This window comes from Streptosporangium sp. NPDC000239 (assembly GCF_040300765.1).
Taxonomy (GTDB): Bacteria; Actinomycetota; Actinomycetes; order Streptosporangiales; family Streptosporangiaceae; genus Streptosporangium.
Genome location: NZ_JBEPEI010000002.1, coordinates 564,385 through 676,700 on the forward strand (window position 1 = coordinate 564,385; position 112,316 = coordinate 676,700).

The 112,316-nt window shown below is 71.1% G+C and carries 108 protein-coding genes (2 of these 108 only partly in view); 44 read left to right on the forward strand and 64 right to left on the reverse strand.

Features of this window, described 5'->3' with window-relative positions:
- The 6 genes from ABT340_RS08050 to ABT340_RS08075 form a co-directional block, all read right to left on the reverse strand.
- Positions 1-541, reverse strand: partial view of a glycosyltransferase family 2 protein gene (locus ABT340_RS08050; RefSeq protein ID WP_352009944.1) — the 5' portion only. It extends 341 nt beyond the left edge of the window; only the first 541 of its 882 coding nucleotides appear in the window; its start codon is at positions 539-541; its stop codon lies off the left edge, out of view.
- Positions 542-737: 196 nt separating this feature from the next.
- Positions 738-1,505 carry a CDP-alcohol phosphatidyltransferase family protein gene (locus ABT340_RS08055; RefSeq protein ID WP_352009945.1) on the reverse strand — a complete coding sequence of 256 codons (768 nt, stop codon included), beginning with the start codon at positions 1,503-1,505 and terminating at the stop codon, positions 738-740.
- Complete coding sequence (locus ABT340_RS08060; protein ID WP_352010172.1) at positions 1,483-2,523, reverse strand: iron-containing alcohol dehydrogenase family protein; 1,041 nt, start codon at positions 2,521-2,523, stop codon at positions 1,483-1,485. Before ABT340_RS08060 ends, ABT340_RS08055 begins: the two co-directional genes overlap by 23 nt.
- A gap of 5 nt (positions 2,524-2,528) precedes the next feature.
- Positions 2,529-3,263 carry a phosphocholine cytidylyltransferase family protein gene (locus ABT340_RS08065; RefSeq protein ID WP_352009946.1) on the reverse strand — a complete coding sequence of 245 codons (735 nt, stop codon included), beginning with the start codon at positions 3,261-3,263 and terminating at the stop codon, positions 2,529-2,531.
- A 103-nt stretch (positions 3,264-3,366) separates the two neighbouring features.
- Positions 3,367-3,990 carry a DUF5941 domain-containing protein gene (locus tag ABT340_RS08070; protein ID WP_352009947.1) on the reverse strand — a complete coding sequence of 208 codons (624 nt, stop codon included), beginning with the start codon at positions 3,988-3,990 and terminating at the stop codon, positions 3,367-3,369.
- 10 nt (positions 3,991-4,000) lie between these two features.
- Positions 4,001-5,638, reverse strand: a complete 1,638-nt coding sequence (locus ABT340_RS08075; RefSeq protein WP_352009948.1) for a CDP-alcohol phosphatidyltransferase family protein — start codon at positions 5,636-5,638, stop codon at positions 4,001-4,003.
- 155 nt (positions 5,639-5,793) lie between these two features.
- Between ABT340_RS08075 and ABT340_RS08080 the strand changes: the two genes are divergently transcribed.
- Positions 5,794-7,158 carry an SDR family oxidoreductase gene (locus ABT340_RS08080; RefSeq protein WP_352009949.1) on the forward strand — a complete coding sequence of 455 codons (1,365 nt, stop codon included), beginning with the start codon at positions 5,794-5,796 and terminating at the stop codon, positions 7,156-7,158.
- A gap of 64 nt (positions 7,159-7,222) precedes the next feature.
- Here ABT340_RS08080 and ABT340_RS08085 read toward each other — a convergent pair whose 3' ends face one another.
- Positions 7,223-8,248 carry a glycosyltransferase family 2 protein gene (locus ABT340_RS08085; protein WP_352010173.1) on the reverse strand — a complete coding sequence of 342 codons (1,026 nt, stop codon included), beginning with the start codon at positions 8,246-8,248 and terminating at the stop codon, positions 7,223-7,225.
- A 64-nt stretch (positions 8,249-8,312) separates the two neighbouring features.
- Here ABT340_RS08085 and ABT340_RS08090 point away from each other — a divergent pair, with 64 nt between their 5' ends.
- The 6 genes from ABT340_RS08090 (at position 8,313) to ABT340_RS08115 (ending at position 14,100) form a co-directional block, all read left to right on the forward strand.
- A complete protein-coding gene (locus tag ABT340_RS08090) occupies positions 8,313-9,854 on the forward strand; it encodes an LCP family glycopolymer transferase (protein WP_352009950.1) in 1,542 nt (513 codons plus the stop codon).
- 45 nt (positions 9,855-9,899) lie between these two features.
- Positions 9,900-10,244 carry an STAS domain-containing protein gene (locus ABT340_RS08095; RefSeq protein WP_352009951.1) on the forward strand — a complete coding sequence of 115 codons (345 nt, stop codon included), beginning with the start codon at positions 9,900-9,902 and terminating at the stop codon, positions 10,242-10,244.
- A 109-nt stretch (positions 10,245-10,353) separates the two neighbouring features.
- Positions 10,354-11,499, forward strand: coding sequence for an ATP-binding protein (locus ABT340_RS08100; protein WP_352009952.1), 1,146 nt, complete (start codon positions 10,354-10,356; stop codon positions 11,497-11,499).
- On the forward strand, positions 11,496-12,329 hold the full coding sequence (locus tag ABT340_RS08105; RefSeq protein WP_352009953.1) for a response regulator: 834 nt from the start codon (positions 11,496-11,498) through the stop codon (positions 12,327-12,329). Before ABT340_RS08100 ends, ABT340_RS08105 begins: the two co-directional genes overlap by 4 nt.
- Positions 12,330-12,441: 112 nt before the next feature.
- A complete protein-coding gene (locus tag ABT340_RS08110) occupies positions 12,442-13,017 on the forward strand; it encodes a hypothetical protein (RefSeq protein ID WP_352009954.1) in 576 nt (191 codons plus the stop codon).
- A gap of 168 nt (positions 13,018-13,185) precedes the next feature.
- Positions 13,186-14,100 (forward strand): glycerophosphodiester phosphodiesterase, encoded by a 915-nt coding sequence (locus tag ABT340_RS08115; RefSeq protein ID WP_352009955.1) that lies wholly within the window; start codon positions 13,186-13,188, stop codon positions 14,098-14,100.
- Here the strand turns inward: ABT340_RS08115 and ABT340_RS08120 are convergent.
- Positions 14,045-15,256 carry a multidrug effflux MFS transporter gene (locus tag ABT340_RS08120; protein WP_352009956.1) on the reverse strand — a complete coding sequence of 404 codons (1,212 nt, stop codon included), beginning with the start codon at positions 15,254-15,256 and terminating at the stop codon, positions 14,045-14,047. The two genes, ABT340_RS08115 and ABT340_RS08120, sit on opposite strands and share 56 nt — an antisense overlap.
- A 177-nt stretch (positions 15,257-15,433) precedes the next feature.
- On the opposite strand from ABT340_RS08120, the gene ABT340_RS08125 reads away from it, so the two are divergent.
- Together ABT340_RS08125 and ABT340_RS08130 are read left to right on the forward strand one after the other, a co-directional pair.
- Complete coding sequence (locus ABT340_RS08125) at positions 15,434-15,898, forward strand: GlcG/HbpS family heme-binding protein (protein ID WP_352009957.1); 465 nt, start codon at positions 15,434-15,436, stop codon at positions 15,896-15,898.
- A 76-nt stretch (positions 15,899-15,974) separates the two neighbouring features.
- Positions 15,975-16,274: a putative quinol monooxygenase gene (locus ABT340_RS08130; RefSeq protein ID WP_352009958.1), complete on the forward strand. Its 300-nt coding sequence runs from the start codon at positions 15,975-15,977 to the stop codon at positions 16,272-16,274.
- Here the strand turns inward: ABT340_RS08130 and ABT340_RS08135 are convergent.
- A complete protein-coding gene (locus tag ABT340_RS08135; protein WP_352009959.1) occupies positions 16,260-17,087 on the reverse strand; it encodes a hypothetical protein in 828 nt (275 codons plus the stop codon). The genes ABT340_RS08130 and ABT340_RS08135 overlap by 15 nt on opposite strands.
- A gap of 438 nt (positions 17,088-17,525) precedes the next feature.
- On the opposite strand from ABT340_RS08135, the gene ABT340_RS08140 reads away from it, so the two are divergent.
- On the forward strand, positions 17,526-17,870 hold the full coding sequence (locus ABT340_RS08140; RefSeq protein ID WP_352009960.1) for a hypothetical protein: 345 nt from the start codon (positions 17,526-17,528) through the stop codon (positions 17,868-17,870).
- 140 nt (positions 17,871-18,010) lie between these two features.
- Positions 18,011-20,203, forward strand: coding sequence for a hypothetical protein (locus ABT340_RS08145; RefSeq protein ID WP_352009961.1), 2,193 nt, complete (start codon positions 18,011-18,013; stop codon positions 20,201-20,203).
- A 30-nt stretch (positions 20,204-20,233) separates the two neighbouring features.
- On the opposite strand, the gene ABT340_RS08150 is transcribed toward ABT340_RS08145, so the two are convergent.
- From ABT340_RS08150 to ABT340_RS08165, 4 genes are all read right to left on the reverse strand, one after another.
- Complete coding sequence (locus ABT340_RS08150) at positions 20,234-20,530, reverse strand: hypothetical protein (protein WP_352009962.1); 297 nt, start codon at positions 20,528-20,530, stop codon at positions 20,234-20,236.
- Entirely contained in the window at positions 20,527-21,051 is a 525-nt protein-coding gene (locus ABT340_RS08155) for a hypothetical protein (protein ID WP_352009963.1), read from the reverse strand. Before ABT340_RS08155 ends, ABT340_RS08150 begins: the two co-directional genes overlap by 4 nt.
- A 133-nt stretch (positions 21,052-21,184) precedes the next feature.
- A complete protein-coding gene (locus ABT340_RS08160) occupies positions 21,185-21,544 on the reverse strand; it encodes a 5-carboxymethyl-2-hydroxymuconate Delta-isomerase (RefSeq protein WP_352009964.1) in 360 nt (119 codons plus the stop codon).
- 309 nt (positions 21,545-21,853) lie between these two features.
- Entirely contained in the window at positions 21,854-23,017 is a 1,164-nt protein-coding gene (locus tag ABT340_RS08165; RefSeq protein ID WP_352009965.1) for an acyl-CoA dehydrogenase family protein, read from the reverse strand.
- 152 nt (positions 23,018-23,169) lie between these two features.
- Between ABT340_RS08165 and ABT340_RS08170 the strand changes: the two genes are divergently transcribed.
- The gene (locus tag ABT340_RS08170; protein WP_352009966.1) at positions 23,170-24,489 is read left to right on the forward strand and encodes a UDP-glucose dehydrogenase family protein; all 1,320 of its coding nucleotides are present in this window, start codon (positions 23,170-23,172) and stop codon (positions 24,487-24,489) included.
- 47 nt (positions 24,490-24,536) lie between these two features.
- On the opposite strand, the gene ABT340_RS08175 is transcribed toward ABT340_RS08170, so the two are convergent.
- The 4 genes from ABT340_RS08175 to ABT340_RS08190 all read right to left on the reverse strand — a co-directional run bounded on the left by ABT340_RS08175 (position 24,537) and on the right by ABT340_RS08190 (position 27,515).
- Positions 24,537-24,740, reverse strand: coding sequence for a DUF397 domain-containing protein (locus ABT340_RS08175; RefSeq protein ID WP_352009967.1), 204 nt, complete (start codon positions 24,738-24,740; stop codon positions 24,537-24,539).
- On the reverse strand, positions 24,725-25,552 hold the full coding sequence (locus tag ABT340_RS08180) for a helix-turn-helix domain-containing protein (protein WP_352009968.1): 828 nt from the start codon (positions 25,550-25,552) through the stop codon (positions 24,725-24,727). The genes ABT340_RS08175 and ABT340_RS08180 overlap by 16 nt, the downstream gene beginning before the upstream one ends.
- Before the next feature lie 167 nt (positions 25,553-25,719).
- Positions 25,720-27,216, reverse strand: coding sequence for an alpha/beta fold hydrolase (locus ABT340_RS08185; RefSeq protein WP_352009969.1), 1,497 nt, complete (start codon positions 27,214-27,216; stop codon positions 25,720-25,722).
- Between the two features lie 62 nt (positions 27,217-27,278).
- Positions 27,279-27,515 (reverse strand): DUF397 domain-containing protein, encoded by a 237-nt coding sequence (locus ABT340_RS08190; RefSeq protein WP_352009970.1) that lies wholly within the window; start codon positions 27,513-27,515, stop codon positions 27,279-27,281.
- Positions 27,516-27,748: 233 nt separating this feature from the next.
- On the opposite strand from ABT340_RS08190, the gene ABT340_RS08195 reads away from it, so the two are divergent.
- Together ABT340_RS08195 and ABT340_RS08200 are read left to right on the forward strand one after the other, a co-directional pair.
- A complete protein-coding gene (locus ABT340_RS08195; RefSeq protein ID WP_352009971.1) occupies positions 27,749-28,567 on the forward strand; it encodes an alpha/beta fold hydrolase in 819 nt (272 codons plus the stop codon).
- Positions 28,568-28,757: 190 nt separating this feature from the next.
- Positions 28,758-29,975, forward strand: coding sequence for an MFS transporter (locus ABT340_RS08200; protein WP_352009972.1), 1,218 nt, complete (start codon positions 28,758-28,760; stop codon positions 29,973-29,975).
- A gap of 61 nt (positions 29,976-30,036) precedes the next feature.
- On the opposite strand, the gene ABT340_RS08205 is transcribed toward ABT340_RS08200, so the two are convergent.
- The 3 genes from ABT340_RS08205 to ABT340_RS08215 all read right to left on the reverse strand — a co-directional run bounded on the left by ABT340_RS08205 (position 30,037) and on the right by ABT340_RS08215 (position 31,993).
- Positions 30,037-30,279, reverse strand: a complete 243-nt coding sequence (locus tag ABT340_RS08205) for a hypothetical protein (protein WP_352009973.1) — start codon at positions 30,277-30,279, stop codon at positions 30,037-30,039.
- A gap of 81 nt (positions 30,280-30,360) precedes the next feature.
- A complete protein-coding gene (purE, locus tag ABT340_RS08210) occupies positions 30,361-30,864 on the reverse strand; it encodes a 5-(carboxyamino)imidazole ribonucleotide mutase (RefSeq protein ID WP_352009974.1) in 504 nt (167 codons plus the stop codon).
- A 43-nt stretch (positions 30,865-30,907) separates the two neighbouring features.
- Positions 30,908-31,993 carry a 5-(carboxyamino)imidazole ribonucleotide synthase gene (locus ABT340_RS08215; protein WP_352010174.1) on the reverse strand — a complete coding sequence of 362 codons (1,086 nt, stop codon included), beginning with the start codon at positions 31,991-31,993 and terminating at the stop codon, positions 30,908-30,910.
- Between the two features lie 381 nt (positions 31,994-32,374).
- On the opposite strand from ABT340_RS08215, the gene ABT340_RS08220 reads away from it, so the two are divergent.
- Complete coding sequence (locus ABT340_RS08220) at positions 32,375-32,854, forward strand: GtrA family protein (RefSeq protein ID WP_352009975.1); 480 nt, start codon at positions 32,375-32,377, stop codon at positions 32,852-32,854.
- 3 nt (positions 32,855-32,857) lie between these two features.
- On the opposite strand, the gene ABT340_RS08225 is transcribed toward ABT340_RS08220, so the two are convergent.
- The 10 genes from ABT340_RS08225 to ngcE all read right to left on the reverse strand — a co-directional run bounded on the left by ABT340_RS08225 (position 32,858) and on the right by ngcE (position 41,914).
- Entirely contained in the window at positions 32,858-34,135 is a 1,278-nt protein-coding gene (locus ABT340_RS08225) for an ATP-binding protein (protein ID WP_352009976.1), read from the reverse strand.
- A 3-nt stretch (positions 34,136-34,138) separates the two neighbouring features.
- Positions 34,139-34,807 carry a response regulator transcription factor gene (locus ABT340_RS08230; protein WP_012888073.1) on the reverse strand — a complete coding sequence of 223 codons (669 nt, stop codon included), beginning with the start codon at positions 34,805-34,807 and terminating at the stop codon, positions 34,139-34,141.
- 259 nt (positions 34,808-35,066) lie between these two features.
- Positions 35,067-35,549: a bacterioferritin gene (gene bfr / locus ABT340_RS08235; protein WP_352009977.1), complete on the reverse strand. Its 483-nt coding sequence runs from the start codon at positions 35,547-35,549 to the stop codon at positions 35,067-35,069.
- A gap of 15 nt (positions 35,550-35,564) precedes the next feature.
- Positions 35,565-35,744: a (2Fe-2S)-binding protein gene (locus ABT340_RS08240; RefSeq protein ID WP_352009978.1), complete on the reverse strand. Its 180-nt coding sequence runs from the start codon at positions 35,742-35,744 to the stop codon at positions 35,565-35,567.
- A gap of 140 nt (positions 35,745-35,884) precedes the next feature.
- Entirely contained in the window at positions 35,885-36,502 is a 618-nt protein-coding gene (locus ABT340_RS08245; RefSeq protein WP_352009979.1) for an MBL fold metallo-hydrolase, read from the reverse strand.
- A complete protein-coding gene (locus ABT340_RS08250) occupies positions 36,499-37,584 on the reverse strand; it encodes an S-(hydroxymethyl)mycothiol dehydrogenase (protein ID WP_352009980.1) in 1,086 nt (361 codons plus the stop codon). Before ABT340_RS08250 ends, ABT340_RS08245 begins: the two co-directional genes overlap by 4 nt.
- Positions 37,585-37,675: 91 nt before the next feature.
- The gene (locus tag ABT340_RS08255; RefSeq protein WP_352009981.1) at positions 37,676-38,653 is read right to left on the reverse strand and encodes an adenylate/guanylate cyclase domain-containing protein; all 978 of its coding nucleotides are present in this window, start codon (positions 38,651-38,653) and stop codon (positions 37,676-37,678) included.
- A gap of 91 nt (positions 38,654-38,744) precedes the next feature.
- Positions 38,745-39,596 (reverse strand): carbohydrate ABC transporter permease, encoded by an 852-nt coding sequence (locus ABT340_RS08260; protein ID WP_352009982.1) that lies wholly within the window; start codon positions 39,594-39,596, stop codon positions 38,745-38,747.
- Positions 39,596-40,507: a carbohydrate ABC transporter permease gene (locus ABT340_RS08265; RefSeq protein WP_352009983.1), complete on the reverse strand. Its 912-nt coding sequence runs from the start codon at positions 40,505-40,507 to the stop codon at positions 39,596-39,598. Before ABT340_RS08265 ends, ABT340_RS08260 begins: the two co-directional genes overlap by 1 nt.
- Before the next feature lie 12 nt (positions 40,508-40,519).
- Positions 40,520-41,914, reverse strand: coding sequence for an N-acetylglucosamine/diacetylchitobiose ABC transporter substrate-binding protein (ngcE, locus tag ABT340_RS08270; RefSeq protein ID WP_352009984.1), 1,395 nt, complete (start codon positions 41,912-41,914; stop codon positions 40,520-40,522).
- A 65-nt stretch (positions 41,915-41,979) separates the two neighbouring features.
- On the opposite strand from ngcE, the gene ABT340_RS08275 reads away from it, so the two are divergent.
- The 6 genes from ABT340_RS08275 to ABT340_RS08300 all read left to right on the forward strand — a co-directional run bounded on the left by ABT340_RS08275 (position 41,980) and on the right by ABT340_RS08300 (position 50,583).
- Positions 41,980-43,014 carry a hypothetical protein gene (locus tag ABT340_RS08275; RefSeq protein WP_352009985.1) on the forward strand — a complete coding sequence of 345 codons (1,035 nt, stop codon included), beginning with the start codon at positions 41,980-41,982 and terminating at the stop codon, positions 43,012-43,014.
- A complete protein-coding gene (locus ABT340_RS08280) occupies positions 43,011-43,961 on the forward strand; it encodes a BadF/BadG/BcrA/BcrD ATPase family protein (RefSeq protein WP_352009986.1) in 951 nt (316 codons plus the stop codon). The genes ABT340_RS08275 and ABT340_RS08280 overlap by 4 nt, the downstream gene beginning before the upstream one ends.
- On the forward strand, positions 43,958-45,424 hold the full coding sequence (locus ABT340_RS08285; protein WP_352009987.1) for a glycoside hydrolase family 3 protein: 1,467 nt from the start codon (positions 43,958-43,960) through the stop codon (positions 45,422-45,424). The genes ABT340_RS08280 and ABT340_RS08285 overlap by 4 nt, the downstream gene beginning before the upstream one ends.
- A 6-nt stretch (positions 45,425-45,430) precedes the next feature.
- On the forward strand, positions 45,431-46,672 hold the full coding sequence (locus tag ABT340_RS08290; protein ID WP_352009988.1) for an ROK family transcriptional regulator: 1,242 nt from the start codon (positions 45,431-45,433) through the stop codon (positions 46,670-46,672).
- Between the two features lie 332 nt (positions 46,673-47,004).
- Complete coding sequence (locus ABT340_RS08295) at positions 47,005-48,669, forward strand: carboxylesterase/lipase family protein (RefSeq protein WP_352009989.1); 1,665 nt, start codon at positions 47,005-47,007, stop codon at positions 48,667-48,669.
- Between the two features lie 255 nt (positions 48,670-48,924).
- Positions 48,925-50,583 carry an outer membrane protein assembly factor BamB family protein gene (locus ABT340_RS08300; RefSeq protein ID WP_352009990.1) on the forward strand — a complete coding sequence of 553 codons (1,659 nt, stop codon included), beginning with the start codon at positions 48,925-48,927 and terminating at the stop codon, positions 50,581-50,583.
- An 81-nt stretch (positions 50,584-50,664) separates the two neighbouring features.
- Here ABT340_RS08300 and ABT340_RS08305 read toward each other — a convergent pair whose 3' ends face one another.
- The 4 genes from ABT340_RS08305 to ABT340_RS08320 all read right to left on the reverse strand — a co-directional run bounded on the left by ABT340_RS08305 (position 50,665) and on the right by ABT340_RS08320 (position 53,780).
- A complete protein-coding gene (locus tag ABT340_RS08305) occupies positions 50,665-51,300 on the reverse strand; it encodes a phosphoribosyltransferase (protein WP_352009991.1) in 636 nt (211 codons plus the stop codon).
- 100 nt (positions 51,301-51,400) lie between these two features.
- A complete protein-coding gene (locus ABT340_RS08310) occupies positions 51,401-52,321 on the reverse strand; it encodes a DNA-processing protein DprA (RefSeq protein ID WP_352009992.1) in 921 nt (306 codons plus the stop codon).
- 82 nt (positions 52,322-52,403) lie between these two features.
- Positions 52,404-52,922: a PH domain-containing protein gene (locus tag ABT340_RS08315; protein WP_352009993.1), complete on the reverse strand. Its 519-nt coding sequence runs from the start codon at positions 52,920-52,922 to the stop codon at positions 52,404-52,406.
- A 33-nt stretch (positions 52,923-52,955) separates the two neighbouring features.
- Entirely contained in the window at positions 52,956-53,780 is an 825-nt protein-coding gene (locus ABT340_RS08320) for a biotin--[acetyl-CoA-carboxylase] ligase (protein WP_352009994.1), read from the reverse strand.
- Positions 53,781-53,889: 109 nt separating this feature from the next.
- Between ABT340_RS08320 and fdhD the strand changes: the two genes are divergently transcribed.
- Positions 53,890-54,762, forward strand: coding sequence for a formate dehydrogenase accessory sulfurtransferase FdhD (gene fdhD, locus ABT340_RS08325; protein WP_352009995.1), 873 nt, complete (start codon positions 53,890-53,892; stop codon positions 54,760-54,762).
- Positions 54,763-54,786: 24 nt separating this feature from the next.
- Here the strand turns inward: fdhD and ABT340_RS08330 are convergent, their stop codons facing one another.
- From ABT340_RS08330 to ABT340_RS08340, 3 genes are all read right to left on the reverse strand, one after another.
- Positions 54,787-57,423 (reverse strand): phosphoenolpyruvate carboxylase, encoded by a 2,637-nt coding sequence (locus ABT340_RS08330; protein WP_352009996.1) that lies wholly within the window; start codon positions 57,421-57,423, stop codon positions 54,787-54,789.
- Positions 57,424-57,488: 65 nt separating this feature from the next.
- The gene (locus tag ABT340_RS08335; RefSeq protein WP_352009997.1) at positions 57,489-59,093 is read right to left on the reverse strand and encodes a hypothetical protein; all 1,605 of its coding nucleotides are present in this window, start codon (positions 59,091-59,093) and stop codon (positions 57,489-57,491) included.
- On the reverse strand, positions 59,069-59,857 hold the full coding sequence (locus ABT340_RS08340; RefSeq protein ID WP_352009998.1) for an ABC transporter ATP-binding protein: 789 nt from the start codon (positions 59,855-59,857) through the stop codon (positions 59,069-59,071). The genes ABT340_RS08335 and ABT340_RS08340 overlap by 25 nt, the downstream gene beginning before the upstream one ends.
- Before the next feature lie 209 nt (positions 59,858-60,066).
- Here ABT340_RS08340 and ABT340_RS08345 point away from each other — a divergent pair, with 209 nt between their 5' ends.
- From ABT340_RS08345 to ABT340_RS08365, 5 genes are all read left to right on the forward strand, one after another.
- Entirely contained in the window at positions 60,067-61,659 is a 1,593-nt protein-coding gene (locus ABT340_RS08345; protein WP_352009999.1) for an acyl-CoA carboxylase subunit beta, read from the forward strand.
- Positions 61,656-61,853: an acyl-CoA carboxylase epsilon subunit gene (locus ABT340_RS08350; protein WP_352010000.1), complete on the forward strand. Its 198-nt coding sequence runs from the start codon at positions 61,656-61,658 to the stop codon at positions 61,851-61,853. Before ABT340_RS08345 ends, ABT340_RS08350 begins: the two co-directional genes overlap by 4 nt.
- A gap of 102 nt (positions 61,854-61,955) precedes the next feature.
- Positions 61,956-62,897 carry an NYN domain-containing protein gene (locus ABT340_RS08355; protein ID WP_352010001.1) on the forward strand — a complete coding sequence of 314 codons (942 nt, stop codon included), beginning with the start codon at positions 61,956-61,958 and terminating at the stop codon, positions 62,895-62,897.
- A 75-nt stretch (positions 62,898-62,972) separates the two neighbouring features.
- On the forward strand, positions 62,973-64,382 hold the full coding sequence (locus ABT340_RS08360; protein WP_352010002.1) for an AlkA N-terminal domain-containing protein: 1,410 nt from the start codon (positions 62,973-62,975) through the stop codon (positions 64,380-64,382).
- On the forward strand, positions 64,379-64,885 hold the full coding sequence (locus ABT340_RS08365; protein WP_352010003.1) for a methylated-DNA--[protein]-cysteine S-methyltransferase: 507 nt from the start codon (positions 64,379-64,381) through the stop codon (positions 64,883-64,885). Before ABT340_RS08360 ends, ABT340_RS08365 begins: the two co-directional genes overlap by 4 nt.
- A 10-nt stretch (positions 64,886-64,895) precedes the next feature.
- Here the strand turns inward: ABT340_RS08365 and ABT340_RS08370 are convergent, their stop codons facing one another.
- From ABT340_RS08370 to ABT340_RS08425, 12 genes are all read right to left on the reverse strand, one after another.
- Complete coding sequence (locus ABT340_RS08370) at positions 64,896-65,852, reverse strand: hypothetical protein (protein WP_352010004.1); 957 nt, start codon at positions 65,850-65,852, stop codon at positions 64,896-64,898.
- Positions 65,849-66,529: a hypothetical protein gene (locus ABT340_RS08375; protein WP_352010005.1), complete on the reverse strand. Its 681-nt coding sequence runs from the start codon at positions 66,527-66,529 to the stop codon at positions 65,849-65,851. Before ABT340_RS08375 ends, ABT340_RS08370 begins: the two co-directional genes overlap by 4 nt.
- The gene (locus tag ABT340_RS08380; protein ID WP_352010006.1) at positions 66,499-69,315 is read right to left on the reverse strand and encodes a hypothetical protein; all 2,817 of its coding nucleotides are present in this window, start codon (positions 69,313-69,315) and stop codon (positions 66,499-66,501) included. The genes ABT340_RS08375 and ABT340_RS08380 overlap by 31 nt, the downstream gene beginning before the upstream one ends.
- A gap of 80 nt (positions 69,316-69,395) precedes the next feature.
- Entirely contained in the window at positions 69,396-69,797 is a 402-nt protein-coding gene (locus tag ABT340_RS08385) for a pilus assembly protein TadG-related protein (RefSeq protein ID WP_352010007.1), read from the reverse strand.
- 32 nt (positions 69,798-69,829) lie between these two features.
- The gene (locus ABT340_RS08390; protein WP_352010008.1) at positions 69,830-70,237 is read right to left on the reverse strand and encodes a TadE/TadG family type IV pilus assembly protein; all 408 of its coding nucleotides are present in this window, start codon (positions 70,235-70,237) and stop codon (positions 69,830-69,832) included.
- The gene (locus ABT340_RS08395) at positions 70,234-70,701 is read right to left on the reverse strand and encodes a TadE/TadG family type IV pilus assembly protein (RefSeq protein WP_502992447.1); all 468 of its coding nucleotides are present in this window, start codon (positions 70,699-70,701) and stop codon (positions 70,234-70,236) included. Before ABT340_RS08395 ends, ABT340_RS08390 begins: the two co-directional genes overlap by 4 nt.
- Positions 70,676-70,951: a hypothetical protein gene (locus ABT340_RS08400; RefSeq protein ID WP_352010010.1), complete on the reverse strand. Its 276-nt coding sequence runs from the start codon at positions 70,949-70,951 to the stop codon at positions 70,676-70,678. The genes ABT340_RS08395 and ABT340_RS08400 overlap by 26 nt, the downstream gene beginning before the upstream one ends.
- A 1-nt stretch (position 70,952) precedes the next feature.
- Positions 70,953-71,891: a type II secretion system F family protein gene (locus ABT340_RS08405; RefSeq protein ID WP_352010011.1), complete on the reverse strand. Its 939-nt coding sequence runs from the start codon at positions 71,889-71,891 to the stop codon at positions 70,953-70,955.
- On the reverse strand, positions 71,881-72,795 hold the full coding sequence (locus ABT340_RS08410) for a type II secretion system F family protein (protein WP_352010012.1): 915 nt from the start codon (positions 72,793-72,795) through the stop codon (positions 71,881-71,883). Before ABT340_RS08410 ends, ABT340_RS08405 begins: the two co-directional genes overlap by 11 nt.
- On the reverse strand, positions 72,792-74,093 hold the full coding sequence (locus tag ABT340_RS08415; protein WP_352010013.1) for a TadA family conjugal transfer-associated ATPase: 1,302 nt from the start codon (positions 74,091-74,093) through the stop codon (positions 72,792-72,794). The genes ABT340_RS08410 and ABT340_RS08415 overlap by 4 nt, the downstream gene beginning before the upstream one ends.
- Entirely contained in the window at positions 74,090-74,845 is a 756-nt protein-coding gene (locus tag ABT340_RS08420; protein ID WP_352010014.1) for a CpaE/TadZ family protein, read from the reverse strand. The genes ABT340_RS08415 and ABT340_RS08420 overlap by 4 nt, the downstream gene beginning before the upstream one ends.
- 1 nt (position 74,846) lies before the next feature.
- Complete coding sequence (locus tag ABT340_RS08425) at positions 74,847-75,545, reverse strand: hypothetical protein (protein WP_352010015.1); 699 nt, start codon at positions 75,543-75,545, stop codon at positions 74,847-74,849.
- A 723-nt stretch (positions 75,546-76,268) separates the two neighbouring features.
- On the opposite strand from ABT340_RS08425, the gene ABT340_RS08430 reads away from it, so the two are divergent.
- Positions 76,269-80,849, forward strand: coding sequence for a type VII secretion EssC family protein (locus ABT340_RS08430; RefSeq protein ID WP_352010016.1), 4,581 nt, complete (start codon positions 76,269-76,271; stop codon positions 80,847-80,849).
- Positions 80,850-80,928: 79 nt separating this feature from the next.
- Here ABT340_RS08430 and ABT340_RS08435 read toward each other — a convergent pair whose 3' ends face one another.
- Positions 80,929-81,201 (reverse strand): WXG100 family type VII secretion target, encoded by a 273-nt coding sequence (locus ABT340_RS08435; RefSeq protein ID WP_012888044.1) that lies wholly within the window; start codon positions 81,199-81,201, stop codon positions 80,929-80,931.
- Between the two features lie 369 nt (positions 81,202-81,570).
- Between ABT340_RS08435 and ABT340_RS08440 the strand changes: the two genes are divergently transcribed.
- From ABT340_RS08440 to ABT340_RS08475, 8 genes are all read left to right on the forward strand, one after another.
- Positions 81,571-83,346, forward strand: a complete 1,776-nt coding sequence (locus ABT340_RS08440; RefSeq protein ID WP_352010175.1) for an acetyl/propionyl/methylcrotonyl-CoA carboxylase subunit alpha — start codon at positions 81,571-81,573, stop codon at positions 83,344-83,346.
- 107 nt (positions 83,347-83,453) lie between these two features.
- Complete coding sequence (locus ABT340_RS08445) at positions 83,454-84,812, forward strand: hypothetical protein (protein WP_352010017.1); 1,359 nt, start codon at positions 83,454-83,456, stop codon at positions 84,810-84,812.
- A 229-nt stretch (positions 84,813-85,041) separates the two neighbouring features.
- Positions 85,042-86,073 carry a FecCD family ABC transporter permease gene (locus ABT340_RS08450; RefSeq protein ID WP_352010018.1) on the forward strand — a complete coding sequence of 344 codons (1,032 nt, stop codon included), beginning with the start codon at positions 85,042-85,044 and terminating at the stop codon, positions 86,071-86,073.
- A complete protein-coding gene (locus tag ABT340_RS08455; RefSeq protein WP_352010019.1) occupies positions 86,070-87,137 on the forward strand; it encodes a FecCD family ABC transporter permease in 1,068 nt (355 codons plus the stop codon). The genes ABT340_RS08450 and ABT340_RS08455 overlap by 4 nt, the downstream gene beginning before the upstream one ends.
- Before the next feature lie 105 nt (positions 87,138-87,242).
- Positions 87,243-88,292 (forward strand): iron-siderophore ABC transporter substrate-binding protein, encoded by a 1,050-nt coding sequence (locus ABT340_RS08460; protein WP_352010020.1) that lies wholly within the window; start codon positions 87,243-87,245, stop codon positions 88,290-88,292.
- 40 nt (positions 88,293-88,332) lie between these two features.
- Positions 88,333-90,126: an ABC transporter ATP-binding protein gene (locus ABT340_RS08465; protein WP_352010021.1), complete on the forward strand. Its 1,794-nt coding sequence runs from the start codon at positions 88,333-88,335 to the stop codon at positions 90,124-90,126.
- Between the two features lies 1 nt (position 90,127).
- Complete coding sequence (locus ABT340_RS08470) at positions 90,128-91,828, forward strand: ABC transporter ATP-binding protein (RefSeq protein ID WP_352010022.1); 1,701 nt, start codon at positions 90,128-90,130, stop codon at positions 91,826-91,828.
- 103 nt (positions 91,829-91,931) lie between these two features.
- The gene (locus tag ABT340_RS08475) at positions 91,932-93,161 is read left to right on the forward strand and encodes a pentapeptide repeat-containing protein (RefSeq protein ID WP_352010023.1); all 1,230 of its coding nucleotides are present in this window, start codon (positions 91,932-91,934) and stop codon (positions 93,159-93,161) included.
- 7 nt (positions 93,162-93,168) lie between these two features.
- On the opposite strand, the gene ABT340_RS08480 is transcribed toward ABT340_RS08475, so the two are convergent.
- Positions 93,169-93,996, reverse strand: coding sequence for an alpha/beta fold hydrolase (locus ABT340_RS08480; protein WP_352010024.1), 828 nt, complete (start codon positions 93,994-93,996; stop codon positions 93,169-93,171).
- A 23-nt stretch (positions 93,997-94,019) separates the two neighbouring features.
- Positions 94,020-95,414 carry an NAD(P)H-quinone dehydrogenase gene (locus tag ABT340_RS08485; RefSeq protein WP_352010025.1) on the reverse strand — a complete coding sequence of 465 codons (1,395 nt, stop codon included), beginning with the start codon at positions 95,412-95,414 and terminating at the stop codon, positions 94,020-94,022.
- Positions 95,415-95,595: 181 nt separating this feature from the next.
- Between ABT340_RS08485 and ABT340_RS08490 the strand changes: the two genes are divergently transcribed.
- The 4 genes from ABT340_RS08490 (at position 95,596) to ABT340_RS08505 (ending at position 99,372) form a co-directional block, all read left to right on the forward strand.
- Positions 95,596-96,048 (forward strand): gamma-glutamylcyclotransferase family protein, encoded by a 453-nt coding sequence (locus ABT340_RS08490; RefSeq protein WP_352010026.1) that lies wholly within the window; start codon positions 95,596-95,598, stop codon positions 96,046-96,048.
- A 48-nt stretch (positions 96,049-96,096) separates the two neighbouring features.
- Complete coding sequence (locus ABT340_RS08495; protein ID WP_352010027.1) at positions 96,097-96,900, forward strand: purine-nucleoside phosphorylase; 804 nt, start codon at positions 96,097-96,099, stop codon at positions 96,898-96,900.
- 12 nt (positions 96,901-96,912) lie between these two features.
- A complete protein-coding gene (locus ABT340_RS08500) occupies positions 96,913-98,550 on the forward strand; it encodes a phospho-sugar mutase (protein WP_352010028.1) in 1,638 nt (545 codons plus the stop codon).
- A gap of 225 nt (positions 98,551-98,775) precedes the next feature.
- Positions 98,776-99,372, forward strand: a complete 597-nt coding sequence (locus tag ABT340_RS08505; protein WP_352010029.1) for a ricin-type beta-trefoil lectin domain protein — start codon at positions 98,776-98,778, stop codon at positions 99,370-99,372.
- A 43-nt stretch (positions 99,373-99,415) separates the two neighbouring features.
- Here ABT340_RS08505 and ABT340_RS08510 read toward each other — a convergent pair whose 3' ends face one another.
- The gene (locus ABT340_RS08510) at positions 99,416-100,039 is read right to left on the reverse strand and encodes a hypothetical protein (protein ID WP_352010030.1); all 624 of its coding nucleotides are present in this window, start codon (positions 100,037-100,039) and stop codon (positions 99,416-99,418) included.
- 73 nt (positions 100,040-100,112) lie between these two features.
- Entirely contained in the window at positions 100,113-101,192 is a 1,080-nt protein-coding gene (locus ABT340_RS08515; protein ID WP_352010031.1) for an adenosine deaminase, read from the reverse strand.
- A 173-nt stretch (positions 101,193-101,365) separates the two neighbouring features.
- Here ABT340_RS08515 and ABT340_RS08520 point away from each other — a divergent pair, with 173 nt between their 5' ends.
- Both ABT340_RS08520 and ABT340_RS08525 read left to right on the forward strand, forming a co-directional pair.
- Positions 101,366-101,953, forward strand: a complete 588-nt coding sequence (locus ABT340_RS08520; protein ID WP_352010032.1) for a TetR/AcrR family transcriptional regulator — start codon at positions 101,366-101,368, stop codon at positions 101,951-101,953.
- A gap of 11 nt (positions 101,954-101,964) precedes the next feature.
- Positions 101,965-102,255 (forward strand): hypothetical protein, encoded by a 291-nt coding sequence (locus tag ABT340_RS08525; RefSeq protein WP_352010033.1) that lies wholly within the window; start codon positions 101,965-101,967, stop codon positions 102,253-102,255.
- A 6-nt stretch (positions 102,256-102,261) separates the two neighbouring features.
- Here the strand turns inward: ABT340_RS08525 and ABT340_RS08530 are convergent, their stop codons facing one another.
- From ABT340_RS08530 to ABT340_RS08545, 4 genes are all read right to left on the reverse strand, one after another.
- Positions 102,262-103,245, reverse strand: coding sequence for an aldo/keto reductase (locus tag ABT340_RS08530; protein ID WP_352010034.1), 984 nt, complete (start codon positions 103,243-103,245; stop codon positions 102,262-102,264).
- A 95-nt stretch (positions 103,246-103,340) separates the two neighbouring features.
- Entirely contained in the window at positions 103,341-103,694 is a 354-nt protein-coding gene (locus ABT340_RS08535) for a cupin domain-containing protein (protein WP_352010035.1), read from the reverse strand.
- A gap of 158 nt (positions 103,695-103,852) precedes the next feature.
- Positions 103,853-104,485: an AMIN-like domain-containing (lipo)protein gene (locus tag ABT340_RS08540; protein ID WP_352010036.1), complete on the reverse strand. Its 633-nt coding sequence runs from the start codon at positions 104,483-104,485 to the stop codon at positions 103,853-103,855.
- A gap of 158 nt (positions 104,486-104,643) precedes the next feature.
- The gene (locus ABT340_RS08545) at positions 104,644-106,083 is read right to left on the reverse strand and encodes an MFS transporter (protein WP_352010037.1); all 1,440 of its coding nucleotides are present in this window, start codon (positions 106,081-106,083) and stop codon (positions 104,644-104,646) included.
- A gap of 86 nt (positions 106,084-106,169) precedes the next feature.
- On the opposite strand from ABT340_RS08545, the gene ABT340_RS08550 reads away from it, so the two are divergent.
- Positions 106,170-106,562, forward strand: a complete 393-nt coding sequence (locus ABT340_RS08550) for a MarR family winged helix-turn-helix transcriptional regulator (protein ID WP_352010038.1) — start codon at positions 106,170-106,172, stop codon at positions 106,560-106,562.
- 55 nt (positions 106,563-106,617) lie between these two features.
- On the opposite strand, the gene ABT340_RS08555 is transcribed toward ABT340_RS08550, so the two are convergent.
- Positions 106,618-107,232 (reverse strand): VC0807 family protein, encoded by a 615-nt coding sequence (locus ABT340_RS08555; RefSeq protein WP_352010039.1) that lies wholly within the window; start codon positions 107,230-107,232, stop codon positions 106,618-106,620.
- Positions 107,229-108,410, reverse strand: coding sequence for an alpha/beta hydrolase family protein (locus ABT340_RS08560; RefSeq protein ID WP_352010040.1), 1,182 nt, complete (start codon positions 108,408-108,410; stop codon positions 107,229-107,231). Before ABT340_RS08560 ends, ABT340_RS08555 begins: the two co-directional genes overlap by 4 nt.
- A gap of 85 nt (positions 108,411-108,495) precedes the next feature.
- On the opposite strand from ABT340_RS08560, the gene ABT340_RS08565 reads away from it, so the two are divergent.
- On the forward strand, positions 108,496-109,050 hold the full coding sequence (locus ABT340_RS08565) for a TetR-like C-terminal domain-containing protein (protein ID WP_352010041.1): 555 nt from the start codon (positions 108,496-108,498) through the stop codon (positions 109,048-109,050).
- Between the two features lie 9 nt (positions 109,051-109,059).
- On the opposite strand, the gene ABT340_RS08570 is transcribed toward ABT340_RS08565, so the two are convergent.
- The 4 genes in view from ABT340_RS08570 to ABT340_RS08585 are tightly spaced (at most 3 nt apart) and all read right to left on the reverse strand, a layout consistent with a single transcriptional unit that may run on beyond the window.
- On the reverse strand, positions 109,060-110,334 hold the full coding sequence (locus ABT340_RS08570) for a thymidine phosphorylase (RefSeq protein WP_352010042.1): 1,275 nt from the start codon (positions 110,332-110,334) through the stop codon (positions 109,060-109,062).
- Between the two features lie 3 nt (positions 110,335-110,337).
- Positions 110,338-110,742 (reverse strand): cytidine deaminase, encoded by a 405-nt coding sequence (locus ABT340_RS08575; protein ID WP_352010043.1) that lies wholly within the window; start codon positions 110,740-110,742, stop codon positions 110,338-110,340.
- On the reverse strand, positions 110,739-112,016 hold the full coding sequence (locus tag ABT340_RS08580) for an ABC transporter permease (RefSeq protein WP_352010044.1): 1,278 nt from the start codon (positions 112,014-112,016) through the stop codon (positions 110,739-110,741). The genes ABT340_RS08575 and ABT340_RS08580 overlap by 4 nt, the downstream gene beginning before the upstream one ends.
- On the reverse strand, positions 112,013-112,316 hold the final stretch of the coding sequence (locus ABT340_RS08585) for an ABC transporter permease (protein WP_352010045.1). It continues 869 nt past the right edge of the window; 304 of the gene's 1,173 nt are visible here — the last part of the coding sequence; the start codon falls outside the window, past its right edge — the gene reads right to left on this strand; it ends in the stop codon at positions 112,013-112,015. Before ABT340_RS08585 ends, ABT340_RS08580 begins: the two co-directional genes overlap by 4 nt.

Genomic DNA, 112,316 nt, shown 5'->3' on the forward strand with positions numbered 1-112,316 from the left:
GGTCGGTCTCCTCGTGGGCGTAGAAGAAACGCTCGGGGAGGCCGCCGACCTGGAGGAAGGCCGACCGGCGGATGGCGCAGGCGCCACCGAGGAAGGTGGTGACCGGTGAGGACCGCTCGGGGTCGCCCGCGCGCAGGCGCGGGACGTGACGGCGCTGACCGACACCGCCCTCGGGATCCATCACGCGGAAGGAGACGACCGCCAGGTCGGGCTCGGTCGAGAAGCGCTCACGAAGGTGGGAGATGACGTTGCTCTCGCCGTACCAGCCGTCGTCGTCCAGGAAGAGGACGACGTCGCCGGAGCACTCCTCGACGCCGCGGTTGCGACCGGCCGGGATGCCGGTGTTGTGGCTGAGCCGGACGGTCCTGATCGAGGCCGCCGATCCCGCGGGCACGGTGACCGGCAGCTCGGGCACGTCCGCGCCGTTGCCGACGATGACGATCTCGACATCGCCGTCGACCTGGTTGACGGCCGACTCGACGGCCCGGGCCAGCTCAGGGACCCGGTTGCCCATGGTGAGGATGACGCACGAGATCTTCAACGCGTCATCGCCTTGACGCGTCGAGAGCACGTGCGGGGCATACTTTCATGATCACCGAGTCTGCTGGGTGGGGCGATTCTGGCTTCAGTACAACTTCCTGATTTACCGGGAAATAAGCGTATCGGAACCTCCGGCGAACACCCACCAAACAGTGGGACGTCCGCACCTACGACGCACCGAAACGCCATCCGGTTCCTCACGAAAGCCGCCTGGAGGCCAGAATGCTCACCAGGTGCAGAGCGGTCTGCAGCACGGCGACCACCACGCAGGCGACCATGAGCACCCGCGTCGCGGCCAGACCGCCGCTGAGGGCGTCCCACAGGGCCACGAGCACCACGATGAGGGACAGCTCGACCGCCTGGACGAGCCGGTGGAACTTCAGCGCCGCCGCGGCCCTGCGGGCCATGCCCAGGCCCCGCGAGCGGAACTGCTCCGCCGAACTCTCCGTCGCCGCGATCAGCCCGGAGCGGGCACGCGCCACGTCGACCAGGTCGGTCTCGGCCTTGATCAGGATGGCGCCGAGCGCGGCGGCGAAGCCCAGCACGGTGTACCAGTCGGGCAGGACCTCCGAGGCCCTGAAGCCAAGACCGATGAGCAGGGCGGCCTCGGCGAAGTAGTGCCCGACCCGGTCCAGGTAGACACCGGTGATCGAGGTACGGCCCGTCCACCGGGCCAGTTCCCCGTCGGAGCAGTCGAGCAGCAGGTAGAGCTGGATGAGCAGGGCCGCGCCCACCGCGGCCCAGAACCCCGGCACCGTGAGCACCACGCCCGCCAGCAGTCCGGAAAGGATCATCAGCCAGGTGGTCTGGTTGGGGGTGATCGGCGTCTTGGCGAGGAACCAGGTGACGTAGATCGACAGCTTGCGCATGTACAGCGAGCCCGCCCAGTGCTCGCCGCTGTTGCGACCCATGGTCGACTGCGGCTGGGCGACCGCGCGGAACTCAGCGACCGACGGCCCGGACATAGTCCCCCACCCGCTCGCGAATCTCCGGCTCGGACAGGCGCAGGTGCTCCAGGATCGTGTAACGTCCCGGACGCGTCGAGGGCGCCAGCATGACGGCCTCGGTGAACTGCTCCTCGGTCAGTCCGGCGTCGCCGGGGGTGACCGGAAGCTCGTGCCCGCGCAGGCACTCGACGACCTGGGTCAGTCTCCGCGAGTCCTCGCGGAGGAAGAAGCAGAAGGCGGCACCGATTCCGGCGAGTTCGCCGTGGTTCGAGGTGCCGGGGAAAAGCTGATCCACGGCATGCAGGATCTCATGGTCTCCGCCGCTCGAAGGACGGGATGACCCGGCGATGACCATCGCCATCCCCGACATGATGAGCGCCTCGGCCAGCACGGTGAGGAAGGCGTCGGACTCGATGGAGTCGTTCCTGCCGATCACTGCCTCGGCCGAGGTGCGGGCCATCGCGCAGGCCAGACCGTCGATCGGCTCGCCCCGCTCGGTGTTGCCGAGCTGCCAGTCCTCGATCGCCGACAGGTTGCTCACCACGTCGCCGACCCCGGAACGGACCAGGGAGTCGGGCGCGTCGTGCACGAAGTCGAGATCGACCACGATGGCCAGCGGCATGGGCACACCGAAGGAGCCCTTGCCGCCGTCGTGGGTCAGCGACGCGACCGGCGAGCAGATGCCGTCGTGCGACAGGTTGGTCGCCACCGCGACCATGGGGATCCCGGCGAGCGACGCGGCGTACTTGGTCGCGTCGATCGTCTTGCCTCCGCCGATGCCGACCACCGCCTCGTAGGCGCCCTTGCGCAGGTCGGCGCCGAGCGAGACCGCGGCGTCGACGGAGCCGTTCGCCACCCGGAAGACCTGGGCCTCACCGAGTGAGGGGGCGATGACCGAGGCGATCCGGTCGCCCTGCCCCACTCCGACGGCCACCGCGACCCGCCCCGAGGTCGCCACCCTGCTGTCGGCCAGCAGCGTGCCGAGCTGGGCGACCGCGCCCCGCCGTACCTCCATGGTCAGCGGGGCGGGCAGCATCCTGGCTAGTATCGGCACGCGATCTCCCGGGCCCTCGCGAGGTCGTCGTGGTTGTCCACCTCGACCCACGGGACGTCCCCGATCGGGGCTACGGCGATCTTCTCGCCGCGGGTGACCATCTCCTGATAGCCGTCCTCGTAGTACAGCTGCGGGTCGCGCTCGAAGGTGGCCCTGAGGGCGTCGGCGAGCCGCTCCGCGGCACCGGGACGGATCAGCGTCGCGCCGATGTACTCACCGGCCGCGGCGGCCGGGTCCATCAGCTTGGTGATCAGCTTGAGGTGACCGTCGTCGTCGAGGGTGACCTTCATCTCCTCGTCGGCGAGCTTCTTGACGTTGTCGACCGCGAGCAGGATGTCGCCGGTCACCGGCGCGGAAAGCAGCGTCTCCTCGACGGAGGCCGGGTGCACGGTGTCGCCGTTGACCAGGAGCACACCCTGGTCGAAGTGGTCACGGGCGCACCACAGGGAGTAGGCGTTGTTCCACTCCTCGGCCTTGTCGTTGTGCACGAGGGTGAGCTTCACGCCGTGCCGCCGCTCCAGCTCGGCCTTGCGCTCGTGTACGGCCTGCGCCTGGTATCCGACGACGACCACGACGTCACGGAGGTCGGCCGCGGCGAGGTTCCGCAGCGAGATGTCCATGATCGTGGTATCACCGTCGACCGGCACGAGCGCCTTGGGCAGCGTGTCGGTGTACGGCCGCAGGCGTCGTCCGGCCCCGGCGGCCAGCACCATTCCCAGCAACGTGCACTCCTCATCCAAGTGAGCCCCTCGACGGGCACTCCTGGTCCCAAAGGTTAGTTGCCTTCAGGCCTTGATCGTGTAATCGGAGGTTTGCCGGGTGTTCTCAGTCATGCGTCTCCAGGCCGGCCGAGCCCGCCTTCGAGCGGGGTACGGCCAGCCAGCAGGTAACGCTCTCCCACCCGAACAGACCCCACAGATACAGCGCAAGCAGGGCGAACACCAGCGTGACCTGCCCGGTCAGCCCGCCGAGCGCGACCAGCAGCATCCGGCCGTCCCAGCCGAGCCCGAAGGTCGCCAGCCACTGCGGCGGATAGACGCGTTGCCGCAGACGATAGACAAGATCATAGTGGTGGAAGGCCATCGCGCCGAGCAGGGTGAAGATCAGCCAGGGCGGCACGTCATGGGCGAACCCGACCGAGGCCACGAAGCCGTACTCGGTCAGGCGCAGGATCGGCGGCACCAGCCAGTCGAGGCGGCCGTCGTGCGGGTGTGAGCTGCCGGGGCCCGCCAGCAGCAGCGCGACGGCGGGGGCCAGGACGGCCAGCCCGTCGGTGCCCGCGACCCCGACCAGCAGCAGCACCCCGGTCACGAACGTGCCGACCAGCACGGGCGGCAGCGGCGGCAACTGCCCGACGACCAGCGCGCCCATCCCCCGCGACAGCACCCCGTCGTCGCGGTAGGCGACCACGTTGCCGCGCGGCACCGGCGTCATGTGAACGGTGACCATGGCTCCCCTCTCACCTGCTCATCGACCTGGCGACCCGGCCGGAAAGCGTGTAGAGCATGGCGACGCAGCCCCACCCCAGCAGCGCGAGGAACGTCACCCGCGCGTCGAAGAGCGCCGCGGTCACCGCGATCAACGCCATCCGCTCCCCGATCGGCAGCACGATGATCTTCTTCAGCCAGCGGGTGAGGGAGTCCTGCTCCAGACGGTGCGAGAGCCGTACGACCGCGTTGCCCCGCCGTGCGGGCGGCTCCTGAGGCACCTGAGACGCCGGGGGCGCTGGGGGCACCGGCGGCTCGGCGGGCGTCGCGACCGGTCCGTACGGATCGCGCCCCCGCCGCCGGGGCCCCTCGACGGCCACGGCCACGTCGCTCCTGGCGGCCGGCGAACCCGCGGCCCCCGCCCAGGCGTGGCCCGCCCGCTCGGCGTCCGCCCTGGCGCCCACGTAGGAGAAGTCGACCGTGTGCCGCAGCGTCTGCAGGATCAGCGCCCCCACGGTCAGCGGCCAGATGCCCTCCCCCTGGTAGCCGAGGGCGAGTCCCAGATAGACGACGTACTCCTTGACCCGGTCGAAGGTGGCGTCGAGCCAGGCGCCGAACGGGGAGAACAGCCGGGTGTAGCGGGCGAGCTGGCCGTCGACGCAGTCGAGCACGAACGACAGGTAGACCAGCACGGCCCCGGTCACCAGCGCGGGACGGGTGCCCGCGGAGAACCAGACGGCGGCCAGTACGGCCAGGCCGACCGAGACACCGGTGACCGCGTTCGGCCGCAGGCCCAGCAGCGCCGCGACCCTGACCACGTGTCCGGACCACGAGCTGACGAAGAAGGTGGCGAAGAAGCCGTCGTCGCTCTTGATCGCCGCGTCCAGCCGGGCCTCGGACTCGTCCACCTCGCTCAGCCGCCGCAGGGCCGCGTTCGCCTCCTCCTGCGTCGTCACCCGGTCGCAGCGCAGCCGTCCGAGCCCGACGGCCCGCACCGCGACACCGGAGCGCAGCAGGCCGGACAGCAGCAGCTCGCCCGCCTCCGCGCCGTCCGTCGTCCCGAGGCCACCGGCCTCGGCCAGGTCGGCCAGCGTCTCCGCGGTCGCCGCCAGGGTCCGCACGTCGTCGGCGCCCACCTGGAAGGCACCGTGGAAGGCGCCGTTCGGGCCCTCCACGTCGTGGAGGGAGGTCCCCGCCGCGGAGACCAGCCCCCTGTCGATCCTGACCGGCGGGGTTCCGTCCCCCCTGGTGACCAGGGCGCCGGTGTCGCGTCCCGGGCGTTCGAGCAGCAGCGCCAGCGCCTCGGTGTGGGCCACCAGGTTCCCGGCGAGCACCGCGACCGGTCCCGTGGCCGTACGGGCTACGCCCGCGACCCTGCGCAGGTCGTCCGCCAGGCCGCCGGACCCCTCCGAGCCGATCATGTAGGCGCCGCCGGGCGCGCGGATGACGTCACCTGAGCGGGTGACCACGTGCACGTCCCCGGTGGGCAGCCCGGAGAGCTGTGCGGTCAGCCGGTCGAGCAGAGTGCCGCCCTGCCCGCGCAGTCCCGCGGCGTCCGTCGTGGCGAGCACGACGGTGGCCGTCCGGGCGGCGGGAACAGGTGTGGAGCCGTCGGATGGAATGTCTGGGGGGAGGCCCTCCGCGGGGAGGGAGGCATCGGGATCGGGCAAGAAGAGCTCCTTCGTATCCGACGGCTTCGCCGTACGAATCGGGGAGTGCGCACTCAGGGTAGCGAGATCTTGACCGCATAGCACGGGACCGCGGGCCGGGATCGGACGGTCAACCGTTACGCTCGCCGTATCCAGACCGTTGGAGGAGTCAGACCTTGACCGTTCTTGAACCACGCCCGCACACCGTCGGGGTTCTCCTGGCCGGCGGGGTCGGCAGGCGGGTCGGGCTCGACACCCCCAAACAGCTCGTCGAGATCGCGGGCAGGTCGATCATCGAGCACACGCTGACCGTGTTCCAGGACGCCCCGGAGATCGACGAGATCCTCGTGCTGATGACGCCCGGCTTCACCGAGGACGTGGAGCGCGTCGTCGCGGCGGGGGGGTTCACGAAGGTCAGCCGGGTCCTTGAGGGCGGCGCCAGCCGTACCGAGACCACCTGGCGGGCGCTGCGGGCCCTTGAAGATCACGGAGAGCACGAAGAGCGCGAGTGCGACGTGCTGCTGCACGACGCCGTACGGCCGCTGCTCGAACCGCGCGTCATCACCGAGTGCGTCGAGGCGCTGCGGACCCACCGGGCCGTCGAGGTCGCGATCCCCACCTCCGACACGATCGTGGTCGTCGGGCGGGGACCGGACGGGGAGGTCGTCCGTGAGGTCCCGGACCGGGCGGCGCTGCGGCGCGTGCAGACCCCGCAGTGCTTCCGCCTGCCGGTGATCCGCGAGGCCTACGAGCGGGCGTTCGCCGATCCCGGCTTCGCCGACCGGCCGCCGACCGACGACTGCGGCGTCGTGCTGCGTTACCTGCCCGACGTGCCGATCCACGTCGTGCCCGGCAGTGAGCGCAACATGAAGGTCACCCACCCGGTCGACGTGTTCATCGCCGAGCGGCTGTTCCAGCTCGCCGCCGAGCGGGTGCCGGAGCAGCCACCCGCCGCGTACGGCGCGGCGCTGAACGGCGGAACCGTGGTGATCTTCGGCGAGGGCGAGAGCGAGAGCGAAGGCGAAGGGGACGGGGTGGGCGCGGCGGTGGCCGAGCTGGCCGGACGGCACGGCGCCGCGGTGTTCTCCTTCCCCTGGACGCTGGTGAGCGACCCGCGCTCCGTCGAGGAGGCCCTGGCACGCGTGGCCGAGGAGAGCGGCGGGATCGACCACGTCGTCGGCGTGGTCGAGGCGCCGGCCGCCGGTGACCTGGGCAGGACCGGCGCCGCCCAGCTCGGTCCCGTCGTCGTCGCCGACGCCGCCCTGCCCCACCTGCGTGAGCGGCGGGGTCACCTGCTGTTCCACTCCGCCGTGCCGTACCCCGGGGCGGGGCACGCCCTGCGGTCGGCCGCGCGGGCCTCGGTGGTCGCCCTGACCCGGGCGCTGGCCGGGGAGTGGGCGGCCGAGGGCGTGCGCGTCAGCTGCCTGGCCCCAGAACCGGCGGGACCCCTGACGGCACCGGCGCCCGAGCCGTCGCGTGCGGACGTCGCCCGCACGGTGGTCGACGTCCTCGTCTCCGGGGTGAGCCGTACGGCCCGCTGAGACTCCGGAGGAGCCGCACGGCCCGCTGAGACTCCGGGGTGAGCCGTACGGCCCGCCGGGAACCTCAGCCCTTGGCGGGCTTGACCAGGCTGCGCGGGCTCGTCAGGAAGCCCCACCCCCACGACATGTGCATGGTCATGTAGACCAGCGGCAGTCTGAGCAGGGCGGAGGTCGGCAGTCCGCTCCCGGTGAGCGCGGACCCGGCGAGGATCGCCGCGAGGTAACCACCGGGCAGCAGCAGGCCGGGCCAGAAGAACGGCGAGACGACCAGCCCCAGGATGATGGCCAGCACCGCGGCGGGCGGCGCCAGGTAGCGCAGGTTGATCGTGCCCTCGTGGGTGCGGGCGACCACCCTGCGCCAGCGGCCGTAGTGGAAGTACTGCTTGGCCAGCGCCTTGACGTTCGGCCTCGGCCGGTAGGACACGCGCATCCTGGGCTGGAACCACACCAGGCCGCCCGTCTCGCGGATGCGGTGGTTCATCTCCCAGTCCTGCGCCCGCTGGAAGTGCTCGTCGTAGCCGCCGACGCGTTCGAGCGCCTCCCTGCGGAACACCCCGAGATAGACCGTGTCCGCGGGCCCGGCGGTTCCGCCGGTGTGGAACCTGGCCCCGCCGACGCCGATCTTGGAGGTCATGGCGCGGGCGACCGCCTGCTCGAAGGGCGTGACGCCCTCGGCCGCCATGACACCGCCGACGTTGTCGGCCCCGGTCTCCTCAAGGGTCTCGACCGCGACCTTGAGGTAGTCCTCGGGCAGCATGGCGTGGCCGTCGACCCGGGCGACGATGGCGTTGCGCGAGGCGGCGATGGCGGCGTTGAGGGCGTTGGGCGTGCGGCCCGTCGGGTTGGGGACCACGACCACCCGGGGGTCCTCCGCGGCGATCGCGTCCGCGACCTCCTGGGTGCGGTCCTTCGAGGGCCCGATCGCGAGCACGACCTCGATCGGGCCGTCGTAACGCTGCGACAGGACCTGGCGCACCGCCTCCCGCAGATGGCGCTCCTCGTTCAGCACCGGGATGACGATGGAGATGGGCGGCCAGACACGTGTCTCGGGAGACGACGCCGGCGCGGGCGAGTCGGGGAACTGCTTCATGGCGTCGCTCACGCTACTGTACGGACGGGTACCTCATCGACCCAGCAAGCCTAGGGGGCCACGCATGCGCGAGTCGGGAGAAGAGGACTCGGGGGTGCGGGTGGGCGGCGACGCCTACGGCAAGGTCCGAGTCGCCCCCCGGCGTGAGCGCAGGCCCGCCCGGGGTGCCCGGTCACGGCGGCGCGGCCTCATCCTGGCCGGCGCGCTCTCCTGCCTGGTCCTCGGCGGTTCCGGGACGACCTGGGCGTTCACCAACTACGTGGGCAGCCAGATCAAGTCGGTCGACGCGGGGGTGCCCGGCTCGCAGGCCACCGGCGCGATGAACATCCTGGTCGTCGGCGTGGACAAGCGCGACAACCTCACCCGCAAGCAGCAGAACGAGCTCAAGCTCGGCCGGGAGAGCGGGCAGCGCACCGACACCATGATGGTCCTGCACCTGTCGGAGGACCACACCCGCGTCACCGTGGTGAGCCTGCCCCGTGACACCTGGACGACGATCCCCGGCCAGGGCATGCGCAAGATCAACGCGGCCTACCAGCTCGGCGGGCCCAAGCTGGCCGTACGGACGGTGCAGAACGTCACCGGGCTGACCATCAACCACTACGTCGAGGTCAACGTGCTGGGCTTCATCCAGGTCGTCGACTCCCTGGGCGGCGTGGACGTCTGCACCCCCGTGGCCATCGACGACCCGAAGACCGGGCTGCAGCTCCAGGCGGGCAACTACTCCCTCGACGGCGCCAAGGCCCTGTCCTACGCCCGGACCCGGGCCACCGCCCGCTCCGACCTGGACCGCATCGACCGTCAGCAGCAGGTCATCTCGGCCCTGCTACAGCGGGCGCTGAGCGGCGGCACGCTGGCCAATCCCGTCAGGCTCAGCGCGTTCGTCAACAGCACCCTCGGCACGCTCAGTGTCGACGACGCGCTCCGCAGGGACCTGCTCGGCCTGGCCGAACAGCTCAAGAACGTCTCGACCGACGACGTCTCCTTCGCGACGGTCCCGCTCGCCGACGTCGACTACAAGACGCCGACCGGTGAGTCGGCCGTGCTGTGGGACAAGGAGGCCGCGGCCGAGATGTTCCGCAGGATCGCCGCGGACGACCCGCTCACCAAGCCCGCCAAGCCCACGAACAGCCCCTCGGCGACCCCCTCCGTGAAACCTTCCGTAACCCCTTCTGTGAAGCCGTCCGCGAAGCCGTCGGCGACCCCGCTGACCGTGCCGCCGTCGCGGATCGCCGTCAAGGTGCTCAACGGAACCCTGATCAGGGGCCTGGGCGCGCGCACCAGGAACGACCTGATCAAGGCCGGGTTCCGGGTGCCGCAGCCCGCCGGGGACACCCGCGAGCGTGACCACGACAAGACCCTCATCCGGTACGGCCCCGGCCGCGAGGACTCCGCGCGCACCCTGGCCGCCGCGCTGCCGGGTGCCGAGGTGCGCGTGGTCGACGACCTCGGCGACCGGATCGAGGTGGTCGTCGGCCAGAAGTACCCGGGAGCCAGGAAGGTCACCGTCACGGCCCCCTCTGCGACCCCGGCTCCGACCCCGAGCCCCTCGGCGAGCACGCTTCCCGAGGCGAAGACCGCGACCGAGAACATCTGCAGGAAGTGAGTCCGGCTCCTCCCGGGGCAGGGACCCGGTGAGGAGGTGATGGCCATGACGGTTCTTGAGGTCCGCAGATGGCGCAGGGGTCCCTGTGTCGTGGTCCACGCCGCGGGGGAACTGGACATGTCGGTCGCGCCGCGTCTCGACACGGAGATCGGCCGTGCCCTCGGCATGGTCGAACATCCCTGCCTGGTGCTCGATCTGACCGAGATCTCGTTCTGCGACTCGGTCGGCCTCGGTGTCCTGGTCGGCGCGCTCACCCGTGCCAGGGACGCCCAGGGCCGCCTCATCCTGGTCGTACGGCCCGGCATGGTCGCCCGCCTGCTGACCATGACCAATCTCGACAGGTACATCGAGACCCGGGGCAGCCTGCGGGAGGCTCTGTCCGTCGCCTGACCCCCGCGCGCCCGCGCGGGGGTCACGTACAACAGGGCGCGCGCCCGCGCGGGGGTAACGATCAGGGCACGCGGTAACCCGGCCGAGGGCCCAGGCACGTCGCCTAGACGTGGATTTGCTACGGCACGACGTCCAGGCCGCCACCGAACGGCGCATGGCCAGGATGATCGTCTACGCCAGGGCGGGCACCACGGCGTTCCTGCTCGTCCCGCTGGTCTCGTGGGACCGGCTCGCCCTTCCCTGGGCGGCGGCCTGCGTGGCGCTCCTGGCCGCCGTCGAGGCCGTGTGGTTCACGGCCAGGGCCTGGCACGGCACCCTGCACGACCCGCCGCTCGTCTGGGCCGACGTCCTGGTGAGCCTGGTCGTGATGACGATCGGCTCACGCGCCGCTCTCCCCCACGAACGCAACGTCGTCCTGACGGCCCTGCTGCCCTTCTGCCTTGCCACCTCGGCGGTGCTGGGCTTCGGGTTCGGCTGGAGCCGCAGGGCCGTGGCGGCGGTGGCCGTACTGGCCGTGGCGTGGACCGCCTCCATCTATCCCAACCTCACCCAGAAGCTGCTGTCCGACCTGCTGGGCTTCACGCTGTGGTTCCTGATCGCGGTGCTGATCGGCAGGGAGCTGCGTGACCTGGCGGGCCAGACGGTGCTGGCGCAGCGACTGGCCGAGGAACGCCAGGAGCTCATCGCCGAGTACAAACGCCGCCAGGAGACGGCGCGCCAGCGCGAGTCGGCGCACCGGGCCATCCACGACGACCTGCTGCCGATCGTCGAACGGGTCGCGGGCAGCCCGTCCCTCGATCCGCCGACCGCCCGTGCCGCCCGCAGGGCCGCCCAGCGGGCCAGGCGGTTCATCACCGACGAGCACGCGACGGCGTTCGCCGACCTGATGGCCGAGGTGGCCGAGAGCGCCGCCGACCTGGGACTTGAGCTCACCCACGTGCTGCGCGTCCACCACGACCCTCCCCCCGAGGTCGGCGCGGCGCTCGCCTCCGCCGCCCGTGAGGCGCTGAACAACGTGGCCAGGCACGCGGGCAACCCGGACGGCGTGCACCTGTACGCCGAGGCGCACGACGACGGTGTGACCGTCGTCGTGCGCGACCGGGGCCGCGGCCTGCCCGAGAGCCCCGTACGGCGGGGCGGCGGGATGTCGCGCAGCTTCGCCGCCGTCGAACGGCACGGCGGGAGCTGGACGATCGAGTGCCCCCCTGGCGGTGGCGCCAAGGTCGTCCTGCGCTGGCCCGGGGACCGGGGGTGAGCCGGGCACGGGTCGGGATCGTCGACGACCATCCGATCGTGTCCTACCCGCTGGCCGACGCCCTGCGCCGCGCCGGGCACACGGTGCTCGAACCGGTGACCGCCGTGGAGTCCCTGCCTGAGGGCGGCCCGGGGGACGTCGCCGTCTGTGACCACTCGCTTCCCGAGGGCCGTTCGGGCGCGGAGGCGGTCGCCCACCTGACCTCAAGGGGCTGGCGGGTGCTGGCCACCTCCGGGGTCGCGGGCCGTGCCCAGGTGCTCGACGTGGTCGCCGCCGGGGCCTGGGGATACGTGGAGAAGCGCTTCACCACCCACGCGGAGTACGTCCACGCCGTCGGCCTGGTCAGCGCGGGCCGTCACCACGTCTCCCCGCTGCTGGCCGCCCTCCTGCTCGACGACGCGGCGGCCCGCCCGCTGGGCGCGGGCGACCTGTCGGCCAGGCAGCGTACGGCGTTGCGCGCGCTGGCCGAGGGCGACGGCCACGAGGAGGTCCTCGCCGCCTTGGGAAACCTCTCGGGGCCCGTCTCGGAGACCGTCTCGGGGACCGGTGAGGCAGAGCTTGAGGCCGCGCTCGCGGGGGCGTTCGCCCTGACGGCCCGCCGCCGCAGGATCAACCGCCTCTCCCCCCGTGAGCTGGACGTGGTCGCCGTCGTCGGCTGCCGGGGCCTGGGCCTGAAGGAGACCGCCAGGGAGCTGGGGATCAGGCCGGGTACCGTCGCCGACCACCTGGAGGCGGCCAAGCGGAAGTACCTGGCCTCCCACCCCGGGGAGAAGGATCTCTCCCCCCGTGCCGCGGCGCTGCGCTGGGCGATGGAACTGCGCCTGTGCTGATCCTCCCGGCTCCCCCTCCCCCGATGGCATCCCCATGTTTGGGGATGGCGGCCCAAGGAGCGGCCATCCCAAAATCCCCTTGGGGGTCCGCCCTTTCCGTCAGGAGCACACCATGCGCACACGCGTCATCACGTCCACCCTCGCCGGTGCCGCACTGATCGCCGCGACACTCCCCACGACCGCCCACGCGGGCACGGCCACCGGCCGGTCGAGCACGGCCGTCAGTTACAGCGTCGTCATCTCGGGCACCGTCAGCGGCAGGAGTTTCCGGCGTTCGGCCACGCTCGTCCTGCGCAGCACCGTCACCCGGGTCACCACGAACGGGACCAACCCGGTCGACGTCTGCCTGAAGTCGGGCTTCCCCGCCGGAGCCCCGCAGGTCGGCGCCATCTGGTACGGCAGCAACTCGGCCTGTTTCGGCGGCACCGCGGCCCTCGACATGGCCTATGTCAGGACCAGCGGGAACACCGCGACCGTCTCCCCCGACAGCCGGATCAGCGCCTCGGGCTCGAACAACTTCACCGCGACCGGCACCCTCACCAGCTGCGTCTACTTCCCGACGGAGGGCGGCGCCTCCTACACCTTCCGCAACGACGGCACCGTCTCCGGACGGATCTCGATACGTGGCTTCGGGGGCTACCCCTGTGGCTACTCCACCTACACCGCGAACCTGTCCGGCCGCCGCTGAGACCGGCGATCTTCCCCTCCCCGAGGGGAAGATCCGCCCGGGTCCGGGTAAACCGCCGTCGCGTCTGCTCACCTGCCCGGCATCGCCGGGTTACTTGTTCCTCAACTCGTTGTCACAGGCCTCAGTCAGCTTGGAATCGTAGGTCATCCCTCCGACCCGAGGAGACCCATGTTCCGACGACTCGGCCTCTTCGTCACGACCGCACTCGTGGCGGCGCTGACGGCCACCCCCGCCGCCCCCGCCGCTGCCGCCGTACGGCCGGTGAGCGTCGTCGCCCATCGCGGGGCGTCGGCGTACGCGCCGGAGAACACCGTCACGGCCTTCGAACTGGCGCGTGAGCAGCGCGCCGACCTGTTCGAGCTCGACGTCCAGGAGAGCAGGGACCACGAACTCGTCGTGGTGCACGACACCACCCTGAACCGCACCACCGACGTCGAGCGGATCTTCCCCGGCCGGTCGCCGTGGCGGGTCGGGGACTTCACGCTGGCGGAGATCCGCAGGCTGGACGCGGGCTCGTGGTTCGCCGCGAAGTACCGGGACGAGCGGGTGCCCACCCTGGGTGAGGCGCTGCGCGCGATGGACGACAGCGGCCTCGGCCTGTTGCTTGAGATCAAGGCGCCCAGCCTGTATCCGGGCGTCGAGGAGCGCGTCGCCGACGAGCTCCGCCGCCATCCGGCCTGGCTGGCCCCGGGACGGCTCGTCGTGCAGTCGTTCGACTGGGACTCGATGCGGACGTTCCACCGGATCATGCCCCAGGTCCCGATCGGCCTGCTCGGCACGCCCCCGGCCTCCCGGCTCGACGATCCGTCCAGGTTCGCCCGTCAGATCAATCCGACGTACGGCGATCTCACCCCCGGCTACGTCAGGAACGTCCACGACCACCGCATGGAGGTGTTCACCTGGACCGTCGACGACCGGGAGGCCATGCGCCGGGTGATCTCCCAGGGGGTCGACGGCGTCATCACCAACCGGCCCGACGTGCTGCGCGAGGTGGTCTCCCGCGCCCAGCGCCGGGCCGTACCCCAGCTCAGGCGGCGTGGGGCCGCGCCCGGAGCGTCGCGAACAGCACGGCCAGCGTCGTGACGGAGGTCACGCAGATCGCCAGCGTCATGGACAGCGCGCTCGCGCCCGCCAGGGAGACCAGCGGCGGCACCACGGCGCCGAGCAGGAACTGCAGCACGCCCAGCATCGCCGAGGCCGTCCCGGCCCGTTCGCCGTGCGGCGTCATGGCCAGCGCGTTGGCGTTCGGCGTGGACATGCCGACACTCGCGACCGCCAGGAACAGGCCGGGCAGCAGGCCGTAGAGGCCCCAGCCCGCCAGCACCCCGGCGAGGGCGGCCACCGCCCCGACCAGACCGACGACGAGTCCCGAGCCCAGCATCCGGCGGGCGCCGTACCGGCCGACCAGGAGACCGTTGACGTTGCCGCCGAGGACGATGCCGACGGAGTTGACCGCGAAGATCGCCGAGAAGGTCTGCGCGGTCACCCCGTAGCCCTCCTGCAGCACGAACGGGCTGAGCGTGATGTAGAGGAAGAGCGAGCAGCCCGCCAGCGCCAGCAGCATCGCGTAGCCGACGAAGACCCGGTCGCGCACGAGCACCGTGAACTGCCGTCCCGTCTCGCGCAGCCCGCCGGTGTGCCGCGCCTGCTTCTCCAGCGTCTCCGGCAGGGTGAGCCCGGCCAGGAACAGCAGCACACCGATGACGGCGAGCGCGACGAACATGCCCCGCCAGTCGGTGAAGCGGGCGAGCTGGCCACCGGCGAGCGGGGCGACCACCGGCGCCAGGCCGCCGACCAGCATGAGCAGCGAGAACACCTTCGCCGCCTCGTCGCCGTCGAACAGGTCGCGGACCATCGCCCTGGCGATGACCAGCCCGGCCGCCCCGGCCAGTCCCTGGACCAGGCGGAAGCCGATCAGCGACCAGATCCCGGGGGCGAGCGCGCACAGCACCGACGCCACCGCGTACGTCGCGACCCCCAGCAGGAGCGGGCGGCGGCGTCCGATCCGGTCGCTGATGGGACCGGCCAGGAGCTGGCCGAGCGCCAGCCCGACCATGCACATCGACATGGTCATCTGGGCCAGGGCGTCGGTGGTCCGCAGTGCCCTGCCGAGCTCGGGCAGGACCGGCAGGTAGAGGTCCATCGACAGCGGGCCGAAGGCCGAGAGGGCGCCGAGCGTGACCAGCACCCGTACCCGCCGGAGCCCGGACAGCGCGGCGGGCCGTGCGGCGACCGTCATCGCGTCCGCCCGTCCTGGTGCCGTCCGTCCTGGCCGGGGGTGCCGACGTTCATGGATCTCCTTCTCGCGGGGTTCCGGTCCGTGCGGGAGCCGGCGGGGCGCTCGGGTCAGAACCAGTATCACGACGCCGATTTCCCTGATTCCCACCGGGTCCGGTCGTATACGACTTTTGCTGTGATGTCCTACATAGTGGGACGGTACGACTCGACGCGGGAGGGACATGTCGTGGCACGGGAACTGAGACTGGACGAGGCACGCGCGATGGCCGAGGCCGCGCTGGCCCGCGCCGCCCAGGAGGACCTGCGGGTCAGCGTCGCGGTGGTCGACGCCCTCGGCCGGGACGTCCTCGTCGTCCGCGGTGACGGCGCCACCTGGTTCACCCCCGAGGCCGCCCGTTGCAAGGCCCGTACGGCCGCCGCCTTCCGCCGCGACAGCGCCGACCTGACCGGGCTCAGGGAGAACTACCCCGAGGTGTTCGACCTGGCGGGCGACCAGTTGCCCTTCCGCCCGACCACCCTGGCCGGTGGTCTCCTCCTCGAACACGACGGCGATCCCGTCGGCGCCATAGGCGTGAGCGGCGCCACCCCCGCCCAGGATGTCCTGTGCGCCGAGGCAGGCGTGATCGCCTTCCCCACCGGCTGACGCGGGAGAGACCCGTGTTCGGATCGATGGTGCGTTTCACGTGCGAGGACCAGGCGGGCGCCGACGGTTCGACCGGTTGACCGCCCGGACCGTGGCGAAGGTCCGGGAGAGCGAACCCGACACGCTGATCTACACCACGCACACGGTCGAGGGGCGGCCGCTCCGGCGGATCTTCCACGAGCCGTACCGTGACCGCGCCGCCTTCGAGGCGCACCGCGAGCTTGAGCACGTCAAGCGTTTCACGGCCCGCTGTGACGACCTGTCGGTCTCCTTCGAGGTCGACTTCCTCAACCTGCGGGAGAGCGGGACGACGGCCGAGCCGTTTCCCGGCGCCGAGGAGATCCGCCCGCACCTCCCGGGTTCACCGGTGAGGTGATGAGCCCTCCGCCGCGACCGGCAGGGGCGTGGAGTCGGCCGACGGCCGAGGGTCGGCCAGGTCATGGGCGGAACGGATCAGCCAGACCATGCCCAGTGCGTCGACGACCGTCAGGGCGTCGCGGACGGCCTCCCCTCCCACGAGCAGCCCGGCCAGCGGCCAGAGAACGGGCAGCAGCAGGGAGGCGATGCCGTACCGGACGGTGGCCGTCCGCCAGCGGCCGTCCATCCACTGCGCCCGCAGCACCAGCACCGTCCAGACCAGGGTCGCCAGGGCGCAGATCAGGTTCAGCTGACCGGGCGTGTCCCGGCCGAGGAGGGCGAGCACCTCGGAGACGGCGACGCCCCCGTACGCCAGGACGCCCACGGCCCCCGTGCGGTCGGCGCCCTTCACGCCGCGTGTCAGCACCGGCCGGAACAGCAGCACGACCACCACCATCAGCAGGGAGTCGAGCACCGTCACCCACCAGGGCCACGACGGCACGGCGAAGTAGAGCAACCAGGTCGCCGCGGACGCGTACAGCGCCGCCCTCAGCCGCCGTTCGTCCCGGTCCAGGGTGGGCGACGGCCCCGCCAGCGGCCCGCGAAGGCACTGCCACAGCGCCCAGGCCCACAGCGCTCCGGCCAGGACCAGGACGATCACGTTCGGCCACGTCACCGCCGCGCCCGCGCCCGCCTCGGTGAACACCGTCAGCCACCACAGCACACCGAGATCACCGGTGACCCACGCGGCCCCGGCGGCGACCGCCACCGCGACGAGGTAGACGCCCATGACGAGCAGGGCGGGAACACCGAAACGATGACGACGTAACATGCGGCTCTTCCCGGGGTCAAGATCGAAGGGGGTCAAGATCGAAGGCCCCACCCTAGCGAGTCGCCGCCCCGATGCCGACCACGCGTTCTCCCCGACGGCCCCGCCCGTGCCCGTCACCGTGAAAACGCCTCGGCCGATCAGCCGACCGGCGACCAGGGCCGGTATTCCACAGAACGGGAAACACCCTCCGGCCGGGTCCGCCGCCTTCTTCCACATCCCCTTTTATATGGAAATAAGCAGACAAATAAACAACGGCACAACCACCGCGCCATTCTGACCGGCCAGGACACAATTCAATGCCCACCCGATTCACAACACACACCGCCTTGACGAAGCGCGGCAAAAACATACTGTTATTACAGCCGCTCTCTTTAATTGACCACTCTCCAAATCAAGTTCGAGTGGTTCCAAAACCAGAACGGCGCTACGGGAGGCATTATGGTGAAGATCAGATGGGTCGCGGGGGCGGTGCTCACAGCCGGACTCGTGATTCCGACCGCCAACGCGGTCGCGGTCAGCTCCTACGGCGGCGGCGCCCACGCCTGGGCGCCCGCGCAGGGCAACCCGGGGAAGATCGCGGTCAAGGACAACAGCGACGACGGTGACCCGGTCAAGGCCGAGTACTACCGGCAGAGCAGCCCGGGGACCAAGCGGACCCTCTGGAACCACAGCGGCTACAGAAGAACCGTCTACTCCGGGAGCGGCTCGAAGATCATCAAGCTTCGCGCCATCGACGAGAACAACCACGCCCCCGACGACGTCGGGCCCTGGGTCTCCCCCTGACCCGAAGTCCATCACCTGGCCGGGCCGGCACCGTCGACCCGGCCTTCGTCCTGACACCCGGAACCGACGGCGGGAGGCAAGTGCGTTCCCATGGCGTACCGCGGAGCCGTACGAGCCCCGGAGACCTGGGGTCCGGTCCCGTGACGGGCCGGTGGGCGCTTCTGGCCGCCTCGTGCGTGCTGGCCGTGGTCATGTCGGCCATGGTTCTCGCGGTCGCGACGTACGAGGGGCGCGCGGCCAGGGACCGGGCGCGCGGCCCGGTCATCGCCGAGACGGCACGGGACGCCGTCGCCTGGTGGGCGTCGAGATTCGACGCGGTGGGGGGCCTGCAGCACAGCGTGGTGTTCGTCGAACCGCTGGACGCCTCGGCGCCGCCGCCTCCCGGGCTGACCCGATGGCCAGCGCCGGGAGAGGCGATGCTCTCCCCGGAGCTGCTGAGACGCGGGGCCACGGAGGAGGTCGGGACCCGCTACGGGCGCTTCGGCGGGCTCATCGGGCCGGAGGGGCTCCTGTCACCCTCGGAGCGGCTCGCCTACGTTCGCCCGCCCACTTCCCCGAACGCGGTGGAACGCGAATCATGGTTGCCGATCACCGGGTTCGGACGGCCCTTCCCGCTGGTCGAGACGCTGGACCAGCGTGACCTGTCCGAGGTGCTGCTCGCGCTCGGGACGTTCACGCTGGTGCCCGCCCTGGCGCTCATGACGGTCGCCGCCCGACGCGCCCCGCGGACCGGGAACCGTACCGGACCACGGTGGCGCCCGCGGACCGGATCGCGTCGGAGCGAGCGGACCGGACCACGGTGGCGCCGGGCGTTGACGGGGCTCGGCGAGGAGGTTCCGCCGCTCGTGATCGGCAGCGCGGCGGGAGGTCTCGTGCTCGTCCTGGCCGCGTGCGTCGACCTGCCCGTGCCGGCCACCGGCTACGTGCTGAACTCCGCCGACGTCCGCGCCGCCTGGCCTCTCGGCTGTGCGGCGATCCTCACGAGCCTCACCACCGGGTTCGTCCTCGTGGCCGCCCCGCGCCGGACGGCGAGAAAGACCCCCGAGGCGCGAACGGACGACCAGACGGCACAGAAAGGAGACCGAGAGGCGGAAAGAGGGCCCGGCGCCCCGCCGTACTCCGTTCCGAAACGGCGCCTCGTGGCGTGCGCTCTCGCGGTCGGGACCGTCGCCCTCAGCCAGTACTTCCCTCCGGCCGGGAAACTGATCGCCTTCGCCGTGGGCACGGTCGGCATGTGGGTTCTGCTGCCCTCGGCGGCCACCGCGCTCGCCGTGTCCGGGGGCCGCGAACTCGCCAGGCGCGGCGCGGACTCGGGGCGCCCCGGACTCCTCACCGGCGGTCTGCGGCTCGCGGCGCGGCCCGCCCCGTTCGTGCGCCTGTTCACGGCGTTGGTCGTCCTGTTGGGGGTCCTGACCCTCATCCAGGTCTGGGAGGGACGGATCGGAGACACGGCGAGAGCGGCCCTGACGACGGAGCGGCGCATCGGTGACACCCTCCTGGTCGTGCGTACGGCGGGGCGCCCGGACCTGGAGAGGTTCTCCCTGGCCCTTCCCCGCACGTCGGCGCTCGCGGTGCTGACGATCGGTGAGGACGGCAGGCTCGCGACGCTCGTCGGGCCGTGCCGGACGCTCCGGATGCTGAAACTGCCGTGCACCGGCGCGCTGGTCCCCGGGAACCACGAGGACGACAGGCTGAAGGAGCTCCGGAGCTGGTACGGCATCCGGACGCTGACCGGCCAGGTCGGCCGGGGCCGTACCGAACGGACCAGGAACCTGGTCGTGGTCGTCAGCGACACCAGGGGACAGTACCCGCAGGTCGCCCGAGCGGCCTACGCGACGTTGCCCGTGCTGGAGACCACCGCCCCGGGCGGCGGCTGGATCGACGGGGCGGTCCGGCGGACCGGGCTGGGGACGTGGCTGACACTGCTCGGCCTCGTGGGAGTGTTCGCGCTGCTCCAGGCCGCCTGGATCGGCTTCGCCGAAGACCGCGACGCCTCCGGGCCCGCCGCCTGGTGGCACCTGACGGTCCCCCTGCTCGCCATGACCGCCCTGGTGATCGTCATCACCGCCTGGCACGGCCTGTTCCTCATCTCCATCACGGCAGGAGGCACCCTCCCCTGGTCCGTGCTGACCACGACGGCCGCGGCCTGCGCCCTCCTCGCGATCACCCTGGGGCTCTTCCACCAGCGGACCCGGCCCTGGATTCAGATGAGGTCGTCAAAGGCCGCCCTTCATGCGGCGATGGCCGGTTCGAAAGCCGCCTGCTTCAGGAAAGCGATCAGGCACCTGCTCCGAACCGTGAAAACCCCTCGGTCACAGTCACCCGGAACATGATCGTTCGATGATTTCTCCGGAGACCGGCGGTCATTCCTTCTTGGAATCCGTGGCGGTGGAATCGCCGTAAGAAAGCCCCTCGAACAGCGGCCAAAGCGGGCTGTTCTCGTCAATCTCGACGAGCTGGTCCTTGTCGATGACCTTAGCGTTCGACGTGTCGTCCTTCCCTGCCGGTGTGACCACCGATTGTCTCGCCTTCACCGGATCGTCGCGGTCGGTCATATGGTCTCCGGTTGTGAGCAGCAATGCGGCGCCCAGAACGAACATCTGCCGGTAGCACCATGTCCGTTTCTTCTCCTCCGGCATGTCGCGGACCCGACCGGTCACAACCCGGTGTCCTCCCAGTACGGGGTGTGCGTTTCGATGTCCTCCGGCACGTGAATCCGCCCGTTCGACAGGACAAGTGGCGCGATCTCAACGCTCTCGTGGAAGCGCAGGTAACCGACGAAGAATCCGGCGCCGCCAGCATGTGCGTCAACCGAACACCGGCCAAGCCAGTCCAGCAATGTCCGGAGCCGGTAGAAGTCGTCGGGATGGAGTTCCTGGCGTACCGTCAGCGCCCAGCCGTCCGATCGCTCTCGCGCGACCAACTCGGCGACGAGCGCGCCCCCCACCCACCGGGCAGCGCCCCGCTGCGCGAACACGGGCTCCGCCTCCGCGTTCTCCCATTCGCAATCGGGGTCATCGGGATCACCGAGTGGATAGGTTTCCACGTATCTGTCGGAGCCGATCGGCAGCCGCTCAGGCCGCGGCCCCTCCCCCACATGCCACCGCAGCTCGGCGAGCTCGTCATCGGTCACGTCAGCGCGAATGTCCGCCGAAAGCACGAGTTCGTAGACGTCTCCCATCGGCACACCGTACCGTCACAACGCCCCGAAAGATCGTTCTGTGAGGAGTTCACAGCTGTGGTCACCGATCTTCAGCAGGGTTCGGAGACTTCCAAAAAAAGCCCTCCACGATATGACCGGATTCCATCAGCGGTTATCGTGTCAGGACCCGTTTGTGGTAGCTCTCAATGTCCCGGACCTCGACGGTGACCTGGGTGTTCAGTCCCGTCCCGGGCCTGAGGTGGTCGCACAGCGTCGCAAGGGTCAGATCTCCCAGACGAGCTTTGACCTCCGGATCGCGCCCGGGCAGGATCGCCAGATCTACGTGGACCATCGCCTCGGTGGCGGCGCCGCCACCGATGACCGCTTCGGCGATCGGACGAAAGCGTGTTTTGAAATCCGGCAGGGCACTGCCGATCAACTCGGCCGCGGCCGGATGAAGTACCGACGCGAATCCGCGCCGGTCGAACGCCTCAGCGAGGGATGCGGAGTACTCGACAACGATCTGTGGCATGCCACTCATTGTTGAAGCCGTCCGCACCATGACCAAGCCGGTTTCCCGGTTCGACGACCGCACGTCGAAGAATGAAGGTTCGGTACCGGCCGGACAGGGTCTCGTGCACCCACACCCCGGAACGTCTGGGGAGGCCGGATTCCTCGGAGTCCCCGGGACGACCGTTCCGGTGACCTTATCCATCGTGACGACCCCCGCTCCGTGAGACACGGGGCTCTCCCCGTTCCGCCCCCGCTCCGCGTCTCACGGAACGGGGACGGAACAGAGCCTCATGGAGGCCACGAAGACCGGCGGACGGTTCTCAGCGACCTACTTCAGCAGCTGCCTGGCCATGACCAGGCGCTGGATCTGGTTGGTGCCCTCGTAGATCTGGGTGATCTTGGCGTCGCGCATCATGCGCTCCACCGGGTAGTCGCTGGTGTAGCCGTACCCGCCGAGGAGCTGGACCGCGTCGGTGGTGATCTCCATGGCCGCGTCGGAGGCGGCGCACTTGGCGGCGCTGGAGATGAAGGTGAGGTCCTTCTGCGGCTTGCCGTGCATGGCCAGTTCGGACTTGGCGGCGGCGGCGTAGGTGAGCTGCCTGGCCGCCTCCAGCTTCATCGCCATGTCAGCGATCATGAACTGGAGTCCCTGGAAGTCGGCGACGGGCCTGCCGAACTGCTTGCGCTCCTTGACGTAGCCGATCGCGTAGTCAAGCGCCCCCTGGGCGATGCCGAGCGCCTGGGCGGCGATCGTGACGCGGGTGTGGTCCAGGGTGGCCAGCGCGGTCTTGAAGCCGGTGCCCGGGGCGCCGATCATGCGGGAGGCCGGGATGCGGACGTCCTCAAGGATGACCTGACGGGTCGGGGAGGCCCGGATGCCGAGCTTGCGCTCCTTGGCCCCGAAGCTGACGCCCTCGTCCGACTTCTCCACGACGAAGGCGGAGATGCCCTTGGCGCCCACGCCCGGCTCGGTCACGGCCATCACCGTGTAGTACTCGGAGACCCCGGCGTTGGTGATCCACATCTTCGCGCCGTTGAGCACGTAGTGGTCGCCGTCGGCCACGGCTCGGGTCTTCATCGCCGCGGCGTCGCTGCCCGCCTCCGCCTCGGACAGGGCGTAGGAGAACATCGCCTCGCCCCGCGCGACCGGCGGCAGGTAACGCTGCTTGAGTTCCTCGGAGGCCGACAGCAGCAGCGGGACGGTGCCCAGCTTGTTGACCGCGGGGATCAGCGAGGACGAGGCGCACGCCCGCGCCATCTCCTCGATGACGACGACGGCCGCGAGCGCGTCCGCCCCGGCGCCGCCGTACTCCTCCGGGACGTGTACGGCGTGCAGGTCGGCCGCGACGAGTGCCTTGTAGACGTCCCAGGGGAACTCCCCTGTCTCGTCGGCTTCGGCGGCCCGCGGAGCGATCTTCTCGTCGGCCAGGGCACGGACGGTCTCCCGGAGCATCTGGTGCTCTTCGGGCAACTCGTAGAGAGGGAAGCTCATGGAGAAATACTAGGACGTCCAACAAAATATGGACCGCTCCAGGGTGGTAGATCAGTGCAGCTAGATGTTTGTGCAGGTGGCGTGAGAGTACAGACAAGTGGATGCCGCTACTCTGACGGCACAGAATCGGGCAGAAACCGAAAGGAACACCAGTGGCCTACCGCCTGACGATGGTGGGAACCGGATACCTGGGTGCGACGACGTCGGCATGCATGGCGGAGCTGGGCTTCGAAGTCCTCGGCGTCGACGTGGATGCGGAGAAGATCGCCCGCCTGCAGGCCGGGGACCTGCCTATCTACGAACCCGGCCTTCAGGAGATCCTCCGGCGCAATCTCGCCAACGGACGGCTGCGCTTCACCACCTCCTACGAGGAGGCCGCGGCCTTCGGGGATGTGCACTTCCTGTGCCTGGGCACCCCGCAGAAGCCCGGAGAGTACGGCGCGGACGTCTCCCATCTGGACGCCGCGGTCGAGTCGCTGGCACCGTTCCTGGAACGTGAGTGCCTGGTGGTCGGCAAGTCGACGGTCCCGGTCGGCACCGCGCAACGCCTGTCAGAGAAGCTCGCACGGCTCGCCCCCATCGGCTCCGGCGCCGAGCTGGCCTGGAACCCGGAGTTCCTGCGCGAGGGCTTCGCCGTGAAGGACACGCTGTACCCCGACCGGATCGTGCTCGGCGTCGCCTCGGAGAAGGCCGAGAAGGTCATGCGCGAGGTCTACGCCGCCATGCTCGAACGCCAGACCCCCCTGGTGATCACCGACTACCCCACCGCCGAGCTGGTCAAGGTCGCCGCCAACGCCTTCCTCGCGACCAAGATCTCCTTCGTCAACGCGATGGCCGAGGTCTGCGAGGCCGCCCACGCCGACGTCAAGCAGCTGTCGCTGGCGCTGTCCTTCGACGACCGCATCGGCGGCAAGTTCCTCAACCCCGGCCTGGGCTTCGGCGGCGGCTGCCTGCCCAAGGACATCCGCGCCTTCATGGCCCGCGCCGGAGAGCTCGGCGCCGACCAGGCGCTGACCTTCCTGCGCGAGGTCGACGCGATCAACATGCGCCGCCGCGCCCGTATGGTCGACCTGGCCCGCGAGCTGACCGGCGGCTCCTTCCACGGGTGTACGGTGACCGTCCTCGGCGCCGCATTCAAGCCGAACTCCGACGACATCCGCGACTCGCCCGCCCTCGACGTCGCCGTCACGATCAGCCGGCAGGGCGGCCAGGTCACCGTCTACGACCCGGCGGCCCAGGAGAACGCCCGCCGGGCACATCCCCAGCTCGCCTACGGCGAATCCGCCCTCGACGCCGCCCGCGACGCCCATGTCGTGCTGCTGCTGACCGAGTGGCAGGAGTTCATCGACCTCGACCCCGAGGCCCTGGGCTCCGTGGTCGCCAGGCGCAAGATCGTCGACGGCCGTAACGCCCTTGACGCCGAGGTCTGGCGCGAGGCCGGCTGGCACTACCGCGCCCTGGGGCGCCCCTGACACACGCGACGGCCCCCTGCGCGTGAGAGCGTCAGGGGGCCGGTTGATCAGACGTCGAACGAACCCTGCCTGACCTCACCGAGGAACGCCCGCCACGCCGTACGGGTGAGGATCAGCTTCGGCCCGTCGGGGTCCTTGGAGTCACGTAGCGCGAACAGCGGGCCGACCGCGGCCATCTCGACGCACTCTCCGCCGTTGTCGCTGCTCAACGACGCCTTACGCCACACGGCCCCGCTCAGGTCTGCTTCCATGTCTCCATCACCTTCGTCATGAGATCGATGCTCGCCCCCGGGGACATGGCCTCGGTGCGAAGCTCCTCGTAGCGTCTGCTGACCTCCGCCACGTCACGCGGATGATCCGTTACCCGCCCTTCGATCGCGCATTCCACGTAGGCGGTGTCCGTGGTGCCCTCGATTCCGGCGATGACGAACGCCCCGCTCAGACCGGCCGTGACGCTGGCGTCCCCTGGCATCACCTGGATGGAGATGTGACGGTTCTCCATCGCCGCGATGACGGCCGCGATCTGACCGCGCATGATCTCGGGGCTGCCGACCCGCCGGTAGAGCATGCTCTCGTCCAGCACCGCCCACAACAGGGGTGGATTGGCGCCGTGCAGCAGGCTCTGCCGTTCGATCCTGGCGGCGACCAGCTCCTCGATCCGCTCCTCCGGCATCGTCCGCCTGCCTTTCAGCAGGGCGCGGGCGTAGTCGGGGGTCTGCAGCAGGCCGGGGAAGACCAGCGGCTGCCAGTTCTTGAGAACGTGCGCCCTGCGTTCGATCCCCACCCATGGACGAAACCAGACGGGATAGGCGGCCTGGCTGAGAATCGGCCAGATCCGCATGAGCGTCCCCTCGGTGTTGAGCATCCGGTCACAGCGCTCGATGAAGTCACGCGACGGATTGCGCTTGGCGGTCTCGACCATCCCGACCAGGGAGACGGAGGAGGAGATCGCCTCTGCGAGCTGCTCCTGGGTCCATCCGGCCTGGTCGCGCAGGCGGCGAAGCTCTGCTGCGAAGAACGCCAGCGGGCCTGACCCGCTGTCGAGCTCACGCGACGATGGCATCCGAACTCCTGTCTTACGTCTCACACCGGTATCGCAGCATGACCGGTCATCAGGGGACACGATCATGCCTTCAGTGACAACTGCATCACGCACGGTAATGTGACACCGTCTCGTTTGGAAGCGCATCCCCAAAACACGTCAAGATCAGCAAAGCGAAACCCCGGCGATCACCCAGAGACCTTGACCGGGGGGATGGCCGCCAGGCACGAGGTGTCCGGCGTCCGGCCGTCACGAAGAAACGCGGTCACAACGCCCGCGACACACCCGCTGGGTTCGAACTCCGACACATGGCCGACGTTGGGCACGGACACGAAGACCCCCCGGGGAAACTGCGCGGCGGCCTTGCGCCCGTTGGCCTCGGCGGTGATGCCGTCCAGGTCGCCGTTGAGCACCAGCACCGGCACGTCGGGGAAGCTCCCGGTCGAGACGTACGGCCTGCCGGTGCCCTTGGCGGGCCAGCGCAGGCAGTAGTCCCCGGCGTCGGCCTGCGCCCTGGCGAATCCCAGGGGGCTGAACGCGCCGAACTCGCCGGGCCTGGCCCGTCCGACCGCGCGTTCGAAGTGGCGGCGCCGTTCGGCGAGCGAGGCCCCGACCGGCCACGGGCGGGGGTAGTCGTTGCACGAGACGGTGGCCGCGATGCCCATGTCCATGCCCTCGTAGGCCGCCAGGTCTCCCGCCATGATCTCCCCCATCAGGGCGACCAGCTCACGGTCGTCCCCCCGGGCCGCGCCGCGCAACGCCCTGGGCAGCCTGCCTACGACCGGGACCTCCGAGGGCACCGCCCCGACGGCGACGCTGGCCGAGGAGTAGACCAGCTGCGCGAACCTGTCCTCGGTGAGCGCGACCCACCTGTTCCGTCCGCCGACGGTGAGGGGCACCCGCGCGGGTACGGCCCGCAGCCTGGCGGCCACCCTGCCCAGGTCCCGTACGGCCCGCTCCCCGTCGCAGGCCCCGCTCCGCTCGCAGATCCGCCGCAGTGTCAGGGAGACGGCCTGGGCGCTCTCCCTGCCCAGCGGGTCGAGGCCGATGGGGTAGGCGGCGGAGAACACCGCCGACTGGACCCGCTCCGGATGCCGCTGGGCGTAGACGGGCAGCAGGTAGGTGCCGTAGGAGAGTCCGTACAGCATGACCTTGGGGATGCCCAGGGCGGCCCTGACGGCGTCGAGGTCGTCGGCGGTCGCGGCCGAGGTGTAGCCGGCGGCGCGCGGGCCGAGGTTGTCCGCGCAGCGGCCGACCAGCCGTAACAGGCCCTCCCGTGGTTCGGTCACCACGGCACCCGCGGGAACGCCGCAGGTCAGGGGGCCCGACCGGCCCACTCCCCGGGGATCGACGAGCAGCAGGTCGTGGTCGGTGAGCAGGCCCCCGAGCAGGGCGGTGAACGTCTCGTGCTGGGCGATCGCCTGTCCTCCCGGACCACCGGGATTGACGAGGATCGTCCCCTTGGCGGGGCCGGCCGTCTCCCGCCGGAGGATTCGTGCGTATCCGACGGTGACGGCGCCCAGGTCCGGCCTTCCCTGGACGAGGGGCCGGGGAAGCGTTCCGCACTCGACCCGGTGGCCGGGAACCTCAGGACACCAGGTGGCCTCCTGGGCGGGGGCGGACACACCGGACAGGGCGCCGGGCAGGGCGAGGGACAGGGCGAGAACGATCGAAGTCAAGGTCACGATCGGGATTGTTGATCCTCACCCGGCCCGCCACCAGACCCAAACTTCGACCCCGGCGTCGGTCAGTTGTCGAACTCGCCGAGTTTCACGCCGCCCACGAAGGCCTCCCACTCCGAGCGGGTGAAGAAGAGCTTCGGGCCTTCGGGGTTCTTCGAGTCGCGCAGCACGTACAGCGAGCCGAGGCCCGCCTTGTGGCCGGAGTCGACCGGGTCGATCACGGCCACCTCGACGCAGTCCTCGGTGGGGTCGTCACCCGTGACCGCCCTGCGCCAGACGGCCTTGCTCAGGTCAACGTCCATCTCTCATCACCTTCGCTGTCGGGTCGGTGCCGCGCCGGGCACCTCCATACGGAGATCCAGGATGACCGGTGACGTTCTCCCCCGCGCCGGATTCCCGCACACAGTATCCGCGGCGACGACCGGCGACGGACAGGACCGTACGCGATTACCTAACGGATGACTGATTCCTCCCTTGATTGACTTCAATAACGTTCTGATCAGCGAAACAACCGAAAGATCCTGAGGAGATTGCCATGCCGTACTTCGAGACCGCCGACGGCACCCGTCTCGCCTACGAGGACTACGGCACCGGCAAGCCGATCGTGTTCGTGGCCAGCTGGGCGCTGGGCGCCGACATGTGGGAGTACCAGGTGCCGTTCTTCGTCGAGCAGGGCTACCGGTGCGTCCTCCTCGACAGGCGTGGGCACGGCCGCTCCGACCGTCCCTCGGGGGGATACGACATCGACACCAGGGCCGACGACCTCGCCACCCTGGTCGAGCACCTCGACCTGCGGGAGATCACCCTGGTCGGGCACTCCGCCGGTGGCGGCGAGGTGGCGCGTTACCTGGTCAGGCACGGTGAGGAGCGGGTCTCGCGGGTCGCGTTCGTCTCGGCGGTGCTGCCGTTCCTGAAGCGGACGGACGACAACCCGCAGGGCGCGCCCGAGATGCTCTGCGAGGCGGTGATCGCCCAGTTCAGGAAGGACCGGCCCAAGTGGTTCGCCCAGCGGGCGCAGGGGTTCTACGCCACCCACCTGGGCAACGACGCCTCGCCCGCGCTGGTCGACCTCACGCTGCGGCGGTGCCTGGACACCGCGCCGTGGGCGACGATCGAGGTGTGGCGTTCGACCTTCCACGCCGACCACCGCGAGGGCCTGCGCGCGATCACCGTCCCCACGCTGGTGGTGCACGGCACGGCCGACCAGTCCGCGATCGTGGAGATGACCGGCAGGCGCACCGCGCAGCTGGTGCCGGGCTGCGTCTACGAGGAGTACCCCACCGGCGGCCACGGCCTGTTCGCCACCCACAGCGAGCAGCTGAACAACGACATCCTTGACCTGGTCAAGGGCTGACGGGGCGTTCCGCCGGACGGCCGAGGGGAAAAACGGGAGGACGGACACGGGCAGAACGTCCGTATAATCCTGGCATGATCCGACGACATTGATGAACGACCAGAGGTCGAAACGAGAGCGGATGCCGTGGGCCACCTGGCGCCTCAGAGCACCTGGAGCCCCGTCCCATCTCGTCTCGTGGAAAGACCTCATGATCGCACTTTCTCCGCGTGCGTCGGGCACCCGCGTGAAGCGGCTGACCCGTCCCCTCTACCTCTACGCGGCCCTTGAGGACTTCGTCCTCCTCTATCCGGTCTACGCTCTGCTGTTCGCCGACCACGGCCTGTCGGTGCCCGAGATCTCCTCCTTGTTCGTCATCGGCGCCGTCTGCGGCATGCTGCTGGAGGTCCCCTCGGGCGCGTGGGCCGACGCCGTCTCCCGTCGTCTGCTGCTGTCGGTGGGGCCGCTGCTGTCCGCGGTGGGTTACGCCCTGTGGTTCCTGGTTCCGGCCTATTGGTCGTTCGCGCTCGGGTTCGTGCTCTGGAGCGCGGGTTCCTCGCTCCGCTCCGGCTCGATGGAGGCGCTCGTCTACGAGGAGCTCGACCATCTGGGTGAGGCCGGGCGCTATGCCACGGTGATGGGCAGGGTCCGTGCCGTCGGGCTCGTCGCCGTCGCGGCGGCCACCGCGGCGGCGACCCCGGTGCTGAGCGTCGGCGGGTATTTCGCCCTCGGTGTGGCCAGTGTGCTGACCTGCGTGTTGTGCGCCCTGACCGGTATGGCGCTGCCCGAGCACCGGGTGGCCTCGGCTCGGCACGAGGACGCGAGCGGGTATGTGGCCGTGCTGCGGGCGGGCCTGGGCGAGGTGCGGGACAACCGGCCGGTCCGGGGCGCCCTGCTGCTCGTCGCGGTGGTGACGGCGGTCTGGGGTGGTCTTGAGGAGTACGTCCCGCTGCTCGCGGCGGCGACCGGCGTCTCCGAGGCGACCGTGCCGTTGCTCGTGCTGATCGTCTGGGGTGGCGTCGCGGTCGGCGGCCTGCTGGCCGGGGTCGCGAACAGGATGCCGGTCAGGGCCTTCGCCGCGGTGCTCACCCTGGCCTCGCTCGTCATGGCGGCCGGGGCGCTGACGGAGCGGCCCGCCGGGCTGGTCGCGGTCGGCGCGGGCTTCTGCGTCTTCCAGCTGGCGAGCGTGATCGCCGACGCCAGGCTCCAGCGGCGGATCACCGGGCCGAGCCGGGCCACGGTGACCTCGTTCGCGGGCATCGGCATGGACGCGGGCACGGTGGTGGTCTACGGCGTCTACGCCGCTCTTTCGCCGTTCGCCGCGCATGGCGTGATCTTCGCGCTGTTCGCCGCGCCGTACCTCTGCGTCGCCGCCGCCCTCGCGTACGGCTCCGCCCCTGCCCCGCCCGCCTCGACGGGCTCCCGCTAGGCCGTCTCCCACCCGCCCGCGCCGCCCCGCGTCGTGCGTGGAGTGCCTGCCCGGTGACCGGTCACCACGCCGGCCGAAGCCCAGGGTCGCGGTGACCGGGCACGTGGCGGCCCGCCGGGTGTTCGACCAGCCCGTCGGGGGCGCGCCGCTGGAGGATCCGGCTGTTGCCCACTTCTCCCGGCGTGGGGGCCGGGAGTGCCGCCTGCCCTGAGGTGAGGGGGCGGCGGGTGCCGGCTCCCATGCCGCCGAGGACCGCCAGGATCAGGACCGTCACCCCGAGGGTGGTCCGTATCACGTTTCTCATGATTCCTCCCTCCTCATCCCGCCGAAGGTCCTCTCCTGCCCCGAAGGGCGGGAGATATCCACACGGATGAGGAGGGAGGGATCAGCCGCCGAGGGAGGCGGCCTCGGCGCGCAGCTTGGCGCCCTTGGCGTGGGCCTGGTCCCGCAGCGACTCCTGGAAGCCCTCCATCCGGACCCGCAGCGCCTCATCCGAGGCCGCCAGAATCCGTACGGCCAGCAGCCCCGCGTTGCGCGCGCCGCCGACGGCGACGGTCGCGACCGGGACACCGGCGGGCATCTGGACGATCGAGAGCAGGGAGTCCATGCCGTCGAGATACTTCAGCGGCACCGGGACACCGATCACCGGCAGCGGGGTCACCGAGGCGAGCATGCCGGGCAGGTGGGCGGCGCCCCCGGCCCCCGCGATGATCACCTTCAGGCCGCGCCCCGCCGCCTGCTTGCCGTAGGCGATCATCTCCTCGGGCATGCGGTGCGCCGAGACCACGTCGGCCTCGAAGGGGACGTCGAACTCGGCCAGCGCCTCGGCGGCCAGCCGCATCACCGGCCAGTCGGAGTCGCTGCCCATGACGATACCGACGGCGGTCATGCTCTCTCCTCGCCTCGCGGCCCGCGGCCGCGCTTACGGACGTTCACGTGTAGCGGCCCTCGGACAGGTAGACCGCGGCGTGCTGGGCGCGCGCCCTGACCTCGTCCAGGTCGGTGCCGAGGGCGGTGACGTGGCCGATCTTGCGGCCGGGCCGTACGTCCTTGCCGTAGAAGTGGATCTTGACTCCCGGGTCGTGCGCCATGACGTGCTCGTAGCGGGAGAACAGGTCCGGGTCGTCGCCGCCCAGGAGGTTGGCCATCACCACGACGGGGGCCGCCAGTGAGGGCGAGCCGAGCGGCAGGTCGAGCACCGCGCGCAGGTGCTGCTCGAACTGGGAGGTGCGGGCACCGTCGATGGTCCAGTGGCCGCTGTTGTGCGGGCGCATGGCCAGCTCGTTGACGACCAGCCCGGTGGCGGTCTCGAACATCTCGACGGCCAGCAGCCCGGTCACGCCCAGCTCGTGGGCGATCTTCAGGGCGATCCGCTGCGCCTGCGCGGCCCGCTCGGGGTCGAGCCCCGGGGCGGGGGCGAGCACCTCGACGCAGATGCCGTCACGCTGGACGGTCTCCACGACGGGGTAGCTGACACCTTGTCCGTGCGGCGACCTGGCGACCAGGACGGCCAGCTCGCGCTCGAACGGCACGAACGTCTCGGCCATCAGCGGCACCCCGCCGGCCAGCACCTCGGCGGCCTCCTCCGCCGACCGGCAGACCCACACGCCCCGCCCGTCGTAGCCACCGCGCACCGCCTTGAGCACGACCGGCCAGCCGTGCTCGGCGGCGAACTCCGTCACGTCCTCGACGGAGGCGATCCGCCGCCACGGCGGGCAGGGAGCGCCGATCGCGGTCAGCCGCTCACGCATCACCGCCTTGTCCTGGGCGTGCACCAGCGCCTCGGCACCGGGGTGTACGGCGAAGCCGTCCTCGGTCAGCGCCCGGACGTGCTCGGTCGGCACGTGCTCGTGGTCGAAGGTGATCGCGTCGCACCCCTTGGCGAAGTCACGCAGGACCGCCAGGTCGCGGTAGTCGCCGAGCCTGGTGTCGGCGATCACCCTGGCCGCGCTCTCGTCGAGGGAGTTGGCCAGCACCCGCAGCTCGACCCCGAGGGCGATGGCCGCCTGCTGGGTCATCCGGGCCAGTTGACCTGCTCCGATGACGCCGACGACGGGACCGATGGGACTGACCGGGGAAGGGCTGCTCACGTCGGTCGAGTTTACCGGCCCTCCGCACGGGAACCGGCAGGGGCATCGGCCCCGCGCCACCGGGTACGGCGTGGGGCCGGTCATGTTTTGCCCTGAGTGCCAGGTGTGACATCCCGGGCCGGAATAACGCCATACGCCTAGATTTATCGCCATAAATCCGATATTTCTTGAAACACCGTAACTGACTGCTTGCGGAACATCTGGTCAGCCGAAACACGGGACGAGCGGGTGCGCCGGTAACCTGACAGAACAACGTCCGAGGTCCTCCCAGCGACGGCCTCAGCCATCCGAAGGGACCGTGTGGGAGACGTGCTGTTTCTGCGACGCGCCTACGAGCAGCTCGTCGGCCTGATCCACGAGCTGTCCAAGTTCGGGGTCATCGGAGCCATCGCCTTCGTCATCGACACCGGCGGGCTGAACTTCATGCAGTACGTCCTGCACCAGGGGCCGCTGACCTCCAAGGTCGCCGCCACGACCGTGGCCGCCACCTTCGCCTACCTCGGCAACCGTTACTGGACCTTCAGGCACCGCGAGCAGAGCGGCCTGGCCAGGGAGTACTTCCTGTTCTTCCTGCTCAACGGGATCGGGCTGCTGATCGGGCTGCTGTGCATCGGCTTCACCCAGTACACCCTCAAACTGACCGACCCGCTGAGCTTCAACATCTCCAATCTGGTCGGTGTCGGCCTGGGGACGCTCTTCAGGTTCTGGTCCTACAAGAAGTGGGTCTTCCTGGCCGCGACCGAGGACATCCCCAGGGAGCTCCCGAACGAGAACACCCGGGTCCTCTAGGGCTCACGCGGGGCCGCTGACCACCCGGTTTCTCGTGGTGTCGTCCACCTGGCGCAGGAACAGCGCGAAGGCCGCCGGGCGAGGACGGATGAGTTCGAGACGGCCGCCGTCCGCGGCGGCCAGCGCCCGCGCCAGGGTCAGCCCGAGTCCGGTGCCCCCACCTCCGCTGACGTTCCTTTCGAAGATCCGTCCGGCGAGTTCGTCGGAGACCCCCTGCCCCTCGTCCGCGACCTCGATCACGATCGACCTGTCCTTGTCACTGGTGGTGACCGTCACGGTGCCGCCGCCGTGTTCGAGGGAGTTCTCCAGCAGCGTGGAGATCACCTGGCTGACGCCTCCGCTGGTGCCGAGCGCCTGCAGACCGCGCGTCCCGGACAGCTTCAGCTTGCGTCCCACCCTGCGGAAGGCCGGGCCCCACTCGATGAACTGCTGGTCGAGCACGTCGTCCAGAGTGACGGCGTCCGCCTGCGCCTGCCGCTGCCTTCTCGCCGCCGCCAGTAGTTCGTCGATCACCGCCGTGAGCCGCTCCGCCTGCACGATGGCCGCCTCGCCCTCCTCCTTGACGATTCCCGGCTCGTGCGCGGCCGCCACGATCTCCTCAAGTCGCATGGTCAGACCTGTGAGAGGGGTGCGGAGCTGGTGCGAGGCGTCGGTCGCGAACTCCCGTTCCCTGGCCAGCAGGTCCGAGATCCGGGTGGCGCTGCGGTCCAGCACCTCGGCGACCCGGTCGAGCTCCTGGATGCCGTAGCGGTGCTTGCTGGGTCTCGCGTCGCCGGAGCCCAGCCGCTCGGCGATCATGGCCAGGTCGCTGAGCGGCAGTGTCAGCCGGCGTGACTGCACGACCGCGAGCCCTACCGCGACCGCGAGGGCCGCGGCGGCCAGCGCCAGGATGAGCAGGAGCCATGCCCTGACCTCCCGCTCCACCTGCGTCTTGTCCCGGCTGACCGCGACGTACACGCCGTTCTCCGACTGGGCGTCCTGGGTCATCTTGCGACTGTCGGGGGGCTCGGTCCCCACCATCGTCACCTGGGGGGGAGTCCCTTTCGCATAGACTTGGATATATCGGTCGGGGTATTTGCGCTTGAGCTGCTCCGGATCGACGGGCTGGTCCTGAATCCGGGCATACTCCACCTCCCCCAGCAGGCTTTTGGCCTGGGAGGAAAGCTCCTGGGTCGCCTCTTCCTCGATCAGCCGGTTCACCGCGACGCCCAGGGGGATGCCCAGCAGCAACACCCCGATGACGGCGACAAGCAGGGTTGAGGAGAGCAGGCGGCGGCGCATTCCCTACTCGCGTTCGAAGCGGAAGCCAACCCCTCGCACGGTCGTGATGTATCGCGGCTTGGCGGCGTCGTCCCCCAGTTTGCGGCGCAGCCATGAGATGTGCATGTCCAGGGTCTTGGTCGAGCCCCACCAGTTGGTGTCCCACACCTCGCGCATGATCTGCTCGCGGGTGACCACCTTCCCGGCGTCGCGGACCAGGACGCGCAACAGGTCGAACTCCTTGGTCGTCAGGTGGAGCTCCTTGTCCCCCATCCACGCGCGACGGGAGTCGGCGTCGATGCGCACCCCCTGGACGACGGGCGTCTCAGAGGTGCCGCGCCGCAGCAGCGCGCGAACCCTGGCCAGGAGTTCGGCGAGCCGGAACGGCTTGGTGACGTAGTCGTCGGCCCCGGCGTCGAGGCCGACCACGGTGTCGACCTCGTCGACACGGGCGGTGAGGATGAGCACGGGCGTGCCGTGCCCCTCTGCGCGTATGCGTCTTGCGACTTCCAGGCCGTCCATCTCAGGAAGGCCCAGGTCAAGAACAATCAAGTCGATGCCACCCGACAGCGCCCGTTCCAGGGCCTGCGGGCCGTCGGGACTCACCTCGACTTGGTAGCCCTCCCGACGCAGCGCGCGCGCCAGTGGCTCGGAGATCGAGGTATCGTCCTCGGCGAGAAGTACACAGGTCATGTTGCGATCGTAGGACCTTAAGGGATCGTTTCCCGGGCACAGCGCGCGGTTTGACTCGTCATTGACCTATCCATTGACCTGGGCAAACACTGATAAATCCCGGATAGTCGTCCCGCAACGGCTGGAGCCTTCGCGGTAGCGCTCCCGCATCAGAACCGCCTGGAAAGGGCAGCCCCGCCGGCCGTTCCCTCAAATGTTTCCGACAAAACAGAACACGCCCTCCGAAAGGAATTCGGCGGGCGTGTTCGGACGATCAACCTCAGGAGGCCGACGGTGGCTCGGCGTAGCGAGCCAGGTAGAGCTGCTCGCCCAGGCTGCTGATCAGCCCCAGCTCCGTCTCCAGATAGTCGATGTGGTGTTCCTCGTCCTCAAGGATCTCCTCGAAGAGGCGAGCGGAGGTGGCGTCGCCCTTTTCCCGCATGAAAATGATCGCGGGCTTCAACCGGTTGACGACCTCAAGCTCGATGTTGAGGTCGGATCTCAGCTGCTCCTCGATGGTCTGGCCGATGTGCAGCGTACCGAGCCGCTGATAGTTGGGCAGGCCTTCGAGAAAGAGGATTCGATCCGTCAGTTTCTCCGCGTGGCGCATCTCGTCGATGGACTCTTCGCGGGTGTACTTCGCGAGTCTGGTGTATCCCCAGTTCTCCTGCATCTTCGCGTGCAGGAAGTACTGGTTGATCGCGGTCAGCTCTGCCGTGAGCTGTTCGTTCAGCAACTCTATGATCTTCTTGTCGCCCTGCATGGCGGGCTCCTCGGGCTAAGCGGTCGGCAACAAGTCTTCAGACCGCTTCAGGATCGCACAGATCTTCCGCACGCAGGAGGCGCAGTCACCACCCGCACCGGTCCGGTCACGAACCTGGCGCGCGCTGCGGGCTCCCGACGCTATGCAGTCATGCACCTCGTTTTCGGTGACAGCGCGGCAGACGCAGACATACACGGCGGGAAAAGGCCTTTCTCAGGTGCACTACAAACTAGGTAAGGCATACCTAACATAACGCATTCAGTAAGGCTTTCCTATGTGATGTAGACCACACGAAGAACATTTCCCCGCCGCGCGTGTCCCGGCGCGTCAGACGATCAGTGCCCCCTCGCGATCCACTCCTGGAGATGCGGGGCCTCCGCGCCGATCGTGGTCGACTCGCCGTGGCCGGTCTCGACCACCGTCTCGCCCGGCAGGGTGAGCAGCCTCTCCCCGATCGACCCGATGATCGTCTCGAAGGAGGAGAAGGACCTGCCCGTCGCCCCGGGGCCGCCGTTGAACAGCGTGTCGCCGGTGAAGACCACGCCCAGTTCGGGCGCGTGCAGGCACACCGCGCCCGGCGTGTGGCCGGGGGTGTGCAGCACGGTCAGCTCGACGCCGCCCGCGGTGATCACCTGCCCGTCCCCGAGCGGCGTGTACGGCAGGTCCGGGTAGACCATCTCCCACAGGACCTGGTCCGCCGGGTGGAGCATGATCGGCGCGCCGACCCGGGCGGCCAGGTCGGCCGCCGCGTCGATGTGGTCGTTGTGCGCGTGGGTGCAGACGATCGCCCTGACCTCCCGGTCGCCGATCCGCCCGGCGATGGCCGCCGCGTCGTGCGCGGCGTCGACCACCACGACCTCGCGCTCGGAACCGACCAGCCAGACGTTGTTGTCCACCTCCCACGTCCCGCCGTCCAGCGAGAACGTCCCCGAGGTGACGACCCGGTCGATCACAGGACCACCACCGAGCGCAGCACCTCGCCGCGGTGCATCTTGGCGAAGGCCTCCTCGACGTCACCGAGGCCGATCGTCTCGGAGACGAAACCGTCCAGGTTCAGCCGTCCCTGGAGGTAGAGGTCGATGAGCATGGGGAAGTCACGGCTGGGCAGGCAGTCGCCGTACCAGGAGGACTTCAGCGCCCCGCCCCTGCCGAAGACGTCGAGCAGCGGCAGCTCGATCGTCATCTCCGGGGTCGGGACGCCCACGAGGACCACGGTCCCGGCCAGGTCGCGGGCGTAGAAGGCCTGCCGGTAGGTCTCGGGACGGCCGACCGCCTCGATCACCACGTCCGCGCCGTTGCCGCCGGTGAGCTCCTTGATCGTCTCGACCGGGTCACTCTCGCGGGAGTTGACGGTGTGGGTCGCGCCGAACTCCTTGGCCCAGGCGAGCTTGCGGTCGTCGATGTCCACCGCGATGATCTTCGTCGCGCCCGCCAGGTGGGCACCGTGCACGGCGGCGCCGCCGACTCCGCCGACGCCGATGACGGCCACGCTGTCGCCCCTGGTCACGCCGCCGGTGTTGATCGCGGCGCCGATGCCCGCCATCACACCGCAGCCGAGCAGCCCGGCGGCCGTCGCCGGGGCCGCCGGGTCGACCTTGGTGCACTGCCCGGCGGCGACCAGGGTCTTCTCGGCGAAGGCGCCGATGCCCAGGGCCGGGCTGAGCGGCGTGCCGTCCTCAAGGGTCATCGGCTGGGTGGCGTTGTGGGTGCTGAAGCAGTACCACGGACGGCCCCGGCGACAGGCGCGGCACTGCCCGCAGACCGCCCGCCAGTTCAGGATCACGTAGTCGCCGGGCGCGACGTCGGTGACACCCTCACCGACGGCCTCGACCACCCCGGCGGCCTCGTGGCCGAGCAGGAACGGGAACTCGTCGTTGATCCCGCCCTCGCGGTAGTGCAGGTCGGTGTGGCACACCCCGCACGCCTGGACGTTCACCACCGCCTCACCCGGACCCGGGTCCGGCACGTGGACGGTCTCCAGGGAGACGGGCTCCCCCTTGCCTCGCGCGACCACGCCCTGCACGGTGTACGGCATGTCTGCACCTCGTCCTTGATCGTCTGGCATCGTGGCGGTGCCTCACCGGGCACCCCGGTGTCCATGCTTACCAGGCCGGACCGGGCTCCCGTCAGGCCCTTCTGAGCACGTACGGCTGGACCATGCCGAGTCCGCGCGCGGGACGGCGGCGCATGCGCTGGACCGTGACCCCCTCCGCCCCCTCGACGGCCTCGGCCAGCTCGCCGTCGGCGATGATCGTGCCGGGACGGGCGATGGCCGTCAGCCGCGCGGCCAGGTTGACCGTGGTCCCGAAGACGTCGCCCATCATCGGCACCACGGGGCCGTAGGCGAGCCCGACGCGTACCTCGGGGCCGTAGTCGCGGATCGCCTCGACCAGGCCGAGCGCGATCCCCGCGGCCGTCCGCGGCTCCGCGGCGGTGAACAGCACCTCGTCCCCGAGCGTCTTGACCAGCCGCCCGCCGTACGTGGCGACCACGTCGGCGGCGCGCGACTCGAACCCCTCGACCAGGTCGGCCAGGCCGTTCTCGTCCAGTTCGCGGGAGAGCTGGGTGAAGGAGACCAGGTCGGCGAAGCCGACCGCGAGGGTCAGCCGGTTCGGCACGATCTCCTCGCTGAGGTCGGTCGTGGCGAGCAGGCGGGTCCCGGCCGCGGCGAGCTGGGCCCGCCAGACGTGGACCAGCACCTGCTCGAAGTCGGGCAACAGCCTGCGGGAGGCCTCCAGGACCGCGGCGAGGTCGGCGTCGCTCGGCCGTCCCTGCCCGTCGAGCACGGCGCCGACCATGATCTCGGCCTGCCACTGCGCCAGCCTGGCGGTCGTCTGGCCGATCGCCCTGGTCATCCTGATGACGGCCCGCTCGTCCAGCGGGCCGTCCTCCAGCATCGCCCTGACCCGGCCGAGCGCGGCCACGTCGGCGTCGGTGAAGGCGACCGCGTCGTCGGCCAGCGTGGCGAAGCCGAGCGCTCGCCAGATCCGTTCGGTGAGTTCCTGCGGCAGCCGCGCCAGCTCGGCGACCTCGACCCGGGTGTAGCGGGGCGAGGTGCCGACGAACAGGCGCTCGATCTGCTCGGCCGTCGGACGTTGCGCCACGTTCCTCTTCGCCGTCCCCTCCGTCGTGCTCAGGCTTCCGCCCAGGAGGTTACGCCACCGCCCGCACTCTCCGGGTCAGACCGGCGAGCTCCTATTTGAGCGCACCGGCCGTCATCCCCGCCTGGACCCTGCCCTGCAGGAGGGCGTAGACGATCAGGATCGGCGCCATGGCGATCGTGAGGCCCGCGAAGAGGCCCGAGCGGTCACCGGCGTAGCCCTGTTCGACCGCCAGGTTGGCCAGTCCCTGTGACAGCACGAACTTGCTGTCGTCGCTGACGAGGACGAGCGGGATGAGGTACTGGTTCCACTGGCCGATGAAGTTGAAGATCCCGACGCTGATGAGTCCCGGTTTGGCCATCGGCAGCATGACCCTGAAGAAGGTCGCGATCTCCCCGCAGCCGTCGAGTGTGGCGGCCTCGGCGATCTCCCCCGGCAGCGTGCGGAAGAAGGCCACCAGGAAGAACATGGAGAAGGGCAGCGAGTAGGCCGTGTAGACCAGGATGAGACCGGGCAGCGAGTCGCCGAGCCCCAGGTTCTGGACCACGAAGAACAGCGGGACGAGCGCCATGAAGACCGGGAAGGTCATCCCGGCGACGAAGAAGTAGTAGAGCACTCCCTTGAGACGGAACTCGAAGCGGGCGAACACGTAGGCGGCCATGGCCGACAGCAGGAGCGTCAGCGTGACGCCGCCGCCGACCACGATGACGGTGTTGCCGAAGTACGTCCCGATGGAGGCGCTGTCCCAGGCCCGGGCGAAGTTCTCCCAGCGCAGGGCCGCGGGCAGCGACCACGGGTCGGCGACGATCTCGGGATCCGACTTGAGGGAGCTGACGACGGCCCACAGCAGCGGCGCGGTCGAGATCACGGCCCACAGGACCAGGAACACCTGGGCGACGGCGATCGTGGGGCCGGACGACCTTCGCGGGCCCGTGGCGGTGGCCATCAGAACTCGATCCTCTCTCTACGGGTCGCCCGGAGCGTGAAGGCGGACAGGGCGAGGGTGACGGCGAAGAGCACGACGCCCATCGCGGAGGCGTAGCCGAAACGGCCGTAGGAGAACGCGTTCTGGTAGAGGTAGAACGAGGCGACCTGGGTCGAGTCGTTCGGCCCGCCGGCGGTCATGATCTGCACCACGGCGAAGGCGTCCAGTGCGGCGATTCCCAGATAGACCGTCGCCGTCCGGACGTTCTCCCAGATCAGCGGGATCGTGATGCGGAAGAAGATCTGGGTTCTCGACGCGCCGTCGAGCACCGCTGCCTCAAGCAGCGAGGCCGGGATGGCCTTGATGCCCGCGGTGAAGAGCACGACGTAGAAGCCGACGCCGTTCCAGACCAGTACGGCGAGCACGGCCCAGAAGGCGAGCCGTTCGTCACCGAGCCACGACGGCTGGACCTGTTCGAGGCCGACGGCGCGCAGCGCGCCGTTGAGCAGGCCGTTGATGGGGTTGTAGATGTTCGTCCACAGCACACCGATGATCGCGATCGACAGGATGTACGGGAAGAAGTAGACGACCCGGTAGAACCCGGCGCCCCACACGCCCCGGATCTCTCCGCTGCGGGGCCCGCCCGCGGCGTTGAGCATGAAGGCGAGGAACAGCGCCAGTCCTATGGTGACCACGGGCAGGGTCACCAGCAGGATCAGGTTGTTGAGCAGTGCCTTCCAGAACACCGGGTCACCGGACAGTTCGGCGAAGTTGGCCAGGCCGACGAGGTCCACCTCGGCTGACAGGCCCCGCCAGTCGGTGAGGGCGATGTAGAACGCCTGCACGTATGGCGAGGCCACGAACACCGTGTACAGGACGACGGGCGCGGCGAGGAAGCCGACGATGACACGGCTCTGGTGCCGGTTGCGCATGGGGTGCTCGTCCTAGCCGCGGGCCGCGTCGGTGAGGCGCTGAGCCTCCTTGGCGAGCTGGTCCGCCTTCACGTCACCGTTCATGAAGCGTCCCATCACCTTGGCGATGTCGCCCCACAGCCGGCTGTCACGGGTGTCGAGGGTGACGCCGAAGACGTTGTCGCCCGCCTCGGCCAGCGCGGCGTCGATCGACACGAGACCGTGCTTGGCGTCCTTGGGCAGCTTCGCCCTGCGGTTGGAGGACAGGGTGCCCGCCTGGGCGATGAAGTTCGCGGCGCTCTCGTCGGAGAGCATCGCCCGCAGGAACTCCAGGCCGCCCGCGGTGTTCTTCGCCGAGCGCGGGACGATGTACGGCTCGCCCGCCTTGGCGCACAGGGCCCCGAAGGGCCGGTCGTCGTTCGCGGTGATCGACGGGACGCGGCAGATCGACATGTCGAAGCCCGCCGGGACGCTGTCGCCCATCTCCTTCTCCAGCCAGGAGCCGCCCGGGACGAAACCGGCCTTGCCCAGCAGGAACTGCATCTGCGCGTCGGTGTGGTTCAGCCCGGAGCTTCCCTTGAGCACCCAGCCGTTGGCGGGGATCGCCTCGAAGGCCTTCAGGGCGGCGACGGCCCGCTCGTCGGTCCAGGCGTCCTTCTCAAGGTTGTTGATCTTGTCGATGACCTCCTTGCCGGCCACCTTGTAGATCATCGAGGCCAGCCACCAGAACATGTAGTACGGGAACTGGCCGGGGTAGGTCCACGGGGCGATGCCCGCCGTGGCCATCTTGTCGCACAACGTGAGGTACTCGTCCCACGTCTGGGGGTAGGTCCACCCCTTCTCCTTGAACAGCGCGGAGCTGTACCACGCGCCGTAGGCGCCGTAGGAGTAGTTCAGGACCGTGAACTGGCCGCCGTGCGTACCCACCTCGACCACACCGGGGCGCAGGGTGTCGCGCACCTTGGCCGCTGGATCGCTCCACGAGGGGGCGTCCAGCAGCGGAAGGAGGGGCAGCAGTGCCTCGTCCTTGACGAGCGCGCCGTAGTCGATGGCGTTGGAGCCGGAGTTGTTCACCACGTCCGGCGGGTTTCCGGCGACGAAGCGCGGCTGGAGGGACTGCTGGATCTGCTGGGTCGCCGTCTGGGTGATCTTGGCCTTGGGATGCTTGCCCTGGTACAGCTCGACGGGCAGCTTGATGTAGGTCTGGCCGTAGCCGCCGTCGAAGACGACGACCTCGATGGGCGCGCCCTGGGCCACCCCGAACGGGTTGCCCGCGGCCGCGGCCCCGGTCGGAGTGGCGGCCGGGGCGGCGCTCTGCCGGGTGCCGCCGGTGGCACAGCCGGCCAGCGCGCCCGCGACAGGGGAGAGGGCGAGGAGCGCCAGAACCGAGCGACGGGTCGGCTGGAGCGGAGACGGACGGTCGTTCATGAGATGTACCTCCACAGGATCCTGAGCTTTTGACGATCCTGAGTAAGGTAAGCTACCTTACTAACATGGCTACAGCAACCGGCAATCCTCAGAGCCCGCCATGGAACACCTTCGACCAGGCCTTCGACAGCCAGCCCGAGGCGCTGACGCGGCTCGCCACGACGCTGCCGGACCTGCTCCGCCGCCACACCGCGCCACAGACGCGGCGCCTGGTCGTGTTCGGGATCGGGGCGAGCCGTGCCGCGGCCCACGTGCTGACGGCGGGGCTCACCGCGCGGGGGGTCTCGTGCGAGTTGCTGACCGGGGCCGACTTCACCGCCGAGCACGTGCGGCCGGAGACGACGTACCTGGGGATCTCCCAGTCGGGGCGCAGCGTCGAGATCGTGCGGGCGCTGTCGGTGGCTCCCGCCGAGTCGCGCATGAGCGTCGTCAACCGGGTGCCCTCGCCGGTGGCCGACCTGACGCCGCGGCACCTGTGGCTGGGCGACGTCGCGGACTCCCGGGTCTCGACCGTCGGCTACACCGCCACCGCTCTGGCCCTGGCCCTGCTGGCCGAGCACCTCACCGGCGGTGTCGACGAGGAGCGCTGGCGCTCCTTCGGCGGACGGCTGGCCACGGTGACGCGGTGGCGCGGGGCCGCGAGCCGGATGGCGGCCGACCTGCTGGCCGCAGGCCACGTCGACCTGGTCTCCTCAGGGGCGGGGCTGGCCGCGGCCGAGGGGGGTTCGCTGCTGTTCCGTGAGGGCCTCACGATCCCCGCCTCCGCCTTCGACACCCGGTCCTACCTGCACGGCTTCATGGACAGCGCCAAGCCGGGCACCGTCCACCTGATCGTGAACCGCGGGTCGGAGGCACTGCTCGCCCGGCAGCTGGCCGACCACGGTTCCACCGTCCACCTCATCGGAGCCGACCCGATCGAGTACGGCGGAGGCGGCCCCCTGCACCAGATCCACCTGCCGGGGCTGTCCGACGCCGAGCTGTCCATCGCGGCGAGCGTGATCTTCCAGATGGTCGTCCAGGAGGCCTGCGCGACCACCGGCCGCCACCCCGAGGACCCGGTGTTCACCCGCCTCGACACGAAGGTCGTGACGGCCGCGTGAGCACGGTCGACCGGCCGCGTCGCGGCGTCGCGGGCCTCGACATCGGCGGCTCGTACCTGAGGGTCCGCGTCGAGGACGCGGTCACCGGCGAACCGCTCGTCACGGAGACCAGGTCGAACACGGGCTGGAACGACCTGTCGCCCGTGGAGCGGGCCCGGCTGGTCCACGGCGCGCTGCGCCGGGTCACCCCCGGGGGTTACATCCTGGCCGCGGTCGGCGTCGGGGCGCGCGGATGTGACTCCGAGGCGCTGACCAGGGAGCTTGAGGCCGCGGTCGCCGCCGAGTTCGGTCCCGGCGTGGCCGTGCGGGTCTGCAACGACGCCCTGCTTGTCGGCCTGGCCGGGGGGTGGGAGCACGCGCTCTCGGTGATCGCCGGAACCGGCGCGGTGGTCGGCGGGCTGACCGCCGACGGGGTCACGGTGCTCACCGACGGCTGGGGCTGGCTGCTCGGCGACCACGGGAGCGCGCCGCGCATCGTGGTCGACGCGCTCCGGCTCTACACCGCGGGCCTGGACCGTGAGGAGAGCGACCCGGTGTTCGGCCGGTTCGTGGCCGGGGCGCTCGGCGTCACCGAGGACCGCAGGCTCCCCGGGGCCGTGCGACGCGCCCGGGAGACCCTCGGAGATCTCGCGCCGGGCGTCTTCGAGTGCGCCGAGGCCGGTTCGCCCTGCGCCCGGCAGGCCATAACCGACAACGCCTGGCGGCTCGCGGGCAACGTCGTGACGGCGCTGCGCCTCGGTGTCCGGGCCGACGCCGTCGTCGGCGCCGGTGCGATCATGGTCAAGCAGCCCTCCTTCCGGGCCGCGTTCGCCTCCGGGCTGGTCGCCCAGGAGGTGACGCTGCCGCTGTCGGTTCTCGACACGGAGCCGGTCTTCGGGGCCGTCCGGCTCGCCAAACTGGCCCTGCGCAACGCTGCTTCATGCAACGATGAGGAACAACTGACATGACATCCCATCTGCGTCATCTCGCCCTTGGCACCGTACTGCCCGCGTTCGAGGGGACCACGGCCCCGCAGTGGCTGCTCGACCTGCTGCGGGAGGGACTGGGCGGCGTCATCCTGTTCGGCCGCAACATCGTCTCCCCGCCCCAGGTCGCGGCGCTGGTACGGCAGATCCTGGACGCGCGCCCCGACGCCGTCGTGGGGATCGACGAGGAGGGCGGCGACGTCACCCGGATCCACCACGACAGCGGCAGCCCCTACCCCGGCAACCGCGTGCTGAGCGAGAACGACGACCTCGACGCCACCAGGGCGGTCGGCAGGGGCATCGGCGCCGAGCTGCGCGACCTCGGCGTCAACTTCAACCTCGCGCCCATCGGCGACTACGTGACCAGCCCGACCAGCCCGATCACCACCCGCTCGTACGGCCGTACGCCGCAGGCCAACGCCGAACACGCCGCGGCCTGGATCGAGGGCCTGCAGAGCGCGGGCGTGGCGGCCTGCCTGAAGCACTATCCGGGGCTCGGCGGATCCCTGCTCGACTCGCACCTCTCGCTCGGCCGGGTCACCGCCGAACGCGCCGACTTCGAGTCGCAGCACCTGCGGACCTTCGTACGGGCCGCGGGCGCGAACGTGGCGAGCATGATGACCGCCCACGTCGTGATTGACTGTCTCGACCCCGGTGTCCCCACCACCCTGAGCGAGACTGTGATCGGCGACCTGCTCCGCGACGAGATCGGCTACGACGGCGTCGTCATCTCCGACGCGCTGGAGATGCGCGGCGTCCTCGACCACGCCTCGTCGCTGCCCGCCGCCGCGGTCGGCGCGCTGCGCGCCGGTGTCGACGCGCTGTGCCTGGGCGCCGAGCAGTACGAGGAGGCGACCCGGGCCGTCGTCGAGGCGATCGTCGCCGCGGCGGAGTCCGGCGCGCTGCCCGTCGAGCGGCTGGAGGAGGCCAACCGGCGGATCCAGGCGATGGCCCGCGCCTACCCCGGCACGCCGGACGCGCCGGGCGCGACCGACACGACGGCCGAGCGTTCCATCGCCCTTGAGGCCGCGTGGGGGGCGACCGTCCGCGAGGGTGACGTCTCGATCGCCGGGGGCGCCGTGCACGTCCTGACCTTCGACGACCGGACCTCCATCGCGGCGGGACCCGTCCCGTGGGGCATCGGGCCTGAGCTGCGCGCGGCCGGCGTCCCGTTCCACGACCTGGTCCTGAGCCCGCCGATCCACGACCTTCCCGACCTGTCCGGTGTCGCGCCGTCCGACGTGGTGGTCGCGGTGGTCCGGGACCTGCCGCTGCACCCCCGCAGCGCGGAGGTCTTCGAGAGGCTGCGGGCCCCGCGCCTGGTCGTCGTCGACATGGGATACCCGGGGACGGAGTACCCCCACGCCACCGGCGTGATCCGAACCTTCGGCGCGTCCAGGGCGAGCTCGGCCGCCGCAGTACGCGCCCTGACCGAGACGGTGTGACCTCGATTGCATGACGACGTCCGTCCCCTGGAACTGCCCCCCACCCAGCGGCACGTCCTGAGTCACACGCTGGGGCACGGGTCGACCACCCGGCCCCGGCTGCTCGCGGCGACGGGCCTGTCGAAGCCGAGCGTCAACGACGCCGTCAGCTCGCTCGAAGGCGCCGGATACGTACGCCGCAACGGCAGGCACGTCCCGGCGACGGGCAAGCCCGCCGTGGTGTTCGAGGCGGCCGAGGAGGTCGGCTGGGCGCTCGGCGTCGACCTGGGCAGCTCCCACATCGAGCTGATGGCCGTCGACCTCGCCGGGACGGACCGCGCGCACGTCTCCGTCACCGAACCCGGCGGTCCCGGGACCGCGCGGCGGCGGGAGCCGTCCGCCTCGGTCGTGGAACGGGCGGTCGAGCAGCTCACCGAGTGGTGCGCCCGGCCCGACCGGCTGCGGCGGCTGCGCGCGGTGACGATCGCCGTCCCGCAGATCGTCGACGCGGGCCGCCGCCAGGTCTCGGCCGCCGACGCCGACCGGGAGCGGGGAGCCGTCGCGGCCCTGCTCCGCGCGCTCGCGGACCACTACGACGGCCCGGTCCGGCTGGAGAACAACGTCAACTGCTCGGCGGTGGCCGAGATGCGGCTCGGGGTCGGCGCCGAGGTGCCGAGCCTGGCCTACCTGCAGCTCGGCGTCGGCGTCGGCGCCGGGATCATCAACGAGGGCCACCTCGTCCGGGGCGCCCACGGCGCGGCGGGTGAGCTCTCCCGGCTGCCGTTCCCCTGGGCCGACGGCGCCGAGCAGGCCTCCCGGTACGCGATGGAGGACCGTCTCGCGGCCTCCCGCCTGGTCGACGCCTACCGGTCGAGCACCCCCGGCGCCCAGGACTCCTCCGTCGGCGACGTGGTGCGGGCGATCCTGGCCGACGTCGCGACCGGCCCCGCCGAGGTGCGGGCCGTCCTCGACGAGTACGTGCGGGACGTGGCCAGGGCGTGTGTCGCGCTGGCGGCCGTCGTCGATCCCGACATCGTGGTGATCGGCGGCGAGATCGGCGACGTCCCCGAGGTCGTCGAGGCGGTCCAGGCCGCTGCCCGGCCGCTGCACGAGTTCCTGGTGGTCTCCGGCAGCGTCATCGGAGAGCTGGCCACCGTCTTCGGCGCGGTCGTCCTCAGTCTTGAGGCGGCACACGCCCGGCTTCTCGGCGAGCACGCGGTGCACGCCGCAGCCGCCGTCGACCGCCTGGGTCCGCGCTCGGACGTCTGACCTGCGGCATCACCCGCCGGGGTGCCCGCGACCCCGTGACCGTCGTCGCCGACCGTGTTCCCTCGCACCACCGACGGTTACCACCGTTGTCATGAAACGGTCAGGATTCCCCTGACCGCTGGTCGATGTGATTCGACCGCTCACCGACGCGGCGGGACCGGTGAGCGCTCCGGGAACGCCGTTCGTCCACCCCGGCACAGCATGCCTGTTCCGTACCATCGGCCCGTCCTATGGTCAGGGTGCCCTCTCGTGTTCATTTGCCCGGCAGATCGAAGTCGGCCCCACCGGCCGATCCCCCCAGCTCTGTTGTCGGTCCCAAAAGGAAACCCAACATGAAGACGAAGAAACGGCACTTCACGTTCACCGTGGGCGTGTCACTCGTCGCGGCTGCCCTGACCCTCACCTCCTCGGTCCCCACCGCTCTGGCCTCCGCCGCGCCGAGCGCTCCGGCGGGCGCGCCGACCGCCGCGGCCCCGCAGACGGCGGCCCCCGACTGTGCCCCCGACACCACCGTGCAGACCGACCAGGGTCCGGTGTGCGGCCTGGTCACCAACGGCGTCAAGTCCTGGCTCAGCGTCCCCTACGCCGCGCCGCCCGTGGGCGAACTGCGCTGGGCGCCGCCCGAGCGGCACGCCCCGTGGACGGAGACCCTGCAGGCCACCCAGCGTTCCACGCCCTGCCCGCAGCCCGCGTTCCTCACCCCCGAGACCTTCAACGAGGACTGCCTGAAGCTGAACGTCGCCGCTCCCGCCGACGCGGGCGGCACGCCGCTGGCCGTGATGGTCGAGTTCCACGGCGGCGGGTTCCGGCTCGGCTCCTCCTCCGACGGGACCTACCTGGCCGGCGCGGGCCGTGTCGTCCACGTCAGCGTGGACTACCGGCTCGGCATCCTCGGCTTCCTGGCGCACAAGGCGCTGGGCGCCCGCTCGGGCAACTGGGCGCTGCGCGACCAGCAGGAGGCGCTGCGCTGGGTCCAGCGCAACATCTCCCGGTTCGGCGGCGACCCGCGCAACGTGACCATCTACGGCGCCTCCGCCGGAGGGTCCAGCGTGTGCGCCCACACCACCTCGCCGCTGTCGCGGGGGCTGTTCCAGAAGGGCATCTCGCAGAGCGGCGAGTACAACTCGCTGCGCGGCCACGAGGCCATGTGGCAGACCCAGGACTGCAAGGCCGACCTGCCGACCGAGGCGGAGGCGCAGCAGACGGGCGACCGGTTCGCCGCCGCCGTCGGCTGCGGGGACGCCGCGGACGTGGCCGCCTGCCTGCGCGCGGTGCCCGCCAAGACCCTGCTGGAGAAGGCCGGCGACGGCCTCGGCCCCGACAAGGGCACGCTGGCCCCGATCGTGGACGGCACGGTGCTGCCCCTGTCACCCGCCGAGGCGTTCGCCACCGGCCGGATAAACCGGGTCTCCCTCATGCACGGCGTCGACCGCGACGAGACCCAGCTCCCCGGGGCCAACACCCCGGCGGACTACGAGAGGCTGGTCAGGGAGCAGTACGACACCCTCGCCCCCGAGGTGTTCAAGCGCTACCCGCTGAAGCGCTTCCCCGAGCCCGCGGCGTTCATCGCCTACCGCACCATCGTGGCCGACTCCAACTCCGTCTGCCCCGCCCTGCTGAACGACGAGCGGCTGTCCCGGCACATCCCGGTCTTCGGCTTCCAGGTGGACAACGCCGACGCCCCGCCGCTGTTCTTCCTCGACGCGACCAAGCCGAACGGGTCGTACCACATCAACGAGGTGCCGTTCCTGATCTTCCCCAGGACCGACCTGAGCGGCAACCAGCAGACCTTCGGCAGGCAGCTGGTCTCCCAGTGGACCGGGTTCGCCAAGACCGGCAACCCGACGGTGGACGGCACGCCGTACTGGTCCAGGTACACCCGCTCGCACCCGACGGTCATGTCGCTCGTGCCGGCCGGTGACAGCCAGCTGACCGAGGAGATCGCCAAGCAGCACCACTGCGGCTTCTGGCAGAAGTACGCGGCCTTCACGCGCTGAGCGGCACGCCACAGCCGGTGACCGGACGATCCGACGCACACCTTCCCGTGTACGGCCCGGCTCACCGGCTGTTCGCCCTGCCTCCGCGTGCCGGTTGACCGTCCTCCACCATCGTGCCCGCCCGTCGTAACCGGCCCAAAGGACCGCCCCGGGTCCCGTGGGCCGTACCGAAAGAGGCCGGCCCACGCGACAACCGGCCTCCCCGTTCCCGGTACGGCGCGCCCCGCCGCCGGGACCACACATGGAGAGAAGATCATGGGAACACGTTCCATCCGCAGTGGAAGAGTGCTCAGATCGACCGCGGTCGTCGCCGCGTCGTGCCTGACCCTGCTGCTGAACACGCCTCTCACGGCGAACGCCGCACCCCCCGACGACACCGCGCAGACCACCGAGGCACTCGGCGGGGGCGGGCACTCCCTCCCCGGCGACTGGGCGTCCTGGCAGAAGGACCTGAGCGGTTCGCGCTCCAACCCCTTCGAGCGCAGGCTCACCCCGGCCAACGTGGGGCAGCTCAAGCTGAAGTGGGCCTTCGCCTTCCCCAAGAACGCGGGCACACCGCACAGTCAGCCCGCCGTCGTCGGCGACACGATCTACTTCGGCGCTCCGGACGGCCACTTCTACGCCCGGGACGCGCGCACCGGCGCCGCGAAGTGGGACTTCGACCTGAGCACCGTCGGTCCCGCGAGCTTCCGCGCCGTGGTGCAGGACGGGGCCGCCGTCTCCGGGGGCAAGGTCTACTTCGGTGACGGCCGGGGCTACTTCTACGCCCTTGAGCAGCGCACCGGCAAACTGGCCTGGGCCCGGCAGATCGACACCGAGGTCTCCTCCGGCGTGACCAGCTCGCCGATCGTCTTCGGCGGACGCGTCTACGTCGGTGTCTCCAGCGGCCAGAACATCATGGGCAAGACCTTCCCCTGCTGCACCTTCCGCGGCCACATCGACGCGCTGAACGCCGAGACCGGCGAGCAGGTCTGGCGCTACTACACGGTGCCCGAGCCCAAGCAGAACGGCACCTGGCCCAACGGCGTGCCGAGGTACGAGCCGTCCGGGGCGGGTGTGTGGAGCACCCCGGCCATCGACCCGGTCACCCGCACCCTGTACGTCGGGACCGGGCAGAACTACACCGGAAGCGCCGGAAACTACGACTCGGTCCTGGCGCTGGACCTCACGACCGGCAAGGCCCGCTGGACCAGGAAGATGACCGACGTCGACACCTGGCGGATCGAGTGCTCGGCCCGTACCCCCGAGGACAAGCAGTACTGCCCGAACCTCGACCAGGGAACCGCGCTCGACTTCGACCTGGGCGCCGCGCCCAACCTGTTCACGGCCGGTGGCAGGCACCTGGTCGGCATCGGGCAGAAGGCCGGGGTCTACCACGTGCTCGACGCCAGGACCGGAAAGATCGTCTGGCAGCGTCAGCTCTCCGAGCCGATGCCCAGCGGCGGCCTGTCCGGCATCCAGTGGGGCACCAGCTTCGACGGCCGGCGCCTGTACGTCTCGACCTACATGGGCAGGCCGGGCACCCTGTTCGCGATCAACCCGGCCGACGGCCACATCATCTGGAAGACCCCCAACCCGGCGGACGGCTGCACCACCGGTGGTGCCGCGCAGTACCCGAACGTCTGCCAGCTCGGCCACGGCCCCGCGGTGACCACCACCCCGGGTCTGGTGTGGCTGGGCAGCATGGACGGCAAGATGCGGGCCTACTCCTCGCGCACCGGTGAGGTGCTGTGGACCCACGACACGATCACCGAGGTCCAGGGCGTCAACGGCCTGCCCGGACGCGGTGGCGCCGTCTCCGGAGCGGGCGGCGCGGTCGTCTCGCACGGGATGGTCTACGTCAACTCCGGTTACATGTTCACCCCGTACCCCAACCCCGACCACGGTTCGGTCCTGCTGGCCTTCGGCCTGTGACCCCGATCTCCCTCAAGGGAGTGGGCTCTCCCTGAGGGAAGGGCCGGGGGCCGCACCTCCCCCGGCCCGCCTTTCCCCAGCTCATCCTGGATGGACGGCGCACCGATCCATCCTGAAGGGCCTGTCCTTCGTCTCGCGGAGGATGGGCCTCCAGCCGTCCCAGCCGGGGTTCACATGACGGCCGAGAACCACGGCGGCCACCCTTTCCGCGCCCGCCCGTTTGAGCGCGGACGCCACAGACTGAACGCGTGCGCCTGTGGTCCAGGTGTCATCGAGCAGGAGGACACGGGCACCCCCGACGTCTCCGCCGGAAACCCGGAACCAGTCGGCGCGGAACTCCCGCACCTCCGAGGGGATGTCCGGATTCACCGACAACTCGACCCACGGCAGTCCAAGCCGGTTTCCGACAAGTGACCGCAGCGGATGATCACCCGGCCGGTTCCTGGTGCTGGGAACGACCGCCGCATGACTCCAGGTGGAGACGCGGGCGGCCTGGGCCACACAGCCGAGGTGGTCCCTGACGAAGAGCAGGAACAGACTGAGCAGGTCGGTCTGGATCTCTCCCGAGGGGAACCTCGCCTTATAGACGGCGAGGTTGTGGGCGTGCTGGGTCCGTTTCTCCGCGTAGGAGATGGGGACCACGACATCGGCGACCCCCGCCCCCGCCGATCTCAGGTGCCGTTCACAGGGGTGGCAGCGGGACCAGCCTGGGTTCACCGGTCCTCGGCACACGTAACAGACGGAGGGTGAGGGGTCGAGGGGATTGCGGAGGTAGAAGGCCTGTTGGGCGACTCGGGCGCGAACGAACTGCCATGGATCAGTTGGTTGCGACAAGGTGGGCGGTCTCCGGAAGCGCTTCGGGGCCGGTGTGCAGGTCCGAGATCACTTGCTCCACCACCGAGAGTAGCTCGCCGAGGCCGGAAACCACATGCACTCCGGGCCTCTGGGAGTATTCCCGCGCCCAGTCGTGCTCCAGAAGCCGGTCGGGCATCACGACGGGGCGGCCGTGTTCAAGAGCCAGCCGCGCCTGGATACGGGCGCCGCTCTTCCAGGGAGCCTCCACCACGACCGTGGCGGCCGCGTAACCGCTCATCACCGCGTTACGCATGGGGAAGCTCTGCTTGCTGGGCGGGGCGTCGGGCCAGAACTGGCTGAGCACCGCCCCTTCGACGGCGATCCGCCGCTGAAGCGCCTGGTTCTCATTCGGGTAGAAACGGTTGACGCCCGTTCCGATGACGGCCACGGTCCGGCCGCCCGCTTCGAGCGCCGCCGTGTGCGCGGCCGTGTCGATGCCTCTGGCGAGGCCGCTGACCACGGTCACCTTGTTCAGGGCCAGCTCCCTGGCCACCACCGACGCGATCCGAAGGCCCTGTTCGCTCGCCTGCCGGGTGCCCACCACGGCGATCGCGCGCCGGTCCTCGGCGGGAACGCCCCGGGAGAACAGCAGCGGAGGCATCTGGTGAATCCCGCGGAGCTGGCTCGGATAGTCATGGTCGAAGCAGGCGTGGACTCCGATGCCCGCGGACTCCCACCCGGCCAGCGAGGTCGCGGCCTGTGCGAGGGCGGACGTCACGGGGTCGGCCTCGGGAAACAACGTTTCCTGAAGGCGGAGCCCCCGCTCCAGCACGGTCACCGCGCTGCCGACCTCAAGCACGTCCAGCGCGATGTCCTGCCATTTGGCGCCAGGGCGCTGCAACAGCGCCACGAGCGCGGCGCGTTCACGCAGTTCCTGGAGCATGCTCCCGATGCTACCGAGCGACAAGGGCCCGCCCCAAGAACTTGCCTCACCGGAACCGTTCTGTCCCGCCCGGCCCTGCGACTCAGACAGGGCGGGGTTCGCGGGGTTCCTCGTCGTCGGCTTCGTCCACGGCGCGGAACAGGTCGGCGCGTACGTCCTGGATGTTCGGGATGTCGCGCAGCGTGACGTGTCCCTGCTCCCCCGCCGACTCGACGTTGAGCGTGCCGCAGCCGAACAGCCGTTCGAGCAGGGTCTGGTCGGCGCTGACCGTGTTGACCTTGGTCATCGGGATGTCCTCGGTCGACTTGTTCAGCACCCCTCTGCTGATGGCCAGCCGGTGCGAGGTCAGCACGTAGGTGGTGTTCTTCCACTGCAGGTACGGCACGAACGACCACACCGTCAGCAGCCCCACCGCGATCACCGCGACGGCGATGCGCGCGTAGCCGTCGTAGGCGAAGACCGGCATGAAGAAGATCCCGGCGCCGGACCCCAGAACGATGAGGACCAGCGCGAGGAACGGCGTGACGAGGCGCTTCCAATGGGGGTGGAACGTGCGGATGCGCAGTTCCCCCTCCGCCAGGTGGTGATCAGCGAGACCCATGGGGCAAATCGTGGCACGTCCCGACCCCGTTAGTCACGGGAGGTGCGGACGCACGTGCACGACGTCTCCCGCGCTCAGCGTGTGCGTGCTCCCCTGCGACTCGACGAGCAGATGTCCCGCCCCGTCGACGCCGACGGCGCGCCCGGTGAGCACCCGCTCTCCCGGCAGCTCGACCCGGACATCGCGGCCGACCGTCGCGCTGAGCCCCAGATAGGCCGCCCGCAGCCCGCACGCGTCGGCGTCGCCGTCCGCCCGCGACCACTCGTGGTAGTGGGTCTCGATCTCCCGCAGCACCGCCCTGATCAGCGGGTCGCGGTCGACGCAGGCGGCCTCCTCGATCGCCAGCGAGGTCGCGGTCTCGACGGGCAGTTCCTCCGCGCGGATACTCACGTTGAGCCCGACGCCCACGACCACCGCGCCGTCCACCCGCTCGGCGAGCACCCCGGCGAGCTTGCGCTCCCCGACCAGCAGATCGTTCGGCCACTTCAGGCGGGCCTCGACCTCGGCGATCCTGCGGACGGCCGAGGCCGCGGCCAGGCCGACGAGCAGCGGCAGCCAGCCCTGCCGCGACGGCGACGGCTCGGGGCGCAGGAGCACCGAGAAGGCCAGCCCGGACCGGGGCGGCGCGCTCCAGACGCGGCCGAGCCTGCCGCGGCCCGCGGACTGCGCCTCCGCGACGACGACGGTTCCCTGTGGGGCGCCGTCGCGCGCGGCCTGGGCGAGGTCGGCGTTCGTCGAGCCGGTCCTGCCGACGACGGTGATGTCCGACCACAGACCGCCGGGACGGACCAGGGCGCGGGTGAGCGCCGTCTGGGACAGCGGCGGGCGGTCGAGATCGGAGAAGGGCGAGTCGAGCACCCGTCCATCTTCCCTCCCCAGGCGACCATCCGTTACCGAAGCAGGGCAATGAGCAGGCAACACCGGGGCGGTGACGACGACGCACGCCTGGAGCGCCAGGATGGGAACCATGAACGAAGACTCACGTCATCCGGTGCCCGGAGGGGTCGTCCGGCGCCCCGGCCCCAGCACCAGGACCCGGGTCAGGGAGGTGGCCGGCGGGGTCGTGCGGGACAGGCGTGACGACCTGGCGACCGAGGAGCCGCTGGAGATCAGGGTCCAGTCGGACGGCGCGCGCCGTACGGTGGCGATCACCATGCGGACGCCGGGGGCCGACTTCGAGCTGGCGGCCGGGTTCCTGCACGGCGAGGGCCTGGCCTCGGCGGCGGAGATCGCCTCCATCGCCTACTGCACGGATGAGGACGTGGCGCCCGAGGCCCGCTACAACACCGTCACGGTACGGCTGCGCGGCCCGCTGCCCGACCTGCCCTCCCTCGACCGGCACTTCGTGACGTCGAGCGCCTGCGGCGTCTGCGGCAGCGCCAGCCTGGACGCGCTGCGCGACCGGTGCGCCCCGTTGCCCGCCGGTGACGTGCGGGTCTCCCCCGAGACCCTGTACGGCCTGCCGGAGAGCCTCAGACGGGCACAGGGCGTGTTCGGCAAGACCGGGGGGCTGCACGCCGCCGGGCTGTTCACCCCGGAGGGCGACCTGGTGGCGCTGCGCGAGGACGTGGGACGGCACAACGCGCTGGACAAGCTGGTCGGCTGGGCCCTGATGAAGGGCATGACGCCGCTGACCGGGCACGTCCTGATGGTGAGCGGGCGCACCAGCTACGAGATCACGCAGAAGGCGCTGAGCGCGGGCGTCCCGGTCGTCTGCGCCGTCTCCGCCCCCTCCTCCCTGGCCGTCGACCTGGCCAGGGAGTTCGGGATGACACTGGTCGGCTTCCTGCGTGAGGAGCGTTTCAACCTCTACGCGGGTGCCGAGCGGGTGACCGGGTGAGGACCCGGTCACCCGCTCGAACGGTCAGCCGGTGTTCTGCAGGCCCGCGGCCACGCCGTTGACCGACAGCAGCAGGAGCGTGGACAGCCGCTCGCGCTCCTCCTCGGTCAGGGTGTCGCCGGAGCGCAGGGCGGACAGGGCGCGCAGCTGCAGGTGCGAGAGCGCGTCCACGTACGGGTCGCGGAGCTGGACCGCGCGGGAGAGCACCCTGCGGTTCTCCAGCAGGCGGCTGTGGCCGGTCACCTCAAGGGCCAGACGGCGGGTGCGGTCGTACTCGGTGAGCACCTGCTCGACGAAGTCGTCCCGTCCGCCGAGGGCGAGGTAGCGGGCCGCGATGTCCCGGTCGGTCTTGGCCAGCGACATCTCCACGTTGTCCAGCAGCGAGGCGAACAGCGGCCACTCGCGGTAGGCGGCGCGCAGCTCGTCGATGCCCGACTTGGCGACTGCCGCCTCAAGGCCGCTGCCCAGGCCGTACCAGCCGGGCAGGTTGACCCGGGTCTGCGCCCAGGAGAAAACCCACGGGATGGCCCGCAGGTCGTCCAGGGACCTGGGCGCGCCGAGGCCGCGCCTGGCGGGGCGGGAGCCGAGGCGCAGCAGGCCGAGCTCCTCAAGCGGGCTGACCAGGGAGAACCACTCGGGGAAGCCGGAGGCCTCGGTCAGCGACCGGTAGGCCCGCTCCGAGGCGGAGGCGACCTGCTCGGCGAGGCCGCGGAAGCGTCCCGCCGCCTTGGCCGTACGGTCCTCGATGGTCGGGGTCGAGGCGAGCAGCACCGCCGAGGTGACCTGCTCCATGTGGCGGCGGGCGATGGCGGCGTGGCCGTAGCGGGCGAAGATGACCTCACCCTGCTCGGTGACCTTGAACCTGCCTCCGACGGAACCGGGCGCCTGGGCGAGCACGGCGCGGTTGGCGGGACCGCCGCCCCGGCCCAGGGCGCCGCCCCGGCCGTGGAAGAGCGTCAGCCGTACGTCGTGTTCCGCGGCCCAGGCGGTCAGCGCCTCCTGCGCCTCGTACAGCTTCAGCGTCGCGGCGGCCGGGCCGAGTTCCTTGGCGGAGTCGGAGTAGCCGAGCATGACCTCAAGCCGGCGGCCGTTGACCGCGAGCCTGTCCTGGATGCCGGGGATGTCCAGCATGCCGGACAGTACGGCGGGCGCGTTGGCCAGGTCGGCGCCCGACTCGAACAGCGGGACCACGTCGAGGCTGGGCGCCCGATCTCCCAGGGCGTGCCCGGCCAGCGTGTAGACGGCGGCGACGTCGTCCGCGGAACGGGTGAAGGAGACCACGTAGCGGGAGCAGGCGGTCGTGCCGAACCGCTCCTGGATCCAGCCGATCGTCCTGATGGTGGCCAGGACCTCGTCGGTGCGCTCCGAGGTACGGCCCTCGGCCAGCTCGGCCAGCGCCTGGGCGTGGACCTGCGAGTGCTGGCGCACCTCAAGCTCGGCCAGGTGGAAGCCGAACGTCTCCACCTGCCAGACGAGGTGCTGCAGCTCGCCGTAGGCCTGCCGGGACGCCTTGGCGGCGACCAGCGACTCCTGGGCCAGGCGCAGGTCGGCCAGCAGCTCCTCCGGAGAACGGTAGGCCAGGTCGAGGCCGCGCTTCCTGGTCGCCGCGATCCTGGCGGCGACGAACAGCAGCCACTGCCGGTGCGGTTCCTGCGGCGAACGGGTGGCCATCTCCGAGACCAGCTCGGGGTGGTCGTTCTCCGCCGCGTACAGCGCGGCCCGCAGCTCCGCGGAGGCGGGCGCGTAGGAGGAGGTCAGGGTGAGCGACCTGCCGATCCTGAGCGCGGCGTTCTCCAGCGCGATCAGCACGTGCTCCGACTGGATGAGCACGGCGTCCCTGGTCACCTTGGCGGTGACGTTGGGGTTGCCGTCGCGGTCGCCGCCGATCCAGCTCCCGTAGCGGATGAAGGCCCTGGCCAGCGGCTCACGGGTGCCGGTGCCCTCGCCGAGCGCGGCGTCCAGCGAGCGGTAGACCAGCGGCACGACCCGGAACAGCGTCTCGTCGAAGGCGGCCATGGCGGTGCGCACCTCGTCGAGCGGGTCGAGCTTGGTCGACCTGAGCTGCGCGGTCCGCCACAGCAGGTCGATCTCCTCAAGGAGCCGCCGCCGGGTCTCGGCCCGTTCGGCCGCGCCCCGGTCGGGACTGTTGTAGGCGGCGAGCCTGCCGCTGATCCGCTGGATCGCGGTGACGACCGCGCGCCTGCGGGCCTCGGTCGGGTGCGCGGTCAGCACCGGGTGCAGCCGCAGCCCCTCGACCAGCTCGGCGACGCGCTCACCGCCCAGTTCCTGTACGGCCTGCGCGATGGACTCCGGCAGCGGTTCCTCCCCCGTGTCACGGACACGGAGGGTGCGGATCCTGAAATGCTCCTCGGCGAGGTTCGCGAGGTGGAAGTAGCAGGTGAAGGCGCGGGCGATCAGCACCGCCCTGTCGACCGGCCACTGCGCGACCATCTCGGTGATCTCGTCGCCGGAGACCTTCCCGCGACGGGCGTCGATGACGGCCTTGCGAAGGCGTTCGACGTCGGCGAGCAGGTCGTCGCCTCCGTGCTCGGCGATCACCTGCCCCAGGAGCCCACCGAGCAGCCGCACATCCGCGCGGAGCTCGTCGGGCATCTCGGTGACAGCGGATGAACGTTCTGCGGTGTTCGCGATAGCGGACATAATCGTCAGCGTAGTCAGTCCGAATTCTTCACCGCAGACCGGTCCCACCTATTGGACTAGACCAATCAACCCCCTCGGGAGACGGCCCCCACGAGCTCCGGATACCTGCGGAAACCGACGCTCCCCGCCACTCTCCGTCCCGCCCACGCGACCAGCAGTCCGTACGGCACCGCCAGCACGCTGACCCAGGTGACGCCGAGCAGGACGGGCACGACGACGGGCAGCGACAGCAGGCCGCCGCCGATCATCGCGCCGAAGGAGGCCACGAAGGCGAGGCCGCCCTGTCCCGGCACCGCGCCGGTGAAGGCGTTGAGCCGCTCCGGCACCGAGTACGGCACCAGCACGCTCGTCAGGGCGCCGACCCCGAGCCCGACGCCCAGGACGCCCCAGCCGCTGAGCGCTCCGGGGATCGCCAGCATCGGGTCACCGGCCAGCAGGGAGGCGATCACGGCCACCAGGGCGAGCAGCGGCACGGCGATCGTCGCGACGGCCAGGTGCCGCCCGGCCAGGTCGGTCCGCCAGTCTCCGCCGGTGCCGTAGACCACGGCGTTCATCCACAGCGAGCGGCCGTCGATGCCGAAGGAGTTGGCCGACTGCAGGGCGATCATCACCGCGCCCAGGCAGGCCGGGCCGACCACCAGGCCGGCACCGCCCATCCCCTCTCCCCTGCTCAGGGAGAAGGCCATGATGCCGGTGACCACAAGGGAGGTGAACCAGACGACCCTGCCCCTGGGGTCGCGGCGGGCGTACTTCAGCTCCTTGGTCGCGACCGCGGCGAGCTGCCCGTCCGGCAGGAACCTGGCGAGCAGGCCCCGGGAGTTGCGCACCGAGGCGCCCTGGGTCGAGGCGTCCGGGGTGACCAGCGCCCTGCGCAGCGCGGCGATCCACAGCCGCCCGATCACCAGCACCAGTACGGCCAGCACCAGCAGTTCGGCGACGGCGACCAGGCCGCCGTCCGCGACGGCATGGGCGGCCAGGCCCGGCGGGGTCCAGCGCAGCACCGAGGCCACGGCGTGCAGCATCCGCCCCGGGTCGGCGGAGAAGCCGCCGTTGAGCACCAGGTTGGGGATCTGCCCGGCCAGGACGAACAGGACGACGGAGACGGCGAGCACGTCGCGTCCCCTGCGGGTGCGCATGACGCCGGACAGGGAGGTGGTGACCAGCCGTGAGGTGACGATGCACAGCGCGAACTGCAGCAGCACCGCGACGACCCCGAGGAGCACTCCGCCGATCCCGCTCGCGATGCCGACGACCGCGCCGGACATGACGATCAGCGCGGAGATCGGCCAGACACCGGTGATCGAGGCGGCGAACATCCCGGCCGCGAGCCTGCCGGTGGTCAGCGGCAGCAGCGCCAGGCGCGACGGGTCGAGCGTGTCGTCGAGACCGAAGACCAGCAGCGGCCCGATGGCCCAGCACACCACGAAGACGGTGAACAGCACCACCCCGACGTCGGCCGCGATCCCGGCGGGGGCGAACCGCAGCGCGGAGACCCCGACGAAGCCGAGACCGGCGACGACCACGGCGGCGAGCACGGTGAAGACGAACCCGGCGACACGCGCGCCGTTGCCGCGCAGGTTCCCGGCGATCAGCCTGAGCTTGAGCCGTACGAAGAGCATGGGGCCGACCCGCGCGGCCCGTTCGTTCACGCCGAGGTCGCGCCCAGCCATGACAGACCCTCCCCTCCGCCGTCGCCGTGTCCGTGGCCGCCCGCGCCGACCAGCCCGAGGAAGGCCTCGTTGAGGCTGCGTCCCGCGCGGACCTGGTCCAGCGGCCCCTGGGCGACGATCTGGCCCCTGCTCATCACGGAGACCCAGTCGCACAGGCGCTCGACGAGGTCCATGACGTGGCTGGAGAAGACGACGGTCGCGCCGGACTCGGTGTAGCGCCGCAGGACCTCCGTCAGTGTGTTGGCGCTGACCGGGTCGACGCCCTCGAAGGGCTCGTCGAGGAAGAGCACCCTGGGGTTGTGCAGCAGGGCGGAGGCCAGGCCGATCTTCTTGCGCATGCCGGTGGAGTAGTCGACGACGAGCTTGTCCGCCGACTCCGTCAGGTCCATGACCCGCAGCAGTTCCTCGGCCCTGCGTTCGATCTCGGCCTTGGGGATGCCCCTGAGCTGGCCGTTGTAGGACAGCAGTTCCCTGCCGGACAGGCGTTCGAACAGGCGCAGCCCCTCGGGCAGCACACCGATACGGGCCTTGACCTGGACCGGGTCGCGCCAGACGTCGAGGCCGTCGATGTGGATGGCGCCGCCGTCCGGGCGGAGCAGACCGGTGACCATGCTGAGCGTGGTCGTCTTGCCCGCGCCGTTCGGACCGACCAGTCCGGCGAAACTGCCGCGGGGCACGACGAGATCGACACCGCCGACAGCCACCTGCTGCCCGAATCTCTTGAAGAGCTGTTGTGTTCGTACCGCTTCGGCGCTGTCCATCATGACCTCTATTTTGCCAGAATTAACCTTTTGGAAGTCATACCTCCCAGCTCAGAACGGTCCGGGACCCCTCTGGGTTCCGGGATCACCGGAGGGCTACCCTGCTGGAAACGAGCGGGGAAAGCGCCCGCGCGCCCGGGAACGTCAGGCCGCACAACGGCCGCCACGCCCGGACGCGCCTGTCACGAACGCAGCGAGGAGTGAAGGACCCGATGAGCGCCGAGCCGACAGCCCCGGGGATCGACATCCACACGACCGCGGGCAAGCTCGCCGACCTGGAACGCCGCCTGGACGAGGCGGCTCACGCCGGTTCGGCGCGCGCGGTCGACAAGCAACACGCCAAAGGCAAGATGACGGCCAGGGAGCGTGTGCTCTCCTTCCTGGACGAGGGCAGCTTCGTCGAGTTCGACGAACTGGCCAGGCACCGTTCGACCAACTTCGGCCTCGACCGCGAGAGGCCGTACGGCGACGGCGTGGTGACCGGGCACGGCACGGTCGACGGCAGGCCGGTGGCGATCTTCGCCCAGGACTTCACCGTGTTCGGCGGCTCCCTCGGCGAGGTCTTCGGCGAGAAGATCGTCAAGGTCATGGACCACGCCCTGAAGACCGGCTGCCCGGTGGTCGGCATCAACGACTCCGGCGGGGCGCGCATCCAGGAGGGCGTCGTCTCCCTGGGCCTGTACGCCGAGATCTTCAAGCGGAACGTGCACGCCTCCGGCGTCGTCCCGCAGATCTCGCTGGTCATGGGCCCGTGCGCGGGCGGCGCGGTCTACTCCCCCGCGCTCACCGACTTCGTGCTGATGGTGTCGGAGAAGTCGCACATGTTCATCACCGGCCCCGACGTCATCAGGACGGTCACCGGCGAGGAGGTGACGTTCGAGGAACTCGGCGGCGCGCACACGCACAACTCCAGGTCGGGCGTGGCGCACTACGAGGCCGTCGACGAGGCCGACTGCCTGGAGTTCGCCAGGGCGCTGCTGTCCTACCTGCCCTCGAACAACCTGGACGAGGCCCCGGTGCTGGACGCGGAGCCGGTCCTGGAGACCACCGACGAGGACAGGGAGCTGGACACGCTGATCCCCGACTCGGCGAACCAGCCGTACGACATGCACACCGTCGTCGAGCACGTGCTCGACGACGGCGAGTTCCTTGAGGTGCACGCGCTGTTCGCGCCGAACATCCTGGTGGGTTTCGGCCGGGTCGAGGGACGTTCGGTGGGGATCGTCGCCAACCAGCCGATGAGTTTCGCCGGGACGCTGGACATCGCGGCCTCCGAGAAAGCCGCCAGATTTGTCCGTACTTGTGATGCCTTTAACATTCCCGTTCTTACTTTTGTGGACGTACCGGGATTCCTTCCGGGAACTGATCAAGAATGGAACGGGATCATCCGCCGCGGGGCCAAACTGTTGTACGCCTACGCCGAGGCGACCGTCCCACTGGTCACCGTGATCACCCGCAAGGCGTACGGCGGCGCCTACGACGTCATGGGCTCCAAGCACCTGGGCGCGGACGTCAACCTGGCCTGGCCGACCGCGCAGATCGCGGTGATGGGCGCCCAGGGCGCGGTCAACATCCTCTACCGGCGTGAGCTGGCCTCGGCCGCCGATCCCGACGCCGAGCGGGCCAGATTCGTCACCGAGTACGAAGACACCCTCGCCAACCCGTATCTCGCGGCCGAACGAGGGTATGTGGACGCCGTGATCCGCCCGTCCGACACCCGAGTCCAGGTCGTCAGGGCCCTGCGCGCCCTGCGCAACAAGCGAACGGTCCTGCCCCCCAAGAAGCATGGGAACATCCCGCTATGACACACCTGAAGATCGTTCATGGAGAAGCGACACAGGAGGAGGTCGTCGCGCTGGTGGTCGCCCTCGCCGCACGGACGGCCCCGGCGGCGAAAGCAGTACCAAAGCGCGAAAATTGGCGTAATCCCTCACACCGCATGCGAAAGTATCTGCCCACCGGACATGGTGCTTGGAGATCAAGCGGACTGCCTCGTTAGATCCATGGAACGGGGTGTCAAGTTGCACGAGACTTGGGACTATCTAAGAAATGGGCGCATATAGTCAGCCCGATCAGTGAGTTCCGAGGCCTGGAGGACGAGATGACCATCCTGGACCTCACAACGCATCCCGTCGCCGCCAAGTACGCCGTCCTCGTGGACGTCGGCTATCTCTACGCGGCGGCGGGAGAGGTCCTCCTGGGCGCCAAGGAGCGCAAGGAGTACCGCGTCGCCGCCGACGAACTCATCCAGGCGCTGCAGAAGCACGCCGAGGCGCGCATCCACGGCGAGCTGCTGCGGATCTACTGGTACGACGCCGCCAGAGACCGGGTGCCGACCGTCGACCAGCGCGTCATCGCCCAGCTTCCCTGGGTCAAGGTCCGGCTCGGCAACCTCAACGCCCGCGGCCAGCAGAAAGGCGTGGACGCCCAGATCAGGAGCGACCTGGAGGCCCTGGCCAGGCACCACGCGGTGAGCGACACCATCCTGCTGGCCGGGGACGAGGATATGGTCCCCGCCGTCGAGGCGGCCCAGGCCTACGGCGTGCGCATCCACCTGTGGGGCGTCGAGCCGCCCTACGGCACCAACCAGGCCGAGCGCCTGGTCTGGGAGTCCGACACCGTCGAGATCATCAGCGCCGACTTCCTGCGCTCCTTCTTCAGCCGCGCCCCCGCGCCCGTCCCCGTCCCGGTGCCGCCGGTGACGCCCTCCCCGGCCCAGGTCTTCGCCGGCCGTACCGCCGCCAAGCCGAAGGCCCCCGCCGGTCAGCCCGCCAAGCTCGGGCCGAGCCGCCCCCGGGTCGAGGACGTCGGCGAGCACGTGGCCCAGAAGTGGATCCTCACCCGGGGCCGCGACAACATCCGCGACCTGCTGCCCGGCCCGATCCTGCCCACGGTCATCGACACCGAGCTGCTCATCGAGGCCGAGAAGGAGCTGGGCCACTCCCTGCGCCCCTACCCCGAGGCCAGGGTCTGGCTGCGCGACGGCTTCTGGGCCAGGGTCTACCGCGAGTTCGAGATCGGGGTCGGCATCTCCTCGAAGTGATCTCCCCGCGGTGATCCACGGTCACGTCCGAATCCCGCCGGTCACACCCTCTACGCTGCTCATATCGTTGAGGACATGTCCGTCGCAGAGCTTGACTTCGACTCCTGTTACCGCGCGGTGACCGCCAGGGACGCCCGGTTCGACGGGCGGTTCTACACAGCTGTCACCTCCACCCGCATCTACTGCAGGCCCATCTGCCCCGCCCGCACACCCGCCTCGCGCAACGTGCGCTTCTACCGCCACGCCGCCTCCGCCGAGGCGGCCGGGTTCCGGCCGTGCAAACGCTGCCGCCCCGAGCTCAGCCCCGGAGACCCCGGCTGGGACCACCGGGGCGACCTGATCGGCAGGGCACTGCGGCTGATCGACGAGGGCGTGGCCGACGACGGCGGGGTCGCCAGGCTGGCCGGTCGCCTGCACATCACCGAACGGCACCTGCACCGCCTGTTCACCACCGAGATCGGCGTCGGTCCACTGGCCGTCGCCAGGACGAAACGCCTGCTGCTGGCCAAACAGCTGCTCACCGAGACCGGCCTGCCGATCACCGACGTGGCCTTCGCCTCCGGCTTCGGCAGCGTGCGCCAGTTCAACGCCACCATGAAGGAGACGTACGGCTTCACGCCCGGCGAGCTGCGGGCGACCGCGAGCAGGGACGGGGGCAGGAACGGGGGCAGGGCCGTGGCCGACACCTCGCTGACGCTGCGGCTGCACCGGCGCGAGCCGTACGACTCGCGGGCGCTGCTGCGGTTCCTGCGGGCCAGGGCGATCCCCGGCCTGGAGACCGTCGACGAGACCTCCTACAGCAGGGTGGTCCCCGGCGGTGCCGTCACCCTCACCCCGTTGCCCGGCCACGTGCGGCTCGACGTCGAACTCGACGACACCCGGGGGCTTGCCCGCGTCGTGGCCCGCTGCCGCCGTCTGCTCGACCTCGACGCCGATCCGCAGGCCATCGCCGACGCGCTCGGGGGGACCTCCCTGGGCCCGCTGGTCACCGCCAACCCGGGCCTGCGGGTGCCCGGCGCGTGGGACGGCTTCGAGGTCGCCGTGCGCGCCGTGGTCGGCCAGCAGATCTCCGTCGCGGGCGCCCGTACCCTGCTGGGCAGGATCGTCGCCCGCGCGGGCCACGGGGGCGTGCTGTTCCCGGCCCCCGGCGAGCTGCTCGAAGCCGACCTCGAAGGGCTCGGGCTGACCGGGCGGCGGGTCGCCACGCTCAGGGCGCTCGCCGCGTGCGTCGCCGAGGGCGAGATCGACCTGGACGGCGCGCAGGAACCCGCCCAGGTCGTCTCCCGGCTGCTGCCGCTGCCCGGCATCGGGCCGTGGACGGCGAGCTACGTGGCGCTGCGGGCGCTGCGCGACCCGGACGCCTGGCCCGACGGTGACCTGGTGCTGCGCAGGACCATGGCCCGCCTGGACATCCCCGAAGATCACATCGAGCGGTGGCGGCCCTGGCGGGCCTACGCCGCGCTACACCTCTGGAGCGCCGCATGACCGTCGAGGCACAGGTCCTCCCCACCCCCATCGGCCCGCTGGCGCTGCTCGCGCGCGAGGGCGTCGTCGTGGCGGCCGGTTTCACCGCCGACCCCCAGGAGATGTTCGTACGGCTCCCGCCCGCCCTCAGGGCCCTCGACCTGGTCGTCACCGACGACCTGGGCCTGCCCGCGCGGGCCGTACGGGACTATCTGGACGGCGACCTCAAGGCCCTCGACAGCGTCGAGGTGACGCAGCCCGGCACCCCGAAACGGCAGCGGCTGCTCGACGCCCTGCGGCAGGTCCCGCCCGGCGTCACGGTCAGCTACGCCGAGCTGGCCGAACGGGCGGGGCTGCCCAGGACTGCGGCCAGGGCCGCGGGGGGCGCCTGCGCGCAGAACCTGATCGCCCCGTTCGTGCCGTGCCACCGCGTCCTGCCCTCGACCGGCGGCTTCGGCGGTTACTACTACGGCGTCCCGGTCAAGCGGTGGCTGCTCACCCATGAGGGCGCCCTCCTGCCCTGACCGGCCGGCCTCATTCGTCTCCCTTGACGACGCTCTGCACCTCGCCGACGGCCACGTCCCGGTCCGCGCTCACCTGGACCGGGGCGTAGTCGAAGTCGACCCCCGGCGCCGTGACGGGCCACACCGCGGTCACGGTCATCGTGTAGACCCCGCGCGGCTGGTCGGCCGAGGCCCGCCGGTAGGTCACCCCGCAGCTGAACCTGTCCTTCTCCCCCTTGCTGTACGGCTTGCCGCCCCCCGCACAGTTCTGCTTGACGTCGGCGCGATCGCCCGTGGTGCCCGACTTGATCTGCAGGCTCCCGAGGGTGGCCGTGACCGTGGCGCTCATGACGCCGGGCAGCGTCGCGGTCACCGAGCGCGTCTTGGCGCCGGTGTCACCGAGCCAGACCCAGGTGTCCAGGTTGACGTAGCTCTTGACGTTCGGATTGACCTCGATCTTCGGCTTGGGCACGGTCAGCGCGGCCCTGGCGATGTCGGCCAGCTCCCTGACGGTGATCCCGGCGGGCGGGGTGGTGTTCGGCGGGACGAACACGTACGGTTCGAGCCCCGCCAGGCAGGACAGCGCGTTCGGGTCGGCCGCGTTGTAGGCGCGCGTCCACCAGTTCCCCTCCTTGCCGACCTTGTCCTTGAACTGCTTGAGGTCGTCCAGGTGCCTGCGCCACTCCGTCTCGGGGATCCACTCGGGCTTGCTCCCCTCCTGCTTCTTCAGCATGTCCTCGGCGTTTCCGCCAGGTTCGTACCAGCAGGGGCGCTTGACCCGGTAGCCGTCGCTCTTGCCGCCCGTCCCGTTCCCGGACACGACGATCCGTGAGTCCTTCAGGACGACGCCGACCTTCTCGTTGCCCTCGCCCCCCTGGAAGCCCGTGGCCTCGGGACCGCCGCCCCCTCCGGGAGGGGCCGCGAAGGCGACGGAGGGACTCGTGACGGCGAGCAGGGCCAGCCCCGCGACAGCCGTTCTCCCGATCATCGCAAACATCCCTTCACCCGTTCGCTGGGAAGTTCCGTGTGCCGTAGCAGCGCGACCCGCCACACCCCGTCGTCGCCGAGCCGCATCCCGGCCGCCTGAAGGAAGGGCTCACGGGTCCACGCGGGCTGGCGGGCGAGCGGCCTCCCGGTCGCCGTGTCGAGCAGACGCATGCCGGACTCGTCCATGCACGCCTCCATCTGCGCCCCTCTGCCGTCCACGGGGCCGACGGTCAGCGCGTAGACGCGGGCGGTGCCTCGTACCGAACGGTGCTGGTCGAGGAACTCCCCCACCCACGTGCTCAGCTCGCCGGCCGCGTCACCGGTGACGGCGTCGAGATAGCCGATGTCCCTGCCGCCGGTGACGACGGCCCTGAACGACCCGGCCAGGTGGTCGCGGAAGGCGGCGACCATCCCGGCGGTGTCCCGGTCGGGGGCGGCGGGCCACTCGACGACCAGCCGTACGCCGGGGGCGACCTCGACCGTCTCCGTCCGTGCCGTGGGGGTCGCGACGGGCGCCCTTGAGAGGTCCGGCGTCGCGCTCGCCCCACCGGCGTCGCCCTGCGGGACGAACCTGTCCGGCTCCGCCGTACAGCCCGCGAGCAGGACTCCTGCCACCGCGACCCCGGCCGCCAGGGCCCTCCCCGCCCTCATGCGGACGGCGCCGAGCGCATCCGCCACGAGGGCAGCAGCTCGTCGATCAGGGCCTCGGTCTCCGGGGCCATCCCGCTCCCGCCCGGCTGGGCGGCGGCCCTCCTGCTCAGGGCCTCGACCACGGTCCGCAGCCGCGCCTGGTCTCCGGTGAGGTGGGTGGCCCGCAGCAGGTCACGCCAGAGCCCCTCGTCGTCGGCGGCGAGCAGCAGGCCCGCCCGCACCGCGGCGACGGCCCGTCCCCCGTCGCCCTCCTCGATCCGGATGTCGCAGAGCCGGTGCGCGGCGTCCGCGACGGCCGCCGTCACGTCGTACTCCAGGTCGTCGTCGGCCAGCCAGGCGTACCGGCCGCGCGGGCGGCCGTTGAGCAGCGGCCCGCGCACCAGGTTCAGCGCCCGTTCGAGCAGTACGGCGCGCACCCCGGAGTCGGTGTGGGAGCGGCGGACCAGATCGCGGAAGACCATCCAGTCGGTCCGCACCTCGGGGCCGAGGCGGAACCTGCCCGCCTCGTCGGCGTAGAGGTTGGGGCGCCCCGCGCCGTCGGTGCCCAGCCAGTCGACGACCCTGGCGATGGTCGCGTCCCTGACCGCCGCCTGCACGCCGCGTGGCCACAGGACGCCGCCGAGCACGACCGGGTGGACGCCGCCCGGGTGGGTCGCGAGGTAGACGACGAGTTCCACCGCGAGCGTGGCCCGTCCCTCCTCCATCGGTGAGGGGCCCGCGATCTCCACGGGGCCGAGGACCCGCACCTCGACCGAGGCGTTCGCCGGGACGGGCTCCGGCCGGTCGCTCATCGGCTCGCCGTCGAGCCGTCCCGCGGTCTCGAACAGGTCGATCAGGGCACGGTAGTGGCGGCGGGGCAGCAACTGGGCGTCCACCTCGAAGCCGAGCGCGTCCACCTTCGCCCTGCCGTCCTCGGTGACCTCCCAGTTCCAGGTGGCGTGCGGGACCTTCCCCGCCACGACGTACCCGGCCGCGGTCCTGACGCCCTTCCTGGCGAGCACGGCCAGCCGGTGCCCCTCCTCCTCGTTCGGCACGAGCGCGGAGAGCACGTAGTGCGGCGGCCAGATCGGCTCTGCGGCCCGCCCCTGGATCCTGCCGGTCAGCACGTCCCCGCCCTGGCCGCGTTCCGCGGCCCTGGCCTCAAGCTCGGGCAGCAGTTCGGCGAGGGTCGCGACGTGCCTGACCCGGTCGGGGGCGATCACGGTCAGCTCCTCGCCGAACCCGACGAGCGTGACGGTCATCAGATCCGACCAGCGGTTGGTCGCCAGTTCGACGGCGAGGGCGGCCAGGGCCTCGGTGCTGCGCGGGCCGTCGAGGCTGATCAGGCCGTGCGCCGCCTCCAGGTCGACGAGCACGCGCCCCTCGCCGTTCGACCCGAGCGAGACCAGCCCGGGGTACGGCGCGGGCGCCTCGGACAGCGCCCGTTCGTCGAGCATCCTGCCCTCGTGGGCGGGCAGCTTCCACACCTGGCCGCCGTCGTGGGCGCTCCAGGGCGCGGGCGCCTCGGCCACGGGCGGGTGGATCCACAGGTCGAGGCTCTGCGCCGACAGGTGGGCGGCGTAGATGGTGGGCGGGATGCGCTTCTGCGCGGCCAGGGAGCGGCCGAGCAGCCGCAGCCCGATGTCCAGCATCCGGCTGCCCGGGGCGTCGGCGCCCAGTCTGAGCGCCACCTCCGCCTTGGCCGCGTCGTCCTTCGGCCTGGCGATCCTGCGCCCGAACGCCCTGTGCCACAGCTGCTGTCTGCGCCTGCGGCCCAGGGCCGCCAGCAGCCCGGCCGCCGCGAGCGAGGCCCCGGCCAGGTAGTCGAGCAGCTCCAGCCCCTGCTGCTGCCCCTGGTCGCGGCCCTGGTCCTGGCTCTGCTCCTGTCCCTGGTCCTTGGTCCTGTACGGCTCCCGCCTGCCGCTGTCGGCGCTCTCCTCACGGGAGTCGGCGGGTCTGCGGGCCTCGCCCCTGTTCTCCCCGCCGCCCGCCTCCTGCCGGGCCTCGCCCGGCAGGTCGGAGCCTCCCTTGGCCGAGATGTCCTGGGTGTGGCCGTCGAGTTCCGCGGGCTTGCCCGGGTGGTCCTCAAGGGTCTCCCCGCGCGGCTGGGAGGCCGGGACGATGTGCACGTTCCTGGCGTCGTCCGGCATGTCGAGCACCCAGCCCGGCCTGATGAGGTCGGCCATGTGCAGGCGGCTGCCGTCGGGCTGCTCCTTGTGCTGGTTGAGCCGGTAGATCTCCGGATAGCGCCGCCCGTCCCCGAGGCACTTCTCCGCGATCTCCCACAGGCTCTCGTGGTGGCGCCCGTGCGGCGGCTGCACCACGTAGACCTTCCTGGCCTTCTCGACGTGCACCAGCGGCGCCCGTTCCTCGGGCTCCGGGGTGGTGACCGAGGCCGCCGCGGTCGCGGGGGCGGCGGGCGTCGCCGTGGGCCTGACGATCGGCACGACGACCGCGGAGACGGTGAACAGCAGCAGGACCGCGGAAACCAGCCGGTTGGCCAGCATCTGGGTGCCGCCGGAGAAGGGCACCCTGGCGGGCATGCCGACCCGGCGCAGCCCCGCGTAGATCTCGACGATCACGCAGACGGTCAGCTGCAGCCAGGCCAGCCAGACCAGCAGCACGAGGATGGCCACGATCATGCTCGTACCGACCTGGCTGGTCAGCAGGTTCAGGTGGAGCAGTTCGGGCGACAACGGCGGCCCGGCCAGCCTCAGCAGCGCGTAGGGAACCCCGCCGACCAGTGCGACCAGCACGACCAGCGCGCCGAGACCGGCGGCCAGGTCGCCCGCCGTACGTCTCGGTCGTATGCGCGTTGGCTGTCGCGTGGGCATGCGTCTCCCTTCGTGTCCAGGTTCTTCGTCCTCAGCCGGCTCCGCCAGCCGTTCGCCTCAATCGGTACGGCCCGCGCCCGTCACCCGTCGTCCCCCATGTCGGGCCCCGCGGTTGCCGAGGCCTCCATGTCGGAGCCGGGGAAGCCGAGCGCGGCCAGGAAGAACGACGTCCAGGCCGCGGAGACCCGGACCGTGACCTCGCCCTGCCCGCCGCCGAGGGAGCACTCGCCGAGGCGGACGTCGGAGCCCGCGTAGCCGGAGACGATCTTCTTCGCCTCCGCGCAGACCTCGTCCTCGCCCAGCAGCCGGGCCTGACCGGTCTCCCTGAGGTACTCGACGTCGATCTTGTCGGCGGCGGCCCTGGCCGCCTGCTCGGCGATGTCCGCGGCCCGCAGCCTGGCGTTGATGGCGCCCCCGCCGTCCACGAGGAGCCCGGCCAGCATGAAGACCATCACCGAGAAGATCACCGTGAAGACCGACATCGACCCCCGGTCTCCGGGTCGGCGGGCAGAGGTCATTTCTCCACCCTCCGGAGCTGCTCAAGCGGGGCCACCGCGTCCCCCCGCATGTCCTTGGCCGCGCCGAAGCCGAGGAAGTCCAGGTCGAGTGAGCAGGTCACCGTCACCTTGACCTGGCCGCCCGCCTTCCAGTCCGTGCCGGCGAGGCTGACGTCCGGTTCGCACTGCCCGGACAGGGACCCCTTGGCGGCCTCGTCCGCGGCGCTCTCCGCGTCGGAGCGGGTGCGTTCGACGGAGGCCGCCCGCGCGGCGTCCCTGGCGGCTCCGTTCACCTCGCCCTGGGCCTCGACGATCCGTCCGGCGCCCACCAGGAACAGCAGGAACAGCAGGAAGACCGGTGCGAGGAGCACGGCCTCCGCCGACAGCGACCCCCGCTCGGGGTCCCCGCCCGCTCTCCTGGTCACTCCTGACACCCCTCACCGCCGTCGTCGGGCCGGAAGCACTCGACGGGGCCGCCGAAGCGCGAGGTGATGGTGAGGCTCGTCGAGGGCAGCAGCGGGACGACCTGGACCGCGGTCGCGGTGATCTCGACCCCCCGCTGGTCGCCCTCCTCCCAGGTCGTCACCTTCGCGCCGTTGAGAAGCTTGGGGCCGATGGCCTTGAGCACCTCCTCGGCCTTGGAGGTCGCGTCATCCTGCCAGGAGTCGGAGTCGATCCTGGCCAGCCGTGACCCCTCCCGCGCCGCGGCGTCGGCCACCTGGCGGCCGTGGAACCACAGGGCGAACTGCACGACGAGCAGCACGACGGCCAGCACGACCGGCATGATCATCGCGAGTTCGACGACGGAGGCGCCGCGCTCGCCGTCCCGTCCGCGCACGCGCCGGGAGCGGCGCGCGGGCGCCTCAGCCGTTGCCGCCAACCGGGCCACCTCCGCCGTCGGTGCCGCCGCCCCCGCCACCGCCACCGCTTCCGCCGCCGAACTGGTCGGAGATCTCCCCCTGCCTGCCCTCGACGAGGGTCCTGATGAGGGTGGCCAGGCCGAGGGCGACCCCGGCGATGATGGCGGTGATGATGACCCACTCGACCGCTGAGGCGCCCCTGCTCGGAGCGTTGCGCGCCCGGTCGATCCGCACACTCAGGAAGGTCGTCGCGTAGACGATCCACGGATGGTTCAGCATGTCAGGACCCCAACATCTTCATCGCTGCCGGAAAACTCAGGAAGATCACAAAGCCGGCGCAGAGCAGAAGCTGTGCGACGAGCATCGACTGGGAACGCTCACCCGCCTGCCCCTCGATCTCGGCGAGCTCCCGCCGCCGCAGGGTCGCGGCGCGCGCGGTCAGCGACGAGCGGACCTTGGCGCCGTCGTCGGCGACCAGCCCGAGGGCGGCGGACAGGTCGCGCAGCTCGTCCACGTTGATCTCGTCGCCGAGCTGCCCGAGGGCCTGCCACGGGGTGATGCCGACGATCCTGGCGTTGCCGAGCGCCTCACGGATGCGGGCCATCGCCCAGTTGGCCTCCTCCTCGTCCCCGGCGGGCGCGCCGACGGAGACGGCCATCAGCAACGCCTCCGGCACGCCCCGGCCGCCCGCGAGGTTCATCGCGACCAGGTCGAGGAAGGCTCCGACGACGTGCCGGAAGTCGCGGCGCATCCGTGCGGCGTCCCGTTTGACCTGGAGGTCGGGCAGGACGAAGAACACCCCGGAGACCGCGAGGGCGACCCACAGCGGCATCGTGAGCGAGGCGTCCCAGCTCATCAGCGCCAGCCAACCGGCCAGCAGGGGGAAGGCCAGCAGTCCGGAGACGGCCAGCAGCACCTTGGTGGCCAGGAACGCCTCGAACGACCTGCCGAGCAGGGCCAGGTCGGACTTGGCCGAGCGCGCCTGCCAGCCCCTGGCCGCGTACAGGCGGGCCAGCCGTACGCCCAGCTCCCTGCGCAGGGCGCTGACGTCCTCGTCCGGCAGGATGAGCCTGGCCCTGGGCGCCTGGGTGCCCTCCCTGGCCGCGTCGAGGGCCAGCAGCCTGGTCACCAGCCCCGGTCTGGCCGGGAACAGCGCCCGCATCAGCAGGAACAGGCCGAGGCCGAACACGCCCCCGGCGAACAGCGCGTCAGTCGGCATCGCGCGCCTCGCCTCCCATGGTGCCTCCCACGGCCCCTCCGGTGGGCAGGCCGAGCAGTCTGGCGGGCTTGTCGAAGCGGGCCAGGCGCCGCATCCAGGCGAAGCCCGCGCCGAAGAACCCGGCCACGACCACGAGCACGGCCTGCCCGAGGGCGCTGTCGTACTCGGCGACGTAGGAGGGGTTGAACACCACGAGCGCCACGGCGAAGGCGATGGCCGTACCGACCACGATCTGCACGCTGCGCCGGGTCGAGCGGCGCTCGGCCTCGACGCGGCGGCGCATGTCCAGCTCCTCGCGGGCCGAGACGGCCAGCGCGCCGAGCACGTCGCGCAGGCCGGGGCCGCGCAGCTTGGAGTTGAGGATGAGCGCGGCCACGACGAGGTCGGCCGAGGGGTCGTCCAGCTCGTCGGCGAACAGCCTGAGCGCGTCCTGCAGCGGCATCCTGGTGTGCAGCCGGTCGACCAGCGACAGCAGGTGCGGCCGCAGGGTCGGCGCGGCGGCCCTGATCGACGACGGGATCGCCTGTTCCAGGCCCGCCGCCCCGGCGATGGTGTCGCGGAGCGACTCGGTCCAGGCGGCCAGGCCCTCAAGGCGCCGCATCGCCGTACGCTCCTCGGCCGCGCCGCCCGCCAGGCCCCGCCATCCGAGCGCGAGCAGTACGGCCCCGGCCGCCATGACCGGCCATCCGGTCACCACGAGCACCAGGACGCCCACGATCGCGCCGATGGCCGAGCGGGTGGACAGTGCCTTGAGAAGCTCGCGTCTTCCCGCCTTCCTGCCCGGGGTCGCGGGCCGGGGGCGCAGGCCGTACAGGGCCAGGCCGAGCAGGAACAGCCCGGCGCCGAGCGCCGCGCCCGCGAGCATGACCAGCGGGTCGAACAGGCCGGGGGGAAGGCCGTTCACGCCCAGCCTCCGGGGTCGTAGCCGTGGTGGGCCAGCTCCTCCATGCAGGACAGGGGGGCGTTCGGCAGGACCCGGCCGTCGGGGGCCGTGGCGAAGACCTCGGAGGAGAGCACCCGCCCGTCGACACCGGCGACCTCGCGCACGCTGGAGACGAAGCGGCGCAGTCTGCCGCCCTTGGCGTAGTCGTTGCGCTTCTCGATGAAGACCACGAAGTCGATCGCGCCCGCGATGAGCATGTGGGTCGCCTCGATCGGCAGACGCTCGGCGGCCTGGAGGGCGTAGGTGGCGATGCGGTTGAAGACCTCCATCGAGGAGTTGGCGTGGATGGTGGACAGGGACCCGTCGTTGCCCTGGGTCATCGCGTTGAGCATGGTGACGATCTCGTCGCCGAGGACCTCTCCGACGATCACCCGGGAGGGGTTCATGCGCAGCGAGCGGCGCACCAGCTCGGCCATCGAGATCTCGCCCTGGCCCTCGGAGTTGGGCAGCCGCTGCTCGAAGGCCACCACGTTCGGGTGCAGCTCGGCGAACTGGTCGAGGCCGAGTTCGAGGGCGCGTTCGACGGTGATGAGGCGTTCGTGGGGCGGGATCTCGTTGGCCAGGGCGCGCAGCAGGGTCGTCTTGCCCGCGTTGGTCGAGCCGGAGATCATGATGTTCTTGCGGGCCGCGACGGCCGCGGAGAGGAAGCGGCCGATCTCCGGGGTCACGGTGCCGTTGCCGACCAGGTCGCTGAGGAAGACCTTGCCCAGGCGGGAGCGGCGGATGGAGACCGCGGGGCGGACCGTCACGTCCATCACCGCGGAGAGCCGGGACCCGTCGGGCAGGCGCAGGTCGAGCTGGGGGTTGGCGGTGTCGAACGGCCTGCTGGACAGGCCGCTGTAGGCGGCGAGGACCTGGATCAGCTCGATGAGCTCCTCGTCGGAGTCGGCGACCGGCTCCCGCATGAGCTCCTGGCCGTCGGCGTAGCCGACGAAGACCCGGTCGCAGCCGTTGATGTCGATGTTCTCGACGTCGGGGTCGTCGAGCAGCGGCTGCAGGCGGCCGACGCCGAACAGCGCGGCGTGGATTCCACCGGCGAGGGCCTCCTCCTCCTCTGCGGTCGGCGGGGTACGGCCGACGCCGATCTCCCCGCGGGCGAACTCCTCAAGCACCTGGGCGATCAGCGCGCGGGCGAACTGGCGCTCGTCCTCGCCGCTCATCGGCGGCAGGCCGCTGGCCTGGTCGAGGCGGCGCTGGTGGGCCAGCCGGTCGCCGACCTCCTGCCGGAAGCGCTTCACCAGGGTGTGGTCTATGGTCACAGGACGTGCTCCGGGGCGCGGATCTGGGCGGCGAGGCGTCCGGCCAGCTCACGGGCGGTGCGGATGAGCAGCGAGCGGTCCAGGCGCCCGCCCCACTGGCCGCGCAGCAGCTCGGCGCCCTTGGGGTCGTGCGCGATGCCGGTGACGAAGGCGACCTGCCTGCCGGTCGCCGTGACGATCCGGCGGACGTCGTCGATCGTCGTGCGGTACTGGCGGGGGTCGGCGATCACCACGACCGCGGTCTGCACCGACGAGGGCAGCACCTGGAGGCGTTCGCGCAGGTGGGCGACGTGGTCGAGGCTCGCCCTTGTGAACAGCACCACCAGGGCCGCCTCCGTGACCAGCTCGGTCATCTCGGGGTGGCCGCCCAGGCGCCCGCAGTCGGCCAGCACGTCGGCGCCGGGCAGCGCCGCGAACGCGCGGCCGAGCGGCCCCCACAGCCAGGTGAGGCCCGCGGCCTGTTCGCCGTGGGTCAGCCCGGCCAGCACGTCGAGCCCGCCGACGATCCGCTGGGTATGCTCGTGGATCTGCTCGGGCTGCAGCCCCCTGCGGGCCGTGGCCCCCAGGGTGAGCAGGCCCCTGCCCGGGTTGAGCACGCCGCCGTCCTGCGCGGGCAGGCGGTAGGCCAGGTCGCCTCCCGCCGGGTCGCACTCGGCGAGCAGGACCGAACGGGGCCAGACCGCGCCGAGCGCGGTGGCCGCCGTGGTGACCCCGGGCGCCCCCTTGTCGGCCGCCAGCACGATGAGCGCCATCTCAGCGGGCCCCGGGGAGCTCGACCACCGCGACCTCGCCGCTTGAGGCGTAGGTGCTGATCAGGGGGGCGTCCTTGACGTCCACCACGATCGCCAGCGGACCGGCCGGGGTTCCCCTGCTGGTCGCGGTCATCCGGTGGACGAGCGCGCTCTGCGCCAGGACCCGGCTCTGCGTCCCGTCGCCGCCCCGGCCCGGCACGTAGATCACCTGGACCCGGTCGCCCTCGTCGAGGGTGATGGGCAGCTGGCCGGGTTTGAGTGACAGGCCGACGATGGCCTTGCCCGGCCCGAGCTCCCCGCTCGCCGAGGCGACCATCCTGGGGGTCAGCAGGGTGCCCGGCAGGAGGGTGACGCTGGCGAAGTCATGGGCGACTTGGGCGCTCTGCGACCACGGAACGTAGTCGATGCCGGTGTCGGCGATCTGCACCTCCTGCATGGAGGTGACGAGCATCTGCTGCCCGGCGCCGATCTGCTTGACGATCCGGATCGCGGAGACCCGGTCTCCGCTGCGCAGCACCAGGAGGGTGGTGGCCAGCGCGCCGCCCAGGATGAGCAACAGGGCGAGGGCCGCGAGCGCGGGTTTGCGCTCACGCGGGGACACGGGGAGTTTGCGCGACGCCGGGCCGGAAAGCCCTGGTTGCGCGCCCGGCCGCTCGGCGTTCGCCGGGGGGCGGCCGCCCGGCTTCTCACTGGTCCTCATGGGTAGGGGGACTCCCAGAGTCTTCGCAAATGGGACTACTGCTCGAATTTACGCCATTATGCGCACCGCACCGATGAACAGGCAGACAAAATCCAGGTCCCATGCTCGTTTGATAGGAACAGGTCTGTCAACGCCGATCGCAAGGATGCTGACGGTTCGGTGAGATGACAAGAGACTTATCGGGGTGATAAGGGCATCTGATTAACTCGTACGGCGTCCACCCCGGCGTTTAGGGGGCTCATTCGGCGGGAAAGACCCGCGCCCTTCACCATCCGGCCGGAAGGCCGTTCACCGTGTGTCATCCTTGCGTCATGGCTTGCGTCATGGCGAAGTGGTCCGGGTACGCCGCCCCGGCCCCACACCGGATGCGGTTCCCCCTCAGGAAAACGGATCACCCGTGTCACCGCGAAACCACATACGCGAAGACGGCGTCTCCCGTTGCCCGCCGTCCGCGTCCCGCCGCCACGACCTCCCAGGTCAGGCCGTACGGCGAGGCGGCGGCCTGAGTTTTCCACAGCCCCACCCGGCCATTCCCGTGCGCGGCCCGATGAGCGAACGCCCATTTAAAACGGCACGACCGGCCACTGTCATCAGGCGGTTTTCCACAGGCCGCCACGTTTTCCACATACCGCTCCACAACCCATGGCATTGCCGCAAACCACTCCTTCGCGACAAGTGCCACTCTGTACCGTGGACCGGGGCTCCGACCCGAGGAGAGCGTCGATGCGGATCATGCTCACCGTGCTCAGCGAGCACACCGACCGCGATGTCGTGGTCGAGGGCGACGACACGACCACGGTCGCCAGGCTCGCCGAGGCGCTCGCCGGCCAGGGCGGTGAGCGGCCGAGCAACGTGGTACGGCTGACGCGCAGCAAGGCCCCCTACGGCCTGGACCGCGACATCGGGTCACAACCCCCGCCCATGTGGCTCGACGGCCGCCTCCTCGAACCGTCCGCGCCCGCCCTCGGCCTGCTCCGCGACGGCGACCTCGTCACCCTCGAACGCGACCTGGCCGCCGCGACACTCGCCGAGGAACCGGGCGGCATCGTGGAGATCCGGGTCGTCGGCGGGCCCGCCGCCGGGTCCGTGCACCGCATCAGCCTGGGTGTGCACACCATCGGCTCCGACCCGGCCTGCGCGGTCTCCGTCGCCGACCCCATGCTGCCCCCCAGGGCCGCCGTCGTCCGGCTCACGCCCGAGGCCATCACCGTCGAGGCGGGGGAGGGCGCCACGCCGAGACTCGACCGGGAACCGCTCGAAGGCCCGGCGCCCTGGCGGGAGCACGCCGTGCTGACCTGTGGCGCGAGCGTGCTGACCCTCAGGGCCGTCGAGCCTCCGGACGCGCACCTGGACGCCCAGCCCGACGGCGGCCTCGCCTACAACCGGCCGCCCAGGCTGCGCACCCCGCCGAGCACACGGCGCTTCGAGGTCCCCGCGGAGCCCAAACGCGCCGAGACCATGCGGCTGCAGCTGCTGACCGCCTTCCTGCCCGCCGCGCTCGGCGTGGTCATGGCCTGGACCCTGCACGTCTGGTACTTCCTGCTGATGGCGCTGATGACGCCGTTGATCATGATCGGCCAGTGGTGGAGCGACCGGCGGCACGGCCGCAAGCAGTACCGCCAGCGGATGAAGGAGTACAGGAAGCGCCTGAAGGACTTCGAGGCGGACGTCGAGCGCGCCCGCGCCGACGACGAGGCGGAGCGCCGTACCGCCGCGCCGGACCCGGCCGAGGTGCTGCTCACCGCGACCGGGCCGAGACGGCGGCTGTGGGAGCGCCGTGACCACGACCAGGACGCGCTCAGGCTGCGGGTCGGGCTCGCCGACCTGCCCGCCGACCTGGAGTTCACCCCGGAGCGCTCCGCCCCCGCCGACTGCGTGCTCCCCGACCCGCCCGACTGCCACGCGGTGCCCGTGGCCCTGGCCATGCGTCGTCTCGGCGTCGCCGGCCTGACCGGGCACAGACCGGCCGTCACGGGGCTGGCCAGGTGGCTGGTCGGCCAGGCGGCCGCCCTGCACAGCCCCCGCGACCTGGCGATCGTGGTGCTGTCGGCGCACCGCGACGGGGAGGAGAACTGGAACTGGGTGCGCTGGCTGCCGCACTGCGCCCCGCGCGGCGGCGAGGACTGCGTCGCGCTGGTCGGCGCCGACCCCGAGGCCGCCGCCCGCAGGGTGACCGAGCTGACCGCGTTGATCGAGGGACGCCAGGGCGAGGAGGAGGGGTCGGCGGCCAAGCTCGGCCGTATCGCCTCCGGATGGGGCGACGGCGCCCCGGCAGGCGCCGACGTCGCGCCCGTATACGACGAGCGGCCCTACGACGTGCTGGTCGTCCTGGACGGCGCCCAGGTCCTGCGCGCCCTGCCCGGCATGCCGCAGGTCCTGCGCCAGGGCCCCAGGGCGGGCGTCTACACCCTGGCCCTCGACGACGACCAGCGGCTGCTGCCCGAAGAGTGCGCCACCGTGGCGGACGTGGCCGGGGACGGCACCGTACGGCTGCGCGGAGGCGGCCTGGACGGGCTCGGCGAGATCCTGGCCGACCAGGTCTCCTCCTCCTGGTGCGACCGGCTGGCCCGCTCCCTGGCCCCGGTGCGCGACGTCAGCCGGGACGAGGCCGCCCTGGCCCTGCCCGGCTCCGCCAGGCTGCTCGACCTGCTCGACCTGCCCTCGGTCTCCGGCGCCGTCCTGGCCGAGCGCTGGGGCCGTACGACACGGGCGGTGATCGGCGCGGGCCCCGACGGCGTCTTCTCCGTCGACCTGCGCACCGACGGTCCGCACGCGCTCATCGCGGGAACGACCGGCGCGGGCAAGTCGGAGCTGCTGCAGACCCTGATCTGCTCCCTCGCGGTGGCCAACCGCCCCGACGAGATGACGTTCGTGCTGATCGACTACAAGGGCGGGGCCGCCTTCAAGGAGTGCGTACGGCTGCCGCACACGGTCGGCATGGTCAGCGACCTCGACGGCCACCTCACCCAGCGGGCGCTGGCCTCCCTGGCCGCCGAGATCCGCCGCCGCGAACGGCTGCTGCTGGCCGCCGGGGCCAAGGACATCGAGGACTACCACGAGCTGCGCGACGCGCAGCGGGCCCGCGCCTCACGGGACCTGATGGTGGCCGGGGCGGGCTCGGCGGTCAGGCAGCTGCCCCTGCGCGCGGACCCGCTGGCGGCGCTGCCCCGCCTGGTGCTGGTCATCGACGAGTTCGCGGCCATGGTCAGCGAGCTGCCCGACTTCATGACCGGCCTGGTGGACATCGCCAGGCGGGGCCGTTCGCTGGGCATCCACCTGATCCTGGCCACCCAGCGGCCCGGCGGCGTGGTCACCGCCGACATCCAGGCCAACACCTCGCTGCGCATCGCGCTGCGGGTGACGGAGGCCGCGGAGTCCTCCGACGTCATCGACAGGCCGGACGCCGCGCACATCTCCAAGGCCACCCCGGGACGGTGCTACGTGAAGTCGGGCGTCGGCACGCCCACGGCGGTGCAGACCGCGCGGATCGGCGGACGCGGGCCCGGCGCGCAGAGCGAGGTGCGGGCCAGGGTGACGGAGGTCGGCTGGCGGGCGCTCGGGCAGCCGCTCGCTCCGCCGGAGACGGCCACGGAGAACGCCGCGGTCACCGACCTGTCCGTTCTGGTCGACGCCCTGGTCGAGGCCGCCCGTGTCACCGGTGTCCCCAGGCAGCCGAGTCCCTGGCTGCCGCCGCTCGACGACCTGCTGGTGGCCCCCGGGGTCACCGTGGCCCCCGGGGACGCGCCGCCGTACCGGGTGGGGGTCCAGGAGGTGCCGCCGCTGGCGTTCGGGACGACCGACCTGCCGTGGGCGCAGGCCCGCAGGCCGCTGGCGCTCAACCTGGCCGCCGGGGGTCACCTGCTCCTGGCGGGCGCCTCCCGCAGCGGGCGTTCGACCGCGCTGCGCACACTCGCCGGGGCGATCGCCGCCGGAGCCTCCCCCGAGGACGTGCACCTGCACGCGATCGACTGCGGTTCCGGGGCACTGCTGCCGCTGATGGCCATGCCGCACTGCGGCGCCGTGGTGACCCGCGACCAGCTCGACCGGGTCGAACGGCTGCTGACCCGGCTGCGCGCCGAGGTCGGGCGGCGCCAGCAACTGCTGGCCGAGGCGGGCTACGCGTCGCTGGCCGAGCTGCGCGCCGCCGCGACCGGGCCCAGGCTGCCGTGGATGGTGCTGATGCTCGACCGGTGGGAGGGGTTCGTCGCCGCGTTCGAGGGCTACGACTACGGGCGGCTGATCGAGTCGGCGATGCAGTTGCTCAGGGAGGGACCCGCGGTCGGGTTGCGCGCCGTGGTGACCGGGGACAGGTCGGTGCTGCTCGGGCAGATCTCCACGGTCTTCGAGGACCGGCTGATCCTGCGCCTGGCCGACCCCTCCGACTACGGCCTGGCCGGGCTGCCGGTGAAGGACCTGCCCGCCGCGCTGGCCCCCGGCAGGGCGCTGGCCACCGGGGAGCACGGGATCGTCGAGAGCCAGATCGCGCTGCTGTGCGACGATCCCGCCGGCCCCGCCCAGGTCGCCGCGTTGCAGGCGCTGTCCAGGGAGGTGCCCGGCCGCTTCGGCGCCTCCCCCGGTACGGCCGAGCCGGGGCGGTGGCCGTGGAACGGCGAGCCGCCACTGCGGGTCGACGCGCTGCCGATGCGGATCACCTCGGCGCAGGCGCTGGAGCTGGTGCCCTCCTTCGAGCCGCCCTCCCCGCTGTGGGCGCTGTTCGGCGTCGGCGGCGACTCGCTGACCCCGCTCGGCGTCGACCTGCTCGCCCAGGGACCCGGCGCGGTCGTCGCCGGGCCGTCCCGTTCCGGGCGTTCCTCGGCGCTGCTGACCGCCGCCCGTTCCCTGCTCGACAGGGGGACGCCCGTGGTGGTGGTCACCCCCAGGCGCAGCCCGCTCAGCACGCTGGCCGGGCAGGAGGGGGTGCTGGCCGTACTCGGCGCGGACGGCGACCTCGACAGGGCCGTAGCGGGGCACGAACGGTACGTGGCGATCGTGGACGACGCGGAGCTGGTCTCCCCCGACTCGCCCCTGGGCATGTCCCTTGAGCAGGTGTTGCGCACCGGCCGCGACAGCGAGCACGGCCTCGTCATCGGCGGTACGACGGGTGACCTGACCACCGCCTACCGGGGTTTCGTCGCCGAGGCCAGGAAGGCCCGCACCGGTCTGCTGCTCTCGGTGCAGAGCCCCGCGGACGGCGACCTGTTCACCATCCGGCTCCCCCGCGGCGCGGTCGGCGGCCCGCCGGGACGGGGCCTGCTGGTGACGCTGGGCACGGCCACCGCCGTCCAGACGGCCCTGCCCGGCTGAGGTACGGCGGGCTGAGGTACGGCGGGGCAACGAAAACGCCGCCCCGGTCTCACGAGACCGGGGCGGCGTGGCGGCCGAATCAGCGCGTGGCGGACTCGATGTTGCCGCGGTAGGTGTTGATCACGCGGGAGGCCTCGGCGAGCTCCTCGGACATGCGCTGGAAGGCGGCACGGTAGTTCTGCCAGGCCTCGGTGAAACGCTGGGCGCCCGGGCCGGTCCAGGCGGTGCCGACCTTTCCCGCCTCACGGTCCAGAGCCGCCATCGTGGCCCTCACCTGGTCGGCCTGCTGGGTGAACTGGGTGGCCATCTGCTGCATTTCCGCGGGATTGCCACCAAGCAAGTTCTGGCTCATGCCAGCACTCCTTCTGGATCGGTGTCGGGGGCTCACCAAACGACATCACGATAGGTGAGTGGATCACGGAGATACTCGGATTATGCCGAGCGGCTATGGATCTTCCCATACCCACGGACCGGATAACGCGTCATTCGCCGTAAGTCACATGTCATACCGGGAATCGTCATCCGAGAGGCGCCATGTGCCGGCGGCCGTGCCCACTCCGGCACACGGGGATCATCACCAATACGGCCATCCAAAAACAACCCATGACATATCCCAATCCCGGCGGGCGGGACCCCGCTCTTCCCAGGCTCCGTACGGCGCCTAAACTCCGTTGGAGGCCCGCCAGCCCCCCGTTCGCACGTGATGAAGGGAACCATGTCGGTGCAGAAGGTCTTGGTCGCCAACCGTGGCGAGATCGCCGTACGGATCATCCGCGCCTGCAGGGACGCGGGCCTGGCCAGCGTCGCGGTCTACGCCGAGCAGGACCTGGACGCCCTGCACGTCCAGCTCGCCGACGAGGCCCACTCGCTGGGCGGCCAGTCCCCCGCCGAGACCTACCTCGACATCGCCAAACTGCTCGCGGTCGCCGAGACCAGCGGCGCCGACGGGGTCCACCCCGGGTACGGCTTCCTGGCGGAGAACGCGGCCTTCGCCCAGGCGGTGATCGACGCCGGGCTGACCTGGATCGGGCCGCCCCCCGCCGCGATCGTCGCCCTCGGCGACAAGGTGCAGGCCAGGCACATCGCGCAGAAGGTGGGGGCGCCGCTGGTCGCCGGGACCGCCGAGCCGGTCTCCGGGTCCGAGGAGGTGGTGGCCTTCGCCGCCGAGCACGGCCTGCCGATCGCGATCAAGGCCGCCTTCGGCGGTGGAGGGCGGGGCCTGAAGGTCGCCAGGACCCTTGAGGAGATCCCGGAGCTGTACGACAGCGCGGTCCGCGAGGCGGTCGCGGCCTTCGGCCGGGGCGAGTGCTTCGTCGAGCGTTACCTCGACCGGCCCCGGCACGTGGAGACGCAGTGCCTGGCCGACACGCACGGCAACGTGGTGGTGGTCTCCACCCGTGACTGCTCGTTGCAGCGCAGGCACCAGAAGCTCGTCGAGGAGGCCCCGGCGCCGTTCCTGACCGACGAGCAGATGGAGCTGCTGTACTCCTCCTCCAAGGCCATCCTGCGGGAGGCGGGCTACGTCGGGGCGGGCACCTGCGAGTTCCTCGTCGGCCAGGACGGCACGATCTCCTTCCTTGAGGTCAACACCCGGCTGCAGGTCGAGCACCCGGTCAGCGAGGAGGTCACCGGGCTCGACCTGGTCTCCGAGATGCTGCGGATCGCCGAGGGGCAGCCGCTCGGCTACGACGACCCGCGGGTGAGCGGGCACAGCATCGAGTTCCGGATCAACGCCGAGGACGCGGGACGGGGCTTCCTGCCCGCGCCGGGCACGATCACCGCGGTGCGCTGGCCCTCCGGGCCGGGCGTGCGGGTCGACGCCGGATACGAGGCGGGCATGACCGTCCCCGGCGCGTTCGACTCGCTGGTGGCCAAGGTCATCGTGACCGGGGCCGACCGGGGACGGGCGCTGGCCCGGGCCAGGCGGGCTCTCGCCGAGCTGCACCTTGAGGGAATGCCGACGGTGGCCGAGTTCCACCGGGTCGTGGTCGAGGAGGAGGCCTTCACCGCGCCAGACGGCGCGTCGTCGTTCGCGGTGCACACCCGCTGGATCGAGACCGAGTTCGTCAACCCGGTCCAGCCGTACGCCGGGCCGGTCGCCGAGCCGGGGACGGCCGAACGCGAGCGGGTCACGGTCGAGGTCGGCGGCAAGCGGCTTGAGGTCGTCCTGCCCGCCGGGCTGGTCGGCGGGCAGGGCGCGGGCGTGACGGCCCAGGGCGGCGCCGGAGGCAGGCGCGCGAGCAGGCGCCAGGGCGCCGGACGTGCCACGGCGGTGAGCGGGGACGGACTGGTCAGCCCGATGCAGGGCACGATCGTGAAGGTCGCGGTCGCCGACGGGGACGTGGTCGCGGCCGGAGACGTGATCGTGGTCCTGGAGGCGATGAAGATGGAGCAGCCACTGACCGCGCACCGGGCCGGAGTCGTCGCCGGGCTGAACGCGGCGGTCGGGCAGACCGTCACGGCGGGTGCCGCCATCTGTGACATCCGCGACAACTGACCCCTCCTTCTCCCGGGTGACGCGTCCAGGTTTGGAAAGGATTACGGTCAGGGGGGAACTCTGACGTCCACTCGCTCGTCTTCCAGGGCGAAGGAGGGCTTTCTGCCGTGACCACCAAGCAAACAGCGTCAGGTCGCCTCGGTGCCGCGATCATCGCGTTGCTCGCCGGGCTGCTGACCATTTTCATGATCGCCCCGGCGGCGAACGCCGCGGCGCCCGACCCGAGCACGATCGCGTCCGGCCTGAAGGACGGCGACCACTTCTACGCCGACCCCGCGGCGGACATCCCCGCCAGCGCCCAGGACGCCATGAGCAGCGCCGCCGAGCAGACCTCGACGGTCTACGTGGCACTGCTGCCCTCCGGCTCGATCACCAGCCAGTCCCAGGCGAAGACTCTGCTGACGTCCCTGCGCAAGGACGTCGGAGGCAAGGCGACCATCCTGGTCATGAACGGCAAGCAGCCGTTCGGTGTCTCCAACGTCAAGGGCATCGACGTGGACGAGCTGCTCCGCAGGGCCGCCACGACCTCGAGCCCGACGGACAACATCGTCAACTTCGTGAAGCTGGCCGACGACGCGGCCACCGGTGCCGGGCTGGGCTCCAGCCCCTCCCGCTCCTCCGGAGGCTCCTCGGGCGGCGTGCTGATCGGCATCCTGGTGCTGGCCGTCGCGGGCGGTCTGGGCATCTTCTTCTACTCCCGTAAGAAGAAGCGGCAGCGCGAGGCCCGTGAGGCCGCCGAGCTGGCCGCCGTCAAGCAGACCGTCGACGAGGACGTCACCAAGTTCGGTGAGGAGATCACCGACCTGGACACCGACGTCAAGCTGCTCGGCAACGGCTCCGATCACCTGCAGGACTGGCAGCGCGCCCTCGACTCCTACGAGCGGGCCAAGGTGGAGCTCGCGGCGGTCAACCGCCCCGACGAGCTCCGCGGCGTGACCACCGCGCTTGAGGAGGGCCGCTACGCCCTGGCCTGCGTGAAGGCGCGCGTGAACAACCAGCCGCTCCCCGAGCGGCGCTCGCCGTGCTTCTTCAACCCGCAGCACGGTCCCTCGGTCCGTGACGTCCGCTGGGCCCCGCCCGGCGGCGCGGTGCGCGACGTGCCCGCCTGCGCGGCCGACGCCGAGGCCATCGAGCGTGGCTTCGAGCCGCAGACCCGCCAGGTCATGGTGGACGGCCACTACCGCCCCTACTACGACGCGGGCCCGGCCTACCAGCCCTACGCCTACGGCTACTACGGCGGCTTCGGCGACGTCATGAGCGCGATGCTCGTCGGCACGATGATGGGCAGCATGCTGGGCGGCGGCTGGGGCCACAGCGGTTACGGCGCCGGCTACGAGCAGGGCCTGGCCGACGGCGGTGGCGGCAGTGACTTCGGCGGCGGCGGAGGCGACTTCGGCGGCGGAGGCTGGGGTGACTTCGGCGGCGGCGACTTCGGCGGTGGTGACTTCGGTGGCGGCGACTGGTAGTCACCGCTGACGGATCCGGCGGCCACCACGGTCACCGGCTGAGAGCCCTCGCCGGCCAGAGATCAGGACGGGCGCGTTCCCTCGGGGACGCGCCCGTCGTCGTTCGCGCGCCGTACGGCCCCGGCCGTTCGAGGGGCCTGCGGCCGTCTGTCCCGTGGACCGGAGGGATTCCCTGGCGGACCAAAGGGATAACGTACGTCGAATGAGTGCGTCTGTGGTGAAACGTCCCATGTCTGCGGCCACGGGGGTCCGCCGGCGACGGCAAGGGGTGGGCCTGGGCGCGCTCGTGGTCGTTCTCCTGCTCGTGGGGACGGTTTCGCTGGCCGTCGGTACCCGCGCGTTGAGTCCTGCGGAGGTGTGGCACGGGCTGTTCACGGCCCCGGGCTCCGACCGGCGGCTCACCGAGATAACGCTCATCGTGCAGACCGTGCGGATACCCAGGACCGTACTGGCGATCGTGGCCGGAGTCGCCCTGGGGGTCGGCGGGGCGTTGATCCAGGGATACACGCGCAACCCGATCGCCGACACGGGGCTGCTTGGGGTGAACTCCGGCGCCTCGTTCGCCGTCGTTTCGGTGATCACTCTGTTCGGGATCAGCAATCCGTACCAGTACGTCTGGTTCGCCTTCCTGGGGGCGGGGATCGCCGGGGTCATCGTGTTCGGGCTGGCGAGTCTCGGCCGGGGAGCGGGCAGCCCGCTGACGCTCGCGCTGACCGGTCAGGGGGTCGCGGTGTTCCTGGCCGCGATGACCACGGCGGTCGCGCTGACGGACCAGGCCTCGCTGAACGCGCTGCGCTTCTGGAACGCGGGCTCGGTGTCCGGTGTCGGATTCGACGTCATCTGGCCGCTGACCGCGTTCGTCGTGGCCGGGCTGGCCCTGGCGGCGGTCACGCTGCCCGCCGTCAACCTGCTCAGCCTGGGCAACGACGTGGCACGAGGGCTCGGGGTGAACGTCACGCTGAGCCGGACGGTCGGCATCGCCGCCATCACCCTGCTGGCGGGCGCGACGACGGCCGCGTGCGGCCCCATCGCGTTCCTCGGCCTCATGGTCGCCCACGTGGCCCGGTATCTCATCGGACCGGACTATCGCTGGCTGGTGCCGTGCGCGGGCCTGCTCGGCGCCCTTGTCCTGCTGGTCTGCGACATCGTGGGGCGCGTGGTCGCACGGCCCGGCGAGTTGCAGGCCGGCATCGTCGTCGCCCTCGTCGGCGCCCCGTTCTTCGCGGCGCTGGTGTGGCGTGGAAAGTTCAAGACGGCATGAACGAGACAACGATGAAGCGGTCGTCGGCACCGGGCGTGCGGCTCGGTCCCGTGTCGTTCGTGTGGCGGCCCTGGATGGTGCTCGTCACGCTGCTGCTGGCGGCGGCCGCCTTCGTGGCGTTCTGCCTGTCCATCGGCGTCGGCGACTTCCCCATCGGCCTGCGCCAGGTGGTCGCCACCCTCCTCGGCCGGGGGGAGCAGGTCGACGAGTTCGTGATCATGGATCTTCGGATGCCACGTGCCCTGGCCGGGCTCGTCGTGGGGATCGCGTTGGGGGTGTCCGGGGCGATCACGCAGTCCATCGCACGCAACCCGCTGGCCAGCCCCGACGTTCTGGGGATCACCGGAGGCGCGAGCGCGGTCGCGGTGACCCTGGTGACGGTTTCCGGCGGGGCCGCCGCGACGATCGCCGGTTCCGTCGGTCTGTCCGCCGCGGCGCTCACCGGCGGGCTCGGCACCGGCCTGTTGGTGTACCTCCTGGCGTGGCGGCGTGGGATCAACGGTCTCCGGCTCATCCTCATCGGCATCTCGGTGAGCGCCGTGATGGAGGCCGTCACGACCTGGCTGCTGGTCACGGCCGACATCAGGGATGTGGCACGGGCCCAGGCGTGGCTGGTCGGCTCGCTGAACGACCGGTCGTGGGCGGAGGTCCGGGTGGCGCTGTGGGGCACGCTCACGCTCGTGGCCGTCGTGGTGTGCGTCGCCCCCCATCTCAGGGCCCTGCAACTGGACGACGACGTCGTGACAGGCCTGGGCGTCCGGCACTCGACGGTGCGGGCGATCCTGCTGCTGTGCGCGGTTTCGCTGGCGGGCATGGCGGTGAGCGCCGCGGGCCCGGTCCCGTTCGTCGCGCTGGTGGCGCCGCAGGTGGCGATGCGCCTGGTTCGGTACCCAGCGCCGCCGCTCGTGGCCTCCGGGCTGACGGGCGCGCTGCTGTTGATCTGCGCGGACCTGGTGGCGCGTACGGTGCTGCCGATCTCCCTGCCGGTCGGCGTGGTCACCGCCGCGATCGGCGGCCCCTTCCTCGTCTACCTGCTGGTGCGGGCGAACCTCAGGGCGGGATGACCGGCCAACCGAGGTGAGGTTAGGCTTGCCTAATCCCTCCATGCTACGGTTTCCCCACCGCTGGTTAGTTTTGTGGCGGATTGTACGAAAGCAAGGGATTCCGGGATGCTCCTCCACCGAACAACGGCCACGAAGACCTTGCGGCGGTTCGCCACGGCGTTCTCCGCCGCGGCCCTCGGCGTCGGCCTCCTCGCGGGATGCGGTTCCGAACCCGCGGACAAGCCGGCCGGCGACGTGGCCGCCGCTCCGGGAGGCGCGTTCCCGGTCACCGTGGAGCACGCGTTCGGGTCCACGCAGATCACCAAGGCCCCGCAACGGGTCGTCTCCGTCGGCTACACCGACGACCAGGCCATCCTGGCCTTCGGCGTGAAGCCGGTCGGCATGGTCGACCAGTACCCGAACCCGCCGGGCAAGACCCCCGACATCAACACCCAGTGGCCCTGGGTGAAGGACAGGTGGGGCGACGCCCGCCCCGAGGTCATCATGAGCAACGGGGACTCCGGCCCGAACTACGAGAAGATCGCCGCCCTGCGACCCGACCTGATCATCGCGGTCTACTCGGAGATCGACAAGGCCGCCTACGACCGGCTCTCCAAGATCGCCCCGACGGTCGGCCGTACCAAGGGCGAGGCGGAGCCGTTCAGCGCGCCGTGGCAGGACAACGCCCTCCACATCGCCAAGGCGCTCGGCAAGGCCGACGAGGGCGCGCAGCTGGTGCAGGGCATCCAGGACAAACTCGACGCCGCCCGTAAGGCGCACCCGGAGTTCGCGGACCAGACCGCCGTCGCGCTGTCCTGGTACAAGGACTCGGTCGCGCCGTTCGCCACCACCGACGTACGCGGACGGCTCGTGACGGGCATCGGCTTCAAGGGCGCGACGGAGATCGACAAGATCGCGGGCGGCAAGTTCTACACCGTGCTCTCCCCCGAGCGCATCGACCTCGTCGACGTCGACCGCATCTTCGTCATCGCCGACCAGGCGGACCAGGAGGCGCTGAAGAAGTTCGCGCTCTTCACCAACCTGTCCGCGGTCAAGAACGGGAAGGTCTCCTACCTCCTGGACAGCGAGGGCCCGGCGATCGGCGCGGCCCTGTCCCAGAGCACCCTGCTGTCCCTGCCGTACGCGATCGACGAACTCGTCAAGTCGGTCGGCTGAGGTCACCGATGAGCGCCCCCCGTCCCGCTGCGGTCCCGGTGTGAACACCGCGGACACCCCCGTCGCCCCGGCCCCGCTGCGTACGGCGACAGGGCGGGAGGCGGCCCGCTGGGTCGCGGCGCACTCCCGCGAGGCGCCGTGGCTGACGGCCGCCACCGTGCTCACCACGGTGGCCGGGGCCGCCCTCCAGGTGCTGCCGATGCTCCTGCTCGGCCGGGTGGTCGACGGGGTGATCGACCGCGAGCCCCGGTCGACGCTGATCACGATCGGCGCGCTGATGCTGGCCGCCGCGCTCCTCGGCGCGGCGGCCGTCGCGGCCTCGACGTATCTGATCGGACGGCTGGGCGCGGACCTGCTCGCGAGGTTGCGGGAGGGCGCCGTCCGCGCGGTGCTGGGAACACCGAGCGCGCGTGTCGAACAGGCGGGCCGGGGAGACGTGCTGTCCAGGGTCGGCGACGACGTGGCCGTGCTGTCCAAGGGCATCCGCACGGCCGTTCCCACCGTGTTCTCCGCGGGAGTGCTGGTCGTCATCGCCACGGCCGGCATGTTCGGGCTGGACTGGCGGCTCGGGCTCGCGGGCGTCGGAGCGCTGCCCGCGTACGCGCTGGCCCTGCGCTGGTACCTCCCCCGGTCCGCGCCGCTGTACCGGAGGCAGCGGGAGGCCCAGGCCGATCGCGCGCAGGCGCTGATCAGCGGCCTGAACGGGATCGGCACGGTACGGGCCTACCGTCTTGAGGCCGCCTTCCGTGAGAAGGTCACCGGCGAGTCGGCACGGGTGCGCGACCTCGGCGTCGAGGTCTTCCGGCTCTTCGGCCGGTTCGTCGGCAGGGAGAACCGCGCCGAGTTCGTCGGGCTGGTCCTGATCATCGTGGTGGGATACGTCCTGCTTGAGGCCGACGCCGTCACCCTGGGCGAGGCCTCGGCGGCCCCACTGCTGTTCCATCGGCTGTTCAACCCGCTGGGCTCCATCATGTTCACCTTCGACGAGGCACAGAAGTCGGGCGCGAGCCTGACCCGGCTGGTCGGCGTGCTCGGCGAGGCGACGCAGGAGAGGCTGGTGGGTCATGCGACCGCCACGGCGGGCGCCGGGCCGTACCCGGTGGTCGTGGAAGGGGTGACGTTCGGCTACCCCGGCTCGGACCGGCCGGTCCTGCGGGACGTCGACCTGGTGATCCCGGCGGGCGGCTCGCTCGCGCTGGTGGGGGCGACGGGCGCGGGCAAGTCGACCCTGGCGGCGCTGGTCGCGGGCGTCGTGACCCCGCAGGCAGGGACGGTCCGCATCGGGTCGACCGATCTCGCCGACCTGGACGAGGCCGGGGCACGGGCCCTGGTGAGCGTCCTCACGCAGGAGACACACGTGTTCTCCGGCACGCTCGCCGACGACCTGCGGCTGGCCGCGCCGGAGGCGACCGACGCCGAGCTGATGGACGCGCTGCGCGGGAGCGGCGCCGACACGTGGGTCGCGACGCTGCCCGACGGGCTGTACACCCCGGTCGGCGAGGGCGGCGAACGCCTTGACGGCGCCAGGGCCGCCCAGATCGCCCTGGCCAGGCTGGTGCTGGGCCGCTCACCGGTGGTCGTGCTCGACGAGTCGACCGCGGAGGCGGGCAGCCAGAGCGCCGCCGAGCTGGAACGGGCCGTGTCCGCCGCGTGCCTGGGCCGGACCACGCTGCTGGTGGCCCACCGGCTGACCCAGGCGACGACGGCGGACCGCATCGCCGTACTGGACGCCGGACGCGTCGTGGAACAGGGGACCCACGAGGAGCTGGTGGCCCTGGACGGCCGGTACGCGCGGCTGTGGCACGCGTGGCGACAGGACGGTCGGCGCACCTGAGATGACGACCTCAGAAGAACGACGGTTCCACACGGGAACCGGCATCCTCCGTACGGCACTGCGGCGCAACGCGGGCGCCATGGCCTGGGGCACCGTCCTCATGGGCCTGTACCAGGCCGGTGAGACCGCCTTTCCCATCGCGCTCGGCCTGATCGTCGAGCACACGTTGCGGGACAGAGGTCTCGGCGCGCTCGCCCTGTCGATCACCGCGCTGGCCGTGATCATCACGACCGTCTCCCTCTCATGGCGGTTCGGGATGCGAATCCTGCAGAAGGCCAACACCGCCGAGGCGCACCGCTGGCGGGTGCGGGTCGCGGCCTGCGGACTCCAGCCCGTGGCCAGGGACCTCGACCTCAGGTCCGGCGAGATCCTGACCGTCGCCACCGAGGACGCCGACCAGACCGCCGACATCATCGAGGTGGTGCCGCTGCTGGTCAGCTCACTGGTCGCGGTGCTGGTCGCCGCGGTCGCCCTGGGCACGGCGGACGTACGGCTCGGCCTGCTGGTGATCGTGGGCACCGCCGCGACCCTGTCCGTCCTGAGTGTGATGTCCAGACGGATCGGCACCGCCACCGGTGAACAGCAGGCCAGGGTGGCCCGGGCGGCCGCGAAGGTCGCCGACCTGATCGCCGGCCTGCGCCCGCTGCACGGTTTCGGCGGCAACCACGCGGCGTTCCTGTCCTACCGGAGGGTCAGCGCGGAGGCCAGGGACCAGGCGGTCGCCGTCGCCGGGGTCAACGGCGCGTACGCGGGCGTCGCGCTGGCGCTCAACGCCCTCCTCGCCACGGCGGTGACCCTCACCGCGGGCTGGCTGGCGTTCGACGGCCGGATCACCGTCGGGGAACTCGTCATGGCCGTGGGCCTGGCGCAGTTCATCATGGAACCGCTGAAACTGTTCTCCGAGATGCCGAAGTACGTGATGATCGCGCGTGCCTCGGCGGAGCGGATGGCGTTGGTGCTGGCCGCGCCCGCGGTGACGACCCCGGGGCGGGAACCTCTGCCGGAGAGCGGAGATCTCGTGCTGGACGGCGTCCGGCACGGCTGCCTGCGGGATCTGACGTTCCAGGTGCCCGCCGGGGAGTTCGTGGCGATCGTCGCCTACCGGCCGCGCGTGGCAGCCGACCTCGTGGCGGTGCTGGCCATGGAAGCCCCGCCCGGTTCCTACGAGGGCGCGGTGCGGATCGGCGGGCGGAGGCTGGCGGACCTGTCCGTCGAGACGGTCCGCGAACGCATGCTGGTCAACCCGTTCGACGGGGAGATCTTCTCGGGCACCCTCCGCACGAACATCGTCCCGGCGGGCGGCGACCGTATGATCCACGAGGCCGTCGAGGCGTCCATGCTGACCGACGTCGTCGCCCTCCACCGTGAGGGTCTCGACCACGGCGTCCGGGACCGCGGCGCGAACCTCTCCGGCGGGCAGCGCCAGCGGCTGTCCCTGGCCCGGGCCCTCGCCGCCGACGCCGGCATCCTGGTCCTGCGCGACCCGACGACGGCCGTCGACGCGGTCACCGAACAACTCATCGCGCACAACATCGCGAAGCTGCGCCGCGACCGCACCACCATCGTGATCACCAGCAGCCCGGCCTTCCTCGGCGCCGCCGACCGCGTCCTCGTCCTGGACGACGGCACCGTCACCGCGGACGACACCCACCACAACCTCCTCGCCTCCGACGAGGCCTACCGCCTGGCCGTGGCCCGATGACATCCGGCACGCGGGGTGCGGCACGCCCCGCGACGTGCAAGCCTCCGTCTAGCGGGATGCAATGATCCACTGACACGATCGGGACTGTTCCAAGGAGGTTCCCGTGCGTCGTTCCGTTTCCCTGACACTCCTCGCCGCGATCTTCGCGCTGTCAGGGGCCATGATCTCTCCCGTCACGGCCCAGGCCGAGACGGCGGCCTCGGCCGCGGCCGGGCCGTGCAGGCCCGGCCAGGGCGCCAACCTGCGCGGCAGGGACTTCACCAAGGGCGCCGCGCTGCCGTACAGCCTGCGCTGCGCCGACCTGACCAAGGCGAAGCTGGGGGGCGTCGAGCTCATCCAGAAGGACCTGACCGGAGCGATCCTGCGCGGGGCCGACCTCAGGCAGGCCAACCTCACCCAGGCCACGCTGAAGTACGCCGACCTGCGTGAGGCGAACCTCAGTGAGGCCGACCTCGGACAGATGCACGCCGACCACGCCGACCTGCGCGGGGCGATCCTGGTCGACGCGGAGGCCGGGCAGGCCGAGTTCCCCTACGCCAACCTGACCGGGGCGAAGCTGACCCGGGCCGTGCTGACCCAGGTCAACTTCGTCAACGCCAAGCTGGTCGACGCCGACCTCAACGAGAGCAGGCCCGGCCAGATCAAGGGACGCAAGGCCGACTTCACCCGGGCCAAGCTGCACGAGGCCAAGATGGGGCAGTCCGACCTGGGCTTCGCGGTCTTCAAGGACGCCGACCTGCGTGAGGCCGTGTTCGACCAGGCCGAGCTCGACGGCGCCTCCTTCGTCGGCGCCCTGGTCGACGACGCCTCCTTCACCCAGGCCGACGACGCCGACCTGACCGGTGCCCGGGGAACCCCCAAGGGCATCGACGGGCCGTTCTCCGTGCCGACGCCCGCCGAGGAGCAGGCGAGCGACGACGAGCCGGAGAGCACGGCCACCCCGGACGCCCAGGCCTCACGGGGAGGGACGTCCGTCGGGCTCATCATGGTCGTGCTCAGCGCGCTCGGCCTGGCGGTCACCGTGGTGGCCTGGGGGGTCAGCGCCCAGCGGCGCAACAGGCGCAACGCCAGGTTCGCGCTCATGCGGCGCGGGGCCGAGGAGGACATCACCCGCCTGGGCGAGGAGATCGACCAGCTCGACTACGAGTTCCAGATCAGCGGGCGGGGCGGCATGACCGCCGACGCCGACTGGCGGCACGCCCTCGACGCCTACGAGGCGGCCAAGAACGCGCTGGTGATGGCCAGGCGGGACGAGGAACTGCACTTCGTCGCGCGGGCCGTACAGGACGGCAGGAACGCCCTGAACAGGCTGCGCGCCAGGACGTCCCGCTGAGACGGGCTCAGACCGGGTGGCGGGCCAGGTGGGTGAGCAGGAGTTCGTTGACCCGGTCGGATGCCTCCAGCTGCAGCCAGTGGCCCGCCCCGTCCACACGTTCGTAGCGCCAGGGGCCGCTGACGTGCGCGGCCGTACCGGTCATCGACTCCTCGGTGAGGAAGCGGTCGCGGCTGCTCCACACCCCGAGCGTGGGGGCCCGCAGGGCGGGCGGCTCCGAGGGCGGGGCGACCAGGCTCTCCGGGGGCACACCGGTCCGGTAGATCGCCAGGCCCGCGGTGAGCGCCTCCGGATCGCGCATGCGCGCGACGACCTCTTCGGCGTCGGGATGCCCCTCCAGCATCTCCCTGGCGTTGCGGAAGTCGTTCTGGCTGAGCCATCGCTCGGCGACACCGGCGAACTGGAACAGCAGCATGTACCACGACTTCTCCCGCTGCCGCCAGCCGGCGGCGGCCAGCGCGGCGGGGTGGCCGACCGACAGGCAGGTGAGACTGGCCACCCGTTCCGGGGCGAACACGGCGAGGAACTGCGCGAGCGCCGAACCCCAGTCGTGTCCGACCACGTGCGCCCGCTCGACGCCGAGCGTGTCGAGGACGGCGAGCAGGTCGCCGACGAAGAGCCGGGGCTCGTACGCCTCAAGCCCGGCCGGTTTGTCCGAGTCGCCGTATCCCCGCAGGTCCGGCGCGATCGTACGGTATCCGGCGGCGTTCAGCGCGGCCACCTGGTAGCGCCAGCAGGTGTGGCTGTCGGGGTAGCCGTGCACGAGCAGCACGGCGGGCCCCTCCCCCTCGACCTGGACGTTGAGCCCGATCCCGTTGACGTCGAGACGTGTCATGGCGCTCCCGTCGGTTGGCGAGGTCAGATCCCGCTGGGGGTCATCGGCTGCATCAGGCGGCGGGCCGCCTCGGTGACGGACCCGGAAAGCGAGGGGTAGACCGCGAAGGTGTGGGCGAGCTGGTCCACGGTGAGCCGCTGCTGGACGGCCACCGAGACCGCCAGGATCAGCTCGGAGGCCCGGGGCGCGACCACGACGCCGCCGAGGATGATGCCGGTGTTCGGGCGGCAGAACAGCTTCACGAAGCCGTCGTTGAAGCCCTGCATCTTGGCCCTGGCGTTGGTGGCCAGCGGCAGCTTGACGACGTTGGCCACGATCTCACCGGCCTCGATGGCCTTCTGGGTGACGCCGACGGCGGCGATCTCGGGGTCGGTGAAGATGTTGGAGGCGACGGTGGCCAGGCGCAGCGGCTGCACGGCCTCCCCCAGCGCGTGCCAGACGGCGATCCTGCCCTGCATGGCGGCGACGGAGGCCAGCATCAGCACGCCGGTGCAGTCACCCGCCGCGTAGACGCCGGGGGCGGAGGTGCGGGAGACCTTGTCCACCTGGACGAACCCGCCCCGGTCGAGGGTGACCCCGGCCTCCTCAAGGCCGATGCCCGAGGTGTTGGGGATCATGCCGACCGTCATCAGGCAGTGCGTGCCCTCGGCCGTCCTGCCGTCCTCAAGCGTGACGACCACGCCGTCGGCGGTGCGTTTGACGGACTCGGCGCGGGAGCGGCCCATGACGTTCATCCCACGGCGCCGGTAGACCTCCTCCAGGACCTCGGCGGCGTCGGCGTCCTCGTTGGGCATCATCCGGTCGCGTGAGGAGACGAGCGTGACCTCGGAGCCGAGTGAGCGGTAGGCGCCGGCGAACTCCGCGCCGGTGACGCCGGAGCCGACCACGATGAGGTGCTCGGGCAGCTCCTCCAGGTCGTACATCTGCCGCCAGGTGAGGATGCGCTCGCCGTCCGGCTCGGCGGAGGGCAGGATGCGCGGGGTCGCGCCGGTCGCCACGATCACGACGTCGGCCCGGATCGTCCGGTCGCCCGCCCTGACCACCTGGGGGTCGACCAGCCGCCCGGCGGCCTTGATCACCTCGACCCCCTCGGCGGCGAGCCGCGCGGCGATGTCGGCCGACTGGGCCTGGGCGAGGTGCTTGACGCGGCTGTTGACCAGCGGCATGTCGGCGATGACACCGCCGACCTCCCCGTCGGGGCCGCCGGTGAAGTGCACCCCGAGCATGCTGGCGTCGAGCAGGGCCTGCTTGCGGACCGAGGTCGCGATCAGGGTCTTCGAGGGCACGCAGTCGGTCAGGACGCAGGCCCCTCCTGGGCCCTCCTGTTCGACCACGGTCACCCGCGCCCCAAGTTGCGCGGCCACCAGAGCCGACTCGTATCCGCCGGGCCCGCCACCGATGATCACGATCCTCGTCACGTACCCCATTGTCCCGCATCCTTTGCGGCATTCGCCCCCTGGGGCCCCTTCGCTTGTCGCAGAAGGACCGGTTATGGCAAAGGACACCCGGGTACGGTGGGCACCGGCGTGGGACAAAAGACACCGACACCACACCGACACACGTGAGCACCCGCCGGATCTTCGATTAGTGTTGGACGCTGTGCCTGTCTACGCCGCCTACGGCACCAACATGGACCCGAAGCAGATGGCCCTGCGGGCCCCTCACTCCCCCATGAGGGGGTCGGGCTGGCTTCAGGGCTGGCGCCTCACCTTCGGCGGGAACGACCTCGGCTGGGAGGGCGCCCTCGCCACCATCGTGGAGGACTCCTTCGAAGAGGTCTTCGTCGTGCTCTACGACGTGCCCGAGTGGGACGAGACCTCCCTCGACCAGTGGGAGGGCGCCGCGCGCGGCCTCTACCACAAGGTCAGGCTCCGAGTGCAGACCCTGGACGGCGAGGTCGTCGCCTGGTTCTACGTCATCGACGGTTACGAGGGCGGCCTGCCGTCCGCGCGCTATCTCGGCATCCTGGCCGAGGCCGCGGAGAAGGCGGGCGCGCCGGACGACTACGTCAGGCGGCTGCGGGGCCGTCCCTGCACGTCCGCGGGAGGCTGACCGGCTCCGTCCCGCCGTTTCCCACGGCGGGACGAGTACCCTCAGTTCGTGACCAACGACCCTTATGCCCTCGCAACGGACGCCGCAGCCGCCCTGAGGAAGGCCGTCGGCGTGAGCTCCTTCGATGTCGCCCTGGTGATGGGTTCGGGCTGGGTCCCGGCCGCCGACGCGATCGGTGAGACGATCGCCGAGATCCCGGTGACCGACCTGCCCGGGTTCGCCCCTCCCGCGGTCGAGGGACACGCGGGCAGGATCCGCGCGGTGCGCACCGGGTCCGGCACGAACGCGTTGATCTTCCTCGGCCGCACCCACCTCTACGAGGGCAGGGGCGTCGACCCGGTCGTGCACGGGGTGCGGACCGCGATCAGGGCGGGCGCGGGGACGATCGTGCTGACCAACGCGGCGGGCGGGTTGCGCCCGGAGACCCAGCGGGTCGGCGAGGCCGTACTGATCAGTGACCACATCAACCTGACCGGCACCAGCCCGATCACCGGCGCCACCTTCGTCGACCTGACCGACGTCTACACCCCCCGGCTGCGCGACCTCGTCCGGGAGGTCGAGCCGTCCATGACCGAGGGCGTCTACGTGGCCTTCCGCGGGCCGACCTACGAGACGCCCGCCGAGGTCCGCATGTGCAGGATTCTCGGCGGCGACATGGTCGGGATGTCCACGGTGCTTGAGGCCATCGCGGCCAGGGAGGGCGGGGCGGACGTGCTCGGCGTCTCCCTGGTCACCAACCCGGGCGCGGGCCTGGTCGGCGAGCCGCTCAACCACGAGGAGGTGCTGGCGGTCGGCCGCGCCACCGCCTCGCGCATGGGCGACCTGCTCGCCCAGGTCGTCTGCAAGCTGTAGCGGGAGGCCACGATGAGCGACGATCTCCTGCGGCGCGCGCGGGCCTGGCTCGCCCAGGACCCCGACCCCGAGACCAGGGCCGAGCTGACCGATCTGCTCGACCGGTTCCCGGAGAGCCTGGAGGCGCTGCGCGAGCGCTTCCACACCAGGCTTGAGTTCGGTACGGCCGGGCTGCGCGGTGAGCTGGGCGCGGGCCCCAACCGGATGAACCGGGTCACGGTCATGCGCGCCGCCGCCGGACTCGCCCGGGCCCTCGGCCCCGGGGCGCACGTCGTGATCGGCTACGACGCCAGGCACAAGTCCGACGTCTTCGCCCGTGACACCGCGGCCGTGCTCACCGGCGCCGGGCTGCGGGCCTCGGTTTTCCGCGGCCCGCTGCCGACCCCGGTGCTGGCCTTCGCCGTACGGCGTCTCGGGGCGGACGCCGGGGTGACCGTCACCGCGAGCCACAACCCGCCGAAGGACAACGGCTACAAGGTCTACTGGGGGGACGGCTCGCAGATCGTGCCGCCGGTCGACACGGAGATCTCCACCGCGATCGACGCCGTCGGGCCGGTCTCCGAGCTGCCGCTCGGCTCGTCGTGGACCGAACTCGGCGACGACGTCGTGGCCGCCTATCTGGAGGCGGTGACGGCGTTGCCCATCGGCGAGGCCAGGCGGCTGCGGGTCGCCTACACCCCGCTGCACGGCGTCGGCGGCGACCTGGCGGCACGTGCCTTCCTGGCGGCCGGGTTCGACGCCCCGGTGGTCGTCGAGGAGCAGGCGGCCCCCGATCCGGACTTCCCCACCGTCGCCTTCCCCAACCCGGAGGAACCCGGCGCGATGGACCTCGCGTTCGGGCTGGCCCGGCGGATCGACGCCGACATCGTGCTGGCCAACGACCCCGACGCCGACCGGTGCGCGGTCGGGGTGCGCCTGCCCGGCGGGGGTCACCGGATGCTCACCGGCGACGAGGTCGGCGCGCTCCTCGGCGAGCACGTGATCAGGCACACCTCCGGCGAGGACCGCCTGGTCGCCACCACGATCGTCTCCTCCTCACTGCTCGGCAAGATCGCCGCCGAGTACGGCGTCCGCCACGCGGAGACCCTCACCGGCTTCAAATGGATCATGAAGGCCGGGCCCGGGCTGGTCTTCGGCTACGAGGAGGCCCTGGGCTACAGCGTCGGCTCCGACGCGGGCCTGCCCGTCCACGACAAGGACGGCATCGGCGCCGCGCTGACCGTCGCCGGGCTCGCCGCCGAGGCCGCGGAGCGGGGAAGCACCCTGCTCGACCTCCTTGACGACCAGGCCAGGAGGTACGGCCTGCACGCCACGTCCCAGCTGTCCTTCAGGGTCGCCGACCTGTCGCTGATCACCGAGGCGATGGCCGGGCTGCGCGCCGTACCCCCGGCCGAGCTCGGCGGGCGCAAGGTCGAGGCGGTCGACGACCTGGGTGCGGGCCTGGACGGGCTGCCGCCGACCGAGGGTCTGCGTTACCGCCTGTCCGGGGGCGCCCGCGTCGTGGTCCGCCCCTCGGGTACCGAACCGAAGCTCAAGTGCTATCTGGAGGTCGTGGTGCCGGTCGGGGGGGAGGTCTCGGCGGCCAGGGAGCGGGCCGTACGCGACCTCGACGCCCTGCGCGCCGACCTCTCCGCCGCCCTTGGCCTGTGACCCGCCACGCCGGGCCGGCGGCCCGTCGTCCTGGATCCGTGACCTGCGGTCTTGGAAATGCGACCTGCCGGTACGGGCCGGCGAACCGCCGGTCGGCCCCGGGCGGTAGGACAGCCCTCACTCCACGGCTACAGCTACTCTGAGTAATCGAATGCATGCTTTCTGATGCAGACGAGGCCGGGGCGTTCGCGCATCCGGTCTCCCTCCACAAGGAAGGCAGAGAGTATGCGTCCGTTCCGAGCCCACCTGGCCGTGCTGGCCACCGCCCTGACCACCGTTCTGGCCACCGTTCTGGCCACCGTGCTGGTGCCCGGGCTGTCCACCGCCGCCTCCGCCGAGACCGCCCCGGCCCCCCTGCCACCCAGGGTGACGCTCACCATCGGCGGAGGGCACGTGGTGAACATCGACGGCAGGGTCTTCGCCGCCCTGCTGCCCTCACCCCCGGCCACCAGGTTCCGCCTTCTGCCCGCCCGCGGCGGCGTCCGGTTCCTTGACGAGCGCACCCACGGCCTGGTCTACGTCCCCGAAACCGAGCCCTTCACCCAGCTGCGCGTGAGCGGCCCAGGCCATGTGCCCCCGCACTCGGTCTTCGTCATCGAGGCGGCCACTCCCATCGAGGACGACCTCGCCTCCGGCCCCACCTCCGACCTGACCCCCGACGGCCCCGGCGAGGTGATCCGGACGGCCAGGATCAGGCTGGCGGGCACCGACCAGTACATCGGCCGCAACCTCGTCGAGGACCGCAGCCTGCTGCCCAAGTGGGTGGTGCTGCTGCCGGCGGGGGTCCGCGCCCCGGTGTTCGGCATCCACCCTGTCTTCTGACCCTCTGACGCGCTCTCCGGCGCCCGGCACCTGGGGCCGGGCGTCAGGAGAGGAGGGCGGCGACGATCATGGCCACCGAGACGGCCAGGGCCGCCAGGGCGGTCGGCGACCAGGTCACCCTGACCGTCCCCGGCTCCGGCACGGTGCCGGTGGCCTTCGACGCCGTCCGCTTGGCCGAGCGCGCTCGTTCGAGCAGCTGCTCGGCGACCCAGTCGGCGTGGGTCTTGCCCGCCAGCGCCTCGACCGCCGCCTGCTCGCCCTTCGACCGCGCGGGCTCGGTCCTGAGCCGGCCCCCCTTGCTAGGCAGGGCCCTGCGCATGGCGGAGACCCGCTCACGCCCCGAGGCCTGCGGCGTCCAGCAGCGGATCTTCCTGCCTCCCGAGGTGATCATGATCGAATGGGAGACGCTGACGTCGTCCACGAGCAGCCACGGCACGAAGAAGTTCCTGAGGGGGTTGCGGACCAGCACACCGTCCTCGACGAACTTGGTCACCGGGCGCAGGCAGGTGATGAGGACCACCGCGGTCAGCACGGTCAGCACCGCGGCGGCGATCATCGAGGGCCGCCCGCTGAACCGGACGATCAGATCGACCGCGTTGAAGGCGGCGAAGGCCATCCAGATCCAGCCGAGCACCTGCACGGCCGTCGATCGGAACGCCTGTTTCATCACACAGCTCCCACTCTCGTCACGAACCTCCATCCAACCCGATCGCGGGAGACTTCAACACATCCGCGGGGAATCACGCCCGCCACTTGAGTCGTGCGAACCCGGGCTTGATGACGCCGTTGATGAGCGCCAGCCGTTCGTCGAACGGCAGGAACGCCGACTTCATCGCGTTGATGGTGAACCACTGCAGGTCGTCCCAGCCGTACCCGAAGGTCTCCGAGAGCTTGGCGAACTCCTCGGACAGGGAGGTGCCGCTCATCAGCCGGTTGTCGGTGTTGACCGTGACCCGGAAGTTCAGCGACCGCAGCAGCCCGATCGGGTGCTCGGCGATGGAGGGGGCGGCCCCGGTCTGGAGGTTGGAGGTCGGGCACATCTCCAGCGGGACGCGCTTGTCACGGACGTAGGCCGCCAGCCTGCCCAGTTTGGCCTGTCCGTCCTCGGAGACCGTGATGTCGTCGATGATGCGGACCCCGTGGCCGAGCCGGTCCGCGCCGCACCACTGGAGCGCCTGCCAGATCGACGGCAGGCCGAAGGCCTCACCGGCGTGGATGGTGAAGTGGGCGTTCTCCCGCTGGAGATACTCGAAGGCGTCGAGATGACGGGTCGGCGGGTAGCCCGCCTCGGCCCCGGCGATGTCGAAGCCCGCGACGCCCACGTCGCGGTAGCGGACGGCCAGCTCGGCGATCTCCATGGACCTGGCCTGGTGGCGCATCGCGGTCAGCAGGGTGCCCACCTTGATGCCGCGGCCCCGCGAGCCGGTCTCGAACCCCTCGATCACGGCCTCGATCACCTCTTCGAGGCTGAGGCCCGCCTGGGTGTGCTGTTCCGGCGCGTAGCGCACCTCGGCGTAGACCACGCCGTCGGCGGCCAGGTCCTCCGCGCACTCGGCGGCGACCCGCACCAGGGCCTCGCGGGTCTGCATGACGCCGACCGTGTGGTCGAAGGTCTCAAGGTAGCGTTCGAGCGACCCGGAGTCGGAGGCCTCGCGGAACCAGGCGCGCAGCGCGTCCGGGTCCGTCGTCGGCAGCCCGGCGTATCCCGAATCACGCGCCAGATCGGCGATCGTCTCCGGCCGCAGGCCACCGTCGAGGTGGTCGTGGAGCAACACCTTGGGAGCCTGACGGATCTCCTCAAGGGCGAGTGGCTGACTCATCTCCTCATCCTAGGGGCGAGGTCCGGAACGGACGGCGGCAGCCACGCGACCGTTCCGGGCGCCCTGGAACGGACCGGCCGGCCCGCCCGGATCCGGGAGGATCCCTTCCGCACAATCGAAACGCATGCGTACACTTCTTGATGTGAACGGCACCGTTTCGACAGGAGGCCGGGATGCCGACGCGCCGACGCGGCGAGATACGGGAGGAAGCCATCCTGCTCGCGGCCATGAGCCTGCTGGGTGAGGTCGGCTACGACCGGTTGACCATCGAGGCCGTCGCGGAGCGGGCCCACGCCAGCAAGGCCACGATCTACCGACGATGGCCGGGCAAGGCCGAGCTGGTGGGGACGGCCGTACGGCGGTATGCCGGAACACCGGTGGCCGCCCCGCCCGAAACCACGAACCTGCGTGACGACCTGGTGGCGGTGCTGCTGGAGCTGCGAGCCGGCCTCACCGGTCAGGACAGCGCGCTCATCCTCGGGCTCCTCGTCGCGATGCGTCGCGACCCCGATCTCGCGCACGCCGTACGGCGACACGTCCTCGACCACAAACGCGACGTGTTCGCGGCCGTCCTGGCCAGGGCCGCCGCCAGGGGCGAGGTTCCCGAGACGGTCGACCACGCGCTCCTCGCCGAAATCGGCTCGGCCGCGCTGCTGTCCCGTCTCCTCGTCACCGGCGAACCCCTCGACGACCACTTCCTGCACACGCTCGTGGACGCGGTGCTGCTTCCCATGCTCAGCCGTCAGCTCGACCGACCATAAGGACTTCCACGATGTGGCAGACGATCGTTCTCAGTTTCCTCGGCGGCCTCGTCGCCGGTAACGGACTTCCGCACTTCGTCCGCGGCATCACCAGAAGGCGTTACCCGAGCGCCCTGGGCAACGGGCCCGTCCCCAACCTCGTCGCGGGATGGGCGGGCCTCGTCCTCGGCGGCGCGCTGCTGTGGTGGGCGCACATCGACCGGCACCCCGGACCGGCCTTCGCCTCCATCGGCGTGAGCGTCCTGCTCATCGGCCTCTTCCACGCGGGCCCTGGCGCCTTCGGGCGTGGGGAGACGGCCTGACGGCCGTCAGAACACGTCCAGGCGGGCTCGCTGGTCCTCCGTCAGCTCCAGGTCAACGGCGGCCAGGCTCTCCTCAAGCTGCGCGACGGAGGAGGCGCCGACCAGCGAGATGATCGGGTACGGCCCGCCGAGCTGCCAGGCAAGCACCACCTGGTTGACCGTCGCCCCGGTCTCCGCGGCGACCTCGCGCAGCGCCGCGAGCCTGACGGGCGTTCCCGGGTGGTCGTAGTCCGGCGGCAGCTGCTTGTCCTGCCGGGCGTAGACGCCGCCCATCAGCGGGGAGTAGGCGACCAGGGTGAGGTCGCGCTCCTCCTTCAGGTAGCTCAGCAGTTCGGCCCCTGCGTGACCGAGACTGCCCTCGGGGAAGATGCCGTAGGGCATGTCGTAGCGCGGGCGCAGCAGGCTGTGCTGGTACTGCAGGACCTCGTAGCCGGGCAGCCCGGCCTCGGCGGCGATGGCACGGGCCCGCTCGACCCGCCAGACCGCGTGGTTGCTCACCCCGAGCAGCCCGACGGTTCCCTCGGTGACCAGCTCGGCGAAGCCCTCGACGGTCTCCCGCGCCGAGACGCTCCTGTCCTCGATGTGCGCGTAGAGCATGTCGAGCCTGTCCACCCCGAGCCGCTGCCTGCTGGCCTCGGCGGACTCCCTGATCGCCTTCGCGGACAGCCCGTCGGCGCCGTCGGCGTAGCCGGTGCCGGGCACGAGCGGGCGGGCGCCCAGCTTGGTGGCGATGACGATCTCGTCCCCGACGCCGCGGCTGCGCCGCCACCGCCCGAGCAGTTCCTCGCTCCGCCCGCCCAGGCCTCCGTCGACCCAGTAGGCGTAGTTGTTCGAGGTGTCGACGAACGTCCCGCCCGCCTCGACGTAGCGGTCGAGGATCGCGTAGGAGGTGCTCTCGTCGGTCGCCGACCCGAAGAGCATGGCGCCCAGGGCGATCACGCTCACCTCGCGGCGGGTCTTCGGGTCGGTGCCGATGGTGCGGTACTTCATGGTGTCCTTCCGGTACGGCCCGGCGTTCGCGGGCCCCGGGAAAGGAGTCTGGGATGTGGAGTGCACTCCAGGTCAAGCCCGGAGCCCTCCGGTCGTCATTCTGAGCGGTTGGCGCTCTCCGGGGAGAAGGCGGGCAGGCACACCGCGACGTACTCGGCGCCCTCGGGGCCGGAGCTGTACCGGATCCTCTCCCCCGGCTCGCTCACGAACGCCTGGCCCGCGCCGACCTCGGTGACGCCCCCGTCGTGCTCGACGACGACCGTGCCTCTGAGCACGAGGGTGTACTCGGCGAACTCCGGCGTCTGGGCGGGTTCGTCCCACCCGGGAGGAGCCGTCATGTGGGCGATCGAGATCCGGGTGTCGCCGCTGTTGACCCGGCCGACGTACTCGTCGATGGTCTTGCCGCCGGGGACGGGGATGCGGGTGGCGTTGTCGATTCTGCGTACCATCGGGCCAGTCTGCCAGCGCGCGGGCCGGCCGCGCCGCCGGGGGACGTCCCCGGAGATCACGCCGGTCCGCCGGTGTACGGCCGGCCCGTGTGCGCGGTCGGTGCCGTCACGCCGGCGAACCCCACGCGGACCTTCGTACGGCCGGCCCGTGTGCGCGGTCAGTGCGCGACGTCGATGACCAGGCGCTGCGGGGCGCGCTGCTCCAGGACCCGGAAGGGGGCCCGGTGGTCGAGGACGATGCCCACGCCGACCACGGCCTCGAAGTCTCCGGTCTTGACCACGCTGCGCACGTTGCCCAGCCCGGCGTGGAAGACCGGGCCGCCGACCCAGGTCGGGGAGCCGGTCTCGCCGTGCGCGTTGGCGGGGGTGATGGTCACCTGGAGGTAGGCCCCTCCCGGGGCGTCGATCGGGTCGCCCGAACCGTCCTGGACCAGCCTGGGCACCCACTGCACGCTGTAGCCGGGCTGCCCGCCGTTCAGGTCGATCACCACCCGGTCGAACCCGTCGTGTTTGGCGAAGCGCGCCCCGAGCACGAGGGGCGGGTTGTCCGTGGTCCGCCTGACCGTGACCTCCCGCGTGCTCGTCGGGGGCCCGAGCCGGGTCTCCCCGGGGAAGTCGGGGGAGGCCGGGGCGGCGGAGGAGACGGAGGGTGAGACGGTGACGGTGGCCGTGACGGTCGGGGTGGTCGGGGTGGTCGTCCCCGGAGCGGCCGAGGGCGGGCCGCCGGACAGGCCGCAACCGGTCAGCAGGACGAACGGGGCAAGGGCGAGTGCGACGCGGGTGCGCTTCATTATGGCCTCCTGTCCGGTTAGATGCCCAGAGGCCGGTCCGGGTTCACCACCTGCGAAGATCCACACCCGGCACACGGCCTCAGGGCCGCCGACGCGCCCCGGTTCCTGCGTCGGCGGCCCTGAGGACCGGGTTCCGCGGGCCGTACGGCCCGCGCGTCTCAGACGGTCTCCAGCACCCTGCCCTCTCCGGCGTCCCCGGCGTCCACAGCCGCGGACTCCGAACGGGGGCGGCGCAGCCCGGTGAGGGCGACCAGCAGGCCGACCACGGCGAGGATCGCGGAGACCGTGATCGCGGCGCGGAAGGCGTCCAGCGGGTCGGCACCGGTGTTCGAGGTGAGCACGGCCGTCACGACGGCCAGCACGATCGCCCCTCCGACCTGCCCCGAGGTGTTGAGCAGGCCGGAGGCCAGGCCCTGCTCGTCGTCGGCGACGCCGTTGGTCGCCTGGATGTTCAGCGAGGGGAAGGACAGGGCGAAGGCGATGCCCAGCAGGACCATGCCGGGGATGATCAGCGTGGCCAGGCTGGGATCGGCGTTGACCCGCAGGAACAGGGCGAAGGCGCCCGCAAGCGAGGCCGAGCCGACCGCGATCAGCTTGCCGGTGCCGAACCGGTCGGCCAGGCTGCCCATCCTGGTCGACGTCACGGCCACCAGGACTCCGGCGGGCAGGAAGGCCAGCGCGGTCTCCAGGGCCGACCAGTGCAGGAAGTTCTGGAAGTACTGCATGGCCACGAACTGGAAGCCGACGTAGGAGCCGAACAGGATCACCAGTCCGAGGTTGGCCCGGACGATGGGCCCGGAGCGCAGGATGCCGAGCCGTACCAGAGGGTGCTTGACCTTCGACTCGGTCAGCACGAACAGGCCGAGCAGTACGGCGGAGCCGACCAGGGAGCCGATGGTGCGCAGGGAGAACCAGCCCGCGGCGGGCGCCTCGACGACGGTGAAGACGAGCAGCAGCATCGAGGCGGTGATCGTCACCGCGCCGATGAGGTCGTGACCGCTCTCCGCCCTCTCCTCACGCCGCTTGGGCAGGACCTTCATGGCCGCGAACAGCGCGATGATCGCGACGGGGACCGGCATGAGGAACGTCCAGCGCCAGCCGAGTTCGGTCAGGAAGCCGGAGATGACCAGGCCCAGCGAGAATCCGCTGGCGCCGGAGGCCGTGAAGACGCTCAGGGCCCGGTTGCGGGCGGGGCCCTCGGCGAAGGTCGTGGTGATGATGGACAGCGCGGCGGGGGCGGTGAAGGCGGCGCTGACGCCCTTGACGAACCGGGCGGCGATCAGCATCGTGCCGTCGTTGACCAGGCCGCCGAGGAGGGAGGCGAACACGAAGACGGCGAGCGCGGCCAGGAAGACCTTGCGCCTGCCGAGGAGGTCGGCGGTGCGGCCGCCGAGGAGCAGCAGCCCGCCGTATCCGAGCACGTAGCCGCTGACCACCCACTGCAGGGCGGAGGTGGAAAGACCCAGGTCGGCCTGGATGGACGGCAGCGCGACTCCCACCATCGAGACGTCGAGGGCGTCGAGGAAGATGACGGCGCAGAGCACCGCGAGCGCTGCCCAGAGGCGCGCGTCCCAGCGCTCTTCCGTGGAGGAGATCATGCGGACAACCATACATGCAGACGCATCTAATGCAAGCGAACTTAATTCTCGTGCATTAGTTGACTGAGGATGGTATGCTCCGCGACATGAACGAGGACTCCGTCGTGCACCTGTGGCGAGATGTGCTGGCCAGGCACGCCGCGGCCTCGTGCGCGCTGGAACGTGAGCTCTCCGAGCGCCACCGGCTCGGGATGAGCGAGTTCGAGGTCCTGGAGCGCATGGTCGAGGGCGGCCGTGACAAATACCGCGTCCAGGAGGTGGCCGACGCCGTCCACCTGAGCCAGAGCGCGTGTTCACGGCTGATCGCGCGGCTGGAGAAGGCGGGCCTGGTCTGCAGGAACATGTGCGAGGCCGACCGGCGCGGGGTGTTCGTCCGCATCACCGACGAGGGCCGCGCGCGCCACAAGGAGGCCCTGCCGACCCACCGGGCCGTGCTGATGAGCGCCCTGACCACGGAGTCACGCCCCGCGGAGGCCTGATCTCCCACGTCCGGAGAAGCGCGGTCCGTGGTCACGGGCCGCGCTCTCGTGGTGTTCAGGAACGGGAGGAGGTGATCACCCGTTCCGCGCGACCGCCGTACCAGGCGGACCACACGCCGAGCAGCAGCAGCGTGCCGACCAGCAGCAGCGTGGACAGACCCGCCATGACGTCCACCGGTAGCAGGTAGACCAGCGGGATCCGCACGGCCGACTCGACCAGCAGGGCGAACGCCCAGGTCAGCGTCATCACGAAGTAGATCCGCCGGAAGGCCGCCAGATCGGTGTAGAGCCTGTCCCAGCGGGCGGCGGTCGCCTCGTCCTCCGCGCCGAGGCGCTTGGCGATCCCGAAGGCCGCCGGACGCCCGGCCAGGCAGGTGCCGATCAGGACGAGTCCGAGGACCGTCGTGGTCACCGACTTGACGACCAGCATGAACCGCTCGTCCCCGGTGAGGAAGGAGAGGCCGAGACCGAGCGCGAACACCAGGCCCGTGCACGCGGCGAAGCCGTCCAGCCTGCGTTCCCTGACACCCACGTAGACCACGCGCAGCGCGCCCACACAGGTGGCGGCCAGCAGCGCGGCGTACTCGCTCAGGCCCAGCAGGCGCAGCGCGTAGTAGGCGGCGATCGCGGGAAGCACGTCCCACAGCAGAACCGGCAGCATCTTCCTCATCGGAACGTCCTCTCCAGCCAGTCGCCGATGCGGGCCATCGCCAGGCGCTGGGCGCCCGACTGGCAGTGCGCGTCGGCCCCCTCGGCCTCGTGGAACTCGATGAGCGTCTTGTCGCAGGTCAGGTGGGCGTACAGCGTCTCGGGCTGCCCCCTGAACGCGAAGTCGTCGGGGGCGGAGCAGACGAGCGTCGCGCAGGTGATCCGCTCGGCGACGCCGTCGCCCAGGTGGTAGTCGTCGAGCATCGCCCTGGCGTAGCCGCTCGGCGAGGTGCCCGTCACCCAGGTGCCGTGGCCGACGGCCCAGCGCGTGACCGCGTCCCGCTCCATCAGCCCGCGCATGAACGTGTCGGCCTCCGGGTCGTCGAGGGCCCGCCTGGCCGCCTCCCTGTCGCCGCCGAACCTCTCGGCGATGACGACGCCCATGTCGTAGACGCCGTCGAAGGCGACGAGCGCCCTGACCCTGGGCTCGAACGCCGCCGCGCGCGGCGCCAGCAGGCCCCCCATGCTCGCCCCGAGCAGCGCGACCCGCTCCCCGTCCACGTACGGCCTGGCCTCAAGCCAGTCGAGCACCGGGCCGACCACGTTCTCCCAGTCGGGCCGGAAGACCAGGCCCTTCCTGATGGCGCCCGGCTGCCCGGGGCCGTCGAAGGTCAGCACGTTGAAGCCGCGTTCCCGCAGCGCCGCCGCCCCGAAGAAGTGCATCTCCTCCACGCTGCCGTCGAAGCCGTTGTGCATGACGACCGTGGCGCCCCCGCTGCCACGATAGAAGTAGCCGGGCAGCGTGGTCCCCTCGTAGGGGATCTCGACCGGCTCGATGTCATGGACCGCGGCGAACTCCCTGAAGGCCGCCACCTGCCGTGCGTAGGCGACCGCGAGGCGCGGGTCCGACGGGTCGCCGTGCAGGAAGAACTCGGCCGCGCGGTAGTAGTTGGACGCGCGCAGGAAGCCGTCGGCGGCGCTGATCCGGTGCCCGGCGGCCAGTGAGCGCTCCGCCTCCGCGGCCACCCGGTCCGCCGTGGCCAGCCACTCGTCGTGCCAGCTGTCGTAGTCGCTCTCGGTGATGCGCTGGGAGGTCGTGACGACCTCGCCGAAGTCGGCGCCGCCGTAGGCGATGTGGCCGAACATGCGCAGTGTCTCGTACCAGAACGTGGTGTCTTCCGTGAAGACGAGAGGACGCACCCCGAACTCCTTAATGCGAGTAATTTCGCTTCAAAGTAGCGTGCACTCGACGCTAAAGCAAGACGGTTCGCGTTAGGCTGTTCTCATGCAACCTGTACAGCGACCGGGAGGGCGCACCGCGAAGGTCAGGACGGCCGTGCACGAGGCGGTGCTCGACCTGCTGCGCGAGGACCGCTGGGACGACCTGAGCATCGCCGTGGTGGCCGAACGGTCCGGCGTGCACCAGGCCACGATCTACCGGCGCTGGGGCACGCTCAACGCGCTGGTGGACGACGTGGTGGTCGAACGCCTGTCCCAGGGGTCCCCGGTGCCCGACACGGGCACGCTCCGCGGCGATCTGGAGGCCTACGCGCTCCAGGTGGCCGAGGACGTCGCGGGGCCGCTGGGCAACCTCTACCTGCGCGCGGCCATGATCGGCTCACGCGGCCCCGAGGGCGCGACCTACCTGGTCGACCGGGCGGTGCAGCTTGAGGGCATGCTCGACAGGGCCGCCGAGCGCGGGGAGCGCCCTCCCACGCTGCTCGAACTGATGGAGGTCGTCATCGCGCCCCTGTACTACCACGCGATGTTCTTCAACCGTCCGGTCGGCCCCGACCACGCCCGTTCCCTGGTCGACAGGCTCCTCAGGCTGGGCGGCTGAGACCTGCGCTCAGGCCGTGATCCGGTCGATCACCAGGGGCAGCGCCTCGGCGGCTCCCCCTTCGGCGATGACGTAGGCGCCGTCGAGCGCGGCCAGCGCCCGCTCGAAACGGGAGGCGTCGTCGGCGTGCAGCGTCATCAGCGGCTGCCCCCGCCGTACGGTCTCACCCAGGCCCGCGTGCAGCACGACGCCCGCGCCGAAGGAGACCGGGTCCTCCTTGCGCTCCCTGCCCGCGCCGAGCCGCCAGGCGGCCAGGCCGACACCGTAGGCGTCGAGGCCGGTCAGCACGCCGGATTCGGGGGCGGTCACCTCAAGGGTCTCCGCGGCCCTGGGCAGCGGGGCGTCGGGATCGCCGCCCTGGGCGGCGATCATGCGGCGCCAGACGTCCATCGCGGAGCCGTCCCGCAGCGCCCGCTCCGGGTCGCCGTCGATCCCCGCCGCCTGGAGCATCTCGTGGGCCAGCCGCAGCGTCAGCTCCACCACGTCCGCCGGGCCGCCGCCCGCGAGCACCTCCACGGACTCGGCCACCTCAAGCGCGTTGCCCACGGTCCTGCCCAGCGGCCGGTCCATCGCGGTGAGCAGCGCCACGGTGCGCACCCCGGCGTCCGTGCCCAGCTCGACCATGGTCGTGGCCAGCTCGCGGGCCCGCTCCACGGTCTTCATGAAGGCGCCCGAGCCGACCTTCACGTCCAGCACCAGCGCCCCGGTGCCCTCCGCGATCTTCTTCGACATGATCGAGGAGGCGATCAGCGGGATCGACTCCACGGTGCCGGTCACGTCGCGCAGCGCGTACAGCTTCCTGTCCGCCGGGGCGAGCCCCTCCCCCGCCGCGCAGACGACCGCGCCGGTCTCGCCGAGCACCCCGAGCATCTCCCGGCCCGACAGCGAGGCGCGCCAGCCGGGGATCGACTCCAGCTTGTCCAGCGTGCCCCCGGTGTGCCCCAGCCCCCGCCCGGAGAGCTGGGGGACGTAGCCGCCGCACGCGGCGACCAGCGGCGCCAGCGGCAGCGTGATCTTGTCTCCGACGCCGCCGGTCGAGTGCTTGTCCGTCGTACGGCCCGGCAGCCCCGACCAGTCCATCCTGGAGCCGGAGCGGATCATGGCCTGGGTCCAGTCGGCGATCTCCCGCCGGTTCATGCCGTTGAGCAGGATGGCCATCGCCAGCGCGGACATCTGCTCGTCGGCGACCACGCCCCGGGTGTAGGCGTCGAGCACCCAGTCGATCTGCCCGGTCGACAGCTCACGGCCGTCCCGCTTGGTGACGATGACGTCGACGGCGTCCATTCCTCAGTCTCCCCGGTCCAGGTCGTCCGGCCCGAACGCGTACGGCAGGATCTCGGCCAGCGTTCTGGGACCGTCCACGGTCTCCACGAGCAGGCCGGGGCCGCCGAACTCCAGCAGCAGCTGCCTGCACCTGCCGCACGGCATGAGCAGCTCCCCACGGCCGTCCACGCAGGTGAAGGCGACCAGCCTGCCACCCCCGCTCGCCTGGAGGGCGCTGACCAGGCCGCACTCGGCGCACAGGCCCAGGCCGTAGGAGGCGTTCTCCACGTTGCAGCCGGAGACGACCCTCCCGTCGTCGACCAGGGCCGCGGCGCCGACGGGGAACTTCGAGTAGGGGGCGTAGGCGTGGGCCATCACCCGTACGGCCTCCCGCCTGAGGGACGGCCAGTCCACGTTCTCCCCGCTCACTTCGCCTGCCCCCTGCGGTACGGCACGCCGTCGGCGGCGGGCGGGCGCAACCGCTGGGCGGCCAGCGAGAGCACCAGCAGCGTGGTGACGTGCGGTGCGACCGAGGTGAACTCCGAGGGGATGGTGCTGGTCAGCGCGAACACCACGAAGACCGCGACCGCCGCGATCCCGCTGATCACCGCGGCCCGGGTGCGCCGCTGGGCGACGAGCTGGTAGACGGCCGCGGCGGCGACGAGGATCGCCACCACGAGCAGCAGCGCGTGCACCGACTCCCCACCCCGGCGGAGCTGGAGCGCGTCGGTGTAGCCGAACAGCGTCGCGCCCGCGGCCAGGCCGCCGGGACGCCAGTTACCGAAGATCATCGCGGCCAGGCCGATGAAGCCCCGGCCTCCGGTCTGCCCCTCCCGGTAGGCGGTCGCGGCCACCAGCGAGAGGAAGGCCCCGCCGAGACCGGCCAGGGCGCCGGAGACGAGCACCGCGGCGTACTTGTGGAAGTAGACGTTGACGCCCAGCGACTCCGCCGCGACCGGGCGCTCACCGCAGGAACGCAGCCGCAGGCCGAAGGCCGTACGCCACAGCACGTAGTAGCTCAGCGGGACCAGCGCGATCGCCAGGACCGTGAACAACGAGACGTTCGTCAGCAGGCCCCGCACAATGCCCGCCAGGTCGGAGACCAGGAACCAGTGGCCGGACTCAAGGGCGGCCAGGCCGTCCCCGATCCCGGGCACGCTCACGATGCCGGGCTTGGGCACGGGGGGCGACTGGGAGTCGCCGCCACCCGGCATCTCCGCGAAAGTGATCTTGGAGAGGAACTCGGTGACGCCCACACCCAGGATGTTGATCGCGACACCGGAGATGATGTGGTCGACCCCGAACGTCACGGTCGCGACCGCGTGCAGCAGGCCGCCCAGGGCACCGCCGATCGCCCCGGCGAGCACACCCGCCCACGGGTTGCCGAAGTGGAGCGCCCCCCAGGCACCGCACCAGGTGCCCATGACCATCATGCCCTCAAGGCCGATGTTGACCACGCCCGCCCGCTCCGACCACAGGCCGCCGAGACCGGCCAGGCCGATCGGGACCGCCAGCGCGACGGCGGCGTTGATCGCCCCCGCCGAGGTGAGGTCGGCGGCGCCGGTGACCGCCCTGGTGACCGAGAGCAGCACGACCAGGGCACCGAAGGCGGACAGCAGGACCGGCCAGGTGACCCTGAACCTGCGCGGCCTGGGCGGCTCCACGACGGGAGCCTTGGCCAGGGTGAGACCGCCTTCGCTCATGCCGACGCTCCTTCGGCCTGGACCTTGGGTCCGCCGGACAGCTCCTTGCTGACCCTGCGCTGTCCCGCCGAGATCCGGTAGCGGTGGACCAGCTCGTAGGCGACGATCACCGACAGGACGATCGTGCCCTTCATGATCTCGACGATCTCCGGGGAGATCTCGTGGATCTGCAGGATGTTCGACGAGGTGTCGAGGAAGGCCCACAGCGCCGCGCCGAAGGCGATGCCCACGGGGTTGTTGCGGCCGAGCAGCGCGATGGCGATGCCGGTGAAGCCGAGCCCCGGCGGGAAGTTCAGGCTG

Coding starts and splice junctions, on each gene's coding strand:
- ABT340_RS08055 (WP_352009945.1), bottom strand. CDS start 1,505: ATGTCCGGGCCGTCGGTCGCTGAGTTCCGCGCGGTCGCCCAGCCGCAG.
- ABT340_RS08060 (WP_352010172.1), bottom strand. CDS start 2,523: ATGCTGCCCGCCCCGCTGACCATGGAGGTACGGCGGGGCGCGGTCGCC.
- ABT340_RS08070 (WP_352009947.1), bottom strand. CDS start 3,990: ATGGTCACCGTTCACATGACGCCGGTGCCGCGCGGCAACGTGGTCGCC.
- ABT340_RS08085 (WP_352010173.1), bottom strand. CDS start 8,248: ATGAAGCAGTTCCCCGACTCGCCCGCGCCGGCGTCGTCTCCCGAGACA.
- ABT340_RS08090 (WP_352009950.1), top strand. CDS start 8,313: ATGCGCGAGTCGGGAGAAGAGGACTCGGGGGTGCGGGTGGGCGGCGAC.
- ABT340_RS08095 (WP_352009951.1), top strand. CDS start 9,900: ATGACGGTTCTTGAGGTCCGCAGATGGCGCAGGGGTCCCTGTGTCGTG.
- ABT340_RS08110 (WP_352009954.1), top strand. CDS start 12,442: ATGCGCACACGCGTCATCACGTCCACCCTCGCCGGTGCCGCACTGATC.
- ABT340_RS08115 (WP_352009955.1), top strand. CDS start 13,186: ATGTTCCGACGACTCGGCCTCTTCGTCACGACCGCACTCGTGGCGGCG.
- ABT340_RS08120 (WP_352009956.1), bottom strand. CDS start 15,256: ATGACGGTCGCCGCACGGCCCGCCGCGCTGTCCGGGCTCCGGCGGGTA.
- ABT340_RS08125 (WP_352009957.1), top strand. CDS start 15,434: ATGTCCTACATAGTGGGACGGTACGACTCGACGCGGGAGGGACATGTC.
- ABT340_RS08135 (WP_352009959.1), bottom strand. CDS start 17,087: ATGTTACGTCGTCATCGTTTCGGTGTTCCCGCCCTGCTCGTCATGGGC.
- ABT340_RS08140 (WP_352009960.1), top strand. CDS start 17,526: ATGGTGAAGATCAGATGGGTCGCGGGGGCGGTGCTCACAGCCGGACTC.
- ABT340_RS08155 (WP_352009963.1), bottom strand. CDS start 21,051: ATGGGAGACGTCTACGAACTCGTGCTTTCGGCGGACATTCGCGCTGAC.
- ABT340_RS08160 (WP_352009964.1), bottom strand. CDS start 21,544: ATGCCACAGATCGTTGTCGAGTACTCCGCATCCCTCGCTGAGGCGTTC.
- ABT340_RS08165 (WP_352009965.1), bottom strand. CDS start 23,017: ATGAGCTTCCCTCTCTACGAGTTGCCCGAAGAGCACCAGATGCTCCGG.
- ABT340_RS08175 (WP_352009967.1), bottom strand. CDS start 24,740: ATGGAAGCAGACCTGAGCGGGGCCGTGTGGCGTAAGGCGTCGTTGAGC.
- ABT340_RS08180 (WP_352009968.1), bottom strand. CDS start 25,552: ATGCCATCGTCGCGTGAGCTCGACAGCGGGTCAGGCCCGCTGGCGTTC.
- ABT340_RS08190 (WP_352009970.1), bottom strand. CDS start 27,515: ATGGACGTTGACCTGAGCAAGGCCGTCTGGCGCAGGGCGGTCACGGGT.
- ABT340_RS08195 (WP_352009971.1), top strand. CDS start 27,749: ATGCCGTACTTCGAGACCGCCGACGGCACCCGTCTCGCCTACGAGGAC.
- ABT340_RS08200 (WP_352009972.1), top strand. CDS start 28,758: ATGATCGCACTTTCTCCGCGTGCGTCGGGCACCCGCGTGAAGCGGCTG.
- ABT340_RS08205 (WP_352009973.1), bottom strand. CDS start 30,279: ATGAGAAACGTGATACGGACCACCCTCGGGGTGACGGTCCTGATCCTG.
- purE (WP_352009974.1), bottom strand. CDS start 30,864: ATGACCGCCGTCGGTATCGTCATGGGCAGCGACTCCGACTGGCCGGTG.
- ABT340_RS08215 (WP_352010174.1), bottom strand. CDS start 31,993: ATGACCCAGCAGGCGGCCATCGCCCTCGGGGTCGAGCTGCGGGTGCTG.
- ABT340_RS08225 (WP_352009976.1), bottom strand. CDS start 34,135: ATGCGCCGCCGCCTGCTCTCCTCAACCCTGCTTGTCGCCGTCATCGGG.
- ABT340_RS08230 (WP_012888073.1), bottom strand. CDS start 34,807: ATGACCTGTGTACTTCTCGCCGAGGACGATACCTCGATCTCCGAGCCA.
- bfr (WP_352009977.1), bottom strand. CDS start 35,549: ATGCAGGGCGACAAGAAGATCATAGAGTTGCTGAACGAACAGCTCACG.
- ABT340_RS08250 (WP_352009980.1), bottom strand. CDS start 37,584: ATGCCGTACACCGTGCAGGGCGTGGTCGCGCGAGGCAAGGGGGAGCCC.
- ABT340_RS08260 (WP_352009982.1), bottom strand. CDS start 39,596: ATGGCCACCGCCACGGGCCCGCGAAGGTCGTCCGGCCCCACGATCGCC.
- ABT340_RS08265 (WP_352009983.1), bottom strand. CDS start 40,507: ATGCGCAACCGGCACCAGAGCCGTGTCATCGTCGGCTTCCTCGCCGCG.
- ngcE (WP_352009984.1), bottom strand. CDS start 41,914: ATGAACGACCGTCCGTCTCCGCTCCAGCCGACCCGTCGCTCGGTTCTG.
- ABT340_RS08275 (WP_352009985.1), top strand. CDS start 41,980: ATGGCTACAGCAACCGGCAATCCTCAGAGCCCGCCATGGAACACCTTC.
- ABT340_RS08285 (WP_352009987.1), top strand. CDS start 43,958: ATGACATCCCATCTGCGTCATCTCGCCCTTGGCACCGTACTGCCCGCG.
- ABT340_RS08295 (WP_352009989.1), top strand. CDS start 47,005: ATGAAGACGAAGAAACGGCACTTCACGTTCACCGTGGGCGTGTCACTC.
- ABT340_RS08300 (WP_352009990.1), top strand. CDS start 48,925: ATGGGAACACGTTCCATCCGCAGTGGAAGAGTGCTCAGATCGACCGCG.
- ABT340_RS08310 (WP_352009992.1), bottom strand. CDS start 52,321: ATGCTCCAGGAACTGCGTGAACGCGCCGCGCTCGTGGCGCTGTTGCAG.
- ABT340_RS08315 (WP_352009993.1), bottom strand. CDS start 52,922: ATGGGTCTCGCTGATCACCACCTGGCGGAGGGGGAACTGCGCATCCGC.
- fdhD (WP_352009995.1), top strand. CDS start 53,890: ATGAACGAAGACTCACGTCATCCGGTGCCCGGAGGGGTCGTCCGGCGC.
- ABT340_RS08330 (WP_352009996.1), bottom strand. CDS start 57,423: ATGTCCGCTATCGCGAACACCGCAGAACGTTCATCCGCTGTCACCGAG.
- ABT340_RS08335 (WP_352009997.1), bottom strand. CDS start 59,093: ATGGCTGGGCGCGACCTCGGCGTGAACGAACGGGCCGCGCGGGTCGGC.
- ABT340_RS08340 (WP_352009998.1), bottom strand. CDS start 59,857: ATGATGGACAGCGCCGAAGCGGTACGAACACAACAGCTCTTCAAGAGA.
- ABT340_RS08345 (WP_352009999.1), top strand. CDS start 60,067: ATGAGCGCCGAGCCGACAGCCCCGGGGATCGACATCCACACGACCGCG.
- ABT340_RS08350 (WP_352010000.1), top strand. CDS start 61,656: ATGACACACCTGAAGATCGTTCATGGAGAAGCGACACAGGAGGAGGTC.
- ABT340_RS08355 (WP_352010001.1), top strand. CDS start 61,956: ATGACCATCCTGGACCTCACAACGCATCCCGTCGCCGCCAAGTACGCC.
- ABT340_RS08360 (WP_352010002.1), top strand. CDS start 62,973: ATGTCCGTCGCAGAGCTTGACTTCGACTCCTGTTACCGCGCGGTGACC.
- ABT340_RS08365 (WP_352010003.1), top strand. CDS start 64,379: ATGACCGTCGAGGCACAGGTCCTCCCCACCCCCATCGGCCCGCTGGCG.
- ABT340_RS08370 (WP_352010004.1), bottom strand. CDS start 65,852: ATGATCGGGAGAACGGCTGTCGCGGGGCTGGCCCTGCTCGCCGTCACG.
- ABT340_RS08380 (WP_352010006.1), bottom strand. CDS start 69,315: ATGCCCACGCGACAGCCAACGCGCATACGACCGAGACGTACGGCGGGC.
- ABT340_RS08385 (WP_352010007.1), bottom strand. CDS start 69,797: ATGTCGGTCTTCACGGTGATCTTCTCGGTGATGGTCTTCATGCTGGCC.
- ABT340_RS08400 (WP_352010010.1), bottom strand. CDS start 70,951: ATGCTGAACCATCCGTGGATCGTCTACGCGACGACCTTCCTGAGTGTG.
- ABT340_RS08405 (WP_352010011.1), bottom strand. CDS start 71,891: ATGCCGACTGACGCGCTGTTCGCCGGGGGCGTGTTCGGCCTCGGCCTG.
- ABT340_RS08420 (WP_352010014.1), bottom strand. CDS start 74,845: ATGGCGCTCATCGTGCTGGCGGCCGACAAGGGGGCGCCCGGGGTCACC.
- ABT340_RS08425 (WP_352010015.1), bottom strand. CDS start 75,545: ATGAGGACCAGTGAGAAGCCGGGCGGCCGCCCCCCGGCGAACGCCGAG.
- ABT340_RS08430 (WP_352010016.1), top strand. CDS start 76,269: ATGCGGATCATGCTCACCGTGCTCAGCGAGCACACCGACCGCGATGTC.
- ABT340_RS08435 (WP_012888044.1), bottom strand. CDS start 81,201: ATGAGCCAGAACTTGCTTGGTGGCAATCCCGCGGAAATGCAGCAGATG.
- ABT340_RS08450 (WP_352010018.1), top strand. CDS start 85,042: ATGTCTGCGGCCACGGGGGTCCGCCGGCGACGGCAAGGGGTGGGCCTG.
- ABT340_RS08455 (WP_352010019.1), top strand. CDS start 86,070: ATGAACGAGACAACGATGAAGCGGTCGTCGGCACCGGGCGTGCGGCTC.
- ABT340_RS08460 (WP_352010020.1), top strand. CDS start 87,243: ATGCTCCTCCACCGAACAACGGCCACGAAGACCTTGCGGCGGTTCGCC.
- ABT340_RS08470 (WP_352010022.1), top strand. CDS start 90,128: ATGACGACCTCAGAAGAACGACGGTTCCACACGGGAACCGGCATCCTC.
- ABT340_RS08480 (WP_352010024.1), bottom strand. CDS start 93,996: ATGACACGTCTCGACGTCAACGGGATCGGGCTCAACGTCCAGGTCGAG.
- ABT340_RS08500 (WP_352010028.1), top strand. CDS start 96,913: ATGAGCGACGATCTCCTGCGGCGCGCGCGGGCCTGGCTCGCCCAGGAC.
- ABT340_RS08505 (WP_352010029.1), top strand. CDS start 98,776: ATGCGTCCGTTCCGAGCCCACCTGGCCGTGCTGGCCACCGCCCTGACC.
- ABT340_RS08510 (WP_352010030.1), bottom strand. CDS start 100,039: ATGAAACAGGCGTTCCGATCGACGGCCGTGCAGGTGCTCGGCTGGATC.
- ABT340_RS08515 (WP_352010031.1), bottom strand. CDS start 101,192: ATGAGTCAGCCACTCGCCCTTGAGGAGATCCGTCAGGCTCCCAAGGTG.
- ABT340_RS08520 (WP_352010032.1), top strand. CDS start 101,366: ATGCCGACGCGCCGACGCGGCGAGATACGGGAGGAAGCCATCCTGCTC.
- ABT340_RS08525 (WP_352010033.1), top strand. CDS start 101,965: ATGTGGCAGACGATCGTTCTCAGTTTCCTCGGCGGCCTCGTCGCCGGT.
- ABT340_RS08530 (WP_352010034.1), bottom strand. CDS start 103,245: ATGAAGTACCGCACCATCGGCACCGACCCGAAGACCCGCCGCGAGGTG.
- ABT340_RS08535 (WP_352010035.1), bottom strand. CDS start 103,694: ATGGTACGCAGAATCGACAACGCCACCCGCATCCCCGTCCCCGGCGGC.
- ABT340_RS08540 (WP_352010036.1), bottom strand. CDS start 104,485: ATGAAGCGCACCCGCGTCGCACTCGCCCTTGCCCCGTTCGTCCTGCTG.
- ABT340_RS08545 (WP_352010037.1), bottom strand. CDS start 106,083: ATGATCTCCTCCACGGAAGAGCGCTGGGACGCGCGCCTCTGGGCAGCG.
- ABT340_RS08550 (WP_352010038.1), top strand. CDS start 106,170: ATGAACGAGGACTCCGTCGTGCACCTGTGGCGAGATGTGCTGGCCAGG.
- ABT340_RS08555 (WP_352010039.1), bottom strand. CDS start 107,232: ATGAGGAAGATGCTGCCGGTTCTGCTGTGGGACGTGCTTCCCGCGATC.
- ABT340_RS08565 (WP_352010041.1), top strand. CDS start 108,496: ATGCAACCTGTACAGCGACCGGGAGGGCGCACCGCGAAGGTCAGGACG.
- ABT340_RS08570 (WP_352010042.1), bottom strand. CDS start 110,334: ATGGACGCCGTCGACGTCATCGTCACCAAGCGGGACGGCCGTGAGCTG.
- ABT340_RS08580 (WP_352010044.1), bottom strand. CDS start 112,016: ATGAGCGAAGGCGGTCTCACCCTGGCCAAGGCTCCCGTCGTGGAGCCG.